The sequence below is a fragment of the Streptomyces sp. NPDC002884 genome (genome assembly GCF_040295245.1).
Taxonomy (GTDB): Bacteria; Actinomycetota; Actinomycetes; order Streptomycetales; family Streptomycetaceae; genus Streptomyces.
Window position 1 is genome coordinate 1 of sequence record NZ_JBEOVB010000016.1, and the last position, 103,765, is coordinate 103,765.

The 103,765-nt window shown below is 72.0% G+C and carries 78 protein-coding genes and 4 pseudogenes; 49 read left to right on the forward strand and 33 right to left on the reverse strand.

What is annotated here, in order from left to right:
* Positions 1 to 896: alkaline phosphatase family protein (locus ABT070_RS27875; RefSeq protein ID WP_351764623.1), on the forward strand; the 896-nt coding region annotated here is incomplete at its 5' end.
* 50 nt (positions 897 to 946) lie between these two features.
* On the opposite strand, the gene ABT070_RS27880 is transcribed toward ABT070_RS27875, so the two are convergent.
* From ABT070_RS27880 to ABT070_RS27890, 3 genes are all read right to left on the reverse strand, one after another.
* A complete protein-coding gene (locus ABT070_RS27880) occupies positions 947 to 1,258 on the reverse strand; it encodes an STAS domain-containing protein (protein ID WP_351764624.1) in 312 nt (103 codons plus the stop codon).
* Positions 1,258 to 5,226 (reverse strand): SpoIIE family protein phosphatase, encoded by a 3,969-nt coding sequence (locus ABT070_RS27885; RefSeq protein ID WP_351764754.1) that lies wholly within the window; start codon positions 5,224 to 5,226, stop codon positions 1,258 to 1,260. The genes ABT070_RS27880 and ABT070_RS27885 overlap by 1 nt, the downstream gene beginning before the upstream one ends.
* A gap of 409 nt (positions 5,227 to 5,635) precedes the next feature.
* The gene (locus tag ABT070_RS27890; RefSeq protein WP_451101716.1) at positions 5,636 to 8,947 is read right to left on the reverse strand and encodes an ATP-binding protein; all 3,312 of its coding nucleotides are present in this window, start codon (positions 8,945 to 8,947) and stop codon (positions 5,636 to 5,638) included.
* A 344-nt stretch (positions 8,948 to 9,291) separates the two neighbouring features.
* Here ABT070_RS27890 and ABT070_RS27895 point away from each other — a divergent pair, with 344 nt between their 5' ends.
* From ABT070_RS27895 to ABT070_RS27905, 3 genes are read left to right on the forward strand one after another with little or no spacing between them, the layout of a single operon-like run.
* Complete coding sequence (locus tag ABT070_RS27895; protein ID WP_351764626.1) at positions 9,292 to 9,930, forward strand: hemerythrin domain-containing protein; 639 nt, start codon at positions 9,292 to 9,294, stop codon at positions 9,928 to 9,930.
* Positions 9,927 to 10,853, forward strand: coding sequence for a pyridoxamine 5'-phosphate oxidase family protein (locus tag ABT070_RS27900; protein ID WP_351764627.1), 927 nt, complete (start codon positions 9,927 to 9,929; stop codon positions 10,851 to 10,853). The genes ABT070_RS27895 and ABT070_RS27900 overlap by 4 nt, the downstream gene beginning before the upstream one ends.
* On the forward strand, positions 10,850 to 12,166 hold the full coding sequence (locus ABT070_RS27905) for a ricin-type beta-trefoil lectin domain protein (protein WP_351764628.1): 1,317 nt from the start codon (positions 10,850 to 10,852) through the stop codon (positions 12,164 to 12,166). The genes ABT070_RS27900 and ABT070_RS27905 overlap by 4 nt, the downstream gene beginning before the upstream one ends.
* Before the next feature lie 185 nt (positions 12,167 to 12,351).
* Here the strand turns inward: ABT070_RS27905 and ABT070_RS27910 are convergent, their stop codons facing one another.
* Positions 12,352 to 13,113 (reverse strand): DeoR/GlpR family DNA-binding transcription regulator, encoded by a 762-nt coding sequence (locus ABT070_RS27910; RefSeq protein WP_351764629.1) that lies wholly within the window; start codon positions 13,111 to 13,113, stop codon positions 12,352 to 12,354.
* Positions 13,114 to 13,202: 89 nt separating this feature from the next.
* On the opposite strand from ABT070_RS27910, the pseudogene ABT070_RS27915 reads away from it, so the two are divergent.
* Positions 13,203 to 14,410: pseudogene (locus ABT070_RS27915) on the forward strand (MFS transporter).
* A gap of 219 nt (positions 14,411 to 14,629) precedes the next feature.
* Here ABT070_RS27915 and ABT070_RS27920 read toward each other — a convergent pair.
* Positions 14,630 to 15,592: a zinc-binding dehydrogenase gene (locus ABT070_RS27920; protein WP_351764630.1), complete on the reverse strand. Its 963-nt coding sequence runs from the start codon at positions 15,590 to 15,592 to the stop codon at positions 14,630 to 14,632.
* A 191-nt stretch (positions 15,593 to 15,783) separates the two neighbouring features.
* On the opposite strand from ABT070_RS27920, the gene ABT070_RS27925 reads away from it, so the two are divergent.
* From ABT070_RS27925 to ABT070_RS27945, 5 genes and pseudogenes are all read left to right on the forward strand, one after another.
* The gene (locus ABT070_RS27925; protein WP_351764631.1) at positions 15,784 to 16,428 is read left to right on the forward strand and encodes a TetR/AcrR family transcriptional regulator; all 645 of its coding nucleotides are present in this window, start codon (positions 15,784 to 15,786) and stop codon (positions 16,426 to 16,428) included.
* Positions 16,429 to 16,615: 187 nt separating this feature from the next.
* Positions 16,616 to 16,756, forward strand: a pseudogene (locus ABT070_RS27930) (DUF4291 family protein); the annotation flags it as partial.
* Between the two features lie 133 nt (positions 16,757 to 16,889).
* Positions 16,890 to 18,362, forward strand: coding sequence for a hypothetical protein (locus ABT070_RS27935; protein WP_351764633.1), 1,473 nt, complete (start codon positions 16,890 to 16,892; stop codon positions 18,360 to 18,362).
* Positions 18,363 to 18,564: 202 nt separating this feature from the next.
* Positions 18,565 to 19,218, forward strand: coding sequence for a hypothetical protein (locus tag ABT070_RS27940; protein WP_351764755.1), 654 nt, complete (start codon positions 18,565 to 18,567; stop codon positions 19,216 to 19,218).
* Between the two features lie 281 nt (positions 19,219 to 19,499).
* On the forward strand, positions 19,500 to 19,784 hold the full coding sequence (locus ABT070_RS27945; protein WP_020128105.1) for a hypothetical protein: 285 nt from the start codon (positions 19,500 to 19,502) through the stop codon (positions 19,782 to 19,784).
* A gap of 201 nt (positions 19,785 to 19,985) precedes the next feature.
* On the opposite strand, the gene ABT070_RS27950 is transcribed toward ABT070_RS27945, so the two are convergent.
* Complete coding sequence (locus ABT070_RS27950) at positions 19,986 to 21,113, reverse strand: hypothetical protein (RefSeq protein ID WP_351764634.1); 1,128 nt, start codon at positions 21,111 to 21,113, stop codon at positions 19,986 to 19,988.
* A gap of 231 nt (positions 21,114 to 21,344) precedes the next feature.
* Here ABT070_RS27950 and ABT070_RS27955 point away from each other — a divergent pair, with 231 nt between their 5' ends.
* On the forward strand, positions 21,345 to 21,935 hold the full coding sequence (locus ABT070_RS27955; RefSeq protein WP_351764635.1) for a hypothetical protein: 591 nt from the start codon (positions 21,345 to 21,347) through the stop codon (positions 21,933 to 21,935).
* A 149-nt stretch (positions 21,936 to 22,084) separates the two neighbouring features.
* Here ABT070_RS27955 and ABT070_RS27960 read toward each other — a convergent pair whose 3' ends face one another.
* Together ABT070_RS27960 and ABT070_RS27965 are read right to left on the reverse strand one after the other, a co-directional pair.
* Entirely contained in the window at positions 22,085 to 22,576 is a 492-nt protein-coding gene (locus tag ABT070_RS27960; protein WP_351764636.1) for a hypothetical protein, read from the reverse strand.
* Between the two features lie 671 nt (positions 22,577 to 23,247).
* Entirely contained in the window at positions 23,248 to 23,880 is a 633-nt protein-coding gene (locus ABT070_RS27965) for a hypothetical protein (RefSeq protein ID WP_351764756.1), read from the reverse strand.
* Between the two features lie 162 nt (positions 23,881 to 24,042).
* On the opposite strand from ABT070_RS27965, the pseudogene ABT070_RS27970 reads away from it, so the two are divergent.
* Positions 24,043 to 24,496: pseudogene (locus tag ABT070_RS27970) on the forward strand (hypothetical protein); the annotation flags it as partial.
* Positions 24,497 to 24,528: 32 nt separating this feature from the next.
* On the opposite strand, the gene ABT070_RS27975 reads toward ABT070_RS27970, so the two are convergent.
* A complete protein-coding gene (locus tag ABT070_RS27975; protein WP_351764637.1) occupies positions 24,529 to 25,275 on the reverse strand; it encodes a hypothetical protein in 747 nt (248 codons plus the stop codon).
* Positions 25,276 to 25,423: 148 nt separating this feature from the next.
* Between ABT070_RS27975 and ABT070_RS27980 the strand changes: the two are divergent.
* Positions 25,424 to 25,912 (forward strand): annotated as a pseudogene (locus tag ABT070_RS27980) (DUF4291 domain-containing protein).
* Between the two features lie 105 nt (positions 25,913 to 26,017).
* Positions 26,018 to 26,614 (forward strand): DUF3885 domain-containing protein, encoded by a 597-nt coding sequence (locus ABT070_RS27985; RefSeq protein ID WP_451101708.1) that lies wholly within the window; start codon positions 26,018 to 26,020, stop codon positions 26,612 to 26,614.
* Between the two features lie 120 nt (positions 26,615 to 26,734).
* On the opposite strand, the gene ABT070_RS27990 is transcribed toward ABT070_RS27985, so the two are convergent.
* The gene (locus ABT070_RS27990) at positions 26,735 to 27,391 is read right to left on the reverse strand and encodes a hypothetical protein (RefSeq protein WP_351764639.1); all 657 of its coding nucleotides are present in this window, start codon (positions 27,389 to 27,391) and stop codon (positions 26,735 to 26,737) included.
* A 393-nt stretch (positions 27,392 to 27,784) separates the two neighbouring features.
* On the opposite strand from ABT070_RS27990, the gene ABT070_RS27995 reads away from it, so the two are divergent.
* Positions 27,785 to 28,498, forward strand: a complete 714-nt coding sequence (locus ABT070_RS27995) for a hypothetical protein (RefSeq protein WP_351764640.1) — start codon at positions 27,785 to 27,787, stop codon at positions 28,496 to 28,498.
* Between the two features lie 127 nt (positions 28,499 to 28,625).
* Here ABT070_RS27995 and ABT070_RS28000 read toward each other — a convergent pair whose 3' ends face one another.
* Positions 28,626 to 29,048, reverse strand: coding sequence for a hypothetical protein (locus tag ABT070_RS28000; RefSeq protein ID WP_351764641.1), 423 nt, complete (start codon positions 29,046 to 29,048; stop codon positions 28,626 to 28,628).
* A 332-nt stretch (positions 29,049 to 29,380) separates the two neighbouring features.
* On the opposite strand from ABT070_RS28000, the gene ABT070_RS28005 reads away from it, so the two are divergent.
* Positions 29,381 to 31,768, forward strand: coding sequence for an outer membrane protein assembly factor BamB family protein (locus tag ABT070_RS28005; RefSeq protein ID WP_351764642.1), 2,388 nt, complete (start codon positions 29,381 to 29,383; stop codon positions 31,766 to 31,768).
* 113 nt (positions 31,769 to 31,881) lie between these two features.
* Here the strand turns inward: ABT070_RS28005 and ABT070_RS28010 are convergent, their stop codons facing one another.
* The 3 genes from ABT070_RS28010 to ABT070_RS28020 form a co-directional block, all read right to left on the reverse strand.
* The gene (locus ABT070_RS28010; RefSeq protein WP_351764643.1) at positions 31,882 to 32,382 is read right to left on the reverse strand and encodes a hypothetical protein; all 501 of its coding nucleotides are present in this window, start codon (positions 32,380 to 32,382) and stop codon (positions 31,882 to 31,884) included.
* A gap of 390 nt (positions 32,383 to 32,772) precedes the next feature.
* Positions 32,773 to 34,290, reverse strand: a complete 1,518-nt coding sequence (gene glpK / locus ABT070_RS28015) for a glycerol kinase GlpK (RefSeq protein WP_351764644.1) — start codon at positions 34,288 to 34,290, stop codon at positions 32,773 to 32,775.
* A 24-nt stretch (positions 34,291 to 34,314) separates the two neighbouring features.
* Complete coding sequence (locus ABT070_RS28020) at positions 34,315 to 35,160, reverse strand: MIP/aquaporin family protein (protein WP_351764645.1); 846 nt, start codon at positions 35,158 to 35,160, stop codon at positions 34,315 to 34,317.
* A 520-nt stretch (positions 35,161 to 35,680) separates the two neighbouring features.
* Here ABT070_RS28020 and ABT070_RS28025 point away from each other — a divergent pair.
* Complete coding sequence (locus ABT070_RS28025) at positions 35,681 to 36,247, forward strand: DUF4760 domain-containing protein (protein ID WP_351764646.1); 567 nt, start codon at positions 35,681 to 35,683, stop codon at positions 36,245 to 36,247.
* Positions 36,248 to 36,458: 211 nt separating this feature from the next.
* On the opposite strand, the gene ABT070_RS28030 is transcribed toward ABT070_RS28025, so the two are convergent.
* Positions 36,459 to 37,298 carry a GntR family transcriptional regulator gene (locus ABT070_RS28030; RefSeq protein WP_351764647.1) on the reverse strand — a complete coding sequence of 280 codons (840 nt, stop codon included), beginning with the start codon at positions 37,296 to 37,298 and terminating at the stop codon, positions 36,459 to 36,461.
* Positions 37,299 to 37,641: 343 nt separating this feature from the next.
* On the opposite strand from ABT070_RS28030, the gene ABT070_RS28035 reads away from it, so the two are divergent.
* From ABT070_RS28035 to ABT070_RS28055, 5 genes are read left to right on the forward strand one after another with little or no spacing between them, the layout of a single operon-like run.
* Positions 37,642 to 38,907 carry an extracellular solute-binding protein gene (locus ABT070_RS28035; RefSeq protein ID WP_351764648.1) on the forward strand — a complete coding sequence of 422 codons (1,266 nt, stop codon included), beginning with the start codon at positions 37,642 to 37,644 and terminating at the stop codon, positions 38,905 to 38,907.
* A gap of 38 nt (positions 38,908 to 38,945) precedes the next feature.
* A complete protein-coding gene (locus tag ABT070_RS28040; protein ID WP_351764649.1) occupies positions 38,946 to 39,968 on the forward strand; it encodes a carbohydrate ABC transporter permease in 1,023 nt (340 codons plus the stop codon).
* Positions 39,965 to 40,804 (forward strand): carbohydrate ABC transporter permease, encoded by an 840-nt coding sequence (locus ABT070_RS28045; protein WP_351764650.1) that lies wholly within the window; start codon positions 39,965 to 39,967, stop codon positions 40,802 to 40,804. The genes ABT070_RS28040 and ABT070_RS28045 overlap by 4 nt, the downstream gene beginning before the upstream one ends.
* A gap of 43 nt (positions 40,805 to 40,847) precedes the next feature.
* On the forward strand, positions 40,848 to 42,419 hold the full coding sequence (locus tag ABT070_RS28050) for a beta-N-acetylhexosaminidase (protein ID WP_351764651.1): 1,572 nt from the start codon (positions 40,848 to 40,850) through the stop codon (positions 42,417 to 42,419).
* A gap of 25 nt (positions 42,420 to 42,444) precedes the next feature.
* A complete protein-coding gene (locus tag ABT070_RS28055; protein ID WP_351764652.1) occupies positions 42,445 to 43,878 on the forward strand; it encodes a cellulose binding domain-containing protein in 1,434 nt (477 codons plus the stop codon).
* A 119-nt stretch (positions 43,879 to 43,997) separates the two neighbouring features.
* Here the strand turns inward: ABT070_RS28055 and ABT070_RS28060 are convergent, their stop codons facing one another.
* Both ABT070_RS28060 and ABT070_RS28065 read right to left on the reverse strand, forming a co-directional pair.
* The gene (locus ABT070_RS28060; protein WP_351764653.1) at positions 43,998 to 44,564 is read right to left on the reverse strand and encodes a hypothetical protein; all 567 of its coding nucleotides are present in this window, start codon (positions 44,562 to 44,564) and stop codon (positions 43,998 to 44,000) included.
* An 83-nt stretch (positions 44,565 to 44,647) separates the two neighbouring features.
* Positions 44,648 to 44,959 (reverse strand): NIPSNAP family protein, encoded by a 312-nt coding sequence (locus ABT070_RS28065; protein ID WP_351764654.1) that lies wholly within the window; start codon positions 44,957 to 44,959, stop codon positions 44,648 to 44,650.
* Between the two features lie 346 nt (positions 44,960 to 45,305).
* Between ABT070_RS28065 and ABT070_RS28070 the strand changes: the two genes are divergently transcribed.
* The 17 genes from ABT070_RS28070 (at position 45,306) to ABT070_RS28150 (ending at position 68,323) form a co-directional block, all read left to right on the forward strand.
* Positions 45,306 to 46,631, forward strand: coding sequence for a tryptophan 2,3-dioxygenase (locus tag ABT070_RS28070; RefSeq protein WP_351764655.1), 1,326 nt, complete (start codon positions 45,306 to 45,308; stop codon positions 46,629 to 46,631).
* 49 nt (positions 46,632 to 46,680) lie between these two features.
* Positions 46,681 to 47,529, forward strand: a complete 849-nt coding sequence (locus ABT070_RS28075) for a hypothetical protein (protein ID WP_351764656.1) — start codon at positions 46,681 to 46,683, stop codon at positions 47,527 to 47,529.
* 43 nt (positions 47,530 to 47,572) lie between these two features.
* Positions 47,573 to 47,842 (forward strand): acyl carrier protein, encoded by a 270-nt coding sequence (locus ABT070_RS28080; protein WP_351764657.1) that lies wholly within the window; start codon positions 47,573 to 47,575, stop codon positions 47,840 to 47,842.
* Positions 47,839 to 52,341 carry a non-ribosomal peptide synthetase gene (locus tag ABT070_RS28085; RefSeq protein ID WP_351764658.1) on the forward strand — a complete coding sequence of 1,501 codons (4,503 nt, stop codon included), beginning with the start codon at positions 47,839 to 47,841 and terminating at the stop codon, positions 52,339 to 52,341. The genes ABT070_RS28080 and ABT070_RS28085 overlap by 4 nt, the downstream gene beginning before the upstream one ends.
* A gap of 20 nt (positions 52,342 to 52,361) precedes the next feature.
* On the forward strand, positions 52,362 to 53,651 hold the full coding sequence (locus ABT070_RS28090) for a CurL C-terminal domain-containing protein (RefSeq protein WP_351764659.1): 1,290 nt from the start codon (positions 52,362 to 52,364) through the stop codon (positions 53,649 to 53,651).
* An 18-nt stretch (positions 53,652 to 53,669) separates the two neighbouring features.
* Positions 53,670 to 54,734 (forward strand): methyltransferase, encoded by a 1,065-nt coding sequence (locus ABT070_RS28095; protein ID WP_351764660.1) that lies wholly within the window; start codon positions 53,670 to 53,672, stop codon positions 54,732 to 54,734.
* Positions 54,731 to 56,056, forward strand: a complete 1,326-nt coding sequence (locus ABT070_RS28100; protein WP_351764661.1) for an MFS transporter — start codon at positions 54,731 to 54,733, stop codon at positions 56,054 to 56,056. The genes ABT070_RS28095 and ABT070_RS28100 overlap by 4 nt, the downstream gene beginning before the upstream one ends.
* A gap of 12 nt (positions 56,057 to 56,068) precedes the next feature.
* Positions 56,069 to 56,794 carry a GNAT family N-acetyltransferase gene (locus tag ABT070_RS28105; protein WP_351764662.1) on the forward strand — a complete coding sequence of 242 codons (726 nt, stop codon included), beginning with the start codon at positions 56,069 to 56,071 and terminating at the stop codon, positions 56,792 to 56,794.
* A gap of 12 nt (positions 56,795 to 56,806) precedes the next feature.
* Complete coding sequence (locus ABT070_RS28110; protein WP_351764663.1) at positions 56,807 to 58,153, forward strand: ATP-grasp domain-containing protein; 1,347 nt, start codon at positions 56,807 to 56,809, stop codon at positions 58,151 to 58,153.
* On the forward strand, positions 58,150 to 58,590 hold the full coding sequence (locus ABT070_RS28115) for a cupin domain-containing protein (RefSeq protein WP_351764664.1): 441 nt from the start codon (positions 58,150 to 58,152) through the stop codon (positions 58,588 to 58,590). Before ABT070_RS28110 ends, ABT070_RS28115 begins: the two co-directional genes overlap by 4 nt.
* Positions 58,587 to 59,765, forward strand: coding sequence for a pyridoxal phosphate-dependent aminotransferase (locus tag ABT070_RS28120; RefSeq protein ID WP_351764665.1), 1,179 nt, complete (start codon positions 58,587 to 58,589; stop codon positions 59,763 to 59,765). The genes ABT070_RS28115 and ABT070_RS28120 overlap by 4 nt, the downstream gene beginning before the upstream one ends.
* On the forward strand, positions 59,762 to 60,256 hold the full coding sequence (locus tag ABT070_RS28125) for a GNAT family N-acetyltransferase (RefSeq protein ID WP_351764666.1): 495 nt from the start codon (positions 59,762 to 59,764) through the stop codon (positions 60,254 to 60,256). The genes ABT070_RS28120 and ABT070_RS28125 overlap by 4 nt, the downstream gene beginning before the upstream one ends.
* A gap of 206 nt (positions 60,257 to 60,462) precedes the next feature.
* On the forward strand, positions 60,463 to 61,866 hold the full coding sequence (locus ABT070_RS28130; protein WP_351764667.1) for a KamA family radical SAM protein: 1,404 nt from the start codon (positions 60,463 to 60,465) through the stop codon (positions 61,864 to 61,866).
* Positions 61,863 to 64,724, forward strand: coding sequence for a lysine 5,6-aminomutase subunit alpha (kamD, locus tag ABT070_RS28135; RefSeq protein WP_351764668.1), 2,862 nt, complete (start codon positions 61,863 to 61,865; stop codon positions 64,722 to 64,724). The genes ABT070_RS28130 and kamD overlap by 4 nt, the downstream gene beginning before the upstream one ends.
* Entirely contained in the window at positions 64,721 to 65,503 is a 783-nt protein-coding gene (gene kamE / locus ABT070_RS28140; RefSeq protein WP_351764669.1) for a lysine 5,6-aminomutase subunit beta, read from the forward strand. The genes kamD and kamE overlap by 4 nt, the downstream gene beginning before the upstream one ends.
* Positions 65,500 to 67,215: an amino acid adenylation domain-containing protein gene (locus tag ABT070_RS28145; RefSeq protein WP_351764670.1), complete on the forward strand. Its 1,716-nt coding sequence runs from the start codon at positions 65,500 to 65,502 to the stop codon at positions 67,213 to 67,215. Before kamE ends, ABT070_RS28145 begins: the two co-directional genes overlap by 4 nt.
* A complete protein-coding gene (locus ABT070_RS28150; RefSeq protein WP_451101714.1) occupies positions 67,205 to 68,323 on the forward strand; it encodes an LLM class flavin-dependent oxidoreductase in 1,119 nt (372 codons plus the stop codon). Before ABT070_RS28145 ends, ABT070_RS28150 begins: the two co-directional genes overlap by 11 nt.
* 91 nt (positions 68,324 to 68,414) lie before the next feature.
* On the opposite strand, the gene ABT070_RS28155 is transcribed toward ABT070_RS28150, so the two are convergent.
* Positions 68,415 to 68,657, reverse strand: a complete 243-nt coding sequence (locus ABT070_RS28155) for a response regulator transcription factor (RefSeq protein ID WP_351764672.1) — start codon at positions 68,655 to 68,657, stop codon at positions 68,415 to 68,417.
* A 298-nt stretch (positions 68,658 to 68,955) separates the two neighbouring features.
* Positions 68,956 to 69,201, reverse strand: a complete 246-nt coding sequence (locus tag ABT070_RS28160) for a hypothetical protein (protein ID WP_351764673.1) — start codon at positions 69,199 to 69,201, stop codon at positions 68,956 to 68,958.
* A 231-nt stretch (positions 69,202 to 69,432) separates the two neighbouring features.
* Here ABT070_RS28160 and ABT070_RS28165 point away from each other — a divergent pair, with 231 nt between their 5' ends.
* Complete coding sequence (locus ABT070_RS28165; protein WP_351764674.1) at positions 69,433 to 70,389, forward strand: helix-turn-helix transcriptional regulator; 957 nt, start codon at positions 69,433 to 69,435, stop codon at positions 70,387 to 70,389.
* A gap of 288 nt (positions 70,390 to 70,677) precedes the next feature.
* Entirely contained in the window at positions 70,678 to 71,238 is a 561-nt protein-coding gene (locus ABT070_RS28170; protein WP_351764675.1) for a hypothetical protein, read from the forward strand.
* Here the strand turns inward: ABT070_RS28170 and ABT070_RS28175 are convergent.
* The 8 genes from ABT070_RS28175 to ABT070_RS28210 form a co-directional block, all read right to left on the reverse strand.
* The gene (locus tag ABT070_RS28175) at positions 71,177 to 72,016 is read right to left on the reverse strand and encodes a thioesterase II family protein (RefSeq protein WP_351764676.1); all 840 of its coding nucleotides are present in this window, start codon (positions 72,014 to 72,016) and stop codon (positions 71,177 to 71,179) included. The two genes, ABT070_RS28170 and ABT070_RS28175, sit on opposite strands and share 62 nt — an antisense overlap.
* 1 nt (position 72,017) lies before the next feature.
* Positions 72,018 to 72,539 (reverse strand): flavin reductase family protein, encoded by a 522-nt coding sequence (locus ABT070_RS28180; protein WP_351764677.1) that lies wholly within the window; start codon positions 72,537 to 72,539, stop codon positions 72,018 to 72,020.
* A 128-nt stretch (positions 72,540 to 72,667) separates the two neighbouring features.
* A complete protein-coding gene (locus ABT070_RS28185) occupies positions 72,668 to 73,420 on the reverse strand; it encodes an SDR family NAD(P)-dependent oxidoreductase (protein ID WP_351764678.1) in 753 nt (250 codons plus the stop codon).
* 139 nt (positions 73,421 to 73,559) lie between these two features.
* The gene (gntD, locus tag ABT070_RS28190; RefSeq protein ID WP_351764679.1) at positions 73,560 to 74,579 is read right to left on the reverse strand and encodes a guanitoxin biosynthesis L-enduracididine beta-hydroxylase GntD; all 1,020 of its coding nucleotides are present in this window, start codon (positions 74,577 to 74,579) and stop codon (positions 73,560 to 73,562) included.
* Positions 74,536 to 75,849: an MFS transporter gene (locus ABT070_RS28195; RefSeq protein ID WP_351764680.1), complete on the reverse strand. Its 1,314-nt coding sequence runs from the start codon at positions 75,847 to 75,849 to the stop codon at positions 74,536 to 74,538. Before ABT070_RS28195 ends, gntD begins: the two co-directional genes overlap by 44 nt.
* Positions 75,846 to 76,073 (reverse strand): MbtH family protein, encoded by a 228-nt coding sequence (locus ABT070_RS28200; protein WP_351764681.1) that lies wholly within the window; start codon positions 76,071 to 76,073, stop codon positions 75,846 to 75,848. Before ABT070_RS28200 ends, ABT070_RS28195 begins: the two co-directional genes overlap by 4 nt.
* A 113-nt stretch (positions 76,074 to 76,186) precedes the next feature.
* Positions 76,187 to 82,327 carry a non-ribosomal peptide synthetase gene (locus ABT070_RS28205; RefSeq protein ID WP_351764682.1) on the reverse strand — a complete coding sequence of 2,047 codons (6,141 nt, stop codon included), beginning with the start codon at positions 82,325 to 82,327 and terminating at the stop codon, positions 76,187 to 76,189.
* Positions 82,324 to 88,776, reverse strand: coding sequence for a non-ribosomal peptide synthetase (locus ABT070_RS28210; RefSeq protein ID WP_351764683.1), 6,453 nt, complete (start codon positions 88,774 to 88,776; stop codon positions 82,324 to 82,326). The genes ABT070_RS28205 and ABT070_RS28210 overlap by 4 nt, the downstream gene beginning before the upstream one ends.
* A 409-nt stretch (positions 88,777 to 89,185) precedes the next feature.
* Here ABT070_RS28210 and ABT070_RS28215 point away from each other — a divergent pair, with 409 nt between their 5' ends.
* Positions 89,186 to 89,458: a hypothetical protein gene (locus tag ABT070_RS28215; protein ID WP_351764684.1), complete on the forward strand. Its 273-nt coding sequence runs from the start codon at positions 89,186 to 89,188 to the stop codon at positions 89,456 to 89,458.
* A 116-nt stretch (positions 89,459 to 89,574) separates the two neighbouring features.
* Here the strand turns inward: ABT070_RS28215 and ABT070_RS28220 are convergent, their stop codons facing one another.
* Both ABT070_RS28220 and ABT070_RS28225 read right to left on the reverse strand, forming a co-directional pair.
* Complete coding sequence (locus ABT070_RS28220; protein WP_351764685.1) at positions 89,575 to 91,062, reverse strand: hypothetical protein; 1,488 nt, start codon at positions 91,060 to 91,062, stop codon at positions 89,575 to 89,577.
* Positions 91,063 to 91,399: 337 nt separating this feature from the next.
* Entirely contained in the window at positions 91,400 to 92,296 is an 897-nt protein-coding gene (locus ABT070_RS28225) for an RNA polymerase sigma-70 factor (RefSeq protein ID WP_351764686.1), read from the reverse strand.
* A 181-nt stretch (positions 92,297 to 92,477) separates the two neighbouring features.
* Between ABT070_RS28225 and ABT070_RS28230 the strand changes: the two genes are divergently transcribed.
* Positions 92,478 to 92,963: a carboxymuconolactone decarboxylase family protein gene (locus ABT070_RS28230; RefSeq protein WP_351764687.1), complete on the forward strand. Its 486-nt coding sequence runs from the start codon at positions 92,478 to 92,480 to the stop codon at positions 92,961 to 92,963.
* Between the two features lie 214 nt (positions 92,964 to 93,177).
* Here ABT070_RS28230 and ABT070_RS28235 read toward each other — a convergent pair whose 3' ends face one another.
* The 4 genes from ABT070_RS28235 to ABT070_RS28250 all read right to left on the reverse strand — a co-directional run bounded on the left by ABT070_RS28235 (position 93,178) and on the right by ABT070_RS28250 (position 97,644).
* Entirely contained in the window at positions 93,178 to 94,788 is a 1,611-nt protein-coding gene (locus ABT070_RS28235; RefSeq protein WP_351764688.1) for a M48 family metallopeptidase, read from the reverse strand.
* 233 nt (positions 94,789 to 95,021) lie between these two features.
* Positions 95,022 to 95,729 carry an ATP-binding cassette domain-containing protein gene (locus tag ABT070_RS28240; protein ID WP_351764689.1) on the reverse strand — a complete coding sequence of 236 codons (708 nt, stop codon included), beginning with the start codon at positions 95,727 to 95,729 and terminating at the stop codon, positions 95,022 to 95,024.
* Positions 95,726 to 96,370 (reverse strand): hypothetical protein, encoded by a 645-nt coding sequence (locus tag ABT070_RS28245; protein WP_351764690.1) that lies wholly within the window; start codon positions 96,368 to 96,370, stop codon positions 95,726 to 95,728. Before ABT070_RS28245 ends, ABT070_RS28240 begins: the two co-directional genes overlap by 4 nt.
* Positions 96,367 to 97,644 carry a hypothetical protein gene (locus tag ABT070_RS28250; protein ID WP_351764691.1) on the reverse strand — a complete coding sequence of 426 codons (1,278 nt, stop codon included), beginning with the start codon at positions 97,642 to 97,644 and terminating at the stop codon, positions 96,367 to 96,369. The genes ABT070_RS28245 and ABT070_RS28250 overlap by 4 nt, the downstream gene beginning before the upstream one ends.
* A 451-nt stretch (positions 97,645 to 98,095) precedes the next feature.
* On the opposite strand from ABT070_RS28250, the gene ABT070_RS28255 reads away from it, so the two are divergent.
* Genes ABT070_RS28255 through ABT070_RS28280 form a run of 6 tightly spaced genes read left to right on the forward strand, consistent with a single transcriptional unit; the run spans position 98,096 to position 103,504 of the window.
* On the forward strand, positions 98,096 to 99,697 hold the full coding sequence (locus ABT070_RS28255) for an ATP-binding protein (protein ID WP_351764692.1): 1,602 nt from the start codon (positions 98,096 to 98,098) through the stop codon (positions 99,695 to 99,697).
* The gene (locus tag ABT070_RS28260; RefSeq protein ID WP_020126464.1) at positions 99,694 to 100,101 is read left to right on the forward strand and encodes a roadblock/LC7 domain-containing protein; all 408 of its coding nucleotides are present in this window, start codon (positions 99,694 to 99,696) and stop codon (positions 100,099 to 100,101) included. Before ABT070_RS28255 ends, ABT070_RS28260 begins: the two co-directional genes overlap by 4 nt.
* Positions 100,098 to 100,445 carry a DUF742 domain-containing protein gene (locus ABT070_RS28265; RefSeq protein WP_351764693.1) on the forward strand — a complete coding sequence of 116 codons (348 nt, stop codon included), beginning with the start codon at positions 100,098 to 100,100 and terminating at the stop codon, positions 100,443 to 100,445. The genes ABT070_RS28260 and ABT070_RS28265 overlap by 4 nt, the downstream gene beginning before the upstream one ends.
* Complete coding sequence (locus tag ABT070_RS28270) at positions 100,426 to 101,052, forward strand: GTP-binding protein (RefSeq protein ID WP_451101689.1); 627 nt, start codon at positions 100,426 to 100,428, stop codon at positions 101,050 to 101,052. Before ABT070_RS28265 ends, ABT070_RS28270 begins: the two co-directional genes overlap by 20 nt.
* On the forward strand, positions 101,049 to 102,266 hold the full coding sequence (locus ABT070_RS28275; protein WP_351764694.1) for a cytochrome P450: 1,218 nt from the start codon (positions 101,049 to 101,051) through the stop codon (positions 102,264 to 102,266). The genes ABT070_RS28270 and ABT070_RS28275 overlap by 4 nt, the downstream gene beginning before the upstream one ends.
* Positions 102,267 to 102,268: 2 nt before the next feature.
* Entirely contained in the window at positions 102,269 to 103,504 is a 1,236-nt protein-coding gene (locus tag ABT070_RS28280; RefSeq protein WP_351764695.1) for a cytochrome P450 family protein, read from the forward strand.
* Positions 103,505 to 103,765: the final 261 nt, after the last annotated feature.

Sequence of the window (103,765 nt, forward strand, 5' to 3'; positions counted from 1 at the left end):
GGGGACCGGGCGCGGACCTGGTCTCCAGCCGCTGGATCATCGACGCGACCCGCCACATCCTGCGCACCCGCAACCCCGACCTGACCCTGTGCTACGTACCCCACCTGGACTACGACCTCCAGCGTTTCGGCCCGCGCGACCCGCGCTCGCTGAAGGCGGCCGCCGACCTCGACACCGCGCTGGCCCCGCTGCTGGAGGAAGCGGCGGCGGAGGGCCGTACGGTCGTCGTGCTGTCCGAGTACGGGATAGGCGAGGTGAGCAGGCCTGTCGACATCAACCGTGCGCTGCGCCGTGCGGGCCTGCTCGAGGTGCACACCCAGGACGGTATGGAGTACCTCGACCCGATGGCGTCCCGTGCCTTCGCGGTCGCCGACCACCAGCTCGCCCACGTCTACGTACACCGTCCCGAGGACCTGCCCGGTGTGCGGGAGGTGCTGGAGGACCTGCCCGGCGTCGCCGAACTCCTCGGTGACGAGGGGAAGAAGCGGCACGGCCTCGACCACCCGCGCTCGGGCGAACTCGTGGCCGTGGCGGAGCCCGATGCCTGGTTCACGTACTACTACTGGCTCGACGACGCCCGCGCACCCGACTTCGCGCAGCTGGTGGAGATCCACCGCAAGCCCGGCTACGACCCGGCCGAACTGTTCATGGATCCCCTCGACCCCTATGTGAAGGTCAAGGCGGCAGGAGCGCTCGCCCGCAAGAAGCTCGGCCTGCGGTATCGGATGGCGGTGGTCCCGCTGGACCCCTCCCCGGTCCGCGGCAGTCACGGCAGGCTTCCGGAGCGCACGGAGGAGGGGCCTGTCCTGCTGTGCTCACGCCCCGGTGAGGTCACCGGGGATCTCGCCGCCACGGAGGTCAAGGCGCTGCTGCTGCGGCTGGCCGGCATCGCCTGACACCGCGGGTCCGGCGCCGTTCACGTCGGCCGTCCGGCCTCCCGCCGATCTCACGCGGTGGCGGGGCCGTCCGGCCGGGGGAACCGGACGGTGACGAGACGGGTGAGGCCGGACACCGTCAGGACCCGTTCGAGCAGCGGGCCGGCGATGAGCTCGATGCGGTCGGCATGGGCGAACAGGACGTTGAGGCCCGCGCTGTCGAGGTACTCCACATCCGTCAGGTCGACGACGACCGGCCCCGGTACACCGTCGATGGCGTCGGCGAATGCGCCGCTGTTGCTCATGTCGATCTCGCCCGCGACGGTCAGCAGGGTGCCGCTGCCGGAGGTTCTGCCGTGCGTGAGAGTCAGCTGGGTGGGCATCACAGGATCCTCGTGTGCATCTCGACGGTGGTGCCCAGGGGGCCGGGACTGATGGTCACATGGCTCGCCAGAGCCTTCATGATGCCGATCCCCCGGCCGCGGTGAGGGGTGTCGGCGGGATTGCCGGGCTTCCAGATCCCGCTGTCCGCCACGACCACCCGGACCGTGTCGGAGGACGCCTCGGCATACAGGCGGACGGTTCCGTCGGGGGAGGCGCGGTGGCCGTGTTCCACGGCGTTGGCACAGGCCTCACCGGCGGCGATCAGCACGTCCTGGGCGGTGCGCCGGGGCAGGTCGCACCGGGCGAGCCACTCGCGCAGGGCGTGACGCGCGACGGCGAGCCGGCCCGACTCCGCCGGAAAGGCGAATCGCAGCGGGCCCGGATGCCGGTAGAGCAGGAGGGCGACATCGTCGTCGTAACCGCTCGTGGGGGCCAGCTCGGACATCAGGAGGTCGGCCAGCTCACGGGCGGCGAGATCGCGGCCGTCCCGCAACACCTCGCCCGCCCGGGCGATACCCACGTCCAGCGACTGCCGTCGCCGCTCGACGAGGCCGTCGGTGTAGACCAGGAGCGACGAGCGGGCGGGGACGGAACAGACGTGCTCGGGGCGGTCGTGGGAGGGGCGGATGCCCAGAGGGAGCGCGTGTCCGCTTTCGAGCAGACGGGTGCCGCCGTCCGGGAGCGCGAGCACGCCCGGCGGATGGCCCGCGCTCGAGTAGGTCAGGCTTCCCGTCCGCGGGTCGAGGACGCCGCAGAAGACGGTCGTGCACATGGCGCCGGGGATGCCCTTGGCGAAGTGGTCGAGAGCCATGAGCGTGCTGGCGGGTCCGAGGTCCTGGAGGAACAGGGCACGGCAGGCACTGCGCAGCTGGCCCATCACGGTGGCCGCCTGCAGCCCGCGTCCGACGCAGTCGCCGACCACGATGCCGATCCGGTCGTCCGGCAGGGCGATGACGTCGTACCAGTCGCCGCCGATCTCCAGCGGTGGCGTGGCCGGCTCGTAGCGCGCGGCGAACCCCTCGGGCAGCAGGGAGGGACCGAGGATGGCGCGTTGGAGGGCGAGCGCGGTCTCGCGCTGCTGATCGATCTGATGGGCACGGGTGAGCGCCTGGGCCAGGTGACCGCCGAGCAGCGCCAGCAGCAGTTCGTCCTCGCGGCTGAAACGGCGGGCCGGCTCCAGCTCGATCCACAACGCCATGGGGCCCTCGGGGTGTTCGAGGAGGATCCCCGCCCCGGTCTCGTCGACGACAGGGGTGAGCAGCGGCTGACTCTGCAGGTCGCTGATGGCCCGCTGCCGCTCGGCCGGGATGTCCTGCCAGGTCAGCGGGCGGGTGGCGGTGAGGTCCGGGCGGCCGTCCGCGGCGAAGACCGCCGACAGCACATGGTCGGCGTGCCACAGTTCCCGGAGCCGGTCCAGCGCCGCGGTGAGCGACTGGTGAAGGCCGGCGGTCTCGGCGAGGCGGGTGCTGAGCGAGGCGAGGGCGCTCTCGCGTTGGATGGCATGGCGTTCGGCCGTGACGTCGCGGAAGGTTCCCACGATCATCCGGCGTCCGCTGTCGGGATCGCTGGCGTCGTTGAAGGCGGCTCTGACGTACAACCGGTGCCCGTCCCGATGGGTGAGGGGAAGGGTGTGGTTGCCGTGTCCCCGGGTGAGCAGGTCGGCGAAGGCGTCGGCCACCGTCCGGTGGGCCGCGGGGTCGCTCGTGGCGTCCGGCCACCAGGGGTGGGCCGGTGCGTAGGGCAACCCGTCGGGGCCGTGGCCGAGCATGGTGGCGAACGCGGCGTTGATCTCGAGGACGGTGCCGCTGTCGTCCATCACGAGCAGGGCTTCCTGGAGCGAGTCCACGAGGGCGGCGCGCCATCGCACATGGTGGGTGCGCAGGCGGGCCAGTTCCACGTTGGCCCGTACCCGGGCCAGCAGTTCGGCCGCGGCGAACGGTTTGACGAGGTAGTCGTCCGCGCCCGCCGACAGTCCCTCGATGGACGCCTCCTGGCCCGCCCGGGCGGAGAGCAGCAGTACGGGGACCGAGGCGGTCCGGGTGTCCGATCGCAGGGCGCCGACCAGGGCGAGGCCGTCCATGAGCGGCATCATGACATCGCTGACTATCAGGTCCGGGGCCTCGGCGCGGGCGGCGGCCAGGGCGGCCAGGCCGTCGCTCACCGCGTGGGCCCGGTAGCCGGCGCCGGTCAGGATACGGACCAGGTACTCGCGCATGTCGGCGTTGTCGTCGGCGACCAGGACGCGTGCGCGCACGGCCGATCCGGATACGGCGGAAGACGACGAGGCGTCGTGCGTGGCCTTGTCCCGCACCGCCGTGCCGCTGTCGGCGGGGAGCCAGCGCAGGGCTTCCTGTACGTAGGGGACGGCGACGTCCGACGCGGGGCGGGTCCGGGACGACTCGTGGACGGCGTCCGCGGGCAGATGCGCGGACCCGAACGGCAGCCGGACGGTGAAACACGTACCCCGGTCCGGGGCGCTGTCCGCCGTGATGGTGCCGCCGTGCAGCAGGACCAGTTCCCGGACCAGGGCCAGGCCGATGCCGCTGCCCTCGTGGGAGCGGGCGCGGACGCCGCTGATGCGGTGGAAGCGTTCGAACAGGTGCGGCATCTCGTTCGCCGCGATGCCGACGCCGGTGTCGGAGACCGTCACCACCGCCCGGTCGTCCTCCTCACGGACCGTGACGCCGAGGGAGCCGTCGAAGGTGAACTTGAGCGCGTTGCTCAGCAGGTTCAGCATCACCTTCTCCCACATGTCCCGGTCGACGTGGACCGGCCGGTCGAGCGGGGGGCAGTCGACGACGAGGTCGAGCCCGGCCCGGTCGACGGCGGACCGGAAGACGCTGGCGAGTTCGGCGGTCAGCACGGCCAGATCCACGGGTTCGTAGCACGCCTGGACCCGGCCCGCTTCGATGCGGGAGAAGTCCAGGAGGGTGTTGACCAGCTTCCCCAGACGCAGCGCGTTGCGCCGGATCGCCTCCAGTTCCTGCCGGACCGGGACGTCGGCGTCCGCGAGGTGCCGGTGCAGCTCCTCGACCGGCCCGGAGATCAGCGCGAGGGGGGTGCGGAACTCGTGGCTGATGTTGGAGAAGAACGTGGTCTTGGCACGGTCGAGTTCGGCCAGTTCCTCCGCTCGCCGCTGCTGGGCGCGGTAGCTGCGGGCGGAGGCGATCCCGGCGGCGAGGTAGCCGGCGACGAGTTCGACGAACCCCCGGTGCTCCTCGTCGAGGGCCCGGTATCTGTTCAGCGCGGCGACGAGGAAGCCGTACGGCGCGCCGCCCGGCTGCACCAGCGGTACGACCAGGGCCTGTTCGGGGGGCTGTGGCCAGGCGCCGGCCGGCAGCTCGCCGATGACGTCGGCGTCCAGCCGCACGCAGACGGACGCGCCGTCGGCGAGGGCTGCCACCGGCCACGGGCCGGAGTCCTCCGGCGACAGCAGTTCCGGAGCAGTGGGCAGGCCCGTCGGCCATCCCGTCGTGCAGGCCAGACGCGCGCCGTCCTCGTGCAGGAGGTAGGTGAGGGTGAACGGCAGGTCCGCGAGGTTGCGTTCGAGCTGACGGCCGAGAAAGGCGAGCGTCTCCGTCTCCGTACGCACGACACTCGGGTCCGAGCCGAGATCGCGCAGCGTCGCCATCCTGCGGGCGCCCACGACACGTTGGGTCTCCTCGCTGACGACACACAGCATGCCCACCACGGTGCCGGCGTCGTCTCGCAGAGGGCTGTAGGAGAACGTGTGGTAGGTCTCCTCCCGGTAACCGGACCGTTCCAGGAACAGCAACAGCGCCTCGTCCCAGGTGGCTTCGCCCGAGGCGAGGACGTGGTCGATACGGGGGCCGACGTCGGACCAGATCTCCGACCAGACCTCACGGGCCGGACGCCCCAGCGCCCACGGGTACTTGCGGCCCAGCGTGTTGTGGCGATAGGCGGCGTTGCAGAAGAACGTGAGGTCCGGGCCCCAGGCCATCCACATGGAGAAGCGCGACGACAGCAGGATGCGTACCGCCGTCAGCAGGCTCTGGGACCAGTCGGCCGGCGGCCCGAGCGAGGTGGACGCCCAGTCGACGGTGGCGAGGTCACCGCCGATGTCGGGATCGGCGGCGAAGGCCTCGGCCCAGTCGGCCCTGCTCGGATCATCCACACCGCTGTCCGTGTACGCCACCGGATACCCGCTTCTCGTCTGTGATCGCTTCGTAAGCCGACGGTGCCCCGCACCGAAGTCGTGCCGACTTCCTCCACTGATCCTCTTTGCCCGTACTGAGCGTTTGTCCCCCTCGGACGGCGACAAATCTATTCCGCCGGGTCGACGGATCCGGATGCATCGCCGTTTCCGGTCGGGGGCCGTGCGGCTGCGCGGCCCCCGCGCCATGGCCGGGAGCGGCCTATGTCGCGAAGGTCCGCCGCCGTGCCCGTGTCGCGGACAGCTCCGCGGCGGCCTGGCGGGCACCCACGGCGAGATGGGGCGAGCCCCACGCGAGGGCGGTGCGCTCGGCCAGCGCGTAGTGCTCGGCCGCGGCCTGCTCCTCGTCGAGGAGCAGGTACAGGTCGGCGAGGGCGTGGGCCAGCGGACGGGTCGCGTAGACCGCGCCGGCCGCGCCGGCCAGCTGGCGCCGGAGGGGCAGCAGGTGCTCGATCAGCGCGGAGGCGGTGTCCTGGTCGTGGTGGAGGACGGCGAGCTGGGAGCGGAAGTCGAGTTCCATGCCGTAGAGGTGGTCGGTGACGGGTTCCGCGGGGAAACGCACGGCACGCGCCTCGTCGAGTCTGCCGAGGCGGGCCAGGACGAGAGCGAGCGCCACCCCGACCGGGGCGCCGACGGTGTCGTACACCCCGCGCATCACCGGCTCGATCTCGGCCGTCCGGCCCTGGGAGAGCCGGATGGTGGTCAGTCCCAGCGTGCGCAGGCCCTGGGCATGGTGTGCCCCGACACGCTGCAACAGGACGTCGGCCTCGGCGTACGAGGACTCCGCCTCCTCGAAACGGCCCGCGACACTCGCCAGCATGGCCGAGGTCGCGGCGTTGATGCCCTGCGCCCACACCATCCGGTAGCGGTGCGCGAGCACCAGGCCCTGCGCGTTGTGCCGGCGTACCGCGGCCGGATCGTTGAGGGTGGCGGCGGTCATGGCGTCCAGGTTCTGGCAGACCCAGCGGTAGGCGGGCAGGTCGTGCGTGCGGGCGAGCTCGCGCAGCTCGGCGACCAGCGGAGTCCGTGCGTCGTCGCGTGCCTCGTGCGGAAGCAGCTTGGCCGACGTCATCAACGCGGCCGCCAGCAGCCGCGGTTCGCCGTTCACGCGGGCGAGCCGCAGTTGGGTGCGCGCCGCCTCCACAGCCCGGGGCGGGTCCTCGGCGGCCACCGCGTCGACGAGGGCCTGGAGCACGCCGGCGCGGGCGGGATCGTCCAGGCCCGGATCGGACGCCAGCTCCTCTAGACGGGCCAGCAGCGCGGGATCGTACGAACCGCCCAGCCTGCTGTGCCACGGGGAGGGCTCGATCCAGGCCCCGAAGACCGCCGCCACCAGGTCGCCCCGGTCGGCCTGCTCGGCCAGTTCCACCGCCCGCTGCCGGGTGCGCCGGGCCGCGTCCGTCGAGCCTCCCCGGACCTGCGCGCCGAGCAGCCGCACCAACAGGCCGACGGCGCGGTCGGGTTGCGCGTCGAGGCCGCCCGAGGCGGTGCCGTGCACCTCGATCGCCTGCTGGATCAGCCCTACGGCGATGTCGTGGGCGTAGCGCCGCTCGGCGACCTCGGCCGCCCGCAGCGCGTAGCGGACGGCCGGAGGCGCGTCCGCCGGGCTGCCCGCATGACTGAAGTGGTGCGCCAGGGCGGCGAAGTCGTCGGGACGGTGGCGCCGCAGCACCTGGGCGATGCGCGCGTGCAGGCGTGAACGCCGGACACCTGACAGGTCGGTGTACACGGTGTCGCGCACCAGGGCGTGCACGAACCGGACCCGGCCGGGTTCGGGCGCGGTCAGCAGATCCGCGGCCAGAGCGGCGTCGAGCCCCTCCAGCATCTCGTCCTCGGCAGCGTCGGCCGCGTCGAGCAGGAGGGCCACATCGGCCTCCAGCCCCACGGCGGCGGTCAGTTGCACGGCGGACCGGGCCGCGGCGGGCAGCAGGGCCAGGCGTCTGCGCAGGACGTCGCGGACGCCCTGGGGGACTTCGGAGACCGCGACCAGGGCGCCCTCGCTCGCCAGCAGACGCGCGCTCTCCAGGACGTAGAACGGATTGCCGCCGGTGCGTTCGGCGAGCGCCGCCACCGTCGCCGCGTCCACGGACTCGCCGCAGACGGTGTCGACCATGGTGGCGACGTCCCGCGGCGACAGGCCACGGAGCGCGATCCGGTGCGGGGCGCCGGGGGCGAGGTGGGCGAGCGTCTTGACCAGGTGCTCACCCACCTCGGCCGGACGGTAGCTGGCCACGGTGAGCAGGGGCACGTCGGTGACCGCGGCCGCCGCTTCGAGCAGGGCGAGCGTCTCACCGTCGGCGCGGTGCAGATCCTCCAGGACGACGGCCAGCGGCGACTCGGCGGCAGCGGCCCGCAGCCAGGCGGCGAGCGCGCGGTGCATCCGGAAGCGCCCCGCGGTCGCCTCGTCCGGGCTCGTGGCGGCCACACTCTCCGGATCGCGCAGCAGAGCCGCCAGCTCCTCGGGCCGTGCCGGCGGCAGATCGCGGGCGAGCATACCGAGCGCCTCCACCCATGCCCAGGCGGGCGGCGCACCCTCGTACTCCGGGCAGTGCCCGATCACCACCCGCCAGCCGCCGGACCGCAGCCGGCCCTCCAGCCGGCCGAGCAGGGCGGACTTTCCCGCCCCCGCCTCGCCGGTGACCAGCACCACTCCGCCGTCCCGCCGAGCGGCCCGCGCGGCGGCGTCCACGGCGCGCAGCTCACCGCTCCTGCCGACGAACAGATCCTGCCCGGGCCGTGGTGGTTCGGCGACGGCGAGGTCCGGCTCGGGTCGTGGTGCATCGGCGACGGCGAGGTCCGGCTCGGTGACGGCCGGCGGCGCGGGGGCGAGCACGGGCGCGGGCGCGGGAAGAGCGTGAAGGGGCCCGGACACGGACGCGCGCAGCACGTCGAGCCGCTGGGCGAGCACGGCGTGCTCCAGCTCGGCCAGCATCGGGCCGGGATCGCAGCCGAGTTCCTCACGCAGTGTCCTCGCGGCCCGCCGCAGCGAGGAGAGCGCGTCGGCCTGCCGGCCGCAGGCCCAGTGGGCGAGGGCGAGCAGCCGCCAGCCCTCCTCCCGCAACGGGCTTTCCCCGACGAGGAGTTCGGCCGCCAGAGCCGCCTCGGACACCCGCCCGGTCCGGAGCTCGGCTGCGACGGCGAGTTCGCGGGCCTCGGTACGCAACTCGGTCAGGCGGGTCACCTCCGACGCCGCCCACCCCTCGTCCGCGTGCTCCGCGAAGGCCGGCCCCCGCCACCACCCGAGTGCCTCGGCGAGCAGCCCCCGGGCCTCCTCGGCCGGGGCGCGACGGGCCCGGTCCACCCGGTCCTCGAACCGCCAGGCGTCCACCGCGTGCCGGGGCAGCCGCAGCGCGTAGCCCGGGGGAGCGGTGACCAGCACGGTCGCCGGGGCGCGCGCGGGCCGCCCCGGCTCGAGCGACCGGCGCAGGTTCGACACATAGGCGTGCAGGGACACCGTGGCCTTCGCCGGCGGCGCTCCCCGCCACAGTTCCTCCGCCATCCGGTCGACCGGCACGACGCTGCCGCGGGCGGCGATCAGCAGCGACAGGACGGCCCGCTGTCGCGGAGCACCCAGTTCGACGGGTCTGCCCCCGACATCGGCGCCCAGCGGACCCAGGACTCGAATGCGTAGCACGGCGCGCGAATCTACCCGAGCGGCTGGTCCGGCCGGTCAACAGACGATAAACGCGATGCTCACCAACCCCAGGTGGCGCGCCAAGCAGGCGCCAAGCGAGCGCCAAGAGGGAGGCGGAACCCTGGGAGGCTGTTGCCTGTACCTGATCGTTGGAGCCAGCAAGCGTGTCCCCCGACAGCACCATTGACGAACTTCCCACAGCAGGACGTCCGTACACCCACGAGATGATCGTGGTCCATCGGATCTTCCGTCGCGAGTCGGCGTTCCTGCCCCGGCTGGTGCGCGCCGTTCCCGACGGCGGGACGGCCCGGGCGACGAAGGTCGCGGAACACCTGCGTGAGTATCTCGCAGGTCTGCACAGCCACCATTCCCTCGAGGACGAACTCGTCTGGCCGCTGCTGCGTGAGCGCGCGGCGGACGACGGACTCGTCGTCCGCATGGAGGAGCAGCACCAGCGGATCGACAAGAGCCTGGCGGCCGTCACCGAGTGGATACCCGCATGGGAAGGCGGGGCCGACCACATCGCAGGAGAGGAACTGGCGCTGGCCCTGGACGAGCACCGCACCGCGCTGCTCGAACACCTCGACGACGAGGAACGGCTGGTTCTGCCGCTGATCGCCGAGCACCTGACGGTCGCCGAATGGGACCTGGTCGGACGGCGCGGACTGGAGCGGATTCCCAGGGACAAGCTCCTGCTCGCCCTCGGCGCGATTCTCGAGGAGGCCACGCCACCGGAGCGCGCCTACTTCCTCGGCCGGGCCCCGCTGATCGGCCGCCTGCTGTGGAAGTCCGTCGGCCGGCGTCAGTACGCCACCGCCTGCCGCGCCATGCGCGCCCCCCTGGACGGGGGAGCAGGACGGTGACCGTACTCGATTCCGCCCCTCCCGGCGTCCTCGACGCCTACCGCACCTGCGAGTTCGTCACGCTCGGCCGGGACGGCACGCCGCTGGCCTGGCCCACGGCCGTGCGGCGCCGCGAGGACGGGACGCTCCTGCTGACCACGTCCCTGGCATTCGCGCAGAAGGCCCTGAACGTACGCCGGGACGGACGCGTCGCCCTGCTCTTCTCCGATCCCACCGGCAGCGGGCTCGACCACGCTCCGCAGATCTTCGTCGCCGGACGGGCCGACTGCCCCGACGAGATCATGACGGGGCCTCAGGGCGCCGAGGACTACTGGCGGATGCTCTTCGAGCGACAGCCGCACAGCCGCTCGTACGTGGCTGCGCCGATGCGACGGCTGATGGACTGGTACTACCTGCGGCTGCTGATCACCGTGACTCCCGACCAGGTGATCGAACGGCCACCACTGCCGCCGCTTCCCCTGCCCGGGTCCCCCGGCCCGCGCGGGCGGAACCCGCTGCCGGGAGCCGACCGGCTGGCCCGCTTTCCCAGCGCGGTCCTGGCCGCCCGCGACTCCTTCGGGGCGCCCGTTCTGGCCCGCACCCGACCGGTTCCGACGGACGACGGCTTCGCGGTGGAAGTACCGGCCGACTGCGCCGCCACACCGGGCCCCGCGTCCCTGCTGGTGCACCGGCACGACGACCGCCTCAACCACATGGACAACGCGCTCGTCCGCGGCGAACTGCGGGCGAACGGCGACGGCTGGCTGCTGTCACCCACCAAGGTGGTGGAGCCCATGGGTTCGGGACGACCGACCGACGCGGTGCGGCTCCTGCGCCGGACGAAGCGCACCACCAGCCGATATCTGGAACAACGCGGCCTGCAACGGCCTCGGGTGCAGTGGGACGAGTTCCGGGCCGTCGCGGCATCGGTCAGGACGCCATGACGGCAGACCCCGGCGACCGTACGGCCGACGCCGCCGACGCGGCTCAGGACGAGCACGAGCACGCCGCCGCCCACTCCGGGACGGCCACGGAGCCCGGCGCTTCCGCCGGTGCCGACGCCTCCGCCGAGACGCAAGCCGCCGGGTCACGTTCGCCCCTGCCCAGGCGGAGCATGTTCGGCGGACGCGCGGGGATACCCCGGCGCAGCGCGATGACCGAGGCGCGGATGGCCGCCGTGCGGGTCGTCGAGACGGATCCGGTGGTGCGGTCCGCTGCCGGGCCGGAGCCGGAGCCGGAGTCGGGGTCGGAGTCGGGGTCGGAGTCGGGGTCGGGGTCGGGGTCGGGGTCGGGGTCGGGGTCGGCCCACGGTGCCGGGACCACCACCGGCTTTCGAACCCGGCCCGAACCCGGCCTCCCCGCCCTCGGATCCGCGAACGATTTTCTCGGCGCTCACACCGCGGCCACCGCTTCGGACACCGACACCGTCACCGTCACCGACATCGACACCGAGACAGGTACGCGGACCGCTTCGGGCCGCTCCAAGAAAGGTGTGCTGGCCGGAGCGGCCGTCGTGGCCGTGAGCCTCATCGCCGTGCCCTTTCTGATCAACGCCTTCAGCGACGGAGGCGGACGAGGCTCCGCCTCCGTCACCACCGCGGACGGCGACCTCGGCGGCGACGGGACCGGTGGCGCCCCGGGCGCAGCCGGCTCGGGGTCCCCTTCGTCGGACTCCGTGTCGCACCTGACGAGCGTCGGCTCCACAGGGAAGACCGGCGACAAGGGCGCGGAGGGAACCGACGAGGACTCCGCGACGAAGGACGGTGAAGGGGATTCGTCCTCGTCGAAGTCGACGGACACGACGAAGTCTTCGAGCACCGGAACGTCCTCGTCCGGACAGGCAACGACCGGAACCGGTGGGTCCACGACCGTCTCGGGCGTGTCGATCCGGGGCCACGCCTCGGGAAAGTGCATCGACGTGAGCGGCGGAGAGTCCAAGGACGGCGTGCCCCTGGACATCCTCGGCTGCGCGGAGGCCGCCAGGATGAGCTGGACCTTCGCGTCGGACGGCACCGTACGGGCGCTGGGCAGGTGCATGGACGTCGCCTGGGGGTCGACGGACAACGGCGCGCGGATCCAGCTCGCGGACTGCAACGGCGATCCTGCCCAGCAGTTCCGGCTCAACGAGGCCCACGACCTCGTCAACCGGCAGGCGGACAAGTGCGTGGACGTCATGGACGCCAGGACCGCCGATGGCACCGGGCTCCAGATATGGGACTGCACCGGGGCCGACAACCAGAAGTGGAGCAAGGGCTGAGCGCCGCCGCCGGACGCGGAGAACCAGCGGTGAACTCCGTTACCCCTCAGGCCAGCGGGCCCTGGGGCCTGCCGTGGGTTCTGACGGCCCTGCCGGGTGTGGTGCCCGCAGGGCCGCGCTCGTGGGGCCGCGCTCGTGGGGCTGCGCTCGTGGGGCTGCGCTCGTGGGGCTGCGCTCGTGGGGCGTCAGACGAGTCTGAGGACGGTGCCGCCGTCAGCGATGGCGCCGGTCTCGTCGCCGGGTGCCGTGGCGTCGGTGACCAGGACGTGCAGGAGCGTGGAAGCGCCGACGTGGGCATGAGCGGTTCGGCCGATCTTGCTTCCGTCGGTGGCGGCCACGATGCGACGCGAGGAGGCGATGGCCGCCTTTTTGACCACTGCTTCGTCAAGGTCATAGGCGGTCAGGCCGTCGGCGGCGCTCAGCCCGCAGCAGCCGACGACAGCGGTGTCGAAGCGCAGGGCTGACAGCGAGGCGAGAGTGAGGGGGCCGGTCAGCGCTCCTTCGGTGGCCCGCGGCCGACCGCCGGGCACGAGGAGCTGTGTGGGGCCGGGGGAGTCGCCGAGGAGATGGATGGCCTGGAGGGACAGGGCCATCACGGTGACCGGCCGCCCCCGGAGCAGCCGTGCGACCTCCAGGCACGTGGTGCCGCTGTCGAGGACCACGGTCTCGCCGTCGGCGATGAGCGAGGCGACCTCCGCTCCGATGCGGCGCTTGGCATCGAAGGCTTCGTGGGCGCGCATCGAGAACGGCGGTTCCTCGCCTCGCAGCAGGAGGGTGCGGGCGCCGCCGCGGACTCGTTCGAGGACCCCCTGGGCGGCGAGCGTGTCGAGGTCGCGCCGGATGGTCATCTCCGACGCGCCGCTCAGGGCCGCCAGGTCGGCGACGGTGGCGGTGCCCGCGTCGGCGACGGCTTCGGCGATGAGTCGGTGACGGTCCGCGTTACGCATGCCAAGATTCAACCGCAGTTCAGAACGAACAATCAAGCTGTTCGAAAGGTGGATTTTCAAACAGCAAAACTGTTCGTTATGGTGAGCGCATGGATAGAGCGCTCCGAGCTGCCCGTAGGGCGACCTTCGTCTACTTCGTCCTCAACGGCACCTTGCTGGGCATGTGGGTGGTGCAGATTCCCGCCATCGAGGAACGTGTGGGCATCAGCCATGCGGTACTCGGCGGCCTCTTGGTGGCCCTCGGCGCCGGAGCCTTCATCGGGATGCAGCTGGCCGGACCGCTGTCCGACCGACTCGGCACCCGGACCGTGGTGCCCGCGGCCGGCGCCCTGTGCGCGCCACGCTGGTCCTGCCCGCCCTCGCCCGTGACCCCTGGACGCTCGGTGCCGCGCTGCTGGTCTTCGGCTTCTGCAACGGCTGCCTGGACGTGAGCATGAACGCCCACGCCGTCCAGGTGGAGAAGGCCTACGGGAGGCCCGTCATGTCGGCCTTCCACGCCACGTTCTCCGTCGGAGGTGTTCTCGCGGCTCTCGTCGGCGCGGCCACCACGGGCATCGGCTGGAGCCCTGCGCCGTCCCTGGCCGCGGCAGGCGCCGCCGGGTTGGCGACCGCACTGCTGGCCGCCCGTGGCCTGCTGCCCGCCACACCCGTGCCCGCCGCCGGGGAAGAAGCCGCCGTCGGGGGCGAGGCCGCCGTCGAACCCCACCCGAAACGGCGCGCTGCCCCCGCCCGGATCTGGTTCCTCGCCGTCCTCGCCCTGATGATCATGCTGTGCGAAGGCGTCGCCAACGACTGGAGCGCCCTGCACCTTCAGACGGTCCTCGGAGCCTCCGAGAGCTCAGCGGCCTTCGCCTACGGAACCTACGCCGCGACGATGACCATCGGCCGGCTCCTCGCCGACGGGCTCTCCGCGCGGGTAGGTCCCGTCGCCATCCTCCGGTACGGCTCCGCCCTGGCCGCCGTCGGCATCGCGATCGTGACCTTCTCGCCCTGGACCGCCCTCACCCTGACGGGATGGGCGCTGTTCGGCCTGGGGCTCTCCGGCTGCGTTCCGCAGCTGTTCAGCGCCGCAGGACACGCTGACCCCTCCGCCGCCGGCGCCAACGTCTCCCGAGTGGCCGGCCTGGGTTACCTCGGCATGCTCGCCGGCCCCGCCGTCATCGGCTGGATGACCCACATCATGGACCTCAACCACACGTTCCTCCTGCCGACCGTCTTCTGTCTCACTGCCGCGGCCACCGCCGGCGTCCTGCGCACCCGACCCGAAAACGTCCGGGAGCACGCGCAGACCCACTGAGCCGTTTTCGACCGTCCCTGCCGACGCCGACAGCCCACGGTGGGCGCCCCCTCCCCCCTCACGACCCGACCGGGTCCCACTCCTTCCCTCCGGCCGGGTCCCACTCCGTCACTCCCCGGCCGGGTCCCGTTCCGTCGCTCCCCGGCCGGGTCCCGTTCCGTCGCTCCCCGACCGGGCCCGTTCCGTCGCCCCGGGCCGCGAAAGGTCGCCCTTGCCGGCTCAGGGCACCAGCACGACCCTGCCGAACACGGCGCCCGCGTCCATCTGACGGTGGGCGAGCGCCGCCTGGTCCAGCGGCAGCGTCTCGTGCACGACCGTGCGAAGATCCCCGTCCGCGGCAGCGGCGAACTGGGACGACCGCACGGCCCGCCTGTCGGGGCCGGGCACGGTGTCGGAGCTGAAGGTGGCGAACGACAGGGACCTGCGGAAGGCGTTCATCAGGTGCATGCCGAAGTCCGCCGGTGGCTGCCCACCGACCACACCGACCGCCACATACCGCCCGTTCGCGTTCAACTTGTCCAGGAACAGGGGAAGCCGGGGACCCCCCACGACATCGATCACCACGTCGAAGCCCGTCGGCGCGTCCGGGCCGCCCTCGCCGGAACGGTCGAGAACATGGGTCGCGCCCAGGCCCCGCAGGCGCGCGCCACGCTCCGCCGATGACGTGGTGACCGCCACCGCGCCCGCGCCGCCGCCGGCCGCGAGCTGGACCGTCGTGATCCCGATGCTGCCCGCCGCACCGCGCACCAGCACCGTCTCCCCGGGCGTGAAACGGGCCCGGTCGAGGGCGAAGTGGGCGACCACGCCCGAGCCGCCGAGGGTCACCGCGTCGGCGCCGGTGAGGCCGTCGGGCAGCGGAAGGACATCGTCGACCGAGGCGACGGCCTGCTCGGCATACCCACCGGCCAGGCCGGTGAACGCCCACACCCGCCGGCCGATCCACGAGGCGTCCACGCCCTCTCCCACCGAGGTGACGCTGCCCGCGACCTCGCTGCCGAGGAGATGGCCCTCCCGGAAGCCGTAGGCGGCGAGCGTTCCGCGGCGGATCACGGCGTCCACGCCGCCCACCCCGATCGCCTCCGTGGCGATCCGCACCTGACCCGGGGCGGGAACGGGCACGGGCACATCGACGACCTCCAGACCGTCGGGGTCTCCGAACGTCCTGATGACGACGGCTTTCATCTCTGCTCCTCGGGTCGGCGCATGGGTCGGTGCACGGTCAGGTCTCAGTCGCAGTCGCTGCGGCCGTGGGCGTCGAGCCGGTCCTCAACGCCGAGACGTCACGGGCCGAGTGCCGAGTGCCGGGCCGAAGGGGCAGCGCCGCCATCGGACCGTAACGGACGCCCCCGTCCGTTTGGCTAAAGTGAGAAACCATGACCGCCGAATTGCCTCAGACCGTGCGCTCCGACGCCCGCGACAACCGGGCCCGCATCCTGGACGCCGCCCGCGCGGTGTTCGGCGAGGAAGGCCTGAGCGCGCCCATGCGCGAGGTCGCCCGGCACGCAGGCGTCGGCCCCGCCACGCTGTACCGGCACTTCCCGACCAAGCAGGCACTGATCGCGGAGACCTTCGCCGAGCAGCGGCGAGCCTGCCGGGCCGCCGTCCACGAAGCCCTCACCGACCCCGACCCGTGGCACGGATTCCGGAGCCTGGTCGAGCGGATCTGCGAACTCCACGCGCACAGCCGGGGATTCGCCGACGCCTTCATGACGGCCTTTCCCGAGGCCATGGACTTCGCCGCCGACCAGGAGGGGACGCTGCGAGCGGTCGCCGAACTGGCCCGCCGTGCCCAGGAGACCGGCCGGCTCCGGCCCGGCTTCGTCGTCGACGACCTGATCCTCATGCTCATGGCCCACCGGGGCCTCCACAACACACCCCGTGCCGCCCGGGTCACGGCCTCCCGCCGCTTCGCCGCCTACGTGATCGAGGCGTTCCACGCCGCACCGGAGACGGCAGCGCCGACGCCGCTGCCGCCGGCACCACACCTACAGCTCACGGAATCGCGCAGCACACCGTGAACGCGTCACCACGTAGCCCGTCATCCGGCGCCGGAGGCCACGGACAAGCAGACCGTAGCCGCTGTAGGTACTGAAAAGCCGTGACCCGGCAAATACGCACGCCGCTGCGGCCGGCGCTCTCCCGACGCAGCGAACGGCAGTCGAAAATCAGTGGCCGCCCGAACCGGCCGACCCCACGCTGTACTCCATGGAAGAACCGCGACACAGAATCCGTGCGGCTCACTCGGATTCCACCATCACCGTCTACCAGGCCTACTCCCCGGAAATCGGCCTGCCCGCCCTCCGCGAAGGCCGTTTCCCCGCCGCGTGGAAGCGGGACAGGATGACGTGAGCCATCACGCCGCGTTCACAGCCTCCAGAACCAGTCATTGAACCCTTGCCTGCCTCAACGCCCTCAGGTCAGGACGACCGCGTATGAGAAACTGGGCGGTCAACTCGCAGAACCAGAGGGGCCGCTTGCCTTGTCGGACGTCATGCCGGTACCGGTTCACCTCGACAAGGTGGTGGAGGGACTCGCAGGGAACCCTGCCCTACCGCCCGAGTTCGTCCGCCGCCTCTTCGCCCATCGCACAGGATTTGGCAGTGTTGCCAAGCGTCCGGACCTAGCCGACGACATGATCGCCGAGATCATCGATGTTGACGATCACTGGCTCACACACTCGCTCGCGCTCAACCCCGGCCTCCCGGGTGCCTTCCGGATGCGCCTTGCCGAACACCGCGATCCAGGGGTACGCGTGGCCCTGGTGATCGGCGCGCGCGGCGCACGGCGAGAGCTGTTCGAGCGGCTGCTCCGTGACCCCGACGTGCAGGTGCGTGAGCAGCTGGCGCAGAGCGATCACGTGCCGGCGGATCTGCGAGCGCAGCTGGCGGCCGATCCCGAGCCGAAGATCCGGGCGACGGTTGCCCAATGGTGGACGCGGGCACCGGAACCGGTGCGGCGGCTCCTGCTGACGGATGCCGAGTACACGGTGCGCGCGGGAGCCTGCGCGACCTACTATCGACGGCTTCCCCATCCCGTACCACCCGCCGACCTGCTTCCGGTATTGCTGGCCGATCCGATCACGCGGGCCGGAGCGATACGCCACTGCCCGATGGACGCAGACACAGCCCGCCGACTGGCCGATGATCCGGACGAGCTGGTGCGCCGGGAAGTCGCCCAGCACCCCGACCTTCCAGCGCCGCTGCGTGAACTGCTTGCCGAGGATCCCAGCCTGCGGGTCGCGCTCCGCGTCTTTGCCCGTCAAGACACCCCTGAGCCCACCCGCGCCGCGATCCACACGAAGATCCTTTCCGACGTGCCGCTCGCGGACTGGCTCATCGATCCCCAAAACCGGGACGATGACACGCTTGAACAGCAACTCACGAACAAACTGGCGCGTGCGGAACTCGCGACGCTACGTCTTCCATGGGTAACCTCTGACCCTTTGCCGTACGTGGACTCGCCCTACGCCTGCTTCCGCGCCTCGGCCGCGCTGTCCGGCCGCCTGCCTGCGCCGGTCGTGACCCGACTGCTCAACGACGAGAAGAGCAGCGTCCGTACGACGATGGCTCTGCACGCCCGTGACCGGATCGACCCCGGCACCGCCGAACGCATCGACCGCAGCTACCGCCCCGAGAAAAAGACCCGATGGCGTCCGGCCGACGATTTCCCCCTCCCTGCGGACGTCCTTCGGCGTTTGGCGACCGATGCCGACCCAAGGATGCGACAGCTGGCCCCACGCGACCTCGACCTGCCGGTGGACCTTGTACGACGCCTGGCCGCCGATCCCGATCAGATGGTGCGCCGCGCGATCGCGACCCACCCCCGGCTGCTGCCGCACGACCTGACGCAGCTGTTGGCCGACTCATCGGAATCGGTCGCCACAGCGGCAGCCAGCAATCCCGACCTTTCGCACCGGCACATGCACCACATCCTCACCCTGGCAGGCCTGTGACAGCAGCGCGCGCTCCAGCGGCCGCAGGCCGACGAGCGGCTTCCGGCGCCGTTAGGTCGGAGGGCCACCGTCGAAGGGGCTGTGAACGCCGCTTGACATGGATCATCAAGCCGCGTTCACAGACTCCAGGGGCATGTACCTGACCCTGGCCTGTATCAACTCCCTTGGGCGTAACCGTCGAGGGATGGATCATGGCCGCGTGATGAAGTGGACGAAGAAGGAAGCTCTGGTCGAGCAGCCGGACTGTGAGTCGGAGCTCTCCGCGTACCAGCAGGCGATGCGGAAAAGGCTCCTCGCGGCCCCCGTACTACCAGCGCCCGAGCCCTGGCAGCACATCGCCTACGTCGCTGTCGGCGGACTACTCGGGATCGGTTTCGCGTCGCATCCGGACACCGGAGACGACTTGGTGATGGTCGTCTCGCACGACGGTCACGGTCTCTTCGACGCCGTCACGGGAGAGAAGATCGCCCGGGACCGCGACCCCGCCCCCGAGGACAGCACCCCTGACGCTGACGCCGATCTGTCGTGCCCTGGCTTGGGACCCGTCGCCGGAAGCAGAGTGCGCATCGCCGGGCTCTTCGGGGGTGGCCTGCACACCTCCACCGCGGGCGGCTGGGCTCTGGAGGTCGTTGCCCCGGCCTGGCCCAATGAGCGTGTCCTGCTCTCCCGTGGCAGCGGACTGCCTCACTCCGGTCCGTACGGTGAGCAGTGGTGGCACATCTTCCACTCCAACTACTCCGAGCTCCGAGCCGTCGGTTTCTCGCCCTCCGGCCAGACCCTTGCCGTAGCGACGAGCAGTGATCTGTCCCTGTGGTATCGCCGGACCGGCCACAGCCGCAGTGGTGCTGAAGCCTGACCGAACCGGGCTCGACTCGTCGCGAGCGTCGCCGTCCCAGAGCCCCTCAGGTCACGGCCTCAATGGCAGGGGAAGGTACCGACCCAGGCTGCTCTGCTCCACGTCGAGGCTGTCTCGTGGCGCACCTGCGCAGGGCCTTGCGTCCTGGCCGGCGGCCGCCGTTCGGATCACCCGAGGCGATCCTTCAGGTGATCGGCGGACACCCCATGAGCCAGACGGCCGTCGCAGGGGTACGACGTCTCAGCAGAGGACCGAACCCAGATGGCGTGAGGAGCTTGGGGATGTACGCAGCAGTCCGGCGGTACGAAGGGGTGACCGATTCGGCCGAGGCGGCACGTCTCGTGAACGAGGGGTTCGTGCCGCTCATGCGCCAGGTCTCCGGCTTCGTGGCCTACTACTGGATCGATACCGGGGAGGGAGTGATGGTCTCCACCAGCGTCTTCCAGGACCAGGCCGGTGCCGAAGAATCGATCTCGAGGGCTGCGGACTTCGTGCGGGACAACCTGGCGTCACTGCTTCCCAACCCTCCCCAGATCATGGCCGGCGAGGTGGTGGCTTCCGCATGACAGCCTTCGGACCAGCCACGTGACATGGTCTCCAAGGCTGTACCGGCCTGCCGTGCCCGCATCGTCGCCCTTCTCAGCGTTGGTCCCTCGAGGTGCCATCGGCAGCAAAGAGGGCTGTGAGCGAGGCTTGACATGGGTCTTCAAGCCCCGTTCACAGACCTCTGCCGGTGTCTGCAGCGAGGCTACGGTGGCTTCGCGAGGTCAGCCGTCGAATCGGCTCCACTCCACCGGGGCGTCGGCCAAGGGTGCGAGAGCGCTGCGGTGGGTGGCGCCGGCCCAGGCGCTGAGTCCGTTGTCACGTCCTTCGTCTGAGACATGCAGGACGAGTCCGGGGGCTACGTAGAAGCGCGTGGGAGCCCAGGGCCAGAACGGGCGCAGGGGCACGCGGATAAGTCCCTCGGTGAGCCGGTCGACCTGCTGTGCTGTGAGTTGGCGGGGAAGTGCCCGGTAGTCGGCACCCATGGAGGCTTCATAGAGCGAGAACTGGATGAGGAAACCGCTGAGGGGCTCCTGCTCGGCGATCGCGGGTTCGTCGTACTCACGGAACCAGACGGTCGGATCGGCTTCGGGGCCGTCGAGCGTCCACAGCAGCGACCAGAAGAATCCTCCCTGGTTCTCAACGCCGAAGACGAGCATCTCCCCCGTGGGATCGGTCTGAAGCCCGGAGAGGGGAAGGAGTCGATTCTGCACTCCCAGGCAACGAGGGCGGTGCTGTGCCAGCCGGTAGAACTGCTCCAGTCCATCGGGCAGATCCAGGACAGATGCCTGTACTGACGGTGACTCGACAGGCTCAGACGCGGCGGGATACCAGCCGGTGATGAACTGTTCCAGCGCACCGGCTCGGTTGCCGTCCATGTGCCGGAGCCACTCCAGGTCCGGGAGATCTACTGGAGGGAGGGGAGGGCGGACGCGGTCCAAGTCGAACTTGCTCAAGGGCTCATCGAGCCGAAGGGCGCAGTCGGTGAGCACGTGCTCGTTGTCTCCCGGATGGAGTACCGTTCCGGCCCGGGTCACGGACCCGGTGCCGAGATACAGGAGACCTTCCGAGTTCCGGACCGTCAGATGAACAGGCAGCATCCCGTCATCGGCGGTGCCCCGCTCCCATGGCTCTCCCACGAGGCGTTTCCTGACGGGTGTTGGCGCAGGGCCCAGCAGGCGGACCTCGCATGCGTTCCACACGCAACTCCTGTCGAGGGCGTCCCCGGCTTCCACGATGATCAGTGTCCCGGCATCGCCGACAACAACGGTGGCGCTCCCGAAGGTGAAACACTCCCTGGCCGCCGTGCCACCGCAGAGCGCGTAAGCCCAGTCCTCGTCCACGAGCGACATGGGAGACATCCCATGAGAGTGATCAACCATGTGCACATCTTCCTCGACGATTCCAAGACGCTTGCCCTGTGCCGGACGTCGCCTGACAGCAGCGGCCCCAAGAGGTTTGTGAACACGGTTTGACATGGTTCATCGAGCAGCGTTCACAGCCCCTTTCACGGCCGAAGCCGGCAAGGTCCCGGCAGAGGCCCGCTTGCAGCGCATCCTTTGCCCCGTGTGAGGGTAGGGCGCATGGGCAACTCGCGGGCGTATCCCGTCTTTCGGACCACCGACGCTGTTGAGGCATGGACGCAGGCACTGCGCTTGAACGCCTTGCTGGCGGAGCAGGACGACGAGGTGACCTTGATGGCCGATCTGCTCACTGTCGCGGACGCGCGGCGAATGGCGGCGGCGCTGCCCGACGACGAGTTCGACTACGCCAGTGCCCGGTTGGACCCGGTGACACATGACTATGTGGAGTTCGGCTTGGCGATCACGGCTGCGGAGGACTCTGCGCTTGAGCCAGAACTGCCGCTGTCCGTCCTGCACTACGTTCGGCCGGGCACCGTGGAGGAGCAGTTCGTGCGAGCCGTAGGGAAGGGAATGGCCTCGATCGGCCTGCACGGCAGATGGCCGGACGACGCCGAGACGGATTCGTACGGCGTTGCCAAGTACGACGGCGTGGAGATTCTCTTCAACTGCGACGACGTCAACTGGTTGCAGCCGGCAGATCACCACACCCTCTTCGTTCACGTCGACAAGTGGGGCGATCTTCCACGGGCAGAGAGACTCGCCGCATACCTCGGCAGCACCGTGCTGGGAGACTCCCAGAACGGCTGGTGAAGAGCGCGCCACTCTGCCAGTCCGGTCGACTCCTGGAGCAGGCCCTGGAAAGGTCTGTGAACGCGGCTTGACATGGATCATCAAGCAGCGTTCACAGACCTCATCCTTGCTGCCGTTGCAGCAACGATCATCTGGCTCCGGACCAGAACCTAGGGGACAGCGGCGCAGGTGCGGTCGCCAGCGTCGCCGAGCTCGAGCGAGGCCTCGGACGTTGTGCCGTCGTGGCTCAGCGACAGCGCAATGCTGCCCTTGGTGTAGTCCGGGAACCACACGGCATACAGTGTCCGGACCCCCTGCGCAACGGTGCCGACGCGGCGGACTTCCAGGGGCTTTCCGCCGCAGGTCGAGGAAGTCACCTGCTGGTGGTCGGCGGCGAACAGACGAACCCAGCCGTCGGTGAAGAGGGTTGCGAGCGGGTGCACCCCCCTTGAGTTTTCGATGGCCATGGGCTTGGAAGCGCAGGCTCGCATGGAGATTGCAGCTTCGGCGACCGACGCCCAGCACAGTCGCTGGTCGCGGGTCTCCCAGGCGTAGGCGGCGCCGGTCGGCCAGGGCTCGACCAGCATCGGGCCCTGGGAGCCGGGGGCGTCGGCACCCACTGCCTCCGACGTCATCAGGGTGGTTCGGGTTCTGTTGATCACCTCGGCCAGGTCCGGAGGCGAGGGAGTCGGCGCGGCGGTCGAGGCGGGGGCGCGGGAGCCGGACGGCCTCGTGGAGCTCCCGTCGCCACCCGAGCAGCCTGTCGAGGCCGTGACCAGCAGTACCGCTGTCCCCAAGGCAGCGCGAAGTCCGTATCGCATGAGCGTTTCTCCCCCGTGTGCACCCTGAGACCAGGGTGTGTTGCCGAGCACTGTCCATGGGACCCCTTCGGCACTGAGCGCTCGGTGTCGCTCAGGCGTGCGTCGAGCTGACCAGTACGGCGGCCGACCAGCAAGCCGTCTGAGCAACATCTGAGCTCCGAGCATCGCGTGCCGCTCCGCGAGAGGTTCCCTATGGAGACTCGAACAGGCCGCGACGGTCGGCCAGGGCGGCGAGACAGGAGACAGGACAAGCTCACCGGTAGTGCCCGGCCGCAGTACCCGAACTGCTGTGTCCTGAGGCATCGTTCCAGCCGTGCGTGCAGCTTGCGGAAAGGTCTGTCAACACGGCTTGACATGGATCATCAAGCCGCGTTGACAGACCTCTATCCGTAGCTCGACGGGTTCGTGCACGCACTTCCATCGATCAAGTGTCGGCGTACACGTCGAAGTGTCAGGCAGTTAGGCAGGCGCATGGCCACCGCGCCGCACATGATGACGATCCCGGGCCCGGGCTACCGCTCCGGCGCTGTGTCCGGCGCAGGGAGGTCCAGAACGCGGGCGAGTGCGGCTGTGACGGCAGAGCAGCGGTCCGGCAACTGCTTGGAGGCCCAATCGGCCGCCAGCGCGAGAAAGTCGACGAGGCCGCGCTCGGCATCGGCAAGCAGGTGACGGAGTTCAGTGGCGGGCAGCTTGATCACCGGGCTGCCGCTCTGCTCAGTATTGACGGTGAGCCGGACCATGCTGCCGAAGCGCTCCGCAATCGGTGACACGGGGTCATGGCCGAAGCCGAGCAGGCCACCATCGTCGACGAACCGCTGCCAGTCGCACCAGTCCTCCAGCCCATCACAGCAACCAGGAAGAAAGGCGACACCCGTGGAGCTGTCGGTGACCCGTAGCCCGCCGGCCGCAAACAAAGTGTCGAAGGTCAGCAGTCCGTGAAGAAATGAGTCGAGAACGGCGACCGGCCGATGCGGACGACCATCGGCAGGATCGGCGTCATTGCACTCTGCAATGCGCATCACCGCTGTCCCGACCTCAGCAGGTGACAGCTCGCCGCTGAGCGGCAGGAAACCGAACGACTCGAACTCGGCGACAGGCCAGAGGCCGAAGCCGTCAGTGGTGGTCATCTCCAAGACGGGCTGCATCACGATCACCCGGCACAGTGTTCCGCACCCTCCGCCCGCCGCGCCTCCCGGTTACGCCGGACCCCTCGCGGGCGGACCGTCACCGGTCCTGACCACGCTGAGGCTGAGCCCAGGAATGATCCCCTTGTCGCCCATGCTTCCAGAGGAAGACCGCGAGGTCTCATGGCCCGAGGGCAGGAGCCAACCACTCGAACGCCGTTCACAGACTCCATCCGTGACCAAGGTGCATCGTGCGTTCCCGCGCCCGCGCCCTGGCGGCCTGTCTTCGAGTACGCCTACGGGGTCCCTGTCGGTGGACTTCTCGGGATTGGTTTCGCGGTGCACCCTGAGAGCGGCCATGACCTGGTCATGGCCGTCTCGCACGACGGTCACGGGCTGTTCGATGCCGTCACCGGTCGAGAGGATCGCCAGGGACCACGATCCCGACTCCGAGGACAGCACCCCCGACGCGGTCGCCGACCTGACGTGCCCTGGACGGGGACCGATCGCCGGCAGCCGCGTACACATCGCAGGGCTCTTTGGCGGTGGGTTGCACACCACGACCGAGGACGGCTGGACCCTGGAGGCCGTCACACCGGCCTGGCCCAACGATCGTGTACTACTCTCGACCGACGGCGCTGCGGATCTCAAGCCGGTACGTGCCTACGATCACTTGGAAGTCGTCGGCTTGCTGAGCTTGTCCAGCTGCGTCTTGATGATCTCTTCCGGTACGACAGCTGGCCCCTTGGCACTTGCCCCTCCGGGGCGGTTGAACGCGTAGAACATGGCGACCGTCGCCCCTTGCCGAACGGCCACCACGGCGTAGGGAACTCGAACGGGCTCGTCGTCCTCACCGAACGCCGCGAGTTGTGTGAGCCGCAGGGACACGGATTCATCACCGTAGCCGGGGTCGGACTGGAGTACGACCTCGTCGTACCGAAAGCCCACCCCAATGTCCAAGAAGGTCTTGCATCGTTCGGCGGCCGTGCGGAGAGCGTCGATCACCCGAGTGGCATCCCCGGCGCTGTGTGACGCAAGGATCATGGATGTTCCGGTGCCGTGCTCCTTCGGGAACATCATCCGGCCGATGCGCGCGGTGGCTGCGAAGCCGCTGCTTCCCCCCGTTGCCTGAACGACGGGTGCGCATTCGGCAGGATCCGCCGTCTTGTGAGACGCCGCGGGAGCGGCCAGGGTCTGTTCGACCTCGTAGCCGTCGAGATCCGTGTCCGTGATCGCTACCCGCTCCAGGTCCACCTTGCCCAACGGCTTGTCCTCGTCGCCGGCCGCCTTGGTCTCTTCCGACGCTGCGCCTGCCCGGGAGCCCTGCCCCGACTCGCATGCAGAGAGCACCAAGAAGGTCATGAGCATGGCCATAGCGATGCCGACCCGTGATTGGCGAACCACTGTCATCCCCACCCGTTTGACTGTATGAGCGCGCTCAAGTGCCCGCTGGCTCAGAAGTACTGCCCGAGACCTTCACCGGCTCAAAGCATCAAGCAGCAGAGTAGGTCGTCAGATCGGGAGGCGGAACGGGTTTTGGGGCTGAGGGACGAAGCGAGCAGTCCTGTCCCGTCGGGAAAAGGTCTGTGAACGCGGCTTGATATGGATCAAGCCGCGTTCCAGTGGATGATGTACCGCTGCGGGTGGGGCGCCAAGGAAGGGCAGGAGAACGTCCTCGCTGTCGAGATCAGCCGGGACGACTTCGAGTGGGCGCTGCGCCACGCGTGTCTGTCCAGCTATGTTCGCGGGGTGCACCCCGACCGCGCCACCTGGCAGTGTCAGTTGAAACGCGCGCCCGCTCGCGTGCAGTGGGACCCGGAGCGGGACCTACGCCTACAGCCCCTGCCGCACCGCCCTGCAACTCGGTCTCTCCGGTGAGGCCGTACGACGCTACGCGGACGAGTGGACGGTCGGTATCCGCGACGTGACCCCGCTCGCTCACAAGATCCACACCCTCGTCAGCAGCGGTGACATGGACTCCGCCACTCGGCTGCTGCCCCAGGAACGCCCCTATCCGGTTGGAGACGAACTTCTTGCCCACCTCACGGAATGACGAGCCGGCCCACCCGACAGCCGAACCGCGGCCGACGGGTCCCCCGGCACAACAGGATCGGTGGGCCGGCGTGTCCTGCCCGATTGGTGTGGCGAAGGTCGACGGATGAGCACGGAGGAAACCCCCACACTGCTCGCGACGCTGTGGCGAGAACGACGACCGTCGGGCCCGCCCATCGCTCACTCATTCCGTAGTACGTACGCAGACCGGTGGGTGCGTTTCCACAGCCTCCCCAGGTCGAAGCGCTACCCGGAGTCCGAAGACGAGTACGCGATCGTGCTGCACCGATACAACGCGATCCTCGGCAAACTGTTCGCGGACACAGAGGTGTTCGTGGTGACCATGGACTGGTCGATCACGTCGATGGGGCCTGCCAGGTTCCCGGAGCCGCGACAGACGCTGCACGTCGACGGGGTCCGTTGGTGGACCGAGTCGGACGAGGACGACCCCGATCCGGAGAACCACACCTACACGCGCCTCTACGCAGACCGGCGGCCATGGCGACACGGCTGCATCGACGGTCTGCTACGCGCTGTCGCGGGCGACAGACTCGCCGAAGTTTTCATCACCGACACCGCCCTTCAACGCATCCACCACCCCTACGACGGCGGCGCGGACGTCATCCTCACGACACCCGCAGAGCGAGACCGCCTGAGCGACAAGCACAACGACTGGCTGTCCAGCCATCCAGCCGGCCTCTGACGGAGCCACAGGTGTCCCAGCATCCCTGTCGAAGGCTGCCGCCAGCAGTTCCTCGTAAGGGGGCCGCGTGCGGCAGTGCGCGCGGCTTGTCCCTTCACTCCTCACACGTCTCGGCGGATGTCATGCGCCGGCTGACGCGGTCTGCTCCTCGCTCTGCACGGCTGTGGCCGAGGCGGTTGAGTCGGCGGCGGTGTAGAAGACCGATGAGCCTTGCTTGGACCGCTGTGCCTGCGTTTTGGCGACGAGGCCTTCGAGGGTGGTGCGCACCACGGTGGTCTTGATATTGCGTTCGGGGTGGGCCTGGCCGAGAGTGGTGGCGATCTCCGCTGCCGACCGGGGTTCGCTCTGCTCGGTGAGGTGGAGGCGGACGAGGTCGACGAGTGTCGTCTGCGCCGTCTGCGACGGTTCGGGCTTGTCCGCGGGCTTCGGGGCGGACGTCTTCTCCGCCGGGCGGGTGGGCTTGGAAGCGGAAGCCTTCTTCGTCTGCGCCCGCTTGGTCGTGCCGGACGCGGCGGACGCGGCGGCCTTCTTGCGCGGGGCGGGCACCGGGACGTTGTCGGACGGCCGGGCCGTGATGTCGGGCGCCGGCGCTGAGTCGATGGCCTGCTGGATGCTGACGAGCACGGTGTGATTCCGCTGAAGGGAAGCCAACTGCTCCTGCAGAGCGGTGATTTCAGCGTCGACGCGTTCCTGCTCCTTGGCGTTGCGTTCCAGGTCGGCGGTCACCTGAGCGGTGTACTGCGAGGCGAGTTCGGTGGCGGAAGTGTTGTCGGACATGAAACGCACGACCTTTCCTCGGTGTGAGGCGGCAGTTGACGGACCTGCCGTGCCCGCTGTCTGGCGGGTTGTTGCCTGCCGGGCACGCAGCGACGGGTGCCTGTGCAGAGCTCTGATGGAGAGATAGTACGGACAAGCGGAGCGGATGGTTCTCCTCGAGCGCGCCATTGAATGTATCCCGGTACCGAGCAGGCCCCGGCAATTGCCGATGATGTGAGTCGCCCGACAGACGTTCGGTGCTGTCGGCGCCGGGCCGGCCACCGACACAGGGTTCGGGCAGCAGACAGACCTCGGACGAGTGAGGGATCAGTTCGCTTCAGGGAGCCGTCGGCTCTGGTGGCTCGGTCGGGGCCCACTTAGGATCAAGATCTTGATCTGATGCCGGGGGGAAACATGCATGCCCGCGTGCCGCTGTCGGCACATACCTTACTGACGCTGCTCACTGTCGCGGTTTTGACTGGCTGCTCGACCGCAGAGGGCCCGGCCAGGACTCCCGAAGCCGAACAGCCCACCCCGAGCGCTAGGCCAAAGGCGAAGTCGCTGAGTCAGTCCGAGCTGAGGGCTTTGACCTTGCAGGAGGCGGAACTGCCCGAGGCGCGCGCGGGCGGGATCTCCGTCCAGGAGCGCCGTGACCCGACCGCCTACCCCTCGTTCAAGCCCGCCTCGGATCCCGACTGCCAGACGGTGCACGACATCCGCAACGCGATCAACGCCACTGCGGTCGTTGTCCAGGTCATCAACTGGAAGGACGGCATCTACGGCGGTGGGGTCACCCTCGCCTCCTACGACGACGGTGAGGCCGAGCAACTCTTTGTGGATCTCAAGCGGGCCCTCCGCTCGTGCCACACCTATCGGGGTGATGGTTGGGTCGGTACCTATACCTCCACCATGGAGGCGCAGAAGGCCCCCGAAGTCGGTGACGAGGCCGTCCAGTTCAGGGAGTACACCGCGGTCGATCTCGGCAAGCGCGACGAGCTGTCCATCGTCGTGAGAACCGGCAGCGTCATCGCAACCTACGATTCACTCGAGGTCGGCCGTGTGCCGACGTTCCCCACCGAGCCGATCACCAAGCAGAGCGAGCGGTTGCGTGACGCCCAGAACCGGTGAGGCGGACACGGCTGAGATCTCGGCCAATGGCGTCTGACCAAGTCACCTGCGGCAGCCGGAGCAGGATCGGATCCAACTCCTTGCGCGGTGGGCACTCCTCCGCCGTACATGATCGGCCAGGCAGTGCCTACTCGGCGGAGTGTGGGCCCGTTTTGCCCGTGAAGGGAAAGAGCGGGTAGCCCTCCACGCACTGGCCTCCGGGCGGTTGGTACGGCCAACCCATGCCGAACCGGTACAGCAAAGTCAGCGCCACGGCCACCGTGAGCGGTGCGAGCCACATGACTGCCTGCCCGCCCCGAAGGGGCCATCGAAGCAAGGCAAGTTGGAGCAGAAGCAGCAACAGAGTCATGCAGAGCCACACGACGGGCATCATCATCTGTAGTCCGATGTTGTTGCCGGCGTCGTTCCCGAGCGGGCAATCCGCCCACGACCGGATGGTCCACATCGTGCCGCCGTACACACCGAAGGCGGCGAGAGCGGGAGCGAGCAAGTACCAGCCGCACCCCGGAGCAGAAGCGTGCGACCCGTTTTCCGCTTCCGCCACGTCCATCCGTGCGCCTCCCCAGAAGACCGCGCCACGGAGTGGCTGAGCAAGCGGACTTGCCGGCATCCCCGTGGCGACCCGACCACCTCACTCACACTGACCAAGGAACGATCAAGTCGGTTCCCGCTTGAGCCGCCCGCCTTACTTTGATCGGCCGGACAGGTCCTGGTTCATATTGATGTTGAAGGTGGATGTTCCGTGCCGGCGGCCGGTTCGCGTGCCGGGATGACGACCGCGGCTGACGGTGGTGCAGGAGACGGGCGAGTGGGGGATGATGTGTGATCTTCGGCGGGCCCGAGGCTCGGGACCCGAGGCGTGGACCGGGGCAGGGGGTGCGGGTGGAGGCGTTCGAGGCGCTGGAAGCGGGGGATCCGGAGCAGGTCGGGCGGTACCGGATCGTGGCGCGGCTGGGTGCGGGCGGAATGGGCCGGGTGTATCTGGGCCGTTCGCCCGGCGGCCGGGCGGTGGCGGTGAAGGTGGTGCGCCCCGAACTGGCCGAGGACGGCGAGTTCCGGCGGCGGTTCGCCCGGGAGGTGGCCGCCGTCCGACGAGTCAACGGGGTGTTCACCGCCGGTGTGGTGGACGCCGATCCGGACGGGTCGCCGGCGTGGCTTGCGACGGCGTATGTGCCGGGCGTTGCGTTGGGCGATGCCGTGACCGCGCACGGGCCCTGGCCGCTGGGCCCGGTGCTGGCACTCGGCGCCGGTCTCGCCGAGGCGCTGGAGGCGATCCACGCGGCCGATGTGGTCCACCGGGACCTCAAACCGTCGAACATCCTGCTCGCGGCGGACGGACCACGGGTGATCGATTTCGGGATCTCGGTGGCGCACGAGGCAAGCGCGTTGACCCGGACCGGCATGGTGGTGGGCACGCCGGGATTCATGTCTCCCGAGCAGCTGACCGGCATGCCGATCGGGCCCGCCAGCGATGTCTTCTCCCTCGGGGCGGTGCTGGCATTCACCGCTACGGGATCGGGGCCGTTCGGGACGGGCTCGGGACATGCCTTGAGCTTCCGTGTCGTCTACGAGGAACCCGACCTGCACCGACTCCCGCCCGTTCTGCGGGCCGTGGTGGCCCGCTGCCTGACCAAGCGGTCCGACCGGCGCCCGACCGTGGCGGCGCTGCTGGAACAATTGGCGGACGCTGCCGCCGAGGAGGCAAGGGAGGCCGAGACCGCCGGAAGGGCCACCGCCGGGGAGGCCGTCCCCAACCCACCTACCCAGCCCGGCTGGCTCCCCGCACCGGTCGCCGCGACCCTGCACTCGCGCACCACCGCACACGGGCCCACGATCCCACCAGCACCAGCACCAGCACCAGCACCAGCACCAGCACCAGCACCAGCACCAGCACTGCAGCCTGGCCCTGATCCCGTACCGGCTCCCACCTCGGCTCCGGCACCGGCCGAGAAGCCCGAAGCTGAGACGCCAGAGTTCGAGGCGCCAGAATTCGAGACGCCGGAGTCCGAGGCGCCGGAATTCGAGCAGTCCGAAGCCGAGTCCTCGCCCGCGAGTCCGGAGGCGGCGGTGAGTGGTGCGACCGGTGCGACCGGTGCCGGCCCGACCCGCCGACGGGCCCTGCTCGGCCTCGGTGGGGCCGCCGCCGTAGGACTCGGCTTCGTCGGCTGGAAGATCAGCGACGACGACTCCTCCGCCAAGGAATCCGAGGCGCCGTCAGGTTCCACCCGAAGACCCAGCGCATCCCCCACTCCCGCTCCCGCCGCTCCGTCCGGCGTGGAGCGTTGGAGGTTCGTCACGGGTGACCTCGTGTACGCGTCGCCGGTCGTCGCCGACGGCGTCGTCTACATCGGCAGCGACACCGACAGCCTGTACGCGCTGGACACCGAAACCGGCGTACGGCGTTGGGCGTTCCCCACCGGCGCGGACGTGAGTACGGAGCCGGCTGTCGCCGACGGGACGGTCTATGTGGGCAGTGAGGACAGCAACCTGTACGCGGTGGACGCCGGCAACGGCAGGCAGAGGTGGAAATTCCTCACCGGCAAGGGCAGCAGTTCGTCGCCGACTGTCGTGGACGGCGTGGTGTACGTCGGCGGCGGGGGTGATGTCACCTTCCGCCTCGGCGGAGGCGGCAACGACTACGAAGACGGTTACGTGTACGCGGTCGACGCCGGCACCGGGAAGCAGCGGTGGAAATTCACCACCCACAGCCGCGTCGAGGAGTTGCCGACCGTTGTCGACGGGGTGGTCTATGCCTGCGCGCTGAGCGGCACCGCGTATGCGGTGGACGCCGGTACCGGCCGGCTGCGGTGGAAATTCACCACCCGCGGCTTGCTGAGTTCCGCAGCGGCAGTCGTCGACGGCGTGGTCTACGTCAGTAGCGAGGACGGCAATCTCTACGCGCTGGACGCCGCGACCGGCAAGCAGCGTTGGAAGTTCGCTGCCGGTAAGTACGTGAGCGCGCCGACGGTCGTCGACGGGACGGTCTACCTCGGCAGCGGGGACGGCAACCTCTTTGCCGTGGACGTGGGCACCGGCAAGCAGCGATGGAGATCCCGCGTCGGCAAAGCCTCGTTCGTGAGCGCGCCGACGGTCGTCGACGGGATGGCCTACGCGGGCAGCGGCGACGGCAACCTCTATGCCGTGGACGCCGCCACCGGCCTACAGCGGTGGAAATTCCGGACGGGCAGCCCCGTGTACTCGACGCCGGCCTTCGCCGACGGAGTGGTCTACGTCAGCAGCGTGAACGGCGTTCTTTACGCGGTCACGTAGCAGCCCGACCGACGTGCGCCCCCGGGAAGCGGGAAGCGGGGAGCGGGGAGGGTGAAGGGGGAGGCGCCCGGCAGGTGGGTTCGGCACGCTGTCGTGGGGCGGTTGCCGTCCGGCTAGTTCCCGGACGAACGGGAGCCCGATCCGCCGGGCTGGGCGGGGGCCCACGTGGGCTTGGCGCGGGCTTCGGACGGCTTGGGTTCGTCCATCGTGAGGCCCCAGGCGTCGTCCTCGCCGATGCGCGCCTCGATCTCCTTGACCTGGCCGCTCGCGAAGTACAGGACCACGACCTGCCGCGTGGAGCCTTCGTCGTAGAAGTCGGCGGTCACCTGTCCCTGGGCGTCGGTGCCATATGCATCGACCCAGTTGCGTGCCGTGGCGTCGGCGGACCGGTCGTCGACGGCCAGGCCGGCCAGTGCGCCGGCGTCACCGTCGGCAAGGCGCCATACGGCGTTCTGTACCACGTCGAGGCTTCCCCGGGAGGGATAGCCGACCACGTGCAGCGGTGTGTGGCCGGCGTAGTCGCTCTGGTAGTCGAGGGAGTCGTCCGCCGAGCAGGCCGTCAGGAGGGACCCCGCGGCCACGGCGAGGGCCGTCAGTTTCCAACTCGGTTCCATGATCAGTTCCTTGGCCGCGGGTGCTCGATGATGACCCGCTCGGTGTAGTCGGCTTGTTGCGGTACCGGGCGACGGTGGCGCGGAGTGTCGTCCTGGACGTCCTGGACGTCCTGGACGTGCTGAGCACGCCTTCGTGCGGCGCCACCGGAGCGAATGTCCGGTGGCCACCGCTACGGCCGCGTGCTCGTGAACCCGCTCCTGCCACCGCCGTAGTAGAGGGCATTCGACACGAAGTCGTTCAGTCCCGTGGAGTTCGGGCCGCGCTTCGAGAACGGTGGCGACGAGCACCGGCCTGGTGTCTGTGGCGCGCCCGCTCGCGTGGCGCGTGACCGGCGCGTGACGTGAGCAGGCGCCGCCCGCGGTACACGGGCGGCGCCTGTTCGCGTCGGGCTACTCGACCTTGGCCCAGTCGAGCGTGCGCTCCACCGCCTTCTTCCAGCCCGCGTAGCCTTCCGCGCGCTGGTCGTCGGACCACTGGGGCTCCCAGCGCTTGGACTCCTGCCAGTGGGTGCGCAGTTCGTCGGTGTCGCGCCAGAAGCCGGTGGCCAGACCCGCCGCGTAGGCGGCGCCGAGCGCGGTGGTCTCGGCGACGACCGGGCGGCTGACCGGGACGCCGAGGACGTCGGCCTGGATCTGCATGCACAGGTTGTTGGCCGTGACGCCGCCGTCGACCTTGAGCACGTCGAGGTGGACTCCGGAGTCCTGCTCCATGGCCTCGACCACGTCGCGGCTCTGGTAGCAGATGGACTCCAGCGTCGCCCGGGCCAGGTGGCCGTTGTCGTTGTAGCGGGCCAGGCCGACGATCGCGCCGCGGGCGTCGGAGCGCCAGTACGGAGCGAACAGGCCCGAGAAGGCGGGCACGAAGTACATCCCGCCGTTGTCCTCCACGGTGCGCGCCAGCGTCTCGCTCTCCGCCGCATCGTTGATGATCTTCATCTGGTCGCGCAGCCACTGCACCGCCGACCCGGTGACGGCGATGGAGCCCTCCAGCGCGTAGATCGCCGGGCTGTCGCCGAACTGGTACGCCACGGTGGTGAGCAGCCCGTGCTGCGAACGGACCAGCTCCGTACCGGTGTTGAGCACCAGGAAGTTGCCCGTGCCGTAGGTGTTCTTGGCCTCGCCCGGCGCGTAGCAGACCTGCCCCACCGTGGCGGCCTGCTGGTCGCCGAGCACCCCGCAGATGGGGATGGCGGCGCGCAGCGGCCGGGAGGTGCGGGTCACACCGAACGCCTCGCGGTGGGAGGACGGATTGATGGTGGGCAGCATCTGCCGGGGGATGTCGAAGAAGCCCAGCAGCTCGTCGTCCCAGTCGAGGGTCTCCAGGTCCATCAGCATGGTGCGGCTGGCGTTGGTCACGTCGGTGGCGTGGACACCGCCGTCGGGGCCGCCGGTCAGGTTCCACAGAACCCAGGCGTCCGTGTTGCCGAAGACGGCGTGACCCTGTTCCGCCGCCGCGCGGACGCCGTCGACGTTCTCCAGAATCCACTGGATCTTGCCGCCGGAGAAGTAGGTCGCCGGCGGCAGCCCCGCCTTGCGGCGGATCACGTCGCCCTTGCCCGAGCGTTCCAGGGCCGCAGCGATGGAGTCGGTGCGGGTGTCCTGCCAGACGATGGCGTTGTAGTAGGGACGTCCGTTGCGCGGGTCCCACACCACGGTGGTCTCCCGCTGGTTGGTGATGCCGATCGCGGCCAGATCCTCGGGGGAGAGGTTGCCGTGCCGTAGCGCGTTCTGCATCACCGAGTTGGTGCGTTCCCAGATCTCCACCGGGTCGTGTTCGACCCATCCGGAGCGCGGAAGGATCTGGGCGTGCTCCAGCTGGTGCTTCGCCACCTCGTTGCCGGAGTGGTCGAAGATCATGAATCGGGTGCTGGTGGTGCCTTGGTCCACCGCGCCCACGAAGTCAGCCATGGGTTGCCGCCTCTGCTGTGGGTGTCATTCCTCGGGGGCCGGAACTCGGCCGGGAGGCTCGGGTTCCGCCGTCGGCAGGAACCGACCGATGAAGGCCTTGTAGAGGCCGGCGCCGAGCAGGCCGCCGATCAGGGGACCGACGATCGGCACCCAGAAGTAGAGGTTCCCGTACTGATCTCGCCATGCTGTGCCGTAGCCCGTGAAGAAGCTGGCCAGTCTGGGCCCGAAGTCACGCGCCGGGTTGATCGCGTAGCCCGCGTTGGTGCCCCACGCCATGCCGATGGCCACGACGATCAGACCGACGATGAACGGGGCCAGGTTGGCGCCCGGCGGTGTGTTCAGCAGGTCCGTGACGGCCAGGATCAGCAGGAGCAGGATGGCGGTGCCGATGATCTGGTCACGGAACGCGCCCCACTCGTGGACCGGCAGGTTCGGATTGCCGTTGGCGGGGAGCGTGGAGAACACGCCCTGTGTCTTGATGGTGTGTCCCGGGTCGGCCTTCGCCAGTGCTTCGGTGTAGTTCCACCGCACGATGAGGGCCGCCACGAAGGCGCCGGCGGTCTGGGCCAGCGCGTAGGGCGCCACCTTGCTCCACGGGAAGCCCTTGAACGTGGCAAGGGCGACCGTCACCGCCGGATTGAGATGGGCGCCGCTCAGTCGCGCCGCGACGTAGACACCCAGGGTGACGCCAAGGCCCCAGGCCCAGGCGATGCTGTCGTGGTTTCCGAGTCCTCCGGGCGGCGTCGTGAGCGCTCCACCGGCGACCACCTGGGCCACCACGCCACAGCCGAAGAGGATGAGAATCATGGTGCCGACGAACTCGGCCGACACCTCGCCGATCAATCCCAGCCTTTTGAATCGCTCAGCCATGGAAGCCCGCTTCCCGCCGGCACGGAGCCGGCACGTCGACTGCTCGAGCTCTCCCGTACAACAGCATAGGGCGATCATGGACTATGCGCACAAATGGGACATCGGGCCCGGTGCGGCCCGCGCCGCTGAGGTATCCGGCGCCCGGGTCCGACCCGGGATGAAGATCGGCCGGGTGGCGAAGTCCTTGCTTGTCAGCGGCGAAGTGCTTGCGCCTGCCAATCGCCAGGCATCGGCCAGGAGCGCCTCGTGCGCCCCGTCCGCCCCGTCCGCCCCGTCCACCTCATCTGTCTCGTATATCCCATGTGTCTCATACGCCTCACGCGCCCCGTGTGCGCCGTCCCCTCAGTGTCTTCGGCGGCCGCCCTGGGGTGAGGTCGCGGGTTCGGCAACCGGATCGGTGTCGATCGCCTTCGGACGCTAGGTGATCTCTCGGGTGCCGAATATCGGCAGGCTGTGGCGAAATGGCTCCGAATATGACCATCCGGCTTGTCGGCGACGGCTTCTGCCTAGCGTTGACCGGGTGCACAAAGCCTTACTGGTCAACGTCCTTCCGGTGGTCATCGCGGTGTTCGCCATCGCCGCGTCCACCTGGCTCGGCATGCGGCAGGCCCGCATCAGCCGACAGGCGAATCACATCCAGGCCATGATCAATCTTCTGGCCGAATTCCGGTCGGCCTCGTTCCACGACCAGCACGATTACGTCTGCGCGCGACTCCAGCAGGAGCACGCTCCCGACGGTGGGGTGCGCGGGCTTCCGCACGACGCCAAAGAGGCCTTCTGCAACGTCGTGTACTACTACCAGTCCCTCGCCAACCTGACCGTCTTCAGGATCGTCGACGAGAAGGTGTTCCTGCCCCTCCTGCGGTACCGGATCATCAGCGTCTGGCAGGCGGCCAGGCCCTACGTGGAACGGGAGCGGGAGCTGCGAGGCAGGGACGGCTCCTATCTGTCGGCGTTGGAGGAGCTCGCCGGCCGGACGGCCGAACTGCCGCACATGTACCTCCGCGACCGCATCGCGGACAGCCGGTCCGGCCGGTGGTCGTGGGCGCGGCGCCGTCGCTGGGCCCGTCGGCGCCGTACCGCCTGAGCGCGGGCGGCGTCGACCGGGCTGCAGGGGAGGCTGGGCTCCGGGGGGGGGCAGGGCTGCGGGGGAGGCCGGCCGGCACGGCAGCCACCCGCGTACCGACGGGCGCCCTCGGGGACGCGCCTTCCGGCCTCGGCGCTCCGGCTCAGGCGCTCCGACCTCGACGTTCCGGTCGGCCGCGCTCCGGGCCCGGGCGCGTCGGCCGGCGGCGCTGTCAGCGGGCGGGCTGGATGTCGCCCTGGGTGGTCAGGGCGACGGAGTCCTGGTGGGCGAAGGCGCCCGGCGGGATGCCCGGGAGGTGTCCCGCAGGCGGGGACTCGCGGGTGGCCGTGGGGCCCAGGGTGAGGCGGGAGACGATCCGGTAGCGGTCGCCCCGGTAGAGGGAGTGGACGTACTCGACGGGCCGGCCGCCGGTGTCGTGGGTGAGGCGTTCGAACAGGAGCGCGGGAGACAGGTGTGGCACGCAGAGGAGCTTGGCTTCCGCCTGGCTGACGACGGTGGGCTCGATGGTCTGCACGGCTTCGCTGACCTGGATCCCGTGCCCGTCGCGGAGATGGTCGTACAGGTCGCCGGCCTCCAGTTCCCCGGCGGTGAGCGCGGGTACCAGGTCGGCGCGGATGTGCAGGTGCTCGATGGCCATGGGGGCACCGTCGACGAGGCGCAGCCTGGCCGCGTAGACGACGTCGGCGGCAGGCGAGAGACGCAGCTTGCGCCCGACGCGGGCGCCGGCGGCGATGGTGGTGAACTCCAGCAGGCGGCTCGACCAGGCGCCGGAGGCCCGTGGAAGGGCCATGGACTGCTGGTCCGAGACGAGTTCCTGGGTGATCTTCGCGGGCGCCACGAACATCCCGCGCCCGTGCTCGCGTACGAGGAGGCCCGCTGCGACGAGTTCGTCGACGGCCGCCCGCAGTGTCGGCCGTGAGACGCCCAGTCCGGCGCACAGGGAGCGCTCGGAGGCGATGGCGTCGCCGGGGCTCAGCGACTCGATGAGTTCGAGGATGTAGTCGCGGACGCGTTCCCGCTTGAGGACCGCTCCTGACCCGCCAGCGCTCATGTGCCGCTCCTGCCCGACTGTGTGCGTTGCCTTGTGATGCCCTGCGTTGCTCTGCATTGCTCTGCGTTGCCCTGCATTGCTCTGCGTTGCCGTGTGCTGCCCTGCGAAGTCACCTGACCAGTTCTACATTGTTGACCACTCGGTGAGTACTGGTCAGGTGCAGTGTAGCCACTCCGGGTTCGTCCGGCAGGGGATTCCTCGTGCGATGCGGCCCAAAGTCCTTTGCGGCAAGGGGTCTTGACGCTTGTATTGGTCTATGCCACCTTCATCGACCAACAAGAGGTCACCTGTCCAGTTCGTCAACTGGTCAGGTAGCCCGGCGCCTTTCTCCCAGGGGTGAACTGTGAAGCTCCGCATGCTTGCAGGTGTCTGCACACTGGTGATCGCTGGAGGCCTGAGCGCCTGCGGCGGCTCCGGGTCGCCCGGTGACTCCGCCGGGGGCACGACGACGATCGACGTGTGGCTCATGCGCGACAGCGTTTCGGCCCAATTCCAGAAGGAGTTCGTTCAAGGCTTCCGGTCCGCGCACCCGGACATCAAGGTCAAGGTGCAGATCCAGGAGTGGGACGGGATCGGCGAGAAGGTCACCGCCGCACTCGCCAGCAACGACGCCCCCGACGTCATCGAGACGGGCAACACCCAGGTGGCCCAGTTCGCGCAGAGTGGCGGACTGCTCGACCTCAGCGACAAGGTCGACGAACTCGGGGGCGGGGACTGGCTGCGGGGGCTGGCCGAGCCCGGCGCGTACGAGGGCAAGCAGTACGGCATCCCGTACTACGCGGCCAACCGTGTCGTGATCTACCGCACCGACCTGTTCCGGAAGGCCGGCGTCGACCCGGCCGCCGTCAGGACCCGCGACCAGTGGATCGCCGCCACCGAGAAGCTCAACAAGGGCGGCACACAGGGGATCTACCTCCCGGGGCAGACCTGGTACGCGCTGGCCGGGTTCATCTGGGACGAAGGCGGAGACCTCGCCGAGCAGTCCGGCGGCTCCTGGAAAGGGACCCTCGACACCCCCGAGGCCCTGCGCGGCATGGACTTCTACAAGGAGCTCCAGGCTCTGGGCAAGGGACCGCGGGACTCCGACGAGGCCGAGCCGCCACAGGCGGAGGTCATGGCCAAGGGGCAGGTCGCGCAGATCATCTCCACGCCCGGCGGAGCCAACGTGGTCACCGAGAGCAATCCCGAACTCAAGGGCAAGCTCGGCTACTTCCCCATCCCCGGGAAGACGGCGGACCGGCCCGGCTCGGTGTTCATCGGCGGCTCCGACCTCGTCGTCCCGGCGGCCTCCGGCAAGCAGGACGCCGCGTTCACGTTCATCAAGGAACTGACCGGTGACGCCTGGCAGCGCAAGCTCGCCGTCGCCATGAGCTACGTGCCCAACAAGACGACCCTGGCCGACGCGGTCGCCTCCGATCCGGGCGCCGCGGCGATGGCGGCGGGCGCGGCCGTCGGACGGGCGACACCGAACACCCCCGGCTGGGCGGCCGTGGAGGCGAAGAACCCCATCAAGGACTACATGACCGCGGTGCTCACCGGCGCCGACGCGGAGGACGAGGCCGCCAAGGCCTCCGAGTCGATCACCGGCGCCATGAAGTCGGGCTCCTGAACCGGTACCCGCGCCCCGCACCGGAAGGAGACGACGTCGTGTCGATCATCCGCGAACGCACAGCGATACGCCTCCCGCTCGGCCGGCCGTCACGACGGCAGCCACAGCGGGGACCGGAACCGTCCGGCCGAGGCGCCGGCCGAGGCGCCGGCCGCCGCGCGGGGCGGCTCCGCCCCGGCCGCGCATGGCCGTACCTGCTGGTCGCGCCCACCGTGCTGGGGATGCTGTATCTGCTGGTGTATCCATTCGCCCGCACCGTGCTGATCTCGCTCCAGGACTTCGGGTTGCGCCAGCTCATCCGCGGCGACGCGCGGTTCGTAGGGCTCCGCAACTACGAGACGCTGCTGACGGACGGGCACTTCTGGCAGGTCGTGCGCCGCACCTTCCTGTTCATGGCCGTCGACGTCGTGCTGATCACGCTCCTCGCCACACTGGTCGCCCTGGTGATCGAACGGCTGGGCCGCCTCGGCCGCACCGCGGTGCTCAGCGCGCTCGTGCTCGCCTGGGCCATGCCGGTCATCGCCGCCACCACCGTCTTCCAGTGGCTCTTCCACTCGGAGTTCGGCATCGTCAACCACACGCTGACGGGGCTGGGCTTCGACTCCTTCGATCGCTATCCCTGGTTCGCCCACGGTCCGGCCGCGTTCACGATCCTCGTCCTGCTCATCGTCTGGCAGTCCGTGCCGTTCGCGGCCATCACCCTGTACTCGGCGCTGGCCACGGTGCCTCTGGAGCTGTACGAGTCGGCTCGCATCGACGGCGCCCCGGCCGGACGCATCTTCCGCTCCGTCACCTTCCCGATGATCCGGCCGATCTTCATGCTCGTCCTCTCGCTGGAGGTGATCTGGACGTTCAAGGCGTTCGTTCAGATCTGGGTGATGACGAACGGCGGACCGGGCGACGCCACCACCATCCTGCCGGTGTACGCGGTCCAGACCGCACTGTCGAGCCAGCGCTACGACCTCGGCTCGGCGGCCTCCATGGTCACCGTGCTGATGATGGCCGCGGTGCTCGTCCTCTACTTCCGCCAACTGCTCCGTCAGGAGGGCGAAGCCCTGTGAGTCCGCCGCGCCCCCGACTTCGACGCCTTCCGCTGCACGCCGCCGCGGGCACGACGATCGTCGTCTGCCTGTTCCCCGTCTACTGGATGGTCGTCACCGCGTTCAAGCCCAACCGGGACATCCAGTCCGAGAACCCGCAACTCCTGCCGCGGACCTGGACCCTGGACCACTTCCGCACCGCCGTCGACGCCGACGGATTCGCACTGTTCTGGCGCAACAGCATCCTCGTCACCCTGGGCGCCGTCCTGCTCGCCCTGGTGGTGGCACTCGGCGCCGCCTTCGCCGTGGCCCGGATGCGATGGCGCGGCCGGCGCCAGTTCATGCTCATGGTGTTCATCGCGCAGATGGCGCCCTGGGAGGCACTGATCATCCCGGTGTACATCATCTCCCGGGACACCGGGATGCTCGACCGGCTGCCCACCCTCACGCTGATCTACTTCATGATGACGCTGCCGTTCACGATCGTGGTGCTGCGCGGATTCATCGCCGCCATCCCCGCCGAACTGGAGGAAGCGGCGCAGGTCGACGGCTGTACCCGGGTCGGCGCCTTCCGGCACATCGCCTTCCCGCTGCTCGCCCCCGGCCTGATGGCCACCTCGCTGTTCGGTTACATCACGGCCTGGAACGAGTTCACCTACGCCAACTTCCTGATCATCAAGCACCAGGACAGCCGCACACTGCCGGTCTGGCTCTCCTCGTTCCAGAACGTTTTCGGTACGGACTGGGGCGCCACCATGGCCGCCTCCACCCTGTTCGCCCTGCCGGCCCTGGCGGTGTTCCTGCTGCTCCAACGCCATGTGACCGCCGGCTTCGCGGCCGGAGCCGTCAAGGGCTGACCAGCCAGCCTTCCTCGCACGCGTGACCCCCCGGGAGACAACTGTGCCCGCACCCCCTCTGGACGCCACGCTTGTGCCCCGGCCGACCAAGGCCCGGGCGAGACCAGGACAGTTCACCTTCACCACCGACACCTGTCTGCGTGTCGGCGAAGGGGCCGAGGGCGCCGCGCGGTTGCTGCGCACCCTTCTCGCCCCCGCTTCGGGACTGCCGTTGCACCCCGCCGACGACGGAGCGGTCGTCCTCGTACTGGACCCGGATCTGACGGGTCTCGGCATCGAGGGCTACGGACTGACGATCGGTCGACACTCCGTGCTGCTGCGCGCCGCCCGGCTCACCGGTCTGCTCCGCGGGGTGCAGACGATCCGGCAGCTCCTGCCCGTGCGGGCCCTGGCGCGGACCCCGCAGCGTGGGACGCGGTGGGCCCTGCCCTGTGCCGAGATCACGGACGTCCCCCGCCATCCCTGGCGCGGGGCCATGCTCGACGTGGCACGCCATTTCCAGCCGGTGGAGTACCTGCGCCGCTACGTCGACCTCCTCGCCCTCCACAAGATCAACGTGTTCCATCTGCACCTGACCGACGACCAGGGATGGCGCATGCCGGTCACGGCCTACCCCAAGCTGACCGAGATCGGCGGCCACCGCCTGCGGTCCATGACCGGGACGACGGGCGACGACCACGACGGCACCCCCCACAGCGGCGCCTACACCCGAGCAGAGCTCGCGGGCCTGGTGGAGTACGCGTCCGAGCGCGGCGTGACGGTCATGCCGGAGATAGAGATGCCCGGCCACGTCCGCGCCGCCCTGGCCGCCTATCCGCGGTTGGGGAACGACCCCGGCCGGGCCCTGGAGGTCTGGACCCGGTGGGGGGTGTGCGACACCGTCCTCGGCGTGCACGACGAGGTCCTCGACTTCTGCCGCACCGTGCTGGAAGAGGTCATGGAGCTCTTTCCGTCGCCGTACCTCCATGTCGGCGGGGACGAATGCCCTCTCACGGAGTGGGAACGCAGTCCCCTCGCCCGGGCACGCGTCGCGGCCGAGGGCCTGGGCGGGGCCGCCGACCTGCACCGCTGGTTCCTCGGCCGGATCGGCGACTTCCTCGTCCGCAACGGACGTCGCCCGGTCGGCTGGGCCGAGAGCGGCACCGAACTGCCCGACGGCTTCACCGTGATGGCCTGGCGCGACCCCGCGCACGCCCTCGCCGCCGCCCGCCGCGGTCATGACGTGATCAACGCCCACTACCGGGCCACCTATCTCGACCATCCCCAGAGCGCCGATCCCCGGGAGCCCCCCGGCCAACCGGGGGCCGTCGTCGGTCTGCGGGACGTCCACGGCCACGACCCGGTGCCCGAAGGCGCGGCCCCGGACGTCGCGGCGCGGGTGCTGGGCACGCAGGCCCAGATGTGGACCGAGTTCGCCGCCACCCCCGAGCGCCTGGAGTACCTCACCTATCCGCGCCTGTGCGCCCTGGCGGACCGCGGCTGGAGCGGCCCCTCCGAGTGGGGCGACTTCCTCTCCCGCCTGGACCTGCACACCGCCCGGCTCGACGCGCTCGAAGTCCGCCGCCGTCCCCGAGAGCCGCGCGCGGACCGTCCCGACCCAGCACCGAACACCTGACACCCAGTCCCGGAAAGGAATCACCATGACGTCGAGAAACCGTCCGAGGCGGCTGCGCGTCGCCGCCGCCTCGGCTGTGGCCGTCGCCCTGGGCGCCGCCGGCCTCGCCGCCTTGCCCGCCACCGCCCGAGCCGCCGCCGCCGACGTGGCCGTCCAGTACCGCACCAGTGCCACAGGCGCCACGGCGGACCAGTCCGAGCCCTGGCTCAAGGTCAGGAACACCGGCGACGGAGCCGTCCAGCTCAGCACCGTCAAAGTCCGCTACTACTTCAAGGCCGACAGCGCCGGCGCCGGCTACCGCTTCGCCTGCTCCTGGGCCGTGAAGGGCTGCGGCAACATCACCGGCACCTTCGGCGCCCTGGCCCGTCCCACGGCGACCGCCGACCGCTATCTGGAGATCGGCTTCACCCCGGGCGCGGGCGCCCTCGCGCCGGGCGCCGACACCGGCGACATGCAACTGCGCTTCTACCGCGCGGACTGGCAGACCCTCAGGCAGAGCGACGACTACTCGTTCGGTCCCGCCCGGACCACCTACGCGGACTGGTCGAAGATCACCGCCCAGCTGTCCGGCGCCACGGTGTGGGGCACCGCCCCCGAAGGCAACGACCCGACCGACCCTCCGACGGACCCGCCCACCGACCCGCCCACCGGTGGGCAGAGCCTGTTCGACGACTTCGACTACACCACCTCCAGTGACCCGAGGATCGCCGCGCACGGCTGGAGCGTGCGCGCGAACTCGGGTGGTCCCGGAGTGCCCGGCGCCACCTGGGCACCGGAGAACGTCACCTTCGCCGGTGCCGCCGGCAACTCCGTGATGAACCTCCGGACGTCGACCGCGGGGACGGCGGACAGCACGAGGCAGACCGAAGTCCTCACCAAGGCGACGAAGTTCAAGAAGGGCACCTACGCGGCCCGCGTGAAGTTCTCCGACGCGCCGCTCTCCGGGCCCGACGGCGATCACCTCGTCCAGACGTTCTTCACCATCAACGACCTCACCGCCCCGATGGCCGACGACTACGCGGAATACGACTTCGAGTACCTTCCCAACGGCGGCTGGGGGGAGCCGTCGAACATCCTCTACACGACGTCCTGGGAGACCTACGATCCGGACCCGTGGCAGGCCGTCAACCAGCACACCGAGTCCCGGCAGAGCTACGCCGGCTGGCACGACCTCGTCCTGACCATCGACGACAGCACCATCACGTACTACGTCGACGGCCGGCCCTTCGGCACCCATGACGCCGCCTACCTGCCCGAGCGGCCCATGTCGATCAACTTCAACCAGTGGCTGATCGACCTGGCCGGACAGACCGGCACGACCGCCCGCGCCTACGACCAGCAGGTCGACTACGTCCTCCACGTGAAGGACCAGGTCCTGACGCCGGCTCAGGTCACTACCAAGGTCAACGCCTACCGCACCGCCGGAACCACGTTCGAGGACACCGTCCCGGCCGGCTGAGCCACGTCCCGAGGCGACTCGGCGCTTCCCGCCCCGTGCGGGGAGCGCCCCTCGGGCACGGTGGACGGTGGACGGTGGACGAAAGAGGCGATCCGGTTTCCGGCCCCGTCCGCGAGCGATCAGGAGGCGGTCCTGCTGACGACCTCCGCCGACTCGCCGGCCGACGTGACGACCTCCGCCAACTCGCCGGCCGACTCGGGCGTCAGACGGTAGAAGCCCTGAAGGCTGACCGACCGCTCCAGACGGCCCTCCACCACGTACTTCAAGTTGCGTGTGCGGCCTCGGCGATTGCGCCAGGCAAGCTTCGGCAGAAGATCGCCGGAGATCGGCGTGTCGAAGCGTACGGGCGTCGCGTCCACGTGCACCGCCGCGGCCCCGCAACCGCCGGCGCCCAGCATCGACCACTCGCCGTGCCCGGGAAACGACGGCTCTTGCCACGTCCCGGGAGCGGCGCCGCAGCAGTCCCGTCGCTCCATGTCGGTCACCCGCATCCGGCTCACCACGAACACCTCGCACCGGTTGACGTGCAACGCGTACACCTCGTCTCCGACACGGGCACCCGACCAGGCGGGCAGGGAGGAATGGACGCCGCTGAAGGCGACCGGGGGCCGCTCGCCCACGCGCCCTGCCTTGCGCAGAGCACGGCACGTGTCATGGGTCCACAGGACGGTGAAGGCATCGGACATGCCGTGATCCTACGAACGAGGACTGACAACGCCCCCTCAGCCGCCGGCCGCCCGCACGGCCGCAGCACGCGCCTTCCCCCGCTCTAGGAGACGCCGTCCAGGGGCCGGAGGAAACGGCGTTCGTAGCGCTTGATGCAGCGCGTACGACGAGCCAGTTCGATCGCGTCCTGGCACTCCGGATCGGACGCGCTGTCCGTTCGGTACTGCTCGTACGCGGCGAAGCTGGGAAACGAGAAGAGGGCGTAGGCGATGTCGCTGTCGCCCTCGCTCGGCAGGAAGTAGCCGTGGTGCGTCCCGCCGAAGCGGTCGACGAGCCCGATCCAGCGACGGCCGTACTCCTCGAAGTCCGCCAGCTTGTCGGCGTCGATCTCGTACCTCAGATGAATCGTGATCATGCCTACATGATGCAGCGGGGCGGTTCAGCCGCGCACGCGGCCCGTGTGTCGCCCGCGCCCGCCCGGCGGTCCGGAGCGCAGGGGCGGACCGAAGCACTCACGCGACCCCGGGACCGCTCGCGCGTGACCGGATATTGGTGACTTGGGAGTTCGCATCGGGAGGCGGAGGATCTTGTCCAGAAAGTGATGGCGAGCGGCGCTGTATTCGAAGGGCAAAGCGCCTCGGGATCTCGCGGTCGCCACTCGTTCCGAGTAAAGGACACCATTCCATGGTCGCTCGAAATTCCCGGCCCCCGGTGAGGACCGAATGCGGAGGCTCCGACTCGTCGGCATTCCGGGAAAGCACATGAACTCCGCAGAAGAGGCAGTACGGGCCTGGGCGGTGCACGGTCGGTCTGCGGATTTCCCCTACGCCCTCGTTCTCGGGCATCTGCGGTCGGTCGGCAAACACTTCCTCGACGCCGAACTCCTCCGCCTGTTGGACGAGATACGTCGTTCGGTGGCCGAGTCGGACTCGGATTCGGATTCCGACTCGAATGCGGGTGCGGATGCGAATGCGGGTGCGGATCTGGAGTCGGAGTCCGCGTTCCCGTCCGAGGGCTGTGACGGACCGTCTTTCCTGCACAAGTTCCTCGACGTCGTCCTCGACAAATACGACGACCGCTACGACTACCCCAGTTACACGGCCCTGTCCCTGCTGACGCGGCCCGCGCCGGCCGACTGGCGCGAGGCACTGCGCTCACGCGACGAAACGGTGCTGCTCCTGCTCGCCGATCTCGTACGGTTCGGGGAGCGGGCGTCGACGGACACCCCGGACGCACCGCACGACATGCCGCCCTCGCCCGAACTCGTCGCCAAGCGTGCCCGGTTGGCCGTACGGGTGATGGAGCCCGCCGCCCTGCGCACGCTGCCGTCGGGAGTCGTGGACGCCGTGGCCGTCGCCGCGGTCCCCGGCCGCACCCCGGGCGGTCCGCTGGCCGCGGAGATCCTGCGCACCGCCGCGCCGGAGCGGGCCCTGGCGCTGTCGGCCAGCGTGCAGCCGGTGTACGTCCTGCACGACGAGTACCTCTTCCTGCGCACCCTTCAGTCGTTCGAGACGACGTTCACCTTCATGTCGTCCGCTCTTGCCACGGCGGTGCGGCGGCTCGACGACGACCGGCCGGGGGAGTCCGCCGAGCTCGTCGGCGCCGTGGCCGACGTCCTCAAGGAATCGCTGCCCCTGTTCTCCCTGCTGGCGACCATGCGGCCCGAGGCCTTCCAGACCTTCCGGACCTTCACCGAAGGCGCGAGCGCCATCCAGTCCGCCGGCTACAAGACCTTCGAGTCGCTGTGCTCCACGCCGAGCCTCGCCCGGCTCGCCTCGTCCGCCTACACCTCCGTGCCCGCGGTGCGCGAGCGGGTGGTGAACGGGCGGGCCACCGTCCAGGGCACCTGGCACGCCCTGATCGCCGCACACCGGCTGGACCCGGCGGACGACGCCGCGCTGAGGGCCGCGGCGGACCGGCTGGAATCGGTGCACCAGCGGTGGAAGCAGACCCACTACCGCCTGGCCGTACGGATGATCGGCGAGCGCTCCGGCACCGGATACACGCAGGGCGTGCCCTACCTCGCGGCGGTCCTGGACAACCGGCTGTTCCCGGCCCCGGACCGGCACAGCGCCCTCGTCGGCTGAGCCGGCTCCCCCCGTCCACGACCCCCTCGCCCGGAGGCGTTTCCCCACGATGAGCAAGCAAGCGCAGCCCGGCAGGCCGGGAACGGCCCGCCGGACGATGAACCCCGAAGAGCGGAACCGTCTCTTCGTCTACGAGTACGACCGGGGCAGCAACTACGAAGAGGACACCCGGCTCACCACCGCCCTGTCGGCCCTGCTGCCGGAGGACGGGCTCGTCCACCCGGACCAGCGGCTGTTCCAGACGGTGCACCTGATCACCGAGTACGCGTGGTGCGAGATGCACTACGAGATGCGTCGCGCGGCCGAGGGGCTGCGTGGGCGTGACTACCTTCTCGCCGCCCAACTGCTGGAACGTGCCGCCGCGATGGGCGACGTCGCGGTCCGGGCGCTTCAGGCGCTGCTGGACTTCCTGCCGCAGGAGAGCCTGCTGCTGATGCGTGAGACCTTCCCGGAGAACACCACCGGTCTCGACTCGCCCGGCGCCCGCAACCTGCGCCGCGCGGCCACCGCGTTGTGGCAGGAGACGGAGGCCGCCGTCGCCCGCGAGGGGATCGGCGTACGGGAGCTCATCACGGCGCAGGGCCGCGCCGCGTCGCCGGCCCGCGAGGACCGGGCCCCCGATCTCGCCCTCGTACGGCAGGCGTTGCTGCGCCTCGACGGGGCGGTGGCGGCCTGGAAGCACCATCATCTGCGGCTGGTGTGGTCCCAGCTCGGCGGCCACCCCGAGACCGCCGCGGCCGCCGGCCAGGACACCCGGGAGGACCTGCCCAAGAGCCTGCGCGGCCAGTCCACGGCGGGCGTCCGCGCCATGGCCGAACGAAGCCTCTTCCCGCGTCTGTGGGACTCCGTGGACGACACCTACCGGGCGTTCGTGCCCGACGAGCAGACATCCGCCTGAGCAGACATCTGCCTGACCACAAGTACGGAAGGACACGACTGCCGTGACGGCGACCGAATCCGAGACACGCGGCACCGGGGAGCTCACCGAGCTGGTGCGCAAGGCCTGGGCCGACGCACTCGGACACGACGAATTCACCGACGAGGACCACTTCTTCCAGGTCGGCGGTCACTCCCTGGGCGCCCTCCACGTGGTCAGGGATCTGGGCGCGGAGCTGGGCCGGAAGATCTCGGTGCGGGTCCTCTTCCGCAACCCCACGGTGGGTGGGCTGGCGCGGGCGATCGCGGCCGACGCGTCGGAGGTGCGCCCGTGAGCGGCCACACGGCGAGGCTGCCGGTCTCGGCCGCCCAGACGGAGATCTGGCTTGCGGACCGCTGTGAGCCGGAGTCGGGCCGCTACAACGTGCCGGTGGCCCTGGAGTTCCTCGGCGACCTCGACGTCCGGGCCCTGCGGCGGGCGCTGTCCGACCTGCTCGTTCGGCGGCCCGAACTGGCCGGCCGCTTCGACGCCGAGGACGGGGACCTGTGGTTCCGCCCGGAGCCGACGGCGCCGCTTGCGCTGAGCGTCGTACGGCGGTCCGGCTCCTGCCGCTCCGACGCGGCGCGCCAGGAGGCGGTCCGGGCGGCGCAGCGGCCCCTCGACCCGAGCGGCGCGCCCCTGCTGCGTGCCGAGGTCCTGCACCACGACGACGGCGCCCTGATCGTCCTGACGGTGCATCACATCGTCGCCGACGGGCGCACCTTGGACGTCATCGCGGCCGACGTACTCGCCGCGTACCGCGTCCGTGCCGCCTCGGGCGGACCAGCCGGCGCCGGCGATCCCGTCGAACCGACGCGGCCCACCGCGGCACCCGGCCCGCGGGCCGCGCCGCCGGTCACGGAGGCCGCCGACGCGGAGCACGCGCCGGCCCCGTACTGGGGCGACCTGCTCGCCGACGATCCCGTCACCCTCGGCCCGCTGCCCGATCTGGTCCGTGGCGAGCAGCAGCTGCGGGGTACGGCCGGCTGGGCCGAGCGCACCCTGTCCGCGGAACGCCTCACCGCCGTACGGGACCTCGCCGTCGCACATTCCGTGTCGCCCGCCGTGGCGCTGCTGGCCGCGTGGAGTCTGCTGCTGCACGCCTGGTCCGGCGAACAGGACGGCGTCCTGGGCATGCCGTTCGCCGGCCGTGACGCGCCGGGCACGGAGGACGCGGTGGGCCTGTTCACCCGGGTGCTGCCGGTCCGCAGCCGCATGGCCGCCGACGAGGAGTTCGGCGCCCACGCCCGGCGGCTGGGCGAACAGGTGCTGGACTCCATGGAGGCGCTCGCCGACAGCGGACCGCCGTCGGCGGCCACGCCCGCGTACCGGGCTGTGTTCCTGCACCAGCCGCGTACCGGCGGTGTCCAGAAGGTGCCCGGGGCCCTCGTGCGCGTGGTGCACCTGGACACCGCCTCGGCGAAGTACGACCTCGCCCTGGCCGCACTGGAGTACACCGACCGGCTGGTCCTGCGCATCGACTACGACACCGGCCTGTACACCGAGACCTCCGCCGCGTTGATGGCCCGGCAGCTCGACGCGCTGCTCTCGGCCGCCGGGCGCCCGGGCGCCCGCTGCGGGGAACTGCTCGCCGCTCTGGCCGAGGCAGCCTCGGGCGACGGTCCGGCTCCGGACGCCGGGGACACCGCCGCGCGACCGAGCGTGCCCGAGCTGGTGCTGCGGGAGGCCCGCCGCGCTCCCGACGCGGTCGCCGTCGTGCACGGCGAGCACACCCTCACCTACCGCTCCCTGACCGAAGCGGCGGCGCGCGCCGCACACTGGCTCCGGTCCGAGGCCGGCGTCCGCGACGGTGACCTGGTCGCCCTGGCACTGCGGCCCGGTGCGCACACGATCACCGCGATGCTGGCCGTCGCCATGGCCGGAGCCGCCTTTCTGCCGCTCGACCCCGACCACCCCGACGCCCGGCTGCGGCTGGTCCTGGACGACGCCCGTCCCCGGCTGCTCATCGCCGAGCCGGCCGACACCGGCGAGCCGGCCGACACCGGCGGGGTGCCGGACGGGCTGCCCGTCCACACCACGCAGGACATCGCCCGCGCGTCCGCCGCCCTGCCCGGCACGCCGCCCGTCGTCGACATCCGCCCGGACAGCGTGTTCAACGTCCTCTACACCTCCGGCTCCACGGGCCGCCCCAAGGGCGTCCTGCTGCACCACGGCGGTGTGGTGCGCCTGATGCACCGCCCGGACTTCCTGCCGCTCGGACCCGACGACACCGTCTCGCACCTCTCCCCGCTCAACTTCGACGGCGCGACCTACGAGATCTGGGGCGCCCTCACGCACGGCGCCCGGTTGGCCGTCCTCGACAAGGAACTCGTCCTCGACCCGCCCGCCCTGCGCACGGCCGTCCGCGACCTGGGCGTGACCACCCTGCTGGTCACCACCCCGCTCCTCAACCGCATCATCGAGGACGCGCCCGACCTTCTCCAGACACTGCGGCGGGTGTACTTCGGCGGTGAGCTGGTGTCCGTCCCGCACCTGCGCAAAGCGCTGCGCTGGGCCCGCCCGGGGACCCTGCTGCACAGCTACGGCCCCACGGAGAACTCCTTCACCTCCACCTGGTGCCCCGTCGAGGAGGTGGCCGAGGCGGCCCGCACCCTGTCCATCGGCGCACCGGTGCCCGGCACCCGCGCCCACGTCGTCTTCGAGGACACGCTCGTCCCCGCGCCGCCGTACATGCCCGGCGAACTCGTCCTCGGCGGTGACGGCGTGGCCCTCGGCTACCTCGGCGACCCCGCCCGCACCGCCGAGCGGTTCTGGGCCGACCCGTTCGGCGACGAGCCGGGCGGCAGGCTCTACCGCACCGGTGACCGGGTGCGGTGGACCGCCGACGGCCGTCTGGAGTTCATCGGGCGGGCCGACAACCAGATCAAGATCAGGAGTCAGCGGGTCGAGCTCGGCGAGGTCGAGTCCGCCCTGCGCGCCCACCCGGACGTCATCGCGGCCTTCGTCACCAGCCGCCGCAACGACCGGGACGAGAAGGAGATCGTCGGCTACGCGGTGCTCGCCCGGCCCGGCGGCCGGCCCGAGGTCATGCGGCACCTGCGCGCGAGCCTGCCGGCGTACGCCGTCCCCTCCCACCTGGTCGTCCTCGACGAGCTGCCGCTCACCCCCAACGGCAAGATCGACCGGCGGCGACTGCCCCGCCCCGAGGACACCGCCATGGCGGCGGTCCCGTCACCGGAACCGGCACCGGTGGAGACCCGGGACGCCGCCGCTCCCGCGCCCGGCCTCCACGAGGCGGTCCGCGGCGCTTGGCGAGAGGTGCTGGGCGAACGCGCCTTCGGCCCCGACGACAACTTCTTCGACGTGGGCGGCCACTCGCTCCTCCTGGTCCGGCTCCAGGCGGCACTGCGCCGCGCCACCGGGACCGGACCGTCCATCGGCGACCTGCTGCGCCACACCACCGTCCGGTCGCAGACCCGCCTGGTCGGCGGCGACATGGACGACACCTCGCGCCCGGCCGCCGCGCGCTTCACGGCACGGCCCGTGTCCCGGCCCGACGACGACGCCATCGCCGTCGTCGGTATGGGCGCGCGGTTCGCCGGCTCCGCCGACCTGGCCGCCTTCTGGGACAACCTGCGCACCGGACGGGACTGCTTCTCCGAGGGGCCCGGTCCACTGATCACCGAACTGCCCGGCGGACAGCGGCGGGTCGCGCGCTGGGGCATGGCCGCCGAGGGCACCCGCTACGACGCAGACCTCCTCGGCTTCAGCGAGGACGACCTGCGCCACGGTGACCCACAGCAGGGAGTGCTGCACGAGGTGCTGTGGTCGGCCGTCGAGGACGCCTCCCTGCGGCTGTCCGACATCGCCTCCCGCACCAGCCTCTACGCGGGCTGCGCCAAGGTCCTCGACACCGACCCCGAGGCCCGGGTGGACGACGTCGTCAACGCCGATCCCACCTTCGTCGCCTCCCGCTTCGCCTACCTGCACGACCTGTGGGGCGAGGCGCTGCTGCTGGACACCGCCTGCTCCACCGGCCTGTACGCGGTCCACCTGGCCTGCCGCAGCCTGCTCACCGGCAGCAGCGACTACGCCCTCGCCGGTGCCGTCTCCCTCGACCCGGCCTCCGACGGCAGTTACCGCCACCGACCGGGCTTCCTCTACGCCGACGACGGCATGTGCCGGCCCTTCGACCGGCGTGCCTCCGGAACCGTGGGCGGATTCGGCGCCGGAGCGGTGCTGCTGCGGCGCCTCGCCGACGCCGAACGCGACGGTGACCCGGTGTACGCGGTGATCCGGGGGAGCGCGGTCAACAACGACGGCAAGGCGCGCATCGGCTACTCCGCACCCGGAGTCGACGGCCAGTCGCGGGTCATCCGCGACGCCCTGGCCGCCGCCGGTGTCGACGGCGCCGACATCGGCTTCGTCGAGGCCCACGGCACCGGGACCCGGCTCGGCGACGCCATCGAGATGACGGCCCTGGCCGACGCGCTCGGGCGGACGGGCCCGCCGGTCGCCGTCGGATCGGTCAAGGCGTCGATCGGGCACTGCAACACCGCCGCCGGCGTCGCCGGACTCATCAAGGCCGTCCTCGCCGTCCACCACGGGCACCTGCCCGCCACGCCCAATGTCGCCGAGCCCATCGACGAACTGGGCGAGGACAGCCGTCTGTCCCTCCTGAGCGGGGGCCGCGCGTGGACCGAGCCGACGGGCCGGCCGCGCACGGCCGGCGTCAGCTCCTTCGGAGTGGGCGGCACCAACGCCCATGTGGTGGTGCAGCAGCACCGGGCCGCGCCGGCGACAGCCGTCCTCCCGCAGCCGGAAAGGGTGTGACCCGCGAAATGAACCGACCCATGACCCTGACGGACCTCCCGCGTGTGCTGGCCGTGTCCGCCCGGGATCCCGAGTCCCTGGCCGAGACGCGCGGCCGCCTGGCCGGGTGGCTGGAGAACACGCCGGACGCCGACCTCGACGACGTGGCCCTGACCCTGAGCACAGGCCGTGAACGCTTTCCGTGCCGGTACGCCGTCACCGGTGACGCGGCCGCCGAAGCCGCCGCGCTGCTCGCGGACGTCGGCGCCCCGACGGACCCGGCGCCCGTGCGGGCCCCGGGGGACGGCCCCCTCCTCCTGCTCGACGGCACGGCGCTCACCCCGGCATCCGTGGACCTCCCCGAGGTGGCCGACGCCCTGCGGGTCGCCGGGGAACACGCCGACGCCGAGGCGGCCCGTACCGTCGCCGTCCTGTACGGCCTGGCGGCCTGGCTGCGGGCCCGTGGCGTGACCCCGTGCGCCGTGCGCGGAACGGGAGCCGGCGCTCTCGCCGCCGCGGCGGTACGCGGTGACCTCGCCCTGCCGGACGCGCTGTCGGCCGCCGCCGCGGGCGTCCCGGGAACCGACGAAGACCTCCCCGAGGAGCACACCGGAGCGCCCGTCGTCGTGATCGGCGCACCCCGGCCGGAAACGCCCGACGCGCTCACCCTCGACCCGGCCGACGGCACCTCGTACGCGCGGCTGCTCGCCGAGCTCTGGCGGCGGGGCTACGCGGTCGACACCTCGCTGGGCCGCCCCGGCCGCCGGGTCCGGCTGCCCGGACACCCGTTCCGACGCCGCGAACCGGGCGGCCCCGCGCCGGCCGGCACGGCGCCCACCCGTCCGCTCACGCCGTACGAACAGCGCTGGCTGTTCTACGACCTGGTCCGGCACGGCTCCTCCGGCGACCACAACGCGGCCGTCGCGACCGTCGTACCGGGACCGCCGCCCGCGCCCGACGCCCTGGGCGCCGCCTTCGCCGAACTCCAGCGCAGGCACCCGGCCCTGCGCACCGTCTTCAGCGAACCGGGCGGCCGCTGGCAGGCCCGCATCCTGCCCACCCCGGACGCCCGGCCCGCCCCCCTCGTCCCCGACCCCGACGGCGGGCCGGAACACCTGCGGGAGGCGGTGCTGGACGCGGCCCGACAGCCGCTCCCCCTGCGCGACACGCCGTTGGTGCGCTGCTGCTCCCGGGGCGGACCCGCCCGCTGGGCCCTGGCCCTGGCCGTCTACGAACCGCTCACCGCCACGCTCGACCCCCGGCGCCTGCTCGACGAACTCGTCGGCCTGCTGGGCGCCGACGCCCCGCCGGCCCCACCCCGACTCGCCTGACACGGAACGGATCTCGCCATGACCCTCCTGCACACCCCGCCCGACGCGCTGCCCGCCGACTGGTACGGCGCCGCACCCGCCCCGATCGGCGTCGACCAGGCCTTCAACGGCTACGTCGCCGCAACCGTCGTACACACTCTCGACCGGCTCGGCGTCTGGGACCGGCTGGCCACCGAACCCCGCCTGGACATCACCGACTTCGTGCGCTCCGCCGGTCCCGCGGTCCGCGAGCGCGTCGTCCGCGAGGTGCTGCGCGCCGCGGCCGTGTGCGGCTGGCTGCGGCTGGAGGACGACGGCGACACCGCGGTCCTCACCGCCGCCGGACGCGAGACGCTCCGTATGCGCGGCTACTTCACCTGGGCGGTCGGCGGCTACAGCGACGTCTTCTCAGGCGCCGCCCGACTGGCCACCGGCGAGGCCACCTTCGGCGACACCCTGCTGCGCGACGAGGCGATGGTCGCCCTGGGCTCCGGCCAGAACGACCGCTCCTTCATGTCCACCACTCTCGACGACGTCCTCGACGGCATCGACTTCCACACCCTCGCCGACCTCGGCAGCGGCATCTCCGCCCGGGTCAGCCGGGTCGTCGGCGCCCGGCCCGGCACCCGCGGTCTCGGCCTGGACATCAGCGGCCCCGCCACCGAACTCGGCCACCGCACCATCGCCGAGGCAGGCCTGGAGGACCGGGTCCGGGCGATCCGCGCCGACGTGCTCGACGTGTGCCACCGCGAGGCCCACCACGACGCCATCGCCGAGGTGGACACCGTGATGAGCTTCTTCCTGCTGCACGACCTGCTCGCCGACCCCGACACCCGCCCGCACCTGTTCACCCGGCTGCGCGAGGCGTTCCCGGCCGCCCGGACCTTCGTCCTCGCCGACACCGTGCTCCGCCCGGAGGCCGAGGGCTCCGCCACCCTGCCGGTGTTCTCCCTCGGCTACGAACTCGCCCACGCGCTCATGGGCGTACCGCTGCACACCAAGGAGACGTACGAGGACCTGTTCGCGGCCGCCGGCCTCCACCCGGTCCGCACGGTCCCGTTCGGCACCCCGCACTCGTGGCTGTACGTCCTGGAAGCGCGGTGAGCGCCAACCCCCTCGCGGTCCTGCGCGAGTTCTCCCCGCGCACCCGGGCCGTGCTGGCGGTCAACGCGGTCAACTCCTTCGGCGGCGGCCTCGTCCTGCCGTTCCTCTGGATCTACCTGGACCAGGTCCGCGGCCTGGCGTCCTGGATCCCCGCCGCCACCCTCGCCGTCCAGGCCGCCACCGCCGTCCTCGGCGGCCTCGCCTGGGGCGCCGTCCTGGACCGGCTCGCGCCGCGCGCCGTCGTCACGCTGGTGATGTGCGTCGCCGGCCTGGGCACCGGCCTGTACGCCTTCGTCACCTCGGCGCCGGCCGCGCTCACCGCCGCGGTCGTGTACGGGCTCGGCATCAGCGGCGTGGGCACGGTCCTGCGCTATCTGTACGCCGGTGCCGCCACGGCCCGGGAGCGTGGGCTCGCCTTCTCGGCCGACTACGCCGTGTTCAACGCGATGACCGGCATCGGCGTCCTCGTCGGCGGCCTCGTCGCCGCCTCCGGGCCGGGATCGCGCGCCGCCCGCTTCACGGCGCTCTACATCGCCGACGGCGCCACCTTCCTGGCCGCCGGCGCCGCCTTCCTCCTGCTGCTGCCGCGCATCGAACGCGGCGGCGCGAAGACGGCCACGGCGGGACCGGCCGGCTACCGCGAGGTGCTCGGACAGCGGGCTCTCGCGGTGCTGCTGGCCACGGTGACGCTGTGCTCGCTGGTGTCGTACGGGCAGCTCAGATCCGGTCTGCCCGGCTATCTCACGGCCGGCGGCGCGGTGGGCCCGGAGGGACTGTCCGGCACCTTCGCCGTGAACGTCGTCGTCGCCGTGCTCACCCAGGTGGTCCTCGGCGAGCGCGTCCAGCGTGTGCGGCGCAGCACCGTGCTGTCCCTCACCGGTCTCCTGTGGGCCGCGGCCTGGGCCCTCGTGCTGGTCGCGGGCCGCCAGCACGGCACCACCGCGACCGTCACGGCCATGGCCGGGGTGCTGCTGCTGTCGGTGGGGGAGGCCCTGGTGTTCCCCGTGGTCACCGGACTCCTCAACGACCTCGCCGGGGAACGCGCCCGGGGCCGGGTCAACGCCATGCTGTCGGTGGCCGTCTCCACCGGCTCGGTGGCCGGTCCCCTCCTCGCCGGGGCCACGCTCCCGCTCGCCGACGGTCTGCCGCTGATCGTCGCCCTGATCGCCGTCTGCGCCGCCGTCGCCCTCGTCGGACCGGCCCTGCGCCGCACCCTGCCGGCCGGCGCCGACCTGCCCGACCCGGCACCGGACGCCGAGGCCGACGAGCCCGCGGCCGCCGGCACCGGATCCGCACCCGTCACCGCCGCCAGCGGCTCCTAGGAGGCAACCGTCATGCAGCACTGGCCACTGAGCGGCATCACCGTGCGCACCCCGCTCGTCGAACTGCGCTGGCCGTCCCCGCAGGACCTCGACGCGCTGGCCGCACTGGGCGCCGAGGGCGTGCACGCGCCCGGCTTCATGCCCTTCTTCTCGCAGTGGACCGACGGCGATCCGGCCGCCGTCGCCCGCCGGGTCCTCCAGCGCCACTGGAACGCCATGGCCCACTGGAGTCCCGACGACTGGACGCTGTACCTGGTGGTGGTGCACGAAGGCGAGGTGGTGGGCTCCCAGTCGCTGGGCGCACGCGACTTCGCGGTGACCCGGGAGGTGCTGCTGACCTCCTGGCTGGGCCTGCGCCACCAGGGTCTGGGCCTGGGCGGCCACGCCCGCGCCGCCGTCCTCGAACTGGCCTTCGGCGGCCTCGGAGCACAGGACGCGTTCTCCGTCGTACGGCGGGAGAACACCGCCTCGCAGGCCGTGTGCCGCAAGTTCGGCTTCGCCCACGACGGCACGCAGATCAACGCCGTACGCGGACTGCGCGCCGTCAGCGACCGCTACCGACTGCGCCGCGCGGACTGGGAGACATCACGTGTCGTCCCCGCGCGGATCGGCGGCCTGGAGCCGGCGCTCGGCATGTTCGGGGCCGAGGCCACGACGGGCGCGCCCGCGGCCACCGCGCTGTCCGCCGCCCTCTCCGGGGTGCGCTACGCACCCGACCCCGACCACGTCGACGCCTGAGGACGGCCGGCCATGCCACGCCCCGTGATCGCCGTCGTCTACGACTTCGGCTCCGTCGCCCCCGCGGACATCGTGGACCGGCTCGAACCGCTCGGTGACGTCGTCCTCGCCGTGTGCCGCTCGGCCCACACCGCGCAGATCGCCCCGCTGCTGGCCGACCTGGCGCCGGTCGTCGCCGTGGACGGTGACAGCCCACCCGCCCTCGACGAAGCCGGCGCGCGCCTCAGGGCACACCGTCCCGACGCCGTGCTCACCTTCAGCGAGCGCCGGCTAGCCACCACGGCGGAACTCGCCGCGCGGCTCGGGCTGCCGTACCACGACGCCGACACCGTACGGCTGCTGACGGACAAGTACGAGCAGCGGCGCAGGCTCCGGGAGCGGGGCGTGGACCCGGTGCGGACACGGCTGCTGCGCACCCCGCGGGACTGGGCGCCCGCGCTCGCCGAGGTGGGGCTGCCCGCGGTCCTCAAGCCGGTCCGCGGAGAGGGCAGCCGCAACACCCATCCCGTGCGGGACGCGGACACCGGCGCCGCGCTCGCGGCGGGGTTGCTGACCGGCGCGGACGCGGAGGAGGCCCTCGTCCTGGAGGAGTACCTGGCGGGAGCCGACCGGGCCCCGTTCGGCGACCACGTCTCCGTGGAGAGCGCGGTGGTCGACGGCCGGGTCACGCACTGGGCGGTGACCGGGAAGTTCCCGCTGGCCCCGCCGTTCCGCGAGGTCGGCCACTACTGGCCGGCGCCGCTCGCCGACGCCGAACGGGCGGCGGTGCTCGATCTGGCCGGCCGCGCGGTCGAGGCGCTCGGACTGCGCACCGGCATCACCCACACCGAGGTCAAACTGACCGCCGACGGCCCCCGGCTGATCGAGGTCAACGGCAGGCTGGGCGGCTTCCAGAGCGGCCTCGGCCGGCTGGCGGGCGGACTGGACCCGGTGGCCCTGGCGGGCCGGCTGGCGCTGGGCGGCCCCGCGCCCGAGGCCTGGGCACCGCAGGAGCGGGTGGTGTACGCCCGGGCGGTGCCGGCCCCCGCCGAGGGCGGCCTGCTGACCGGCGTGCACGGGGTCGCGGAAGCACTCGCCGCGCCCGGCCTCGACGGCTACGAGACCCGGGTGCGGCCCGGCACCCGGCTCCCACCGGGCGTCGGCACCGCCGAACTGGCCGTGCTGTGGGGCACGGCCGACGACCACACCGCCATGCTCGCCGCCCTGGACCAGGCCCTCGACGCCCTCACCTACACGTTCACCGACGCCCCCGGATCACCGGACGTCCCTGACGCGCCGTACACGCGCACCGTGCGCGCCCGTGACCTGGGCGCCCCCGGCCCGCTCACCACCCCCGACCGACGAAGGGCCCCCAGATGACCACCGAGACGCCGATGTCCACTCCGGCCCCCGCGCCCGCCCCGGCCCTCGCTCCGGCTCCGCGTGCGGCGGGTGCCGAGATCCGCACCGACATCCCCCGGTTCCTGCCGGTGGCCGGGCACCACGCCCCGGCGCCCTTCTACCTGACCGCCGACATGTTCGGCGGCGTCCCCGTCGAGCTGGCCGGCGGTCCCCTCGACCACCTGGTCGGCAAGCCCGTCGCCGACCCCCACCGGCACGAGGTCGACGAGATCTACTTCCTCGTCTCGCCCCACCCCGGCGGCGCCCGCATCGAGGTCCTCGTCGACGGCGACCGGCACGAGCTGACCTCTCCCGCTCTGCTGCGCGTTCCCGCCGGCGCCGAGCACCGCTTCCTCACCCTGGAGGCCGAGCCCGGCAGTTACTGCTTCGGCCTGCTGCTCGGCGGTGGACGATGACCGCCCCGGTCCTCCCGCGCACCCCGGCCGGCGCGCCCGTGCGCCTTCATCTCAGCGAGAGCCCCTACGGCCCCAGCCCGCACGCCCTGGCCGCCGCCCACCGGGCCGTCGACGAGACCGGGACCTATCCCGACCCCGCCCGCACCGCGCCCGCCCAGGCCCTCGCCGAACTGCTGGGCGTCCGGCCGGACCAGGTCGCCGTCGCCAACGGCAGCGACGAACTGGTCCTGCTCAGCGCGCTGTGCCTGGGCGACCGGCAGCGCCCGGGGGTCACCACCGCGGGCACCTTCCCCGGCTATCGCATCTGCCTGGAGAACGTCGGGCGCGGCTGCCGCGAGGTTCCCCCGGACGGCATCGACGCGCTCGTCGACGCCTTCGACGGCGCGGGCGTGGTGTACGTGTGCAACCCGCACAACCCGACCGGGGGCGCCCTGGACCGGGCCGCGTTCGACCTCCTCGTCGAACGGGCGACCGCCACCGGCACCCCCCTCGTGGTGGACGAGGCCTACCTCGACTTCGCGCCGCCCGGCACCCCCCAGGTCCTCGACCACCTCGGCACAGGCGCTCCCGTACTGGCGCTGCGCACCTTCTCCAAGGCGCACGGACTGGCCGGGCTGCGCATCGGCTACGCCGTGGGCCGCGCCGACCTCGTCGGCCGGCTGCGCGAGGTGCAGGGCAGCATGCCGTTCAGCGTCAACCGGGCAGCCCAGGCCGCGGCCGTGGCCGCACTCGCCGACCACGGCCACCTGGAGCGGGTACGGCGGGGCAACGCCGTGGCCCGTGAGCGGTTCCGGGCCGGTCTGGCCGTCCGGGGACGCGAGGCGCTGCCGTCGGTGACCAACTTCCTCGCCGTGCGGGTGCCCGACTCCGGGCGGGCCGAGCGGCTGCTGGAGCGCGACCACGGCATCCTCGTGCGCGACGCGGGCCGCTTCGGACTCGACGGGTACCTGCGGATCTCCGTCGGCGAGGCGGCGCACCTCGAACGCCTCCTCGACGCCCTCGACGTAGTCGCCCCTGTCCCGACCCCCGTCCCAACCCCTGTCACGGTCCCTGGCACGGCCCCTGTCCCGACCCCCGTCCCGGCCCCTGTCCCGGCCTCCGTCGTCGTGTCCGTCTCCGACCCCGAGCCCGGCCTGACGCCGCCCTCCCGCGCCACCGCACGGGAGCAGCCGTGACGCGAGTGGTCGCTCCCGACACCGAACGCCTCCGGCTGCGGGAGGTGCTGCCCGCCGAGGCCCAGGAGATCCGGAAGGGCCGGTCCGGCGGACTGGACTGGCTGAGCGGCACCCCCGGGGAGGGCTCACGGGAGGCGGCGGGGCTGCTCGCCGACGCGCACGCGGCCGGATCGCACCGGCCCGGCTGGGGCATGTACGTGCTCGTCCGCGTCGAGGACGGCCTCGTCGTCGGCGGCATGGGCTTCCAGGGTCCGCCGACGGGCGGACACGTGGAGATCGGCTTCGACCTGCACCCGGACGCCCGCGGCCGCGGCTACGCGACCGAGGCCCTGGCCGGGCTCGCCCGCTGGGCGCTGGACGACACGGGCGTCGACACGGTCGTCGCCACGACCACGCACGCCAACACCGCCGCCCGACGCGTCATGGAGCGGGCCGGCTTCACCCGCCGCCCCGACCGCGACGGGCAGCTCTTCTACACCCTCACCACCTGACCGGGCACCGACCCGCACCCGATCCGGCAGCGCCGGTCGCATCTGATCCACCGGTGCCGCCCCGAACCCGATCCACCAGCGCCGCCCGTACCCGGTCCAGCGGTCCGTCCGCGGCCGATCCGGCGGTGGGGCGCGGCCGTGACCGCGTTCCGCTCCGTTCCGAGAACCGACCCGCCGCCCACGGCCGGGAGAAACCGAGGCACCCCGTGAGAACCGCACCCCCGCCGGCCGCGCCCCCCACCCGGGAGGCGCCCGAGGCGCTCGCCCAGCCGTACGGCTACCGGCGCCACGAGGCCGTCGAGCCCGACTGGCGGCGCTTCGCGGCCTGGCGGGACGTCACCGCCGCCGAGTGGCGCGACCCGCAGTGGCAGCGCGCCCACTGCGTCAAGGGAGTCCGGCAGCTGCGCGAGGTGGCCGGGACCGGGCTCGACGACGCGTTCTACGACGATCTCGCCGCCGACCAGGCGCAGTTCGCGACGATGCCGATCCTGCTCACCCCGCAGGTCCTCAACACCATCGCTCCCACGTCCGTCCCCGACACCACCGCCTGGTACGCCGACCCCGTCCGCCGCTACATGCTGCCCGTCGCCAGCGACCGGCACCCCAGGTGGCCCAGCCACCCGCTCGCCTCCCGCGACTCCCTGCACGAAGCCGAGATGTGGGTGGTCGAGGGCCTCACCCACCGCTATCCGACCAAGGTGCTCGCCGAACTCGTCACCACCTGCCCGCAGTACTGCGGGCACTGCACCCGGATGGATCTGGTCGGCACCTCGACCCCGCAGATCGACAAGTACCGCTTCGTGCTGCGTCCGGCGGACCGCCTCGACCGGATGATCGCCTATCTGCGCGCCACCCCCACCGTGCGCGACGTCGTGGTCTCCGGCGGCGATGTCGCCAACGTGCCCTGGCCGCGGCTGCGTTCGTTCGTGGACCGGCTTCTCGACCTGGACAACGTCCGGGACATCCGGCTCGCCAGCAAGGGGCTGGTCGGACTGCCCCAGCACTGGCTCGCCCCCGAGGTGCTCGACGGCATGGCCCAGCTCGCCGCCAAGGCGTCCGCGCGCGGCGTCGGCCTGGCGATGCACACCCACGCCAACAACGTCCAGCAGGTCACCCCGCTGGTCGCCGAGGCCTCCCGCGCGCTGCTGGCCGCCGGCCTGCGCGACATACGCAACCAGGGTGTGCTCCTGCAGGGCGTCAACCACACGCCGGAAGCCCTGCTCGACCTGTGCTTCGCCCTGCTCGACAGCGCCCAGATCATGCCGTACTACTTCTACCTCTGCGACATCGTGCCCGGCGCCGAGCACTGGCGGCTCCCGCTGTCCGAGGCCCAGCGCCTGCAGCACGCCATCATGGGCTACCTGCCGGGCTTCGCCACCCCCCGGCTGGTGTGCGACGTGCCCTATGTCGGCAAGCGCTGGGTGCACCAGGCCGACGCCTACGACCGCGAGCTGGGCATCTCCGACTGGTCCAAGAACTATCTGACCTCGGTCGAGCACGACGACCCCGCCGCGCTGCGCCGCACCCACCACTACTACGACCCGCTGCACACCCTGCCCGACGCCGGTCAGGCGCACTGGGCGCAGTGGCAGCCGGAGGAGACCCGGTGAACGGCGCGACGCGGACGCAGGGTTCACCGCTCGGACTGCACCGGGTGCTCGCGCCGGCCGGGGTGCTGCCGCAGGCCGCCGAGCGGCTCGACCCCGACTCCCCGCTGCGCGAGGACGAACTGCGCATCGACGTGGAGTACCTCAACCTGGACGCGGCGTCCTACCGGCAACTCCACGAGGAGCACGGCGGGGACGGGGACGCGATACGGGAGACGGTGTGCCGGATCGTGCGCGAGCGCGGCAAGATGCACAACCCGGTCACCGGTTCCGGCGGCATGCTGATCGGCACCGTGGCCGAGGCCGGGCCGCGCACCCCGCTCGGTCTCGAGCCCGGCGACCGGGTGGCCAGCCTGGTCTCCCTCACGCTGACCCCGCTGACGCTGACCGACGGGTTGCGTGACTGGGACGGGCTGGGGGAGCGGGTACCGGCCCGCGGGCACGCCGTCCTCTTCGGCCGGTCGGTCGCCGCGGCCCTGCCCGCCGACCTGCCCGACGAACTCTCCCTCGCGGTGCTCGACGTGTGCGGCGCACCCGCGCTGACGGCCCGTACCGTCGCCGAGTACGCCGCCCGGTCCGGCACCGCGCCCTCCGTGGCCGTCCTGGGCGCGGCCGGCAAGTCGGGCTGTCTGGCGCTGGCGGCCGCCCGCCGCGCGGGCGCCGGACGGCTCGTGGGCGTCGTGCCCGACGGCGCGGAGGAGGCCGCGCTCACCGCGTCCGGCCTGGCCGGCACGGTCCTGCGGGCCGACGCCCGCGACGCGGTCGAGCTGAGCGACCGGCTCGACGGGGCCGGCGGTCCGGTCGACATCACCGTGGTGTGCACCGACGTACCCGGCTGTGAGCACGCGGCGGTACTGGCGACGCGCGACGGCGGCACCGTCGTCTTCTTCTCGATGGCCACCTCGTTCCCCACGGCCGCGCTCGGCGCCGAGGGGCTGCGCGCCGACGTCACCATGCTGATCGGCAACGGCTACCAGCCCGGCCACGCCGAGCAGGCGCTGGACCTGGTGCGCACCGAGCCGGGGGTGCGGCAGCTGTTCGCCCGCAGACTCGCACCGCCCCGTACCGGCGCCTGCCCTGGGTTCGCGGCTGCCCCGGCCGCAACCGTCGCCGCTCAGCGCCCGGCCGACCCGGCCGGCGCCGATGCTGCTCGGCCTCCGGCCGACCCGGTCGGCCCCGTCACCGTTCGTCCTCAAGCTGTCCCGGCCGGCATCGCCGCGTCCCGGCCCTCGGCTGCCCCGGCCGCAACCGTCACCCCCGGCCCCACGGCCGCCCCCGCCGGCAAGCTCGGACTCGATCCCCGTCTGATGCGCCGCGCACGGGAGTTGGCCGTGCGCGCCGGACGTCCGGTGGTGGACATGGCCCGGTCCCACACCACCGTGGCGGTCGAGCGGGCCGCGCTGCGGCTGGCAGGGTTGTCCGGTGCCGACGCCGAGGGCATCCCCTGGGTCAACCGGCTGGTGGACGCGGTGCGTGACCAGGTCGGTCTGGAGCACGGGGTGGCGCTGCCGGTCTGGCACGCGCTGCGCACCGGGCCCAGCCGCGACCTCACCGAGCTGGCCGCCCGCGCCACCGCGCGCGACGTGTCCTTCCGGCTGCCCGAGGGCGCCGCGGCCGAGAGCGCCGTATATGACGCCCGCCGGGCCATGGCCCGGGGCCTGACGGTCATCGACGGCCGCCGCCACGAACGCGAGCGCCTGATCCGCCAGGGGTGCAGGGCCCGCGGACCGCTCGTCTACCTGATCGTGGCCACCGGGGACATCCACGAGGACGTCCGCCAGGCCGTGGCGGCGGCCCGCGGCGGTGCCGATGTCATCGCGGTCATCCGCTCCACGGGTCAGTCGCTGCTCGACTACGTGCCGCACGGCGCCACCCGCGAGGGCTACGCCGGCACCTACGCCACCCAGGAGAACTTCCGCCTGATGCGCGCCGCCCTGGACGAGGTGTCGGCCCAGCTCGGCCGCTACGTCCGCCTGACCAACTACGCGTCGGGACTGTGCATGCCGGAGATCGCCGTACTGGCCGGTCTGGAACGGCTCGACATGATGCTCAACGACTCCATGTACGGCATCCTCTTCCGCGACATCAACCCGGTCCGCACCTTCGTCGACCAGCGGTTCTCCCGGCAGCTGCACGCCCGCGCCGGCATCGTCATCAACACGGGCGAGGACAACTACCTCACCACCGCAGACGCGATGCAGGCGGCCCACACGGTGACCGCCAGCCAGCTGCTGAACGAGTACTTCGGCAAGGAGGCGGGACTCACCGACGCCCAGCTCGGCCTGGGACACGCCTTCGAGATCGACCCGGACCTGCCCGACTCGTTCCGGATGGAGCTGGCCCACGCCCTGCTCGCCCGCGAACTGTTCCCCGACGCCCCGCTCAAGTGGATGCCCCCGACCCGCCACATGACGGGCGACGTCTTCCGCGGCTATCTGCTCAACGGGTTCTTCAACCTGGCCGGGGCCCTGACCCGGCAGGACATCCTGCTGGTCGGCATGATGACCGAGGCCGTCGTCACCCCCTTCCTCTCCGACCGCGACCTGGCGCTGCAGAACGTCCGGTACGTGATGGACGCCGCCGGCGCCCTGGAGGAGGACTTCCGGCCCGCTCCCGGCGGCGTCATCGCCCGGCGCGCGGACGCGGTGCTGCGCGAGGCCGTCGACCTGCTGGAGCGACTGTGCGACCGCGGCCTGCTGGACGCCATCGGCGAGGGCACCTTCGGCGGTATGCGCCGTCCCGTCGAAGGCGGCCGCGGCCGGGACGGAGTGGCCCGGCGCGCCCCCGGCTACCGCAACCCCGCCATCGAGCTGCTGGAAGCGTCCGCGGACCCCGACCCGGCAGGAGAGGACCAGCGATGACCACCCCCGCAGAGCCGCCGCCCGCGGTCCGTCCCTACGGGGACACCACCGACGACGGCATGGTGCAGCTGTCGTTCACCCTCCCCCTGCCGCACGGCCCCCTCGCCGAGGCCGCGGCCCTCCAACTGGCCCGCCGCATGGGCATCGAGCGCCCCCTGCTGGTCCACGCCCGGCCGGTGGGCACCGAGTTCGGCTTCTTCGTCGTCTACGGCGCGGTCGCACACCGGGTGGAACTGGACACGGTCGACGTCCTGGAGCGGGAGTACCCGCTGCTGTCTGCCCAGGAGGTCGACGAGACCCTGCACCAGGGACTGGGACGCGAACTGGTCGTGGTCGGCGCGTGCATCGGGACGGACGCCCACACCGTCGGCATCGACGCCATCCTCAACATCAAGGGCTTCGCCGGACAGAAGGGCCTCGAGTACTACCACTCGATGCGGGTCGTCAACCTCGGCGCCCAGGTCGCGGTGGCCGACCTGGTGCGGCGGGCGGTGAGCGAGCGCGCCGACGCCGTCCTGGTCTCCCAGGCCGTCACCCAGCGCGACGCGCACCTGACCAACGTGCGCGAACTCGGCGCCGAACTCGACGTGGCGTTCGCCGGGCGCCCCCGGCCCCTGCTCGTGGTGGGCGGACCGCGCTTCGACCCCGGCATGGCCGCCGAACTGGGCGTCGACCGTGTCTTCGGACGCGGCACCACCCCCGACGACGTGGCCAGCTACCTCGCCCACGCCCTGACCTACGGGCGGGCCACCGCGATGGACGACAGGAGCGCCGTATGAGGCCCCGACAGCCGGTCCGACGGCCGGTCCCGCAGCCGGCCCCGACGATCGTCCCTCGGCCGGTCCCACAACGAACCTCGACGATCGTCCCGCAGTCGGGACCGCAGCCCGGCCCGCAGCAGGTCGGTGCGACGGGCGCCGAGGACCGGCTCGACGCCCGGTTCCGTGCGGTCGCCGCCCGCGAGCCCGGCCGTACGGCCGTCACCGACGCCCAGGGCTCGGTCACCTACGGCCGGCTCGCCGCGCAGGCCGACGCCGTCACCCGCGCCCTGCGCGGCCGGGTGGCCGCGGGGCAGTCCGTCGCGCTGCGCGCCGGGCGGTCCCGGCACGCGCTCGCCGGGCTCCTCGGCATCCTGGGCGCCGGAGCCTCCTATCTGCCGGTCGACCCCGGGTATCCGCAGGAGCGGCAGCGCCATCTGCTCGACGACTCGGGCACCCGGCTGATCCTCACCGACGGACCGGCGGCGCCCGGCGAGACACCGCTCGCCGCGCTGGGACCGCTCGTCCTCGTCTCCCGTCCGCCCGCCCCCGCCCCCGACGCCGCCGACACCCCCGTCCTCCCGTCGGACACCGCCTACACCATCTACACCTCCGGCTCCACCGGCGCGCCGAAGGGCTGCGTAGTCGGGCACGCGCAGGTGCTGGCCCTGCTGGACGCCGCGGTACCCCTGTTCGGCGTCGCGGCCGATGACGTCTGGACGCTGTTCCATTCCTGGAGCTTCGACTTCAGCGTGTGGGAGATCTGGGGCGCCCTGCTGTACGGCGGCCGGGCGCTGGTCGTCGACCGGGAGACCGCCGCCGACCCCGAGGCCTTCGCCGGGCTGCTGGCGGCCGAGGGGGTCACCGTGCTCAACCAGGTGCCCTCCGCCTTCGGCAACCTGGTCACCGAGGCGGCGGCCGGCGGGGTGCGACTGCCCGCCCTGCGCCATGTGGTCCTCGGCGGCGAGGCACTCGTCCCCGACGACCTGCACCGCTGGTGGGACGCGGGCACGGCGCCCGCCGCGACCGTCACCAACATGTACGGCATCACGGAGACCACCGTCCATGTCACCCACTGCACCGTCACGGCCGACGTCCTGCGCGAGGCCGCCGGCGGACGCACCCCGATCGGGCGGCCGTTGGGCCACCTGACCGTGGAACTCCGCGACGGGCAGGGGGAGTTGGTGACGCCGGGGCAACCCGGTGAGCTGTGGGTGGGCGGTGCGGGAGTGAGCCACGGCTACCTCGGCCGCCCCGGACTCACCGCGGAGCGCTTTCCCGTGGCGCCGGACGGCACAGGACGCCGCTACCGCAGCGGTGACTGGGCCGTGGCCGGCGCCGACGGCCTGCTGTACTACGCGGGCCGGATGGACGGCCAGGTCAAACTGCGCGGCTTCCGCATCGAACTCGGGGAAATTGAGGCCGAGTTGCGCGCGCTGCCCGGAGTCGACGGCGCCGCCTGCCTCGTCGACGACAGTGGCCGGGCACCGATGCTCAGCGCCTTTCTGGTCGCCGACCGTGACGCGCTGCCCCCGGACCGGGTGCGTGAGCATCTGGCCGAGCGGCTGCCCGCGCACCTGCTGCCGCAGCGGCTGCGCTACCTCGACCGGCTGCCGCTCACCGCGCACGGCAAGCTGGACCGGACGGCCCTGGCGGCCGCGCCCGGCACCGGCCCGCGCGGGAAAGACGCCCTGAACCCTACGATGCGAGGCGGTGGCCACCGTGCCGGTTGAATTCATCGGGATGATCGGGACCAAGGACTCCGAGGGCGGCTCCCACGGGCCCGCCGTCGACCCCGAATTCACCCGGCGCTTCGCGCGCGTGCACGAGGAGGCCGGGTTCGACCGCGTCCTGATCGGCCACAGTTCCAGCTCGCCCGACGGCGCCCAGGTCGCCGCGTACGTGGCCGCGCACACCGAGCGCCTCGGACTGCTGCTGGCCCACCGGCCGGGCATCCTCGCACCGACCGCGGCCGCGCGGTCCTTCGCCACCCTCGATCACTTCAGCGGCGGGCGACTCGCTGTCCACGTCATCTCCGGCGGGAACGACGCCGAACAGCGGCGCGACGGAGACTACCTGGACAAGGACGACCGCTACGCCCGCACCGACGAGTTCCTGGAGGTCGTGAAGCGGGCGTGGACCGAACCGGAGGGCTTCGGCCACGAGGGTCGCCGCTACCGGTTCGAGGACCACCGCTCCGAGGTGCGCCCGCTGCAACACCCGTCGATCCCGCTGTACTTCGGAGGTTCCTCGCCCGCCGCCCACCGGGTGGGCGGCAGGCACGCGGACGTGTTCGCGCTGTGGGGCGAGCCGCTGGCCGAGACCGCCGAGCAGATCGCGGCGGTGCGGGCCGCGGCGCGCACCGCCGGACGCACGGTGCCGCCCAGGATCAGCGTGTCGTTCCGGCCGGTGCTGGGCCGTACCGAGGAGGAGGCGTGGGAGCGGGCGTACGGCGTCCTCGACGCGATCCGCCGGCGCGGCACGGCGGGTTCCTTCTTCGACCGCGGCCGGCCGCCGTTGCCGCTCGGGCCGTCGGCGCGTCCCGAGAACGCCGGCTCCCAGCGGTTGCTGGCCGCCGCGGCGAAGGGCGAGCGACACGACCGGGCCCTGTGGACCGCTCCCGCGGCGGCCACCGGGGCGGCGGGCAACTCCACCGCGCTGGTGGGGACTCCGGAGACGGTGGCCCAGGCCCTGTTGGACTACATGGACATCGGCGTGACGACCTTCCTGCTGCGCGGGTACGAACCGCTGCGTGACGCCGAGGAGTTCGGGCGGACGCTGCTGCCGCTGGTACGCCGGGAGGCGGAGCGGCGCGAACGGTCGGCGGTGGTCGCGGACTGAACGGCGTGCCGCGCCGGGGCGCACGGCAAGACGGCGGAGGGCGTCGGTGGGGATCACCCACCGGCGCCCTCCGCCGTCGAGGGGGAGGAGATCAGGCCTGTGCCAGGCCGAGGTCGTGGTGCCGGGAGACCTGAAAGGCGAGCACCATGAGATGTGCCCGGTTGCTGACTCCCGCCTTTCCCCGGATTCTGCGCAGGTAGGTGTCCACGGTGTGCGGACTCAGATTCATTCTGCGCGCGATGGAGGAATACGTGTGGCCCTCGGCGAGATAGCCGAGCACTTCGAGCTCACGGTCGCTGAGTTGATTCAGTATTTCGACGGTGAACGGACTCACAGGTGTGCCTTTCTTGGTGAACGCAAGGGCCTGACGGCCGGGCCTTCGCGGGCCCGGTGGACAGGACTGCCGGACACACCTCGCGCGCCGCCGAGCCGCTTGCCGGTGACGCGGGTTAAGGTGCGCCCGTGGTCGGGGGACGACACTGTGGGGGTGTGCAAACCGAGTGGTGACCGTCTGCCCGATCCGGGGGCGGCGTTCTGACCTGGCGCCATGGCCGGTCCCGGACATGCCGTTGTCGTCATGGCCTCAGCCGTCGCGCCGTTCCCCGGACTCGTCGAGCCGCGTGCGGACCGGTTCAGCTGCCCGAGCTGCCCCAGCCGCTGTCGCCGGAGACGGTGATGCCGGCCGTGTCGGCCGCCACGTCGTTGATGACGCGACCGCCCCACCCGCTGTCCCCGTCCGTCCCCCCGCCGTCGGCGAGCACGAAATGGGCGGCCGTTTCGGGCGTGGGCGCCGACACGGTGTGGGTCGCTCCCATAAACGCGCCGAATGCGATGCACGCGACGGCGGAGGCTGCGGCGGCGGCACGGAAGGATTTCATGTGGGGCGCTCCTGGTTCTGAGTTTCTCGAACGGAACCGATAGTTCCGTGTATTCGATCTCCGGTGCCTCAAGACTTCCGTGCCGACGGCGGTCGTGACCAGCGGTCGAGGTGCTCACCAAGCTGCCCCGCAGCAAAACGAACAGGGGATGAAATGGTTATACCGGACCAGAATCGGGCAATCGAGCCGCCTGCGCGACCCAGTGACAGCGAAGTCGCCCTGTATCGCTGGGTGGCGGCCAACGAACGCATGGACCCGGACCGCGCCGCCCGGGAACTGGGCCTCGCCCGGGAGGAGGTGGAAGCCGCCGTCGTCTCCCTGACCGAACTCGGCCTGCTCAAACCCGATTTAGACGACCCGGCGCGGCTGCGCCCGGTTGATCCGGACCTCGTGGCCGCCGTGGTGACCATCTCCATGGAGGCGGCGATCCGCACCCAGCAGGCCGAACTGCACCGCATCCGCGACCAGTTCGCCGATCTGCGCGGCCACTACCGGGACAGCCTGAGCCGGGAGTCCGTCGACCTCGAGGCGATTCCCGGGGTGGAGGAGGTGCGGGCCGCCCTCAACCGGGCCGCCGAGGAGTGCATGGTGGAGATGCTCACCAGCCAGCCCGGCGGGAACCGCGTGCCGGAGGTCCTCCAGGAGGCACTGGCCCGTGACACCGCGATGCTGTCGCGCGGGGTGCGGATGCGCACGCTCTACCACCACACGGCACGCTTCAACGGACCCAGCCAGGCCTATGTCGCGACGGTGTCCGCCCTCGGCGCCGAGTACCGCACCGCGCACGAGCTGTTCGGCCGGCTGATCGTCTTCGACCGCAAGACGGCCTTCGTCCCCGAACGCGGCGGCACATGGGGTGCCGTGGTGATCCGCGAACCCTCGGTCGTCCACTACCTGTGCGAGGTGTTCGAGCAGGCGTGGACGCAGGCGGCGCCGTTCTCCGACGCCGCCGCCGACGGCCTGGAACTGGTCGCGAAGGACATCCACCGCACGATCGTGCGGCTGCTCGCGGCCGGTCTGAAGGACGAGAGCATCGCGCGCCGGATCGGCATGTCCCTGCGCACCGCGAGGAAACACATCGCCGACATCATGGAGACACTCGGAGCCGAGAGCCGCTTCCAGGCCGGGGTCCTCGCGGCGCAGCAGGGACTCCTCGACGAAGCCCCGGAGGCCGCAGCCGTCGACTGACCCGAGCGCACGCCGCGTACCGCCCGGGGGCGCCGCCGGGTGGCGACGGGCCGCCACCGGTTCGGTACCGTGATCCCGGGACTGTCCCCACCCCCTTCGTGTGCAGCAGAGTTCCTGCAAACCGCGGGCACGGGTCGACGCCACTGGCGCCGCTCGTCCCTGCGGCCATGTGGCGGATGAACAGGCGACCTGCCCTTCCCGGGATGTCCCGTGCACCACGGACGGGCCGTCCGCGCGTGAACCACGGCACGCGGGACGTTGCGGGTGCGATGCGGAGCGGAGCGGGACGTGGACTACGAAGGAGACTGGGGCAAGGGCGCATCCGGTCTGGAGCTCTTCGTCAGGGATCTGGCCCTGTGTCTGTCGGTCCACCGGGACCGGGGACCGGCCCTCGTGTGGCCGGACGGCGTCGACGCCGTGCTGGCGGGGGACGACGGCGTACGGCGTGGACGCGCGGACCCGGAATCGGGGCCGGGCCCGGAACCCGACCCGGATCCGGAACCCGGGCCGGACGGTGTGGCCGCCGGGACGACACAGCTCACCTCCGGGCTCGGTGAACTGCTGGGCTGCCGTGTCGGGAGTACCTATCTCACCCTGCCGACCGGCGCGCAGAGCACCGGCAACACCGCGGCGACCGACCTCGTGCTCCTCCCCGTGCGCGGCAGCTGCGGCGGCCGGGTGGAACCCTCGCCGCCCGGGCAGGCCCGCGCCGTACTGGACCGTGCCCTGGAACTGCGGCTGAGGGTGGGTGAGGCGCTCTACGTGCCGAGCGGTTTCGGCTACGCGCTCAACGGGGCGCATTCGCCCTGCACGCTGCTCGTTCTCGCCCTGCACCCGACGGTCTGGTGACCGGGCGCACCGACGCCAGGAGCCGCTCGCGCAGGTCGGCGGTCAGAGTCCGGCGGGCCTCGCGCAGAGAGAAGTGCCCGCCCGGGAAGGACCTCGCCCCGGCCGTCCCCCGGGTGTAGCGCCGCCACTCCCGCACGGCGGTCTCGCTGACGGCCGGGTCCTGGCGTCCGCGGTACGCGAAGATCGGAGTGTCCAGCGGTTCGGCCCCGACGTCGTGCCGGTAGGTGTCGATCAGCCGGTAGTCCGCCCGGACGGCGGGCAGGACGACGGCGCGCAGTTCGTCGTCGGCCAGGACCTCGGCGTCGGTGCCGCCCTGCGCGAGGAGTTCGGCCACCAGCCCGGCGTCCGACAGAAGATGCCGGGAGCGCCTACGGAGCAGGTGCGGCGGCACCATCGCGGAGACGAAGAGGTACGACAGCTCGATCCCGTGACGCGCCCGCAGCAGCTGCGCCGCCTCGTACCCGACGGCCGCGCCCATGCTGTGCCCGAACACGGCCAGCGGCCGGTCGGCGAGCGGGACGAGGGCGGTGGCGACCGCTTCGGCCATCTCCGCCATGCCGGTGACCGGGAGCTCGTGGAGACGGTCCTGACGCCCCGGGTAGCACATTGCGAGCACGTCCACCTCGGGGGACATCAGCTCCGGCCAGTCGCGGAAGAACGTCGGCGCGCCGCCCGCGTGCGGCAGACAGACCAGGGTGGCCTCGGCCGAGGGCGGCTCGGCACCGTAGCGGCGCAACCAGGCGTCCGGGCGCGGCGACCGCGCCGTGGGGACGGCCATGTCATACCTCCGGCCGGGTCTGCCGGCGGGCGAAGTGGATCAACGGCTCGGCGGCCTCGTCCGTCTCCGCGTGGACCACCCGGCCGATGACCAGGGTGTGGTCCGCGAGGGGCACGTACCGGTCCACGCGGCACACCACACCGGCCACCGCTCCGCGGAGGAGGGGAGCGCCGTGCGCGCAGACGTGGTCGACTCCGTCGAAGCGCCGGGCCGCCGGCAGCTCGGCGAACCGTGCGGCCAGTGCGTGCAGGCGATAGGGAAGCACGCTCACCCCGAAGCGGCCGGCGGCCCGGATGTGCCGGAGTGTTCCGCCGCCGGAGGCGAGCGAGGCCAGGAGGGTGGGCGGCCGGTCGGTCAGGGAGAGGACAGCGGTGGCGGTGCAGCCGACCGGGTGCTCCTCGTCGTAGGCGGTCACCACGGTGACACTGCGGGCGAAGCGGGTCATCACCTCGCGGAACATCTCCGGCGGGACCGGGTCGGGCCCGCCCGCGGACGTGACGGCTTCCCTGGTGGTCGCTGTCATGGGTGAGGTTCTGCCTTTCGGGGCGTGGGGCGCGTCGGCCCCCGGCGCGTACCGCCGTCCCGCCCGGCCGGGGGCCGAGGCCGGGCGGGACGGCGGCCGTGGAGAGCGGCGGGGGTGCCGTGTGCGGATCAGGCCGGCATGGAGGCGCGTACCGCCGTGCCGAACTCGGTGGTGGTGGCGCCCGCCGTCTCACCGCCGTCGACGACCAGCTCCTGGCCGGTCAGGAAGGCGGCCTCGGGCGAGGCCAGATAGTGGAAGGCCGCCGCGATCTCCTCGGGCCGGGCATGGCGGCCGGCCGGGATGCGGGAGTTGACGTCGGCCAGCATGTCGTCGGTGTACTCGGCGAGCTGCATGGGTGTCAGGACCGCTCCGGGGCTCACGCAGGCCACCCGGATGCGGGGACTGAGTTCCAGGGCGAAGGTCTGGGTGAGGGCGATGATGCCGGCCTTGGTGGCGTTGTAGTCGGCGTAGTGCGGGTAGCCGCGGCGGCCGTTGACGGACGCCGTCGCCAGCAGGACCCCGCCGTCGCCGCCGGCCATGAGGCGGGCAGCGCTCCGCCACAGGCCCAGGGTGCCGAGGAGGTTGACGTCGACCACACGGCGCGCGGCCTGCTCGGTGATGTCGAGCACGCCGTGCCGGACGCTGATGCCGGCGTTGGCGATGACGACGTCCAGGGAGTGGTCCCGGTGCACCCGGGCCAGGGCGTCGTCGACGGCCTGCCAGTCCGTGACGTCGCAGCGGATCCAGGAGACGGGACCGCCGGGCTCGTCCTGGGGTTCGGCGATGTCCAGACCGACCACACGGTCACCCGCTCGCGCGAAACGCTCGACGGTGGCCCGGCCGATGCCGCTGGAGCCACCGGACACGACGATGGTGCGCATGTCTTGCCGTTCCTTTCGGTGAGGGGAACGAGGGAGGTGGTGAGAGGAGTGTTCAGAGGGAGAGGCAAGGAGGGGGACGGGAAGAGGGAGGGGAGGGGAGGGGAAAGGGAGCGGGGAGGGGGTCGGGTGCCGGGTGTGGTCAGAAGAGGACCCGCCTGTCGCCGGGCGAGGCGTGCGGGGTCGTCTTGCGCAGGTCACGGCTGACGATCATGCGCTTGAGCCAGCGGTCCGTCCCGTCGTGCGTCGCCCGGAAGGGCCTGCGGCCGTGTACGGCGACGTAGTTGTCCACCACCGCCAGGCTGCCCTGCTCCACGACCACGTCCAGCTGGACCCGCTCCAGCTCCTCCATCAGCTCGTCCAGGGCCTGCTCGGCGGCCCTGTCCCGGCCCGCGCACGTCATGAACGGATAGTCGATCCGCAGGTAGGGGCGCTCCCGATCGCCCGACAGGACCGGCACGGGCTCGGGGTCGGACTGCATCCGCAGCATGCCGACCAGGGCCGGGTGGCCGGGGTGGCGCTCCTGGAGCTGGCGTACGTGCTCGTCGTCGGGGCGGATGAGGAAGCTCGGCGTACGGAGCAGGTCCGCGGTCTCGTCACTGATCTTGACGTCGCGCACGGACGACACGATGGTCGGCACCCGCTCGTGGTTGCGCATCCCGAAGAGGAGCAGGTAGTCGCAGCGGCCCGGGTGGAAGCCGTCCTCGGTGTGGAACTCCAGCAGGCACTCGCTGCCGTGGCCGCTCTGTCGCAACTCGTCGCCCCGGATGGGCAGCAGGTTCTGTACGACCCGGCCCAGCTGGAGGGTGGAGAAGGTGAAGGGGTCGCCGAGGGCCGTGCCCACCATGGCCAGGAACAGTTCCTGGTCGAGGGGCGGGCCGTCGGCCGGCACGTCGGCCCAGTGGGCGGGGGTGGGGCCCACGGCCTCGTCGTCGACGGGGAAACCGTGGATCACCAGTGCCGCGGCGGGTTCGGCGCGCCGGAAGTGCTCCAGGAAGGTGCGCAGTCCGGTCGGGAGGTGCGAGGCGGCGTCCCAGTGCCGGTCGTAGAAGGCGGACCGGGCGGGGGCCGGGGAGGAGTCGCGCAGGCGGCCGAGCGCCTCCTGGATCTGTTCGGTCTCAGCGGCGGACAGGACGTATTCGAGGGGAAGACCGTGATACATGCGGGGACCTGCCGGTTTCTGATGAGGAGAGGGACGACGGGGCGGACGGGGGAGCGGTGGGCGGGCGGGTGGACGAGGCGGGGACGGGGATCAGGGAGGCGGCGGCGCAGAGCAGGCACAGGACGCCGCTGAACCGGAAGGCCTCGGCCGCGCCGCCCTGGGCGAGCAGCGCGCCGCCCAGCGCCGTGCCCAGGCCACTGCCGAGGGCGTCCGCCGTGCCGAGGAAGCCGAAGGCCCGCGCCGTGCGGCCGGGGCCGGCGTCGCGCGCCACCTGCGCGGAGACGAGCGGTAGGGCGACGGCCAGGAGCACGCCCTCGGCGAGCGACACGGCGACCGCCGCGGCCACCGAGCCCACCAGCGGGTACAGACAGGCGCAGCAGCCGATGAGCACCGCGGCGCCACGGATGCGTGCGTGCCGGGACACCCGGGGCAGGACGGCGCCGGCCCGGGGCGACAGGACGAGCGCGGGCAGCGCCAGACAGGCCGCGGACCAGGCGACGAGCGCGTCGCGGGCGCCCAGGTCACGGAGGTACACGGCCCAGACCACGGAGTAGCCGCCGTAGAGCGCCGTGATGCCGAACAGCAGCACCAGCGGCGGCCACAGCGCGCCCAGCAGTGCGGACGAGGGACCGGCCGCCGGCTCGGGGAGCGCCGGAGCCGCAAGCTCCTCCCGTGCCGACCGCCGGGCCGCGGGGCGGTTCGCCGTGGCGCGCTCGCGCCGGTCCGCCGCACTCGCCACCCCTGCCGCGGTGAGGGCCACGGCGGTGGCCGCCCACGCCGCCTCTGTGGTGCCGCCGTGCAGGAGGACGGCTCCCGCGCCGAGCGGGCCCACCAGGGCGCCCAGCATCTGCGCGGCCGTCAGCCGGCCGTAGGCGCGCTCCAGTCGGTCCGGACCCGGCGTGCGACCGTCGGGAGTGTGCGCGGCCAGCGTGGCGCGCAGCCCCGTGGCGGTCAGCGCCGCCCCCGCCATCAGCAGGAAGTCGGCGGCGGCCAGGCTCCACCACGGGGTGAGCGTGGCGAACGCCAGACAGCCGGCGCTCTGCACGCCCGTGCCCAGCAGCGTCAGCCGGGTGGCGCGCCGGCGGTGTCCCCAGCGGCTCGCGGCGAGTTGGGCGAGCGCCCCGCCGGCCGCGGCCGCGGCCATCACCAGCCCGATCGCGCTCTTGGCGACCCCCCGGTCGAGGAGGATGAGCGTCTCCGCCGAGAACAGACCGAGCTGGCTCGCCCGGGCGAGGAAGGCGACGGCCGTGACCGGAAGGGGCGCGCTCACCGCGCCGGCGCGGCGTCGGCGTCCATCGCCCGGACCAGGCTCGCGGGGCGGATGTCCGTCCAGTGCTCGCCGATGTGGTCCAGGCAGTCCTGGCGGGAGCCTTCCGGCCTGGCCACCGTCCAGCCGGCCGGCACCTCGGCGAACGAGGGCCACAGGGAGTGCTGGTTCTCGTCGTTGACGAGGACGAGGAAGGTGCCGTCCGGGTTGTCGAAGGGGCTGCTCATGGGTTCCTCCTGGTATGCGGGCACGGATGGGTCGACAGGGGTGCGACACGGGTGTCGTGAGAGGGGGACGCCGACGGGGCGGGCGCCCGCGCCGGCCGGGAGCGACTCCTCGGTCAGCCGAGGCGTCGGGCGAGCGCGCGGGGGGTGGGCCGGTCGAAGACCGCGCGCACCGGGAGCCGCGGATCGAGGCCGAGGGCGCGGACGCGGCCCGCGAGCCGCAGCGCGCGGAGCGAGTCGCCGCCCAGGGCGAAGAAGTCGTCGTCGGCGCCGATGTGTTCGAGACCGAGGACCTCCGCGAACAGCGTGCGCACGACGTCCACGGGGCCCTCCGCGGGGGACGGCCGGCCGGGGAGCCCGGTGAGCACCCGGCGGAGCCCGGCCGCGAAGCGCTCGGCGGTGTCCCGGTCGAAGAGGTCGGGCCGGTAACGGAGTTGCAGGTGCAGCCGGTCTCCGGGCACGCCCATGACGGTCATCGGGTAGTGGTAGGCGTCCCGGCCCTCCGGACCGGACAGCCGTACGTCGCCGGCACGCACCTCGTCCGGGCCGGCGGGGTAGTTCTCGAAGACGGTCGAGGTGTCGAAGAGCGGGGTGCCGCCGGCCAGCGCGTGGATGCGGGGCAGGCCGAGGTGGTGGTGCGGCGCGAGGGCGGACTGCTCGTCCTGGACGCGGGCGAGCAGGTCTTCCAGTGGTTCGCCGTCCGCCAGACGCACCCGCACCGGAACGGTGTTGATGAACAGCCCGACCCCGTCCTCGATCCCGGGCAGCTCCGGCGGACGCAGAGAGACGGTGGCGCCGAAGACCACGTCACGCCGTCCCGTCGCCTCGGCCAGGACGAGCGCCCAGGCCGTCTGCAGCACGGTGTTGAGCGTGACCCGCAGGGTCCGGGCCAGCTCGGTCAGCGCGGCGGTCTCCGACTCGGTCAGCTCCGTCACGACCCGCTCGGGCAGCAACGGCGTACCCCCGCGTGCGGCGTGCGGCGCCAGCAGGGTCGGTCCGGGGAGCCCGTCGAGCGCGTCCCGCCAGGCCTTCTCCGCGGCGTCCCGGTCCTGCCCGGCCTGCCAGGCCAGCTGGTCGCGCACGGTGGCCCCGGCCGACGGCCTGGGCAGCTGCCCCGCGCCCTTCTCCCGGGCCTCGTACAGGGCGAACAGATCGCGCAGCAGCACCGGCAGGGACCAGCCGTCGAGCAGGAGGTGATGGACGGTCAGGATCAGCGTGTGGCGCTCCGACGTCTCCCGGACGAGGGTGAAGCGGGCCAGTGACGGCCCGGTGAGCGGAAACCGGGTGCCGCGGTCCGCGGCCAGGAGCTCCGCACGCCCGGCCTCCGGCGCGCCGGGGGAGAGGTCGTGTTCGGCCCAGGAGGGTTCCACGTCCCGCAGGACCACTTGTACCGGGGCGCCGGAGACGAGGGTGTCGAAGGCGGTGCGCAGCGGGGCGTGCCGGCGGACCAGGTCCCGGCACGCGGTGCGCAGGGCGTCGCGGTCGAGCGGGCCGTCCAGTCCGAGGGCCAGCTGCACGGTGTAGACGTCCGCCGTCTCCTCGTCGTACAGCGCGTGGAACAACAGCCCTTCCTGCAAGGGCGTGAGAGGCAGCACATCGGTCACCGTGTGCCGCGCCCAGCGGGACTCGAGGGCGTCGAGCTCGTCCTGGCCGACCCGCTCGCCGGCGACGGCCACGACCCCGAGGTCGGACGGGGTGAGACCGCCCCCGCCGGGAGCGGCGGTGTGCGCGACGAGGGCGCGCAGCGCCCGGAACCAGGTGTCGGCGAGTTCGCGCACACGTGCCTCGTCGAGCAGTTCGCCGGGCCAGGACCAGTTGGCGACCAGGCGGGGCCCGTCGGGGCGCTCCTCGGTGACGGCGTTGAGGTCGACGGCGTGCGGCAGCGGCATCCCGGGGTCGGCCGGGGAGATGACGGCGCCGGCCTCGTCGGCGGCCTCCCAGTCGGCGGTGTGGCCCGCGGCGAAGCGGCCCAGGTAGTTGAAGCCGAGCTGCGGGGTGCGGCCGGAGGCGAGCAGGGGAGCGGTGTCGCGGTTGAGGTGACGCAGCAGCCCGTGGCCGATGCCCCGGTCCGGTACGGTGCGCAGCTGTTCCTTCACGGTCTTGACGGCACGGCCGAGTGCGGCGCCGCCGGCCCACACGTCGTGCCAGTCCGTGGTCCGGGCGTCGAGACGTACGGGGTACAGGGCGGTGAACCATCCCACCGTGCGCGAGAGATCGAGGCCGGGGGCGATCGCCTCCTGTCGTCCGTGGCCCTCCAGGTCGACGAGGACGCCACCGGGCCCCTCCGGTCCGCGCCAGTGGGCGACGGCAAGCGCGAGAGCGGTCAGCAGGATGTCGTCGATCCCGGCGTGGAACGCCTCGGGCACGGCCGTCAGCAGCGCGGCCGTCTCCTCGGCGGGCAGGGTCAGGGTGAGGTCCTCGCGGGTGGCGTAGACGTCGCGGGCCGGATCGAGCGGGCGGGCCGTCAGCAACGGGTCCTCGGCGGCCGACACCTCCTGCCACAGCGGCAGTTCCGCCGTGCGCGCCGGGGAGTGGGCGGCCTCGGTGAGACGGTGCGACCAGGTGCGCAGGGAGGTCGGCACCGCGTCCAGCGCGGCGAACGCGTCCTGTCCCGCCACCGCCGCCCGCCAGGCCGCCGCGAGGTCGGGCAGGAGGATCCGCCAGGACACGCCGTCCACGGCGAGGTGGTGCACCATCAGCAGCAGGCGGCCGGGCTCCGTCTCGCCGCGGTCGAGCCACACGGCCCGCAGGACGCGGCCGCCGTGGGGGTCGAGTTCGCGTCGTGCCGCCACGGCCAGGTCCGCGACGCTCCCGCCGGGGTCGCGGTGCCGGGTGAGACAGTCGGCGGCCCGCACGCTGCCCCGGGCGGCGACGTCCAGCGTCCACCGGTCGGCACCGTCGCCGTCCGCGCTGCCGTCGCCGAGCCGCAGACGCAGCGCGTCATGCCGGTCGAGGACCGCCTGGAGGGCCGTGAGCAGGTCCTTCTCGCGCAGCCCGGCCGGGACGCGGACCAGCATGGACTGGTGGAACCCGGCCACCGGCCCGCCCTGTTCGCGCAGCCAGTGGGTGATGGGCGTGGCCGGCAGGGGTCCGGTGCCGGCGTCGTCGGGCTCGGCGGCGGGCGCGGTGCCGGCCGGGGTGGCCACCGTGGCGAGCGCGGCCACCGTGCGGTGCCGGAACACGTCGCGCGGGGTGAGGGCCAGTCCGGCGCGGCGGGCCCTGGCGACGAGCTGGATGGACAGGATGGAGTCGCCGCCGAGTTCGAAGAAGCCGTCGTCCGGCCCGACGCCCGGCACACCGAGCACCTCGGCGAAGAGCGCGCACAGCGTCTCCTCCACCGGGCCCTCGGCGGTCCTTCCGCCGACGGCGGTGAACGCGGGGGCGGGCAGCGCCCCGCGGTCCAGCTTCCCGCTGAGCGACAGGGGGAGCCGCGTCAGCGGTACGAACGCCTGCGGGACCATGTGCTCGGGCAGGGCGTCGGCGCAGTGGGCGCGCAGCTCCTCGGCGTCGAACCCGGCAGCGCGTGCCGGGTCGGCCGGGACGACGTAGGCGACCAGACGTCTGACGCCGGGCCCGTCCTCGCGGACGACGACCGCCGGGGTGCCCACGGACGGGTGACGGGCCAGGACGGACTCGATCTCGCCGAGTTCGATGCGGAAGCCGCGGATCTTCACCTGGTCGTCGGCCCGTCCCAGGTAGAGGAGTTCGCCGTCCTCGGTCCAGCGCACGATGTCGCCGGTGCGGTACATCCGCGACCCCGGCGGGCCGAACGGGTCGGCGACGAAGCGTTCGGCGGTCAGCGCCTGCCGCCCGTGGTACCCGTGGGCGAGCTGGACGCCCGTCAGGTACAGCTCGCCGGGAGCGCCCGGGCGGGCCGGTTGCAGACCCGCGTCGAGGACGTGCACGCCGGTGTTGTCGACCGGGCGGCCGATGGGCACCGAGGCGGTGGTCGTGCCGCGGTGGCTGCGCCGGTGGGTGACGTCGACGGAGGCCTCGGTGGGACCGTACAGATTGTGGAGTTCGGTGCCGGCGGTGTCGAAGAGGCCGTGGAAGCGGTCGGCGAGGGCGCCGGGGAGCGCCTCGCCGCTGCAGATGACCCGGCGCAGGCCCGTGCACCCGGCGGCCGCCGGGGTCCGCAGGAAGGACTCCAGCATCGACGGCACGAAGTGCAGCGTCGTCACGCCCTCGCGCCGGATCAGCTCCGCCAGGTACTCGGGGTCCTTGTGCCCCTCGGGCCGGGCCACCACCAGTGCGGCGCCGGTGATCAGCGGCCAGAAGAACTCCCACACCGACACGTCGAAGCTGGACGGCGTCTTCTGCAGCACCCGGTCCTCGGGCGTCAGTCCGTAGGCGGACTGCATCCACAGCAGCCGGTTGACGATGCCCTGGTGGGGGACGAGCACCCCCTTGGGGCGGCCGGTCGAACCGGAGGTGTAGATCAGGTAGGCGGGCCCGCGCGGGTCGACGCGCGGCAGCTCCCCGCCGTCGGCCACCGTCTCCCCGGCCAGCCGGCCGTAGACCTCCGGGGTCACCACCAGGGCGGGGGAGGCGTCGTCGAGCATGTACCGCACCCGGTCCGGCGGATAGTCCGGGTCCACGGGGAGATACGCGGCTCCCGCCTTGTGCACGGCGTACAGCGTCACCAGCAGGTCCGGGGACCGGGGCAGGGCGACGGCGACGATCCGGGACGGGCCGGCACCCCGGGCCCGCAGGGCGTGCGCCAGCCGGGTGGCGCGCTCGTCGAGTTCGGCGTACGTCAGCGTCGTGCCCTCGAAGACGACGGCCGGCGCGGAGGGCGTGCGCGCGGCCTGCGCGGCGAACAGCTCGGGCAGGGTGGTGGCCGGGTGCGGGACGGCGGGTCCGGTCCCGGCGGTCAGCAGTGCCGCCCGGTCCTCCGTGTCGAGCGCGCCGACGCTGCCGCAGGGCAGTCCGGGGGTGGCGGCCAGGGCGCCCAGGATCCGTACCAGACCGCGGGCCAGCCGGCGCGCGGACGCCGCGTCCACGACGTCGGCGCGATGGCTGAGGTCGAGGCGCAGCCGCCGTCCGGGTACGGCCGTCAGACTGAGGGGGTAGTGCATCGTGCCCGTGGTGGCCGTGTCCTCCAGGAGGGCGACGCGCACGCCGCCGAACGTCCGGTCCAGCGCCTCCTGGTCGAAGGGGGCGTTCTCGAAGACGACCGCGGTGTCGAACAGGTCACCGAGACCGGCCAGCCGCTGGATGTCGGCGAGACCGAGGTGATGGTGCGGGAGCAGAGCGGCCTGTTCGTCCTGAAGGCGCTCCAGCAGGCCGTCGAAGGTCTCGGCGGGGTCCAGGCGCACCCTGACCGGGACGGTGTTGATGAACAGACCCACGGTCTCCTCCACGCCCGGCAGTTCCGCCGGCCGGCCCGAGACCGTCGCCCCGAAGACCACGTCCTGACGGCCGGTCGTCCGGGCCAGCGACAGCGCCCAGGCGGCCTGCACCAGGGTGTTGACCGTGAGGCCGCGCGAACGGGCGAACCGGGTCAGGTCCGCGGTCAGCGACTCCGTGAGACGGGTGACCACGCGCTCGGGGAACACGGACGGTCCGCCGCCCGCCCCGGCGGCCGCCAGGAGGGTGGGTTCGTCCAGGCCGCCGAGGGCCGTGCGCCACGCCTGCCCGGCGGTCTCCCGGTCCTGGCCGGCCAGCCAGGCGAGATGCCGGCGGAAGGGGGGCGCCGGCGGCATCCCGTCGGCGCTGCCACCCCGGTCGTACAGCTCGAACAGATCGCGCAGCACCAGCGGGAGCGACCAGCCGTCCAGCAGGATGTGATGGTTGGTCAGGAGCAGGACGTGCCGGTCGGCGGCCATGCGCAGCAGCCGGAACCGTACGAGCGGAGGGGCGGAGAGGGTGAAGCGGCGTTCCCGGTCCTCGGCCGTGATCCGGTCGAGCGCGGCGGACCGCTCCGCCTCGGGCAGCGGGCTCAGGTCGTCCTCCGCCCAGGGCGCCTCGACGGTACGCGGCACGATCTGGACCGCCCGTCCCGTCCCGCGCTGGAGGAAGCCCGCGCGCAGCGCGGGATGCCGCGTCAGCACGGCCCCGCAGGCCGTCCGCAGGGCGGCCCGGTCGAGCGGGCCGGTCAGCTCCAGCGAGGTCTGGACGGTGTACACATCGCTGCCCTCGTCGTCGAACAGGGCGTGGAAGAGCATGCCCTCCTGGAGGGGTGTCAGCGGCAGGATGTCGAGGTCGGGGCGGTTGCCGGTCGTCGACCGGGGCGCGGTGCTCGGCTTCGCGTTCACCGGGCGGACTCCCATGCGGCCACCAGCTCGGCCAGTTCGTCGTCGGGCAGGGCGATCGGGGGCGGTTCGGGATCCTCGGCCCAGGCGGGGGCCTGCGCGGCAGCTTCCTGGGCGACCGGGGCGAGCGCGGCGGCCGTCCGGTGCGTGAAGACGTCCCTGGCGGTGAGGACCAGTCCCGCCCTGCGGGCCCGAGCGACCAGCCGGACCGAGAGGATGGAGTCGCCGCCGAGGGTGAAGAAGCCGTCGTCGGGGCCGACCCGGTCGAGGCCGAGGACCTCGCCGAAGAGGGCGCAGAGGAGTTCCTCACGGGGGCCGGCCGGGGCGCGTCCCGCCGCGTCGGCCGTGACCGCGGGGGCGGGCAGGGCACGTCGGTCGATCTTGCCGTTGCGGGTCAGCGGCAGGCCCGGCAGCGGCACGAACGCGGCGGGCATCTGGTAGTCGGCCAGCAACGGGGTGAGATGGGTGCGCAGTTCGGCGTCCGTCGGCGCGTCGGCCCCGGGCGGCGGCACCAGGTAGGCGGTCAGCCGCTTGACGCCGGGAGTGTCCTCGCGCGCCACCACACAGCACCGGGTCACCGCGGGGTGCCGGGCCAGCGCGGCCTCGATCTCGCCCGGCTCGACGCGGAACCCGCGGATCTTGAGCTGGTCGTCCGCGCGGCCGAGGAAGACCAGCTCACCCCGGTCGTTCCAGCGGACCAGGTCGCCGGTGCGGTACATGCGTCCGCCCGGCGCTCCGAAGGGATCGGCGACGAAACGCCCGGCGGTCTCCTGCGGACGGTCCAGGTAGCCGCGGGCCAGTCCGGCGCCGGCCAGGTGCAGTTCACCGGCGACACCGGGCGGTACGGGCCGCAGCGCGCTGTCCAGGACGTAGGCGCGCATGCCGTCCAGCGGCCGTCCGATGGGCACCGTCGCCGGTACGTCCCGCTCGGCGCGCATCCGGTGGCGCGCGGCGAACACGGTGGTCTCGGTGGGCCCGTAGCCGTCGACGACGACCAGGTCCGGGTTGACGCTCATGACTGCGCGGACGGCCCCACCGGGGACGACGTCGCCGCCCGCCCACACCTCCCGCAGCCCGGCGAAGCTGCCCGGCGACTCCTCGGCGAGCAGCCGGAACAGCCCCGCCGTCAGCCACAGCGCGGTCACGCCGTGCCCGGCGACCAGCCGTTCCAGGAGCGGCCCGTCCAACTGGCCCGGCGGCGCGAGGACGATCCGGCCGCCGCCGAGCAACGGCACCCACATCTCGTACGTCGCCGCGTCGAAGGCCTGGGTGGAGTGCTGGAGCACCGCCCGGTGCGCCTCGGTGGCGAACGCGCTGTCCCCGGCCAGGTCCACGACGGCCCGGTGGGTCACGCCGACGGCCTTGGGCTCACCGGTCGAGCCCGAGGTGAACAGGACGTAGGCGAGCTGGTCGGCGTGCACCTCGGGGAGCGGTCCGGTGGCGTCGGACCCGGCCGGGCCGGGTTCGTCCACCACGAGGAGCCGCCCGGCGTCGAGGTTCCGTGCGACAGCCGTCGACGCGAGGTCGGTCAGCAGGATGCGGGCCCGCGTGCCGCTGGTCATCGCGCGCAGTCGCTCGGCGGGGGACCGGGCGTCGAGCGGCATGTACGCGCCGCCCGCCTTGAGTACGGCCAGCAGGGAGACGATCAGCTCGGGCGAGCGTTCCTGGAGGACGGCGACCCGCTCCTCGGGCCGCAGACCGAGAGCGAGCAGCCGGCGGGCCAACGCATCGGACCGGGCGTCGAGTCCGGCGTAGTCGAGGGTGCCGGCGGCGCCGGTGACCGCGACGGCGTCGGGCGTGCGCGCCGCCTGTTCGGCGAACCGCCGGTGGACGGGGGTGTCCGACGGGGGTACGACGGCCGCGTTCCACTCGTGCAGTACGCGGGAGCGTTCCGCGGGAGACAGCAGATCGACGGCGGCGAGCGGGGCGTGCGGCGCGGCGGTGAACGCCTCCAGGAAGCGGGCCGTGCGCGCCACGACGGCCTGGGCGGTGGCGCGATCGACGAGATCGGGGCGGTACGCGAGCCGGAGGGTCAGCCGCTCGCCCGGTTCGGCGATGAGCGTCAGGGGGTAGTGCGTGGCGCCGTGGCTGTCGGCGGTGCGCACGGTCAGCCCGGCCCGCCCCCGGACGCCGACGGTGCCACCGGCGTGGTTCTCGAAGACCGTCGTGGTGTCGAAGAGCTGGTCGAGCCCGGTGTGCCGGCGCAGTGCGGCGAGGCCCACATGGTGGTGCGGGGAGAGCGCGGACTGCTCGTCCTGGACACGGGCGAGCAGCCGCTCCAGCGGTTCGGCCGCGTCGAGCCGTACCCGGACCGGCACGGTGTTGATCAGCAGACCTGCCAGCCGGTCGACGCCGGGGAGTTCGGCCGGGCGCAGGGAGACGGTGGTGCCGAAGACGACGTCGTCGCGGCCGGTCAGCTGCGCCACGGTGACCGCCCACGCGGCCTGGACGACGGTGTTGGGCGTGAGGGACCGGGCGCGGGCGGCGGCGGTCAGCGCGGCGGTGCGTGCCGGGTCGAGGGTCACCCGGACGTCCTCGGCGAGGACGGGCGCCCGGCCCCGGTCCGCGTCGGGCACCGCGAGCGTCGGCTCCGCGACGCCGTCCAGCGCGGTGGCCCACGCCGTCCCGGCCGCCTGCTCGTCCTGTGCGCGGAGCCACTCGGCGTAGTCCCGCAGAGCGAGCGGGGCCGGTGTGCCGAGGTCCTCGCCCGCGTACCCGTCGAGCAGGTCGTCCAGCACCAGGGCGAGCGAGGCGCCGTCCAGCACGATGTGGTGGCCGGTGAGGACGAGGACGTGCCGTTCGGCGTCCAGTCGTACGAGCAGGAAGCGGACGAGGGGGGCGGCGGCCATGTCGAAGGAGCGCGTGCGGTCGGCGGTCAGCTCACGGGCGATCCGCTCCCGCTGTCCTTCCGGCGGCAGTCCCGTCAGGTCCAGTTCGGTCCACGGCACGCTCCGCGCCACGGTGATCACCTGGACGGCCCGGCCGGACCCGGTGGCGGTGAAGGCCGCGCGCAGGCACTCGTGCCGGGCAGGCAGCGCGTCGCAGGCGGCGCGCAGCCGGTCCGGGCGCAGCGGGCCGGACAGTTCGTACGCGGTCTGCGCGATGTAGGGGTCGATGCCGGCCGTCGCGCCGTCCGCGCCTTCGTACTGGGCGTGGAAGAGCATGCCCTCCTGGAGCGGGGTGAGCGGCAGGACGGCGGTGTGCCCGGGGTGGACGACGGCGAGGGCGGCGCGTTCGCCGTCGTCCAGGTCGACCAGCGGACGGCGGGAGGGGACGGGCGGCTCCCGGCTCGGCTCGGGGCCGCGCGCCACCTCCGCGAGCCCGGCGACGGTCTTGTGCCGGAACACGTCCCGGGGGTCGATGACGACCGAGGCCTCCCGGGCCCGCGCGGTCAGCCGAACGGCCAGCGGGGAGTCGCCGCCGAGGGCGAAGAAACTGTCGTCGATGCCGACCCGGCGCACGTCGAGGAGTTCGGCGAACAGAGCGCACAACGTCTTCTCGACGGCGGTGCGGGGCGCGCGGCTGTCGGCCGCGGCGGTGATCTCCGGGGCGGGCAGGGCCGAGCGGTCGAGCTTCCCGTTGTGGGTCAGGGGCAGCGCGTCCAGGGTGACGAAGCCGGCCGGGACCATGTACTCCGGGAGGGACGCGGCCAGATGCTCCCGCAGCGCTCCGGCGTCCGGCACGCCGACACCGGGGGCGGGCACGAGATAGGCGACGAGCCTGCGCACGCCCGGCCGGTCCTCGCGCACCACGACCCCGCACTGGGCGACGGACGGATGGGTGGCCAGGACGGACTCGATCTCCCCGGGCTCGATACGGAAGCCGCGCAGCTTCACCTGGGTGTCGGCCCGGCCCGCATAGACCAGGAGACCGTCCGGGCCGCGGCGGACGAGGTCGCCCGTGCGGTACATCCGTTCGCCGGGAGCGCCGAACGGGTCGGCGACGAACCGTTCCGCGGTGAGCGCGCCCCTGCCCAGGTACCCGCGGGCCAGTCCGGCGCCGGACAGGAAGAGTTCGCCCACGACCCCGTCCGCGACGGGGCGCAGGGCGCTGTCGAGGACGCGGGCGCCCAGGTTGTCGACGGGGCGTCCGATGGTCGGGGAGGCCGCCGCGCGCAGGTCGCAGTACATCGAGTCGACGGTGCACTCGGTCGGCCCGTAGACGTTGCGGGCGGTCAGGCCCGGGGTGGCGCGCAGCTCGGTCCAGAGGTCGTCCGGGACGGCCTCTCCGCCGAGCACGAGCACCCGGGGACGGTGCGCGCCCTCCAGGAGTCCCGCGGTCAGGAGCTGGCGGGCGTGGGTGGGCGTGGTGTCGAGCAGATCGACGGCGTGCCGGTCGGCGTAGCCTGCGAGCGCACCGGCGTCCCGGCGGGTCGCGTCGTCGACGACGTGCAGCTCGTGCCCGGCGACGAGCCACAGCAGCGCCGTCCAGGAGGCGTCGAACACGAACGCGTTGGTCAGCGCCACCCGGAAGCGCTCGACGCCCGCCTCCGCCACGGCAGGTTCGATGAGGACGCGCCGGTGGTGCTCGTAGAGACTGCTCAGACCGCGGTGCTCGACGGCGACCCCCTTGGGCCGGCCGGTGGAGCCCGAGGTGTGGATGACATAGGCGAGGTGCCGGGGGAGCAGCGGCCGGGTGCGGTCGCCGTCCGTGGGGTCGGTGTCGGGCAGCCCGGGCAGGCCGAGCCCGGCGTCCTCGAGGAGCAGCACCCGGGCGTCGTCCTCGCCCCGGGGGAGGGCGCCGGCCAGGGCGGCGGTGGTCAGGATCAGCGCCGGGTCGGCCTCGGCGAGGATCTGCCGGGTACGCTCGGCCGGGTGCTCCGGGTCCAGCGGGACGTAGGCGGCACCGGCCTTGAGGACGCCGAGCATGGCGACCACCGTGTCGGCGCCGCGCGGGAGAGCCAGCGCCACGCACTGCTCGGGTCCGACGCCGAGGCCGGCCAGGAGATGGGCCAGCCGGTTCGCGGACGCGTTGAGCTCGTGGAAGGTGAGCGCGCGGCCGGGGGAGACCAGGGCGCGGGCGTCGGGGGTGCGGGCGGCCTGCGCGGCGAACAGGTCGGCGACGGTGGCGGGAGCGATCGGGCGGGGTGCCTCGCCGGTGCCGGACAGCGCCGCCTCGGCCTCCGGCCCGGTCAGGGTGTCCAGACGGCCGAGGGGCAGGGCGGGGTCCGCGGTGGCCATGGCGGTGAGGAAGGCCAGGAACCGCTCCTGGATCCGGGCCAGTTCACCCGACTCGTAGAGCGCGGGGTTGGCGTCGAACGAGAACTGGAGCCCGTTGCCGTCGGAGCGCTCGTAGACGGAGACGGAGAGGTCGCCGACCGGCCCGTTGGACATGTTGTGAACGGTGATCGGATGCCCGGCGAACGTGACGTCGAAATCGAAGGGCATGATGTTGATCATCGGGCCGAAAAGGTGTCGTCCCTCGTCGAGCAGACGCAGATCGCGACGCAGATCACCGTACGGATAGCGCTGGTGGCGCAGCAGTTTCCTTAGTTCCCCGGCGACATTGCGCAGTACGTCCCCGACCGTCATCTCCGGGGAAAGGCTGACGCGCAGGGGGAGTTCGTTGGACACCATTCCCGGAACGTTCCGTGCCTCGGCTCCATGGCGGGCGGAGACGGGAATTCCGAGGGTGATGTCACGAATTCCGGTGACACGATGAAGATGTGCGGCGACAGCCGCGACGACGAAGGCCGACCAGGTCGTGCGGGAGGCGCGGGCGGTGGCGCGCAGGCTGTCCAGGACCTCGGGGGAGAGACGCGTGAGGTGGCGCAGGAACGTGTCCGACGGCGGCGCGGCGGTGCCGGAGCCGGCGAAGGTGGCGATCTCGTCGGGACGGTCGACGAAACGCTCCGTCCAGTGCGCCCGGTCCTTGCCGTACTGCTCGGAGTCGCGGTAGGCGGTCTCGCCGTCCAGCAGCGCGGTGTACGGCGCGAAAGCGCCCTCGTCGGCCGGCTCACCGGCGGCCAGGGCGGTGTAGACGCGGGCCACGCGGGCGGTGACGGCCGCCGCCGCGAACGCGTCGACGACGAGGTGGTGGTAGCGCTGGTGCCAGAAGTAGCGGTCCTCGGCCAGCCTGATCAGGGCGTACCCGAACAGCTCGCCGTGGGCCAGGTCGACGGGACGCGCCAGATCCGCGGCGATGTACGCGCGCGCCGCCGCCTTCGGGTCGTCCTCGCCGGACAGGTCGAGCCGGGTCAGCCGGGCGCCCGGCGAGGCCCCGAGCACCTGCCGAGGGCCGTCGCGTTCCTCCGTCGGCCGGATGTGCAGCGATCCGGCCTCGCGGACCACTTGCTCCAGGGCGGTCTCGAACATGTTCCCGTCGACCGGCCCGTGGATTTCCACGAATTCGCCGACGTTGTAGACGGGAGAATTCTGATTCAGCTGGTGCGCGAACCAGACCCCGCTCTGGGCTGCCGTCAACGGCAGCGAAGTGTGCTGGGCAGCAGACATGACTCCACCTCGGTCGGAGCTACGGCGGTCGGGAGCACCGCGGAATACCGTGAACGTGCCGCGTCGCGTGAGTCCTTGCGCAGGGAGCGGACGCTTTACCGATGATTTCCTCGACGCGTTATTCGCTCAAGTCACGGGATGGCGTTACAGAGGCGTGGCCGGCGCGCTCGACGGCGGGGCGGGGGCGGGGGCAGGGGCGGGGGCAGGGGTGGGGCGGCGGCGGTGATCGTCGACGGGTCTGCGGGACCACCCCGCGCCGCTGGGTTCGGTCGAGCCGAGCCCGTGCCTGCGCGAGAACCTCCGCTCGCGGATGCTCGTGTACGGGGTCTCACCGGGCGCCGAGTGCCCCTGTGGCACTGGTGAGTTGCGGATTTCATGGGTGCGCAGGCGACTGATTATGATCTTGGTCATGTCTGTGCAGAGCTTTGACAAGAACCTTTCCCGTAAGCAGAGACTTCAGGAGAAGCAGCGCCGCCAGTTGGCGGTGGTGGACACCGTGGACAAGGCCGAGGCCAAGGCCCGCAAGGCAGAGGTCGAACTCGCCGTGGCGGTCGCCGAGGCGGTGCAGGTGTTCGGCGACGAGGAGTCGGCGTCCGAGGGTCTCGACATGCCGGTCGAATCGATCCGGCGCTTTCTCGGCATGGCGCAGGACGAGGCGTCCAGTGCCGACACCGTCGCCTAGACCAGGCCGGCCACCGATCGCCCGGCCGCCCGATCGTCCGGCTGCTCGTTCGCCCGGCCGCGCGGCCATGCATGGGGAACGCTGAGCGGTGCGGCGAGCCGAGCCACAGGCAAGGATCAGCCCACCGACGCACTCCAGCCATCACCGGCCGCGACGAACAGGGCTCCCCGGTGCAGGTCGAGGCTGCACGCGGCAGTGGGCCTGCCCACCTGGACGAGCGGGCCGGTGCCCTGGAAGGCATCGGTGTGAAGGCGGAAGGCATCCGGGTCGGTACAGCTGACGGTGCGAAGTCGCCACGCCGCTGATGAGTTCTCGTCGGGGCGGGGTGGCAGGGCGAGTTGGAGCTGAGCGACGGCCGGACGCTCGGATCCGTGGGCGCTGTGCGCCGCCGTCCAGGTGGCCATGCTGAGAACCGCCTGCGAGGGCGTACCGGAGGTAGGTGGACTGCCGGTACGGGGGACGGCCCGTTCGGTGCCCCGGGGCGCATCGACGAGCCCCGGGCGGTCTGCGTGTTCCTCAAGGATGCCGGCGAACCAGCGGGTGAGTTCCGGGCCGCCCCGCTCCGCCCAACTCCGGATCACGTCACGGAAGGCCGCCTCGCGACGGCGCGCGCCGCGCCGGGATCCCGCGGCCAGAATCGCGTCACCCGCGCCGGAAAAGGCCTGGCACAGGCTGAGCACGGGGACGTGGTCGGCACGGTCGGCGTAACGCACCGAACGGATCTCCCACAAGGCTTTGCGCAGAAGGTCTGCGGCAGCACGGGCGTCGGCCCCGAGGTCCGCGTCGGGCGGCCGACGGGGGTGGTCCGCCCGACCGGTGCGGGGCGGGGTGACGGCGTCAGCACGCCGACCGGCGGTCGACAGGTGCCATGAGCGGTCGTCGGGGCGCCACTCGCCACCCGCGGCGCGGAGCCGCCCGCCCGTGCCCAGGGATATCCCGATCCCGTCCCTTCCCGCGTCCAGTGTCGCTCCCCGCGTGTCGGAGCCGTCGAAGACGGCGGCGGTGACGCCCTCCAGCCAGATCCCCAGCAGGGCGGGCGGCGCGGGCGTGCCCTGCTCCACGGCGAACCTGCGCACAGCGGCCAACTGGAGAAAGGCGGTCAGGCGAGTACCGGCGCGCTCCACTTGCAGGTGGCGCACCGACGCCGTCGCCAGGTCGTAGTCCGGGACCAGATCGTCCAGGTTCTGCCGAGTGAGTCGGCACACCGGTGCCATGACGTGTCCGAGGTGGTCCCGGCCCGGGGTGTACGGCTCGGCCGGCGGCAGGAGCGGCTCAAGTGCGTACCCGGCAAGCGCGGCCTGTTCGGTCATCCAACTGCGCCGCCGCTCGCCGAGGCCGGCCATCCACCGCAGCGCGGTCATCGCCCGCCGTTCGCGTTCAGCGGCATCGGCGGTGCTGACGGCCCAGAACAGCGGAAACAGGTTGTTGTCCCACACATCCGCCGCCGCACGAATCGCTTCCCGGTCGAACCGGCGGACGTCCGCCGCAGCCTCCGCGATCTGCTCCACCGAGCGGTTCAACAGCGCCCCCAGCACGGACACGGCCGACGCACGACCCGTCGGCAAGAGGGACGCGTCGGTCGGCGGAGGTGCAGGTATGGCCACGCCGCGATCGTCGCACGTCCTTGCGAGTGACGGTCGTATCTTCGGGGGCGACGGGGCGACGGGGCGACGGGGCGACAGGGCGACAGGGCGACAGGGCGATCCGGCAGGCGTGGGAGAGCATGGGCGTCTGGAGCCGACGTGGATTCCCGCCGGAGGATCTCCGTACGACCTGCTCCGCCGGCTGCAGGGGGATGGCATGTGGTAGCTGATCCTGACCGAGCTGCGGGCCGACGCGGACGGGCTGATGCTGTTCCCATGCGCGAGCCGACGGACCGGACCTCCGATTCCCGCGGTGACACGCGCCGTTGCGGCGCTGGCCCAGGCGGCTGTCCCGGCGTCAGCGGCCCATCGCCGTCTCGCGGTTCATGCGTGACAGCTTCTCGGGATTGCGGACGGCGTAAAGGCCGGTGATGAGGCCGGCGTCCAGACGGAGGGCCAAGATCGTGTCGATCCGGCCGTCGCGGCGGATGATCAGGGCCGGGTGGCCGTTGACCAGGGTCGGTTGCAGCGGGGCGCCGCTGAGCCTGGCCAGGCTCTCGGTCACGTCGGCCGCGCCCATCACCGGTTCCACGGCGGCCCGGACGACTCCGCCGCCATCCGTCAGGAGGACGACGTCCGGGGCGATCATGTTGAGGAGTCCAGTCAAGTCGCCTGTCTCCACCGCCTGTTGGAAGGCGACGAGCGTGTCGCGGGTCTGGGACGGGGAGACTGTCTCGCGAGGGCGGCGCGCGGCGACGCGGGCGCGGGCGCGGTGCGCGATCTGGCGGACGGCGGCCGGGGTCTTGTCGACGGCCTGCGCGATCTCGTCGTAGTCCAGGTCGAAGACGTCCCGCAGCACGAACACGGCGCGCTCGGTCGGCGCGAGGGTCTCCAGCACGAGGAGCATCGCCATGGAGACGCTGTCCGCGAGCTCGACGTCCTCGGCCACGTCGGGCGCGACGAGCAGCGGCTCGGGCAGCCACGGGCCGACGTAGGACTCCTTGCGGCGGCGGAGTGTGCGAAGGCGGGTCAGGGACTGGCGGGTGGCGATGCGGACCAGGAAGGCGCGCGGATCGCGGACTGTGGCGTGCTCGACGCCCGACCAGCGCAGCCACGTCTCCTGGAGGACGTCCTCGGCGTCGGCCGCCGAGCCCAGCATCTCGTAGGCCACCGTGAACAGCAGATTGCGGTGGCCGATGAAGCTGTCCGTGGCCGTGGTCGAGGCCGCATCGGTACCGGCACCCCTGTCCACCATCGTCAATTCCCGACTTCTGTCTCGCTACGTGTGGTGCGTGTCGTACACGGGACGCCGCTGACCCCGGTTCCGTGACAGCCGCGCCCCGTGGCCCACGTCACATCCGCCCGGTGTCACAGGAGCGCGGCGACCGGCGCCTCATGGGCATCAGCCACACGATTCCATGAGTGAGGAAGCCCCGATGGAAACCCGTATGAACCTGTTCGACACCGAGCTCGGCACGAAGGTCGGCAAGCGGATCTACGCCGTCAGCCAGGTCATCCAGGAGTCGCCGCTGCCCAGATCCACCCAGGAGTTGGTGCAGCTGCGAGCCAGCCAGATCAACGGCTGCGGCTTCTGCGTCGACATCCACAGCAAGGACGCCGCCGCGGCCGGCGAGGACGCGGCCCGGCTCAGCCTCGTCTCCACCTGGCGGCACTCGACCGTGTTCACCGACGCCGAGCGGGCCGCGCTGGCCCTCACCGAGGAGGGCACCCGCATCATCGACGGATATGCAGGGGTCACCGACGAGACCTGGGCCCGAGTGCGCGAGCACTACGACGAGGAGCAGGCCATCGCTCTCGTCTCCCTCGTCGCCATGATCAACGCGACCAACCGGCTCGGCGTGATCCTCAACAACCAGGGTGGATCCTACGTGCCCGGCAACCTGACCACCGTGGCCGGTTGACGCCCCGAGACCGGCCCCGAGCAACGGATCGGGGCCGTCCACGTCGTCCAGGAGGAAGAACGCCGGAGGGACCCGGACGCCCGGCCGACCGGGCAGGGCCTCTGAAGCCCTGCTCGCCCGCGTGACCAGCCGGGCGGGCGCGGGCGCACGGTCGCTCACGAGTCCGGATCACGGCAGGGAGCGGGCCGCGGTGGGACTCGGGCCGGCGCGGCGGTCACGCGGGGACGCGATGGACGCCGGCGAGCAGGGCGCGCAGCGGGGCCGTGTCGGGTGTATCGGCGACAGCCGCGTCGAGGGCCTCGTCCATCTCCTTCTCCCACACCTCGGGCAGGGCGAGTCCGGGCTGCCCGGACCAGGCGATGTCCGGGGACGCGTGGCCGGCTTCGGTGAGGCGCAGATGGACCATGCCCGCGAGCCCGTCGAAGACCCTCGGCCGGATGAAGTTGCGTGCCGAGGGTCCGGTCAGCCGTGCCGCCTGATGCGGCTTGGGGATGCGGTCGGCGACCGTCATCCAGAGCAGGCCGCGGTCGAACGCGTCGAGCACCTCCTCCAGGCCGGGCAACTCGTCGTCCGCCGCTCTCTCGGTCGTGGCGTCACGGCGCGCGGCCGCCGCGCTGTCCGCGCCCTGCTCCGAGGAGCGCAGGGCCCTGGCCACGGCGAGCCGCAGTGGCCGCGACCAGCCCTCGGCGTCGGCGACCGCGCGGGCCATGACGAGGTCGTCCCAACTCATGCGCCGCATCAGCGCTGTCTCCTGCGGCAGCGTGCGCGCCTCCAGGGCGGCGAACACGCGGTCCGGGTCGCGCAGCAGGGCGATTGCGGTCGGCTCGTCGGCCGAACTGTCGGACCGGCCGTCGGCGGGCAACTCCTCGATCAGGGCGATCCGTTCCGCGGTCGGCGGGTGGGAGTCGTACCGATGAGGCCGTGGCGGACGCTGCCCGGCGGACAGAGCGACGAGCCGTTCGCCAGGCCGGGCGGCAATCAGCCGTCGGAAACCGCCGTGCACCTCACCGACGGGCGGAAGCACTTCCAACGGCCCGCCCATCGCCGCGTACGTCTCGAGGTAGTGGGTGTGCGCGGCGTCGAGCACCGGGAGCATGCGCAGCGCAGCGGCCGTCGCGTCTCGGCCCGCGTGCTGGGCGGCCGTCCTGTCGGCAGCGAGCTCCTGTTGGCGGGCTACGGACTGCGACGCCCGCAGGAACATCCGGGCGTAGCCGACGTACAGGGAGCCGAGGACGTAGTGCAGCTGGGTGCTGCCCTCGCGGAACGCCTCCACCGTGTGCAGCACGGCTTTCCGGCCGCGCATCGTGACCGCGCCGAGCCGCGTGTGGCGGTTGCCGAAGTGCCCGAACTCGTGGGCGAGGACCGCGCGCAGCCGCGGGAGGGTCAGCCCGGCGAGCAGCGGCACGCCCAGCAGCATGCGACGCCGTCCGGGCAACAGCCCCAGCATGCGGTTCTGTTCGGCGACCCCTGCGTTGACCTCGGCGATCAGATAGAGCTCTTCCGGCGGCGCCTGCCCAGCCACTTCGGCTGCGGCGCGCACCTGTTCCCACAGCTCGGGCTGGTCCTGCGGCGTGACGGCCACCGCGTGCGGCACCGGGCCCAGACGCCCGGCCCGCAGGAAGGCGAACATGCCCCGCAGGATCGCCAGGGCCAGCAGCACGGTGATGGTCACCACCACGCCTTCGAGCCAGGCCGCCTGCGCGGTGAGCAGCTTTGTCACCAGCAGCCAGTCGAGTACGGCCATGACTGTCAGCAGGACCACGCCTATCAGCCAGAAGCCGGCCAGCAGCACGAGCGCGCGGACAGCGCGCAGTCGAAACGTCATCGGAAGATCCCCCCCCCACAGGGCTCGGCCGGCCTGAACGGGGCAGTCGGCGCCCGCGGATCTTACCTCCGGCCTGCGGACCGCCTCCGCCGCTTTTCGACGGCCTCCTGCGCGAGAGCGAATCGGGATGCGGGGGAGGGCCGTGCGGCTGCCGGGCCCATGCGGTTCAGGCAGGCCAGGACGTGGTGGGAGAGGGAGCCGTTGCGGCGGTCCCGGTCGGGCGTCCGGGGTCGTCACGGAGGGTCGTCGCCTGCGATCACCCGTGTGTAGCCGCCCGCCGAGCGCAGCTCGGCCAGCGTCCCGGCGAACCGTTTGCGTCCGTCCTTGAGTACGACCACGCTGTCGCAGCAGCCCTCCACGTCCTCCATCAGATGGGTGGCCATGACGACCGTGGTCGTGGAGGCCAGTTCCTTGAGCAACAGGTGCAACTGCTCGCGCTGTTCCGGGTCGAGGCCGTTCGTCGGCTCGTCGAGAAGCAGGAGTTCCGGCCGGTTCACCAAGGCCTGGGCGATCCCGACGCGGCGTTGCATTCCGCCGGAGAGGGAGCGGTACTTCTTGTCGATACGTGCGCCCAGGCCGACTCTCTCGACCGCGCGCTCCACCGCCGCTGCCCCGGCACGGCCCGGCATGTCCTTGAGCCAGGCGGCATAGGCGACGCACTCGCGGACCGTGAACCCACGGAACATCTCGCACTTCTGCGGCAGGTAGCCGAGCCTGCGGCGGATCTCCCGCCGTTCGGCGGGGCGGCCGGGATCCCTGTCCAGAAGCCTGAGTTCGCCTTCGGCCGGGCCGGTGGCCGTCGCCAGCACGGCAAGCAGTGAGCTCTTCCCGGAACCGTTCGGCCCCAGCAGACCGTGGACGCCGCGGGGCAACTCCAGATGGAGACTGTCGACCGCGGTGGTGCGCCGGTGGCGGACGGTCACTCGGCGGGCGCTGATCATCGGGACCTCAAGTCGTCGAAGGATTCACGGCGGATCGTGAGCAGAAGGATCAGTACGCCGGAGGCCAGCGCCCAGAGGAACTGTGAACCGAAGTTGAGAAGGTCCATGAGGACTTTGAGGAGGACCGGCCGCCAGGACGAGACGTGCCCGTCCACCCGCATGGACAGCCGGGTGAGGGCCGAGACCGCGAGCAACCACGCGACAGCCACCGCGCCGGCGCCGAGCAGGCAGCCGAGGTAGGAGCTGAGGACCAGCGTGGCGAGGGTGAGGGTCAGGCACGGCACCAGCCACGCCGCCGCCCAGAGCGAGCCGCTCAGCCCGGTCAGGCCGGCCGCGGCGAGCAGCGGCAGGCAGATCGCCAGGACGACTCCGGTCCGCAGGAGCAGCAGTCGCAGGCCTCCGGCCGGAGTCGTACGGACGACCGGGGCGAAGGGGTCGGCCCTGCCGCCGTAACTGACGGCTACCCATACGAGGGGCAGCAGCGGGGCGAGCAGCAGAAGGAGGGCCAGGACGTCCTCCTGGTCGGCCGTCCTCCCCAGCCACACGCCGGCCGCGCATACTCCGGACACGGCGAGCAGCCAGGGCCACCGCAGGCCGGGGACGGCCCGCAACCACACCGGAAGCAGCTGACGTGGGTTCATGACGACCACCGTGCGTCGTAAGGCGGGTCGGGCAGCGTCTTCCCGAACCTCACCGCGTGCAGGTACCGGTCGAGCCAGGCCGCGCGCTGCTTCGGAGGGAGGCCGTCCAGGGTCTGGACGAGAAGGAGTTGCTCTTCGTCCAGCCCGTCGGGTGAGGTGTCGGTCAGCCAGGCGAACACCGCTCCCTCCAGGAGCCCGACGCAGAGGTCCGGGCAGGCGATCTCCGTGGTGAGGGACCGGACGTCGGCAGAGAGCGCGAGGCCGATGACCCGCGGGCCGGATCCGGCGGAGTCGTCATCGGTTGCCCAGTCCCTGTAGCGGTAGCTCTGGTCGCTCACCACGTAGTAGGCGGGGGCGCTGCGCACGCCTTCCAGTTTTCCGGCCAACAGGTCGACCTGGGGCTGGAGACGTCGCCGCGCGTCTTCGTTCTCCTTCGGGAGGCAGAGAGCGGCCTGCCGCCCCGCGCACCGCATCTCCGACACGTTCACGGCCGAGATCGCGGCACTGCCCTTCTGTGTCAGAGCCAGCCCCAGAGCCGCCGTCCCGACCACCGTCACCAGTACGACGGCCGTCTTCCAGCAGCGCGCGCAGAGGCTGACGGCCGCCGCCGCCAGGACGGTGAACAGCAGGGCCCGGCACCAGGGCAGCCACGGGGGAGGGTGGACCGGAGCCCAACCGGACGTGCTGGGCGGAAGCGCGTCCCCGGTGTAGCTGATCTCCACGGGATGAGCGATGGTCGTCCACCAGGGGCTCTGTCCGAACAGGATCAGGGCGGCGACGAGTACGAACGGAGTCACCGGGAGCGGGACGGCGCGGCCCGCCAGGTGGGCGAGGCACGAGACGGCGATGATCGACGCCGCGTCGACGGTCATGGCGTCGAACGGCGGACGGTGGGACGGCTGTTCCGCGAACGGCCACAGGAGTACCACCAGAACCGCCAGCAGGTATCCGGTCAGTGGCCACAGGACGCCCGAAGCCAGGCCCGCCAGGCGCTGGGTGAGGACTCCGCGGACGGCTGTCGCATGGATCCAGTCGACTCCGCTGCGCACCTCGGAGCCGCCCTGCCAACTCGCCAGGAGGACGGCGGCCGCCCCGGCGTAGCCGCATGCCGCCTCGTGGAGGAGCTCACCGATCTCGATCCACCGGCCCTGGGACTGGGTCAAGGCGAAGCCGGCGATCAGTGCCGCCACGGTCAGCGACAGCAGGGGGCCGGCCTGACGCCGCAGATTCGCCCGGAACACCAGGGCACCGGGTTCCCGCCGTGCTGCGTACATGACCTGAAGGAGCGTTGCCGCTGTGCCCGCGGTTGCGGGTGGGCAGGGGCGTGACGGAGTGAAGGCAGGCGCATGAGTCGCACGAGAGCGCGTACGGCGGCGCTGCCTCTCCTGCCGAGGCGAGGCTTCCGACCCGGCCGCTCGACTTGCTCGGTCCGCTCAGCCCGCTCGGTCCACGCAGTCCGCTCGGTCCGCTCGGTCCGCACAGCCCGCTCAAAGAATCTCTGGTCAGCCGGGGGAGGAGGCCGTCGAAGGGCTTCGTCCGGCGTCGGCACAGCGCGTCCCTTGAAGGGGAGTTTGCGAACTCTGCTGGTCGAACACTGTTCGGGGTGATCGAAACTCTCGTATAGTGACGCCCGGTTGATCACCGACTACAAACTTCTGTGCATTATCTGCCCCTTAGGACAACACAAGGGTCGCGTTCCCGAGCGGCCACCCGAGGACCTGAGCGATGACCGCGCCCGCCCCTTCCGGCGACCGATCCACCATCCGATCGCTGCTTCCCCTACCCCTGCTGACCGCCGCCCTCTCCGCCCTTGCCGTCATAGGGACCGTCACGTCCGTACCCGAGTCGGCGCGGGCGCTCGTGGGCAGCGGCGGCGCCATCGCCGCGGTTCTGCTGTGCGTGGCCGTCGGCTTCGCCGTGCACGCGCGGCGCGCCGGGCGCTCCGTACGTGCCGCGCTGCTGACGGCGACCGCCGAGGCCGAGCGCGCCGCCCAGGAGCGCGACCTCCAGGCGGAGCGATGGCGCCGCGAACACCAACGGCACACCGACGCCACCGCACACGAACGAGCCCGGCTCGCCGAGGAGTTCACCAGGGAACGCGCCGTGCGCGCCCAGGACTCCGAGGCCGAACGGGTCCGGCTCGCGGCCGAGGTGCGCAGGCTCTCCGAGCAGCTCGACCGTGCCCTCGGCGACCGCGACACCGCGATCTCCGCGACCGCCAACGCCGCGGCCAGGATGCAGGCGCTGGCCACCGGCACCCTGGCCGACCTGCGCGCCATGGAGGAACGGCACAGCGACGAGGACGTCCTCGCCGATCTGCTGCACCTGGACCACCGCACCGCCCAGGCCGGCCGTCTCGCGGACTCCGTCGCCGTCCTCACCGGCGCGCGTTCGGGACGCCGTTGGGCGCGCCCCATCTCCATGGAGTCCGTTCTGCGCGGCGCCATGGGCCGGATCAGCGGCTACCAGCGCATCCGCCTGCACTCCGTCAGCGACACCGCGGTGGCCGGACACGCGGCCGAGGGCGTGATGCACGCGCTCGCCGAAGTGCTGGACAACGCCGCGAACTTCTCGCCTCCCAACGCCGAGGTGCACGTCTACGTCGAGGAAGTGCCGGCCGGCGCCATCGTCTCGGTGGAGGACAGCGGGCTCGTCATGAGCGACGTCCAGCTGCGCCGCGCCGAACAGGCCGTCTCCGGCGACGCGGGCGGACTCGGCGGACTCACCGGCACCCGGCTCGGTCTCGCCGTCGTGGGACGCCTCTCGCGCAAGCACGGCATGAAGGTGTCCTTCCGGCCCTCCGCGCGCGGCGGCACGGGTGTGCTGATGCTCATCCCGCAGGACATCCTCACCGTGGCCCCGTCCCCCGTGCGACGGCCCACGGACCCGCCCGCGCGCAGCACCCCGACGCGCGCCCCGCAGTCGGACCTCGACGCACCCGCTTCCGCCGAAGCCGCCACGCCTGCGGAGCAGGTCCGGCCCCAGGGGGAGACCGGCGCCGACGCCCCGCAGACGGCCGACGCCCCGCAGACGGGCGACGGGCTGCCCAAGCGCCGGCGCGGCCGCACCCTGGCCGCGGCCGAGGGCGCACGCGCCGCCGCCCAGAGCGCCGAGCGCCGTACGGACCCGCCCGAGGACATCCGCACCCGCGCCAATCGCTTCGGCGCCTTCCGCCAGGCGGTGCGCGCCGCCGGCCCGGCGGAGCGCACGGGCGGGCACCCGCTGCCGGCCGCACCCGACGACCCGCACGCCACGCCGTCCCCGCAGACCGAGACGGCTCCCGGCAGTCCCACCTCCTCGCACCCGGAAGGCGACACCACCTCATGACCGGCACGACCACCGCCGACGAGAAGCTCACCTGGCTCATAGAAGGACTCCTTGAGCGCACCCCGGGCGCCCGGCACGCCCTCGTGCTCTCCCGCGACGGGCTGAAGCTGTGCCGTACCCCGGAACTGACGGTCGACCAGGCCGACCAGCTCGCCGCGATCGCCGCCGGTATCCAGTCGCTGTCGCACGGCGCCTCGGTCGAGTTCGGCGACGGCAGCGGGGGCGTGCGTTCCTCGATGACCGAGTTCTACGGCGGAACGCTGTTCATCGTGGAGGCCGGTGAAGGCGCGCACCTGGCCGTGGTCACCACCGAGGAGGCCGAACCCGGACTCGTCGGACACAACATGAGCGAGCTGGTGGAACAGCTCGGCGAACACCTGACGGCCCCGCCCCGCACGGCGTGAAGCGCCCAGGCAGGGACGACGCTCCCGACCGGCTCTACACCCTCACCGGGGGACGCAGCCGCTCGGGGCCCGACAGTCCCTTCGACCTGGTGACGCTGGTGGTGGCCGAGAGCGACGCGACCGTCGGCATGCAGTCCGAGCACGCGGCGGTGCTCAGGCTGACGCAGGCGCCCACCGCCGTGGTGGAGGTCGCCGCCGAACTGGGGCTTCCCGTGAGCATCACCAAGATCCTGCTGTCCGACCTGCTCGCCGCGGGCCGGGTCAGCGCCCGCCACCCCCGCAACTCCGCCCTTCCCGATCCCGACGTCTTGGAGCAGGTGCTCGTTGGACTCCGCAACCTCTGACGTGCGCACCCCCCTGGGTGCCACCGCCGACAACGGTCTGAAGATCGTGGTCGTGGGCGGCTTCGGCGTCGGAAAGACGACCATGGTCCGTTCGGTCAGCGAGATCCGTCCCCTCAACACCGAGGAGACGATGACGAGGGCCGGCGAGGCGGTCGACGACATCAGCGAGATCCGCGGGAAGACCGCGACCACGGTGGCCTTCGACTTCGGCCGGATCACCCTCGACGAGCGCAACGTGCTGTACCTCTTCGGCGCGCCCGGCCAGGAACGCTTCTGGTTCCTGTGGGACCGGCTGTTCTCCGGAACCCTCGGCGCGGTCGTCCTGGTCGACACCCGTCGCATCGACGATTCCTGGTACGCGATCGACCGTCTGGAGCGCCACGGCACGCCGTTCATCGTGGCCTGCAACGACTTCGGCGGCCCCCGGCACGCGCACAGCGACGTCCGCGAGGCCCTCGACCTCGATCCGCAGGTGCCCCTGATCGACTGCGACGCCCGTACCCGGGAGTCCAGCAAGCAGGTCCTCATCACGCTCGTCCAGCACATCCAGAGCCGGTACGCCGGGCAGAGGGCCCACACCGCCGCTTCACCACGGGAGTTCGTGTGAGCACCGACGCCGTACCGCTCAGCGGTCCGCGCTTCCAGACCGATCCCGCCCGGCTGTACCGGGAGATGCGCGCGCAGCACGGCGCCGTCACCCCGGTCCTGCTGGACGGCGGCGTCCCGGCCTGGCTCGTCCTCGGCTACCGCGAACTGCACCAGGTCACGGGCGACCCCGTCCTGTTCAGCCGCGACTCGGAGCTGTGGAACCAGTGGGACACGATCCCCGGCGACTGGCCCCTGCTGCCGATGATCGGCCGCAAGCAGCCGTCGATCCTCTACACGGTCGGTGAACGGCACCGCGAACGGGCCGCCATGATCAGCAACGCGCTGGAGGCGAGCGACCCGACCCGGCTGCGCCGCCACGCGGAGCGGTTCGCCGACGAACTGATCGACGCGCTGTGCGCCGAGGGCACGGCCGATCTCATCGGCCAGTACGCCATGCTGCTGCCGGTACGCGTCCTGGCGCAGCTGTACGGCTTCGCCGACGAGGACGGCCCGGGCCTCGTCACCGCGCTGAACGACATGATCGACGGCCGGGAGCGGGCCCTCGCCGGACAGAGCCATCTGGCCACCTCCATGGGCGAGCTGCTCGCCGCGCGCCGGGCCGCGCCCGCCGACGACGTCGTCTCGCGCATGCTGGCCGACCCCGCCGGTTTCACCGACGAGGAGATCGCCCAGGACCTCATGGTGATGATGGCGGCCGGTCACCAGCCCACCGCCGACTGGATCGGCAACTCGCTGCGGCTGATGCTCACCGACGGTCGTTTCGCCGCCTCGCTCTTCGGCGGCCGCAACAGCGTCGCGGAGGCGATGAACGAGGTGCTCTGGGAGGACACGCCCAGCCAGAACATCGCCGGCCGCTGGGCGTCGCGGGACACCCACCTCGGCGGACAGCACATCCGGGCCGGAGACCTGCTCCTCCTCGGCCTCCAGGCGGCCAACTCCGACCCCCAGGTGCGCCCCGTCGGAGACGACCTCACCGGCGGCAACAACGCCCACTTCTCCTTCGGCCACGGCGAGCACCGCTGCCCGTTCCCGGCCCAGGAGATCGCCGAGGTGGTCGCCCGGACGGGGATCGAGGTCGTCCTGGACCGGCTGCCCGACATCGACCTCGACGTCCCGGCCGATTCGCTGACCCGTCGCCCCTCGCCCTGGCTGCGCGGGCTGACGGAACTGCCCGTGCGGTTCACCCCCACCCCTGCCCTGGGAGGCAACTGATCATGACGTCCGGAACCGAAGAGCTGCGGATTCCCCTGGATCCGTTCGTCACCGACCTGGACGGGGAGAGCGCCAAGCTGCGGGCGGCGGGACCGCTGGCCGCCGTCGAACTGCCCGGAGGGGTCCCGGTGTGGGCGGTCACCCGGCACGCCGAGGCCCGGGCGCTGCTGACGGACCCCAGGCTGGTCAAGGACATCGACGTGTGGGGCGCCTGGCAGCGCGGCGAGATCCCGTCCGACTGGCCCCTGATCGGCCTGGCCAACCCCGGCCGCTCCATGCTGACCGTGGACGGCTCCGACCACCGCAGGATGCGCGGCCTCGTCGCCCAGGCACTCACCCCGCGCCGGGTGGAGGCGATGCGGGAGCGGATCACGGAGCTCACCGGGCGACTGCTGGACCGGCTGCCCGCCGACGCCGACGTCGTCGACCTCAAGGCGGAGTTCGCCTACCCGCTGCCGATGTACGTCGTCGCCGACCTCATGGGCATCGAGGAGAGCCGGCTGCCGCGGCTGAAGGTGCTCTTCGAGAAGTTCTTCTCCACCCAGACCCCGCCCGCGGAGGTCGTCGCCACCCTCGTCGAACTGGCGGGGATCATGGCCGAGACCGTCGCCGCCAAGCGCGCCGAGCCCGGTGACGACCTGACCAGCGCGCTCGTCCTGGCCTCGGAGGACGGTGACCGTCTCACCGACGAGGAGATCGTCTCCACGCTCCAGCTCATGGTCGCCGCAGGCCACGAGACCACGATCTCGCTGATCGTCAACGCCGTCGTCAACCTCTCCGCCCACCCCGACCAGCGGGCACTCGTCCTGTCGGGCGCGGTGGACTGGTCCGCGGTGATCGAGGAGACCCTGCGCTGGTCGACGCCGACGTCGCACGTGCTGATCCGGTTCGCGACCGAGGACGTGCCGGTCGGCGACCGGGTCATCCCGGCGGGCGACGCCCTCATCGTCTCCTACGGCGCGATAGGCCGCGACGAGGAAGCGCACGGCCCCTCGGCCGGCGACTTCGACATCACCCGTGAGACACGCACCCGCCACATCTCCTTCGGCCACGGCCCGCACGTCTGCCCCGGCGCCGCCCTGTCCCGGCTGGAGGCGGGAGTGGCACTGCCCGCGCTGTACGCCCGCTTCCCCGGGCTGGACCTGGCGGTGGCACCGTCGGCCCTGCGCAACAAGCCCGTGGTGACCCAGAACGACCTCTTCGAGCTCCCCGTACGGCTCACCTCCTCGGCCGTCTGACGCGCTCTCGAGCGCCACTTCCGCACCCGTGCATCCGTACGGCCGTGCTGCGAGGAAGAGACAGGTGACGCGCTCCCGTCCCGTGACCCCCCGAGCCGGGACGGGAGCCGTCCCGCCGGGCCGAGCGGGACCTTCGACCTCGGCCCCGAGACGGGCACCAAACTGCGGCCGGTACGGCCGGTACGGCCGGTACGGCCGGTACGGCCGGTGCGGACCAGGATCCGGTCCCCGGTGGCTTTGCGGATGCGGCCCAGGGAACGG

Excerpts from the sequence above, each read along its gene's own strand:
- ABT070_RS27880 (WP_351764624.1), bottom strand. The coding sequence starts at position 1,258 with ATGCCCACCCAGCTGACTCTCACGCACGGCAGAACCTCCGGCAGCGGC.
- ABT070_RS27885 (WP_351764754.1), bottom strand. The coding sequence starts at position 5,226 with ATGTGGATGGCCTGGGGCCCGGACCTCACGTTCTTCTGCAACGCCGCC.
- ABT070_RS27895 (WP_351764626.1), top strand. The coding sequence starts at position 9,292 with ATGATCGTGGTCCATCGGATCTTCCGTCGCGAGTCGGCGTTCCTGCCC.
- ABT070_RS27905 (WP_351764628.1), top strand. The coding sequence starts at position 10,850 with ATGACGGCAGACCCCGGCGACCGTACGGCCGACGCCGCCGACGCGGCT.
- ABT070_RS27910 (WP_351764629.1), bottom strand. The coding sequence starts at position 13,113 with ATGCGTAACGCGGACCGTCACCGACTCATCGCCGAAGCCGTCGCCGAC.
- ABT070_RS27920 (WP_351764630.1), bottom strand. The coding sequence starts at position 15,592 with ATGAAAGCCGTCGTCATCAGGACGTTCGGAGACCCCGACGGTCTGGAG.
- ABT070_RS27925 (WP_351764631.1), top strand. The coding sequence starts at position 15,784 with ATGACCGCCGAATTGCCTCAGACCGTGCGCTCCGACGCCCGCGACAAC.
- ABT070_RS27940 (WP_351764755.1), top strand. The coding sequence starts at position 18,565 with ATGAAGTGGACGAAGAAGGAAGCTCTGGTCGAGCAGCCGGACTGTGAG.
- ABT070_RS27945 (WP_020128105.1), top strand. The coding sequence starts at position 19,500 with ATGTACGCAGCAGTCCGGCGGTACGAAGGGGTGACCGATTCGGCCGAG.
- ABT070_RS27950 (WP_351764634.1), bottom strand. The coding sequence starts at position 21,113 with ATGTCGCTCGTGGACGAGGACTGGGCTTACGCGCTCTGCGGTGGCACG.
- ABT070_RS27955 (WP_351764635.1), top strand. The coding sequence starts at position 21,345 with ATGGGCAACTCGCGGGCGTATCCCGTCTTTCGGACCACCGACGCTGTT.
- ABT070_RS27965 (WP_351764756.1), bottom strand. The coding sequence starts at position 23,880 with ATGCAGCCCGTCTTGGAGATGACCACCACTGACGGCTTCGGCCTCTGG.
- ABT070_RS27985 (WP_451101708.1), top strand. The coding sequence starts at position 26,018 with ATGAGCACGGAGGAAACCCCCACACTGCTCGCGACGCTGTGGCGAGAA.
- ABT070_RS27990 (WP_351764639.1), bottom strand. The coding sequence starts at position 27,391 with ATGTCCGACAACACTTCCGCCACCGAACTCGCCTCGCAGTACACCGCT.
- ABT070_RS27995 (WP_351764640.1), top strand. The coding sequence starts at position 27,785 with ATGCATGCCCGCGTGCCGCTGTCGGCACATACCTTACTGACGCTGCTC.
- ABT070_RS28000 (WP_351764641.1), bottom strand. The coding sequence starts at position 29,048 with ATGGACGTGGCGGAAGCGGAAAACGGGTCGCACGCTTCTGCTCCGGGG.
- ABT070_RS28010 (WP_351764643.1), bottom strand. The coding sequence starts at position 32,382 with ATGGAACCGAGTTGGAAACTGACGGCCCTCGCCGTGGCCGCGGGGTCC.
- glpK (WP_351764644.1), bottom strand. The coding sequence starts at position 34,290 with ATGGCTGACTTCGTGGGCGCGGTGGACCAAGGCACCACCAGCACCCGA.
- ABT070_RS28020 (WP_351764645.1), bottom strand. The coding sequence starts at position 35,160 with ATGGCTGAGCGATTCAAAAGGCTGGGATTGATCGGCGAGGTGTCGGCC.
- ABT070_RS28030 (WP_351764647.1), bottom strand. The coding sequence starts at position 37,298 with ATGAGCGCTGGCGGGTCAGGAGCGGTCCTCAAGCGGGAACGCGTCCGC.
- ABT070_RS28055 (WP_351764652.1), top strand. The coding sequence starts at position 42,445 with ATGACGTCGAGAAACCGTCCGAGGCGGCTGCGCGTCGCCGCCGCCTCG.
- ABT070_RS28060 (WP_351764653.1), bottom strand. The coding sequence starts at position 44,564 with ATGTCCGATGCCTTCACCGTCCTGTGGACCCATGACACGTGCCGTGCT.
- ABT070_RS28065 (WP_351764654.1), bottom strand. The coding sequence starts at position 44,959 with ATGATCACGATTCATCTGAGGTACGAGATCGACGCCGACAAGCTGGCG.
- ABT070_RS28070 (WP_351764655.1), top strand. The coding sequence starts at position 45,306 with ATGAACTCCGCAGAAGAGGCAGTACGGGCCTGGGCGGTGCACGGTCGG.
- ABT070_RS28075 (WP_351764656.1), top strand. The coding sequence starts at position 46,681 with ATGAGCAAGCAAGCGCAGCCCGGCAGGCCGGGAACGGCCCGCCGGACG.
- ABT070_RS28090 (WP_351764659.1), top strand. The coding sequence starts at position 52,362 with ATGACCCTGACGGACCTCCCGCGTGTGCTGGCCGTGTCCGCCCGGGAT.
- ABT070_RS28095 (WP_351764660.1), top strand. The coding sequence starts at position 53,670 with ATGACCCTCCTGCACACCCCGCCCGACGCGCTGCCCGCCGACTGGTAC.
- ABT070_RS28105 (WP_351764662.1), top strand. The coding sequence starts at position 56,069 with ATGCAGCACTGGCCACTGAGCGGCATCACCGTGCGCACCCCGCTCGTC.
- ABT070_RS28110 (WP_351764663.1), top strand. The coding sequence starts at position 56,807 with ATGCCACGCCCCGTGATCGCCGTCGTCTACGACTTCGGCTCCGTCGCC.
- ABT070_RS28115 (WP_351764664.1), top strand. The coding sequence starts at position 58,150 with ATGACCACCGAGACGCCGATGTCCACTCCGGCCCCCGCGCCCGCCCCG.
- ABT070_RS28120 (WP_351764665.1), top strand. The coding sequence starts at position 58,587 with ATGACCGCCCCGGTCCTCCCGCGCACCCCGGCCGGCGCGCCCGTGCGC.
- kamE (WP_351764669.1), top strand. The coding sequence starts at position 64,721 with ATGACCACCCCCGCAGAGCCGCCGCCCGCGGTCCGTCCCTACGGGGAC.
- ABT070_RS28145 (WP_351764670.1), top strand. The coding sequence starts at position 65,500 with ATGAGGCCCCGACAGCCGGTCCGACGGCCGGTCCCGCAGCCGGCCCCG.
- ABT070_RS28160 (WP_351764673.1), bottom strand. The coding sequence starts at position 69,201 with ATGAAATCCTTCCGTGCCGCCGCCGCAGCCTCCGCCGTCGCGTGCATC.
- ABT070_RS28175 (WP_351764676.1), bottom strand. The coding sequence starts at position 72,016 with ATGGCCGTCCCCACGGCGCGGTCGCCGCGCCCGGACGCCTGGTTGCGC.
- ABT070_RS28180 (WP_351764677.1), bottom strand. The coding sequence starts at position 72,539 with ATGACAGCGACCACCAGGGAAGCCGTCACGTCCGCGGGCGGGCCCGAC.
- ABT070_RS28185 (WP_351764678.1), bottom strand. The coding sequence starts at position 73,420 with ATGCGCACCATCGTCGTGTCCGGTGGCTCCAGCGGCATCGGCCGGGCC.
- gntD (WP_351764679.1), bottom strand. The coding sequence starts at position 74,579 with ATGTATCACGGTCTTCCCCTCGAATACGTCCTGTCCGCCGCTGAGACC.
- ABT070_RS28200 (WP_351764681.1), bottom strand. The coding sequence starts at position 76,073 with ATGAGCAGCCCCTTCGACAACCCGGACGGCACCTTCCTCGTCCTCGTC.
- ABT070_RS28210 (WP_351764683.1), bottom strand. The coding sequence starts at position 88,776 with ATGTCTGCTGCCCAGCACACTTCGCTGCCGTTGACGGCAGCCCAGAGC.
- ABT070_RS28215 (WP_351764684.1), top strand. The coding sequence starts at position 89,186 with ATGTCTGTGCAGAGCTTTGACAAGAACCTTTCCCGTAAGCAGAGACTT.
- ABT070_RS28225 (WP_351764686.1), bottom strand. The coding sequence starts at position 92,296 with ATGGTGGACAGGGGTGCCGGTACCGATGCGGCCTCGACCACGGCCACG.
- ABT070_RS28230 (WP_351764687.1), top strand. The coding sequence starts at position 92,478 with ATGGAAACCCGTATGAACCTGTTCGACACCGAGCTCGGCACGAAGGTC.
- ABT070_RS28235 (WP_351764688.1), bottom strand. The coding sequence starts at position 94,788 with ATGACGTTTCGACTGCGCGCTGTCCGCGCGCTCGTGCTGCTGGCCGGC.
- ABT070_RS28240 (WP_351764689.1), bottom strand. The coding sequence starts at position 95,729 with ATGATCAGCGCCCGCCGAGTGACCGTCCGCCACCGGCGCACCACCGCG.
- ABT070_RS28245 (WP_351764690.1), bottom strand. The coding sequence starts at position 96,370 with ATGAACCCACGTCAGCTGCTTCCGGTGTGGTTGCGGGCCGTCCCCGGC.
- ABT070_RS28250 (WP_351764691.1), bottom strand. The coding sequence starts at position 97,644 with ATGTACGCAGCACGGCGGGAACCCGGTGCCCTGGTGTTCCGGGCGAAT.
- ABT070_RS28255 (WP_351764692.1), top strand. The coding sequence starts at position 98,096 with ATGACCGCGCCCGCCCCTTCCGGCGACCGATCCACCATCCGATCGCTG.
- ABT070_RS28260 (WP_020126464.1), top strand. The coding sequence starts at position 99,694 with ATGACCGGCACGACCACCGCCGACGAGAAGCTCACCTGGCTCATAGAA.
- ABT070_RS28280 (WP_351764695.1), top strand. The coding sequence starts at position 102,269 with ATGACGTCCGGAACCGAAGAGCTGCGGATTCCCCTGGATCCGTTCGTC.